The sequence below is a fragment of the Xanthomonas bonasiae genome (genome assembly GCF_017163705.1).
GTDB classification, from domain to species: Bacteria; Pseudomonadota; Gammaproteobacteria; order Xanthomonadales; family Xanthomonadaceae; genus Xanthomonas_A; species Xanthomonas_A bonasiae.
Genome location: NZ_JAFIWB010000001.1, coordinates 1 through 115,343 on the forward strand (window position 1 = coordinate 1; position 115,343 = coordinate 115,343).

At 64.6% G+C, this 115,343-nt stretch carries 95 protein-coding genes, 1 tRNA gene and 1 pseudogene (1 of these 97 running past the window's edge); 29 read left to right on the forward strand and 68 right to left on the reverse strand.

Going from position 1 to position 115,343, the window contains the following annotated elements:
* From JR064_RS00005 to JR064_RS00080, 16 genes are all read right to left on the reverse strand, one after another.
* Positions 1–933, reverse strand: a 933-nt coding sequence (locus JR064_RS00005; protein ID WP_206228403.1) for a condensation domain-containing protein, incomplete at its 3' end; no start/stop codon positions are given.
* Between the two features lie 34 nt (positions 934–967).
* Positions 968–3,487, reverse strand: a complete 2,520-nt coding sequence (locus JR064_RS00010) for a condensation domain-containing protein (RefSeq protein ID WP_206228404.1) — start codon at positions 3,485–3,487, stop codon at positions 968–970.
* On the reverse strand, positions 3,477–11,255 hold the full coding sequence (locus JR064_RS00015) for a non-ribosomal peptide synthetase (protein WP_206228405.1): 7,779 nt from the start codon (positions 11,253–11,255) through the stop codon (positions 3,477–3,479). Before JR064_RS00015 ends, JR064_RS00010 begins: the two co-directional genes overlap by 11 nt.
* Positions 11,255–16,378: a non-ribosomal peptide synthetase gene (locus JR064_RS00020; RefSeq protein WP_206228406.1), complete on the reverse strand. Its 5,124-nt coding sequence runs from the start codon at positions 16,376–16,378 to the stop codon at positions 11,255–11,257. Before JR064_RS00020 ends, JR064_RS00015 begins: the two co-directional genes overlap by 1 nt.
* A 19-nt stretch (positions 16,379–16,397) precedes the next feature.
* Positions 16,398–17,720, reverse strand: coding sequence for an FAD-binding protein (locus JR064_RS00025; protein ID WP_206228407.1), 1,323 nt, complete (start codon positions 17,718–17,720; stop codon positions 16,398–16,400).
* 45 nt (positions 17,721–17,765) lie between these two features.
* Complete coding sequence (locus JR064_RS00030) at positions 17,766–17,975, reverse strand: MbtH family protein (RefSeq protein ID WP_241092776.1); 210 nt, start codon at positions 17,973–17,975, stop codon at positions 17,766–17,768.
* A gap of 38 nt (positions 17,976–18,013) precedes the next feature.
* Positions 18,014–18,355 (reverse strand): hypothetical protein, encoded by a 342-nt coding sequence (locus JR064_RS00035; RefSeq protein ID WP_206228408.1) that lies wholly within the window; start codon positions 18,353–18,355, stop codon positions 18,014–18,016.
* Positions 18,352–18,666, reverse strand: coding sequence for a hypothetical protein (locus JR064_RS00040; RefSeq protein WP_206228409.1), 315 nt, complete (start codon positions 18,664–18,666; stop codon positions 18,352–18,354). Before JR064_RS00040 ends, JR064_RS00035 begins: the two co-directional genes overlap by 4 nt.
* 15 nt (positions 18,667–18,681) lie before the next feature.
* On the reverse strand, positions 18,682–19,461 hold the full coding sequence (locus JR064_RS00045; RefSeq protein WP_206228410.1) for an ABC transporter permease: 780 nt from the start codon (positions 19,459–19,461) through the stop codon (positions 18,682–18,684).
* Positions 19,454–20,506, reverse strand: coding sequence for an ABC transporter ATP-binding protein (locus JR064_RS00050; protein WP_206228411.1), 1,053 nt, complete (start codon positions 20,504–20,506; stop codon positions 19,454–19,456). Before JR064_RS00050 ends, JR064_RS00045 begins: the two co-directional genes overlap by 8 nt.
* Positions 20,503–21,939 carry a PfaD family polyunsaturated fatty acid/polyketide biosynthesis protein gene (locus tag JR064_RS00055; RefSeq protein ID WP_206228412.1) on the reverse strand — a complete coding sequence of 479 codons (1,437 nt, stop codon included), beginning with the start codon at positions 21,937–21,939 and terminating at the stop codon, positions 20,503–20,505. Before JR064_RS00055 ends, JR064_RS00050 begins: the two co-directional genes overlap by 4 nt.
* A gap of 76 nt (positions 21,940–22,015) precedes the next feature.
* On the reverse strand, positions 22,016–27,547 hold the full coding sequence (locus JR064_RS00060; RefSeq protein WP_206228413.1) for an SDR family NAD(P)-dependent oxidoreductase: 5,532 nt from the start codon (positions 27,545–27,547) through the stop codon (positions 22,016–22,018).
* A gap of 26 nt (positions 27,548–27,573) precedes the next feature.
* A complete protein-coding gene (locus JR064_RS00065; protein ID WP_206228414.1) occupies positions 27,574–27,948 on the reverse strand; it encodes a phosphopantetheine-binding protein in 375 nt (124 codons plus the stop codon).
* A 53-nt stretch (positions 27,949–28,001) separates the two neighbouring features.
* Entirely contained in the window at positions 28,002–29,564 is a 1,563-nt protein-coding gene (locus tag JR064_RS00070) for an HAL/PAL/TAL family ammonia-lyase (protein ID WP_206228415.1), read from the reverse strand.
* 49 nt (positions 29,565–29,613) lie between these two features.
* Positions 29,614–30,987, reverse strand: coding sequence for an AMP-binding protein (locus tag JR064_RS00075; protein ID WP_206228416.1), 1,374 nt, complete (start codon positions 30,985–30,987; stop codon positions 29,614–29,616).
* A gap of 29 nt (positions 30,988–31,016) precedes the next feature.
* Positions 31,017–31,802 carry an alpha/beta fold hydrolase gene (locus tag JR064_RS00080; RefSeq protein WP_206228417.1) on the reverse strand — a complete coding sequence of 262 codons (786 nt, stop codon included), beginning with the start codon at positions 31,800–31,802 and terminating at the stop codon, positions 31,017–31,019.
* 752 nt (positions 31,803–32,554) lie between these two features.
* On the opposite strand from JR064_RS00080, the gene JR064_RS00085 reads away from it, so the two are divergent.
* Positions 32,555–32,812: a hypothetical protein gene (locus tag JR064_RS00085; RefSeq protein ID WP_206228418.1), complete on the forward strand. Its 258-nt coding sequence runs from the start codon at positions 32,555–32,557 to the stop codon at positions 32,810–32,812.
* 1,307 nt (positions 32,813–34,119) lie between these two features.
* A complete protein-coding gene (locus tag JR064_RS00090; RefSeq protein ID WP_206228419.1) occupies positions 34,120–34,485 on the forward strand; it encodes a hypothetical protein in 366 nt (121 codons plus the stop codon).
* 49 nt (positions 34,486–34,534) lie between these two features.
* Here the strand turns inward: JR064_RS00090 and JR064_RS00095 are convergent, their stop codons facing one another.
* Positions 34,535–36,145, reverse strand: coding sequence for a MobA/MobL family protein (locus JR064_RS00095; RefSeq protein ID WP_206228420.1), 1,611 nt, complete (start codon positions 36,143–36,145; stop codon positions 34,535–34,537).
* 265 nt (positions 36,146–36,410) lie between these two features.
* Between JR064_RS00095 and JR064_RS00100 the strand changes: the two genes are divergently transcribed.
* Positions 36,411–36,740, forward strand: coding sequence for a hypothetical protein (locus JR064_RS00100; protein WP_206228421.1), 330 nt, complete (start codon positions 36,411–36,413; stop codon positions 36,738–36,740).
* Positions 36,741–36,868: 128 nt separating this feature from the next.
* On the opposite strand, the gene JR064_RS00105 is transcribed toward JR064_RS00100, so the two are convergent.
* On the reverse strand, positions 36,869–37,516 hold the full coding sequence (locus JR064_RS00105) for a reverse transcriptase domain-containing protein (protein WP_206228422.1): 648 nt from the start codon (positions 37,514–37,516) through the stop codon (positions 36,869–36,871).
* 427 nt (positions 37,517–37,943) lie between these two features.
* On the opposite strand from JR064_RS00105, the pseudogene JR064_RS00110 reads away from it, so the two are divergent.
* A pseudogene (locus JR064_RS00110) lies at positions 37,944–38,195 on the forward strand (transposase); the annotation flags it as partial.
* A gap of 73 nt (positions 38,196–38,268) precedes the next feature.
* Here JR064_RS00110 and JR064_RS00115 read toward each other — a convergent pair.
* Together JR064_RS00115 and JR064_RS00120 are read right to left on the reverse strand one after the other, a co-directional pair.
* Positions 38,269–39,912 carry a UvrD-helicase domain-containing protein gene (locus JR064_RS00115; RefSeq protein WP_206228423.1) on the reverse strand — a complete coding sequence of 548 codons (1,644 nt, stop codon included), beginning with the start codon at positions 39,910–39,912 and terminating at the stop codon, positions 38,269–38,271.
* The gene (locus tag JR064_RS00120; protein ID WP_241092778.1) at positions 39,909–41,759 is read right to left on the reverse strand and encodes an ATP-dependent nuclease; all 1,851 of its coding nucleotides are present in this window, start codon (positions 41,757–41,759) and stop codon (positions 39,909–39,911) included. Before JR064_RS00120 ends, JR064_RS00115 begins: the two co-directional genes overlap by 4 nt.
* Before the next feature lie 252 nt (positions 41,760–42,011).
* Here JR064_RS00120 and JR064_RS00130 point away from each other — a divergent pair, with 252 nt between their 5' ends.
* Positions 42,012–42,764, forward strand: coding sequence for a hypothetical protein (locus tag JR064_RS00130; RefSeq protein ID WP_338123847.1), 753 nt, complete (start codon positions 42,012–42,014; stop codon positions 42,762–42,764).
* A gap of 78 nt (positions 42,765–42,842) precedes the next feature.
* Here JR064_RS00130 and JR064_RS00135 read toward each other — a convergent pair whose 3' ends face one another.
* The 5 genes from JR064_RS00135 to JR064_RS00155 all read right to left on the reverse strand — a co-directional run bounded on the left by JR064_RS00135 (position 42,843) and on the right by JR064_RS00155 (position 47,791).
* On the reverse strand, positions 42,843–45,422 hold the full coding sequence (locus tag JR064_RS00135) for an XVIPCD domain-containing protein (RefSeq protein ID WP_206228425.1): 2,580 nt from the start codon (positions 45,420–45,422) through the stop codon (positions 42,843–42,845).
* Positions 45,423–45,457: 35 nt separating this feature from the next.
* On the reverse strand, positions 45,458–46,117 hold the full coding sequence (locus tag JR064_RS00140) for a DUF1629 domain-containing protein (protein WP_206228426.1): 660 nt from the start codon (positions 46,115–46,117) through the stop codon (positions 45,458–45,460).
* A gap of 118 nt (positions 46,118–46,235) precedes the next feature.
* Positions 46,236–46,919: a thermonuclease family protein gene (locus JR064_RS00145; RefSeq protein WP_206228709.1), complete on the reverse strand. Its 684-nt coding sequence runs from the start codon at positions 46,917–46,919 to the stop codon at positions 46,236–46,238.
* A 110-nt stretch (positions 46,920–47,029) separates the two neighbouring features.
* Positions 47,030–47,230 carry a hypothetical protein gene (locus JR064_RS00150; RefSeq protein WP_206228427.1) on the reverse strand — a complete coding sequence of 67 codons (201 nt, stop codon included), beginning with the start codon at positions 47,228–47,230 and terminating at the stop codon, positions 47,030–47,032.
* A gap of 81 nt (positions 47,231–47,311) precedes the next feature.
* Positions 47,312–47,791: a JAB domain-containing protein gene (locus tag JR064_RS00155; protein WP_058359058.1), complete on the reverse strand. Its 480-nt coding sequence runs from the start codon at positions 47,789–47,791 to the stop codon at positions 47,312–47,314.
* A 366-nt stretch (positions 47,792–48,157) separates the two neighbouring features.
* On the opposite strand from JR064_RS00155, the gene JR064_RS00160 reads away from it, so the two are divergent.
* The 4 genes from JR064_RS00160 to JR064_RS00175 all read left to right on the forward strand — a co-directional run bounded on the left by JR064_RS00160 (position 48,158) and on the right by JR064_RS00175 (position 52,978).
* Positions 48,158–48,685: a GNAT family N-acetyltransferase gene (locus tag JR064_RS00160; RefSeq protein ID WP_206228428.1), complete on the forward strand. Its 528-nt coding sequence runs from the start codon at positions 48,158–48,160 to the stop codon at positions 48,683–48,685.
* A gap of 384 nt (positions 48,686–49,069) precedes the next feature.
* Entirely contained in the window at positions 49,070–50,470 is a 1,401-nt protein-coding gene (locus JR064_RS00165) for a site-specific integrase (protein ID WP_206228429.1), read from the forward strand.
* Positions 50,471–50,684: 214 nt separating this feature from the next.
* Positions 50,685–51,641: a reverse transcriptase family protein gene (locus JR064_RS00170; protein ID WP_206228430.1), complete on the forward strand. Its 957-nt coding sequence runs from the start codon at positions 50,685–50,687 to the stop codon at positions 51,639–51,641.
* Positions 51,638–52,978: an AAA family ATPase gene (locus JR064_RS00175; protein ID WP_206228431.1), complete on the forward strand. Its 1,341-nt coding sequence runs from the start codon at positions 51,638–51,640 to the stop codon at positions 52,976–52,978. Before JR064_RS00170 ends, JR064_RS00175 begins: the two co-directional genes overlap by 4 nt.
* 51 nt (positions 52,979–53,029) lie before the next feature.
* Here the strand turns inward: JR064_RS00175 and JR064_RS00180 are convergent, their stop codons facing one another.
* Positions 53,030–53,446 carry a helix-turn-helix domain-containing protein gene (locus JR064_RS00180; protein WP_425510262.1) on the reverse strand — a complete coding sequence of 139 codons (417 nt, stop codon included), beginning with the start codon at positions 53,444–53,446 and terminating at the stop codon, positions 53,030–53,032.
* A gap of 44 nt (positions 53,447–53,490) precedes the next feature.
* Between JR064_RS00180 and JR064_RS00185 the strand changes: the two genes are divergently transcribed.
* From JR064_RS00185 to JR064_RS00200, 4 genes are all read left to right on the forward strand, one after another.
* Positions 53,491–54,264 carry a hypothetical protein gene (locus JR064_RS00185; RefSeq protein WP_206228433.1) on the forward strand — a complete coding sequence of 258 codons (774 nt, stop codon included), beginning with the start codon at positions 53,491–53,493 and terminating at the stop codon, positions 54,262–54,264.
* Positions 54,265–54,311: 47 nt separating this feature from the next.
* Positions 54,312–54,626, forward strand: a complete 315-nt coding sequence (locus JR064_RS00190) for a hypothetical protein (RefSeq protein ID WP_206228434.1) — start codon at positions 54,312–54,314, stop codon at positions 54,624–54,626.
* Entirely contained in the window at positions 54,623–55,003 is a 381-nt protein-coding gene (locus JR064_RS00195) for a hypothetical protein (protein ID WP_206228435.1), read from the forward strand. Before JR064_RS00190 ends, JR064_RS00195 begins: the two co-directional genes overlap by 4 nt.
* A gap of 358 nt (positions 55,004–55,361) precedes the next feature.
* On the forward strand, positions 55,362–56,102 hold the full coding sequence (locus tag JR064_RS00200; RefSeq protein ID WP_206228436.1) for a DNA/RNA non-specific endonuclease: 741 nt from the start codon (positions 55,362–55,364) through the stop codon (positions 56,100–56,102).
* 149 nt (positions 56,103–56,251) lie between these two features.
* On the opposite strand, the gene JR064_RS00205 is transcribed toward JR064_RS00200, so the two are convergent.
* On the reverse strand, positions 56,252–56,584 hold the full coding sequence (locus tag JR064_RS00205) for a hypothetical protein (RefSeq protein WP_206228437.1): 333 nt from the start codon (positions 56,582–56,584) through the stop codon (positions 56,252–56,254).
* Positions 56,585–56,937: 353 nt separating this feature from the next.
* Between JR064_RS00205 and JR064_RS00210 the strand changes: the two genes are divergently transcribed.
* A complete protein-coding gene (locus JR064_RS00210) occupies positions 56,938–57,591 on the forward strand; it encodes a hypothetical protein (RefSeq protein WP_206228438.1) in 654 nt (217 codons plus the stop codon).
* A gap of 252 nt (positions 57,592–57,843) precedes the next feature.
* Here the strand turns inward: JR064_RS00210 and JR064_RS00215 are convergent, their stop codons facing one another.
* Together JR064_RS00215 and JR064_RS00220 are read right to left on the reverse strand one after the other, a co-directional pair.
* On the reverse strand, positions 57,844–58,158 hold the full coding sequence (locus tag JR064_RS00215; RefSeq protein WP_179563651.1) for a hypothetical protein: 315 nt from the start codon (positions 58,156–58,158) through the stop codon (positions 57,844–57,846).
* A 100-nt stretch (positions 58,159–58,258) separates the two neighbouring features.
* Positions 58,259–58,582: a hypothetical protein gene (locus JR064_RS00220; RefSeq protein WP_179563650.1), complete on the reverse strand. Its 324-nt coding sequence runs from the start codon at positions 58,580–58,582 to the stop codon at positions 58,259–58,261.
* Between the two features lie 153 nt (positions 58,583–58,735).
* Between JR064_RS00220 and JR064_RS00225 the strand changes: the two genes are divergently transcribed.
* The gene (locus tag JR064_RS00225) at positions 58,736–59,488 is read left to right on the forward strand and encodes an AAA family ATPase (RefSeq protein ID WP_206228439.1); all 753 of its coding nucleotides are present in this window, start codon (positions 58,736–58,738) and stop codon (positions 59,486–59,488) included.
* On the opposite strand, the gene JR064_RS00230 is transcribed toward JR064_RS00225, so the two are convergent.
* The 3 genes from JR064_RS00230 to JR064_RS00240 all read right to left on the reverse strand — a co-directional run bounded on the left by JR064_RS00230 (position 59,473) and on the right by JR064_RS00240 (position 64,915).
* Complete coding sequence (locus JR064_RS00230; RefSeq protein ID WP_179563648.1) at positions 59,473–59,718, reverse strand: hypothetical protein; 246 nt, start codon at positions 59,716–59,718, stop codon at positions 59,473–59,475. The genes JR064_RS00225 and JR064_RS00230 overlap by 16 nt on opposite strands.
* A complete protein-coding gene (locus tag JR064_RS00235; RefSeq protein ID WP_241092780.1) occupies positions 59,718–64,229 on the reverse strand; it encodes an RHS repeat-associated core domain-containing protein in 4,512 nt (1,503 codons plus the stop codon). The genes JR064_RS00230 and JR064_RS00235 overlap by 1 nt, the downstream gene beginning before the upstream one ends.
* A 281-nt stretch (positions 64,230–64,510) precedes the next feature.
* Positions 64,511–64,915, reverse strand: coding sequence for an H-NS family nucleoid-associated regulatory protein (locus tag JR064_RS00240; RefSeq protein WP_206228440.1), 405 nt, complete (start codon positions 64,913–64,915; stop codon positions 64,511–64,513).
* 156 nt (positions 64,916–65,071) lie between these two features.
* On the opposite strand from JR064_RS00240, the gene JR064_RS00245 reads away from it, so the two are divergent.
* Positions 65,072–65,923, forward strand: a complete 852-nt coding sequence (locus JR064_RS00245; RefSeq protein WP_206228441.1) for a hypothetical protein — start codon at positions 65,072–65,074, stop codon at positions 65,921–65,923.
* A 154-nt stretch (positions 65,924–66,077) separates the two neighbouring features.
* Here JR064_RS00245 and JR064_RS00250 read toward each other — a convergent pair whose 3' ends face one another.
* The 17 genes from JR064_RS00250 to rlmE all read right to left on the reverse strand — a co-directional run bounded on the left by JR064_RS00250 (position 66,078) and on the right by rlmE (position 84,624).
* Complete coding sequence (locus JR064_RS00250; RefSeq protein WP_206228442.1) at positions 66,078–66,320, reverse strand: hypothetical protein; 243 nt, start codon at positions 66,318–66,320, stop codon at positions 66,078–66,080.
* Complete coding sequence (locus tag JR064_RS00255; RefSeq protein ID WP_206228443.1) at positions 66,301–67,965, reverse strand: patatin-like phospholipase family protein; 1,665 nt, start codon at positions 67,963–67,965, stop codon at positions 66,301–66,303. Before JR064_RS00255 ends, JR064_RS00250 begins: the two co-directional genes overlap by 20 nt.
* A 74-nt stretch (positions 67,966–68,039) precedes the next feature.
* Positions 68,040–69,509, reverse strand: a complete 1,470-nt coding sequence (locus tag JR064_RS00260; protein WP_241092781.1) for a site-specific integrase — start codon at positions 69,507–69,509, stop codon at positions 68,040–68,042.
* A 69-nt stretch (positions 69,510–69,578) separates the two neighbouring features.
* Positions 69,579–69,671 (reverse strand) — tRNA-Ser (locus tag JR064_RS00265).
* 81 nt (positions 69,672–69,752) lie between these two features.
* A complete protein-coding gene (gene csrA, locus JR064_RS00270) occupies positions 69,753–69,965 on the reverse strand; it encodes a carbon storage regulator CsrA (RefSeq protein ID WP_145700275.1) in 213 nt (70 codons plus the stop codon).
* Positions 69,966–70,100: 135 nt separating this feature from the next.
* On the reverse strand, positions 70,101–72,749 hold the full coding sequence (alaS, locus tag JR064_RS00275; protein WP_179564171.1) for an alanine--tRNA ligase: 2,649 nt from the start codon (positions 72,747–72,749) through the stop codon (positions 70,101–70,103).
* Positions 72,750–72,855: 106 nt separating this feature from the next.
* Entirely contained in the window at positions 72,856–73,350 is a 495-nt protein-coding gene (gene recX, locus JR064_RS00280; RefSeq protein WP_191826503.1) for a recombination regulator RecX, read from the reverse strand.
* Between the two features lie 118 nt (positions 73,351–73,468).
* Positions 73,469–74,518 carry a recombinase RecA gene (recA, locus tag JR064_RS00285; protein WP_145700280.1) on the reverse strand — a complete coding sequence of 350 codons (1,050 nt, stop codon included), beginning with the start codon at positions 74,516–74,518 and terminating at the stop codon, positions 73,469–73,471.
* A 185-nt stretch (positions 74,519–74,703) separates the two neighbouring features.
* Complete coding sequence (gene lexA / locus JR064_RS00290) at positions 74,704–75,339, reverse strand: transcriptional repressor LexA (protein ID WP_206228444.1); 636 nt, start codon at positions 75,337–75,339, stop codon at positions 74,704–74,706.
* 153 nt (positions 75,340–75,492) lie between these two features.
* On the reverse strand, positions 75,493–77,169 hold the full coding sequence (locus JR064_RS00295; RefSeq protein ID WP_206228711.1) for an ABC1 kinase family protein: 1,677 nt from the start codon (positions 77,167–77,169) through the stop codon (positions 75,493–75,495).
* A gap of 29 nt (positions 77,170–77,198) precedes the next feature.
* Positions 77,199–77,693 (reverse strand): CinA family protein, encoded by a 495-nt coding sequence (locus JR064_RS00300; RefSeq protein ID WP_191826501.1) that lies wholly within the window; start codon positions 77,691–77,693, stop codon positions 77,199–77,201.
* Between the two features lie 355 nt (positions 77,694–78,048).
* Positions 78,049–79,374 (reverse strand): ribosome rescue GTPase HflX, encoded by a 1,326-nt coding sequence (hflX, locus tag JR064_RS00305; protein WP_206228445.1) that lies wholly within the window; start codon positions 79,372–79,374, stop codon positions 78,049–78,051.
* Between the two features lie 26 nt (positions 79,375–79,400).
* Positions 79,401–79,676 carry an RNA chaperone Hfq gene (gene hfq / locus JR064_RS00310; protein WP_003471569.1) on the reverse strand — a complete coding sequence of 92 codons (276 nt, stop codon included), beginning with the start codon at positions 79,674–79,676 and terminating at the stop codon, positions 79,401–79,403.
* Between the two features lie 119 nt (positions 79,677–79,795).
* Positions 79,796–80,746: a tRNA (adenosine(37)-N6)-dimethylallyltransferase MiaA gene (miaA, locus tag JR064_RS00315; RefSeq protein ID WP_179564161.1), complete on the reverse strand. Its 951-nt coding sequence runs from the start codon at positions 80,744–80,746 to the stop codon at positions 79,796–79,798.
* Positions 80,746–81,645, reverse strand: coding sequence for a dihydropteroate synthase (gene folP, locus JR064_RS00320; RefSeq protein ID WP_206228446.1), 900 nt, complete (start codon positions 81,643–81,645; stop codon positions 80,746–80,748). Before folP ends, miaA begins: the two co-directional genes overlap by 1 nt.
* Before the next feature lie 343 nt (positions 81,646–81,988).
* Positions 81,989–83,932, reverse strand: coding sequence for an ATP-dependent zinc metalloprotease FtsH (ftsH, locus tag JR064_RS00325; protein WP_179564157.1), 1,944 nt, complete (start codon positions 83,930–83,932; stop codon positions 81,989–81,991).
* 59 nt (positions 83,933–83,991) lie between these two features.
* A complete protein-coding gene (gene rlmE / locus JR064_RS00330) occupies positions 83,992–84,624 on the reverse strand; it encodes a 23S rRNA (uridine(2552)-2'-O)-methyltransferase RlmE (RefSeq protein WP_179565565.1) in 633 nt (210 codons plus the stop codon).
* Positions 84,625–84,690: 66 nt separating this feature from the next.
* On the opposite strand from rlmE, the gene yhbY reads away from it, so the two are divergent.
* Positions 84,691–84,996: a ribosome assembly RNA-binding protein YhbY gene (gene yhbY / locus JR064_RS00335; protein ID WP_003471333.1), complete on the forward strand. Its 306-nt coding sequence runs from the start codon at positions 84,691–84,693 to the stop codon at positions 84,994–84,996.
* A gap of 19 nt (positions 84,997–85,015) precedes the next feature.
* Positions 85,016–85,390: an Mth938-like domain-containing protein gene (locus tag JR064_RS00340; protein ID WP_206228447.1), complete on the forward strand. Its 375-nt coding sequence runs from the start codon at positions 85,016–85,018 to the stop codon at positions 85,388–85,390.
* 541 nt (positions 85,391–85,931) lie between these two features.
* Here the strand turns inward: JR064_RS00340 and JR064_RS00345 are convergent.
* Genes JR064_RS00345 through surE form a run of 4 tightly spaced genes read right to left on the reverse strand, consistent with a single transcriptional unit; the run spans position 85,932 to position 88,819 of the window.
* Positions 85,932–86,738 carry a peptidoglycan DD-metalloendopeptidase family protein gene (locus JR064_RS00345; RefSeq protein WP_206228448.1) on the reverse strand — a complete coding sequence of 269 codons (807 nt, stop codon included), beginning with the start codon at positions 86,736–86,738 and terminating at the stop codon, positions 85,932–85,934.
* Entirely contained in the window at positions 86,717–87,331 is a 615-nt protein-coding gene (locus JR064_RS00350; protein ID WP_179564151.1) for a YqaA family protein, read from the reverse strand. Before JR064_RS00350 ends, JR064_RS00345 begins: the two co-directional genes overlap by 22 nt.
* Before the next feature lie 34 nt (positions 87,332–87,365).
* Positions 87,366–88,043 (reverse strand): protein-L-isoaspartate(D-aspartate) O-methyltransferase, encoded by a 678-nt coding sequence (locus tag JR064_RS00355; protein ID WP_191826498.1) that lies wholly within the window; start codon positions 88,041–88,043, stop codon positions 87,366–87,368.
* On the reverse strand, positions 88,040–88,819 hold the full coding sequence (gene surE / locus JR064_RS00360) for a 5'/3'-nucleotidase SurE (protein WP_206228449.1): 780 nt from the start codon (positions 88,817–88,819) through the stop codon (positions 88,040–88,042). The genes JR064_RS00355 and surE overlap by 4 nt, the downstream gene beginning before the upstream one ends.
* A gap of 109 nt (positions 88,820–88,928) precedes the next feature.
* On the opposite strand from surE, the gene JR064_RS00365 reads away from it, so the two are divergent.
* Positions 88,929–89,462 (forward strand): Smr/MutS family protein, encoded by a 534-nt coding sequence (locus tag JR064_RS00365; protein WP_179564145.1) that lies wholly within the window; start codon positions 88,929–88,931, stop codon positions 89,460–89,462.
* A gap of 11 nt (positions 89,463–89,473) precedes the next feature.
* Here JR064_RS00365 and truD read toward each other — a convergent pair whose 3' ends face one another.
* The 8 genes from truD to JR064_RS00405 all read right to left on the reverse strand — a co-directional run bounded on the left by truD (position 89,474) and on the right by JR064_RS00405 (position 96,673).
* The gene (gene truD / locus JR064_RS00370) at positions 89,474–90,538 is read right to left on the reverse strand and encodes a tRNA pseudouridine(13) synthase TruD (RefSeq protein WP_191826497.1); all 1,065 of its coding nucleotides are present in this window, start codon (positions 90,536–90,538) and stop codon (positions 89,474–89,476) included.
* Positions 90,535–91,032, reverse strand: coding sequence for a 2-C-methyl-D-erythritol 2,4-cyclodiphosphate synthase (ispF, locus tag JR064_RS00375; protein ID WP_369913988.1), 498 nt, complete (start codon positions 91,030–91,032; stop codon positions 90,535–90,537). The genes truD and ispF overlap by 4 nt, the downstream gene beginning before the upstream one ends.
* A 66-nt stretch (positions 91,033–91,098) precedes the next feature.
* Positions 91,099–91,800: a 2-C-methyl-D-erythritol 4-phosphate cytidylyltransferase gene (gene ispD / locus JR064_RS00380; protein WP_425510263.1), complete on the reverse strand. Its 702-nt coding sequence runs from the start codon at positions 91,798–91,800 to the stop codon at positions 91,099–91,101.
* On the reverse strand, positions 91,800–92,153 hold the full coding sequence (gene ftsB / locus JR064_RS00385; RefSeq protein WP_145700313.1) for a cell division protein FtsB: 354 nt from the start codon (positions 92,151–92,153) through the stop codon (positions 91,800–91,802). The genes ispD and ftsB overlap by 1 nt, the downstream gene beginning before the upstream one ends.
* Positions 92,154–92,156: 3 nt before the next feature.
* Positions 92,157–93,449 (reverse strand): phosphopyruvate hydratase, encoded by a 1,293-nt coding sequence (gene eno, locus JR064_RS00390; RefSeq protein ID WP_206228450.1) that lies wholly within the window; start codon positions 93,447–93,449, stop codon positions 92,157–92,159.
* 181 nt (positions 93,450–93,630) lie between these two features.
* On the reverse strand, positions 93,631–94,467 hold the full coding sequence (gene kdsA / locus JR064_RS00395) for a 3-deoxy-8-phosphooctulonate synthase (protein ID WP_191826495.1): 837 nt from the start codon (positions 94,465–94,467) through the stop codon (positions 93,631–93,633).
* Positions 94,468–94,616: 149 nt separating this feature from the next.
* Entirely contained in the window at positions 94,617–96,281 is a 1,665-nt protein-coding gene (gene pyrG / locus JR064_RS00400; RefSeq protein WP_003474007.1) for a CTP synthase, read from the reverse strand.
* Positions 96,282–96,418: 137 nt separating this feature from the next.
* A complete protein-coding gene (locus JR064_RS00405) occupies positions 96,419–96,673 on the reverse strand; it encodes a hypothetical protein (protein ID WP_206228451.1) in 255 nt (84 codons plus the stop codon).
* 166 nt (positions 96,674–96,839) lie between these two features.
* On the opposite strand from JR064_RS00405, the gene parE reads away from it, so the two are divergent.
* On the forward strand, positions 96,840–98,729 hold the full coding sequence (parE, locus tag JR064_RS00410; protein WP_179564139.1) for a DNA topoisomerase IV subunit B: 1,890 nt from the start codon (positions 96,840–96,842) through the stop codon (positions 98,727–98,729).
* Between the two features lie 274 nt (positions 98,730–99,003).
* Here parE and JR064_RS00415 read toward each other — a convergent pair whose 3' ends face one another.
* Entirely contained in the window at positions 99,004–99,786 is a 783-nt protein-coding gene (locus JR064_RS00415; protein ID WP_206228452.1) for a CDP-diacylglycerol diphosphatase, read from the reverse strand.
* A gap of 50 nt (positions 99,787–99,836) precedes the next feature.
* Here JR064_RS00415 and JR064_RS00420 point away from each other — a divergent pair, with 50 nt between their 5' ends.
* From JR064_RS00420 to JR064_RS00440, 5 genes are all read left to right on the forward strand, one after another.
* Positions 99,837–99,986: a hypothetical protein gene (locus JR064_RS00420; protein WP_206228453.1), complete on the forward strand. Its 150-nt coding sequence runs from the start codon at positions 99,837–99,839 to the stop codon at positions 99,984–99,986.
* A gap of 466 nt (positions 99,987–100,452) precedes the next feature.
* Complete coding sequence (locus JR064_RS00425) at positions 100,453–101,391, forward strand: hypothetical protein (protein ID WP_191826493.1); 939 nt, start codon at positions 100,453–100,455, stop codon at positions 101,389–101,391.
* A 50-nt stretch (positions 101,392–101,441) separates the two neighbouring features.
* On the forward strand, positions 101,442–103,019 hold the full coding sequence (locus tag JR064_RS00430; protein ID WP_191826492.1) for a hypothetical protein: 1,578 nt from the start codon (positions 101,442–101,444) through the stop codon (positions 103,017–103,019).
* An 89-nt stretch (positions 103,020–103,108) separates the two neighbouring features.
* Positions 103,109–104,662, forward strand: coding sequence for a hypothetical protein (locus tag JR064_RS00435; protein WP_206228454.1), 1,554 nt, complete (start codon positions 103,109–103,111; stop codon positions 104,660–104,662).
* A gap of 290 nt (positions 104,663–104,952) precedes the next feature.
* Positions 104,953–106,503, forward strand: coding sequence for a S10 family peptidase (locus JR064_RS00440; protein WP_206228455.1), 1,551 nt, complete (start codon positions 104,953–104,955; stop codon positions 106,501–106,503).
* Between the two features lie 117 nt (positions 106,504–106,620).
* Here JR064_RS00440 and JR064_RS00445 read toward each other — a convergent pair whose 3' ends face one another.
* Positions 106,621–107,742 carry an inorganic phosphate transporter gene (locus tag JR064_RS00445; RefSeq protein WP_206228456.1) on the reverse strand — a complete coding sequence of 374 codons (1,122 nt, stop codon included), beginning with the start codon at positions 107,740–107,742 and terminating at the stop codon, positions 106,621–106,623.
* 85 nt (positions 107,743–107,827) lie between these two features.
* Positions 107,828–108,454, reverse strand: a complete 627-nt coding sequence (locus JR064_RS00450; RefSeq protein ID WP_179564133.1) for a DUF47 domain-containing protein — start codon at positions 108,452–108,454, stop codon at positions 107,828–107,830.
* A 250-nt stretch (positions 108,455–108,704) separates the two neighbouring features.
* On the opposite strand from JR064_RS00450, the gene JR064_RS00455 reads away from it, so the two are divergent.
* Positions 108,705–110,048: a hemolysin family protein gene (locus JR064_RS00455; RefSeq protein ID WP_179564131.1), complete on the forward strand. Its 1,344-nt coding sequence runs from the start codon at positions 108,705–108,707 to the stop codon at positions 110,046–110,048.
* Positions 110,032–110,682 (forward strand): exopolysaccharide biosynthesis protein, encoded by a 651-nt coding sequence (locus JR064_RS00460; protein WP_191826489.1) that lies wholly within the window; start codon positions 110,032–110,034, stop codon positions 110,680–110,682. Before JR064_RS00455 ends, JR064_RS00460 begins: the two co-directional genes overlap by 17 nt.
* Positions 110,683–110,743: 61 nt before the next feature.
* Here JR064_RS00460 and JR064_RS00465 read toward each other — a convergent pair whose 3' ends face one another.
* Together JR064_RS00465 and JR064_RS00470 are read right to left on the reverse strand one after the other, a co-directional pair.
* Positions 110,744–110,908, reverse strand: coding sequence for a hypothetical protein (locus JR064_RS00465; protein ID WP_179564127.1), 165 nt, complete (start codon positions 110,906–110,908; stop codon positions 110,744–110,746).
* Between the two features lie 232 nt (positions 110,909–111,140).
* Positions 111,141–112,136, reverse strand: coding sequence for an LLM class flavin-dependent oxidoreductase (locus tag JR064_RS00470; RefSeq protein WP_179564125.1), 996 nt, complete (start codon positions 112,134–112,136; stop codon positions 111,141–111,143).
* A 344-nt stretch (positions 112,137–112,480) separates the two neighbouring features.
* On the opposite strand from JR064_RS00470, the gene JR064_RS00475 reads away from it, so the two are divergent.
* Entirely contained in the window at positions 112,481–113,287 is an 807-nt protein-coding gene (locus tag JR064_RS00475) for an SDR family oxidoreductase (RefSeq protein WP_206228457.1), read from the forward strand.
* Positions 113,288–113,537: 250 nt separating this feature from the next.
* On the opposite strand, the gene JR064_RS00480 is transcribed toward JR064_RS00475, so the two are convergent.
* Positions 113,538–114,335: a sulfurtransferase gene (locus tag JR064_RS00480; RefSeq protein ID WP_241092782.1), complete on the reverse strand. Its 798-nt coding sequence runs from the start codon at positions 114,333–114,335 to the stop codon at positions 113,538–113,540.
* Positions 114,336–114,528: 193 nt separating this feature from the next.
* Positions 114,529–114,894: a DUF6164 family protein gene (locus JR064_RS00485; protein WP_058360033.1), complete on the reverse strand. Its 366-nt coding sequence runs from the start codon at positions 114,892–114,894 to the stop codon at positions 114,529–114,531.
* Positions 114,895–114,960: 66 nt separating this feature from the next.
* Here JR064_RS00485 and JR064_RS00490 point away from each other — a divergent pair, with 66 nt between their 5' ends.
* On the forward strand, positions 114,961–115,343 hold the 5' portion of the coding sequence (locus JR064_RS00490; protein ID WP_179564123.1) for an FKBP-type peptidyl-prolyl cis-trans isomerase. 61 nt of this gene lie beyond the right edge of the window; the window shows 383 of its 444 coding nt (coding positions 1–383); it begins with the start codon at positions 114,961–114,963; its stop codon lies beyond the right edge, outside the window.

Below are 115,343 nucleotides of genomic sequence, written 5' to 3' on the forward strand. Positions count from 1 at the left end.
CTCTGCCAACGCCTGCGCCAGCGTTGTCGCGCGGCCAGGCAGGCGCGGCGCCGCGTCGGCAGCCGCGCGCAGCGGCAAATAGCGGGTCAGCGGACCGATCGCATCGGCCAGTTGCTCGTCGCTGCGGCCATCGAAGGCCACCGCGATCACCACGTCGTCCTGCCGCAGGCGACGCTGCAGCAGCAGCTGCCAGCAACCCAGCAGCCAGGCGCGCGCGCCGCCCGGCGCGGCGGACAGAACCTGCGCCTGCGCCGGCGGCAGCACCCAGGCGTCGTGCACTTCACCGGGGGCCTCGCCCTCTTCGGTCAGCGCCGCGGAAACCAACCCGTCTTCCCATTGCAATGCGCGCTGCCGCGACCAGTGCGCCAGCCCTTCGCGGCCGTGATCGCTCTCCAGGGCGGCGCACAATTCATCGGCCACGTCGATGTACTGCAAGGTCTGGTCCGGATCGGGTACCGCCCCTTCCAGCAGCGCCTGCGCCAGGCGCAGCACGCCCACGCCATCGGCGCACAGCGCCGAGGCGCTCACCAGCAACACCGCACGGTCGTCGCCCAGGCTCAGCCACCACACCTGCAGCAGCGGCGCATTCGCGTCCTGCGGCGAGGAAAGGGCCTGCGCATAGAACGCCGACAGGCTTGCGCGCCAATCCGCCTCGCCGCTCCAGTCCGCCTCCGTCAACGCCGCCTGTGCCGATCCGATCACCGTCTGCAAGGGCGCTTTCAGCCCCGACGGGCGCACGAACCGCGTGCGCAGGATCTCGTGCGCCGCCACCAGGCGCGGCAGCGCCAGCCGAACCCGCTCGCGCGCCGATGCCGCCGATGCCTCGATCAGGACCGCGCACTGGCTGCGACACCAGCACGCACCCTGCCAGCGCCAACTGCGCGACTGCTGCAGGGACAAGGGGTAACCGGTGGCGGCGGTGCAATCGGACATGTTCGAACCCAGATATTCCATGCGTATTCGCGTCTCAGGCTGCCGGGGGCAGTGGCGGTTGCGGGAGGTCGGATGACGACAGCATGTCGCCCATCGCCACGATCACCTTGCGCGGCCCCTTGAACGGCGAGCGGCCATGGGCGACCAGCATGTTGTCGACCATGAGCACGTCGCCGCTCTGCCATGGGAAGCTGATCGCCATCTCGTCGTAGAGCTCGCCGATCCTGGCGATCACCTCGTCCTCGATCGGCGTACCGTCTCCGTACAGCACATTGCGCGGCAGATCGCGCAGGTCGAACAACTCAAGCAAGGCTTCGCGCTCCACCGGCTCCATATAGCCGACGTGATGCAGCTGCAACTGGTTGAAGAACACCCAGTCGCCGGTACGCGGATGGCAAGCCACCGCGCTCGCGCGCTGGCGGGTGCGCAGGCTGTTCTCGCCGGTCCATTCGTATCCAATGCCCAACGCGTCGAGCCTGTGACCGAGCGCGACACGGTCATCGGTCTTGAAGAAATCCTGCCAGCTCACGTCCAGGCCTTCGATGAAGTTGCGCACGTACAACAATCCGCGCTCGGCGAACCGTTCGATCATCTGCCTCGGCACGCGCTTGAACATTTCGCGGCAGTCGATGATCGGCGTTTCGCCGCCCTGCGCCGCCACGACCTGACAGCTGAAGAACTGCTTCATCGGCCAACGATGGGTATGCGAGCTTTCGTTATGGAACAGGATCGCCTTGTCTTCCGGGTATGGGGTGGACTTGTAGACTTTCTCGCCGCGATCTTCCTTGGGCAGGTCACCGTAGTCGCCGACGAGCTGCGGGCACACCGAGCGCGCGAAACGCTCGAAGCGCTCGATGGACGTGATGTCGAAGCCGCGGAACAGGATCGAGCCGTGCGTGTGCAGGCGGCGCTCGATGCCCGCCAAATCTGCCGCCGCCCATTCGGCCAGATCCACGCCTTCGTGGCCCGGAGTGACCAGCAACGGGGCTCCTGGGCGCTCGTCCAGGGAACGTTCCTGGACCAGTTCGATCTCAGCCATGTTGACCGCGCGCCTGCGTCCGGCCACGAATCTGCCCGCCCGCGATTCCAGTCGTTCGTTCATTTCCTCTCTCCGCCTTCTGTGTTCGTCGTCGGTGTACATATCGATTTCGGCGACCGGGCGTGCCGATTCGGCAAGCAAGCGTCCGAGCATCGCCTCGTAGCGGGCAGCCATCAGCGCGATCGTCGAAGCGTCGAAGATGTCCGTGCGATAGGTCCATTCGGCGTCGATGCCGCTTTCGGACTCGGCCATCATCAAGGTGATATCGAACCTGGCGACCTCATTGGTGACCGCGACGGGCTCGACGTCCAGCCACCCTCCTCCGCTGAACTTCTGTCGGGAATGATTGTTGTGGAGGAACAGCACCTGGAATAGCGGCGACGTTCCCGACTCGCGCATGTGCGGGAATTCGGCAACCACCCGATCGAAAGGCACGTCACGATGCGCCAGTGCGTCGATCGTGGTTTCCGCGACGTGTCTGACCAGTTCGGAGAACCCTTGTTCCGGCGACACCCGATTGCGCAGCACCAATTGGTTCACGAACAGTCCGATGAGTGATTCAAGCTCGGGCAAGGGGCGATTGGCCGCGGATGTGCCGACGCAGATGTCCTCTCCGCCGTGGTAGCGCGACAGCAGCAGGTTGAAGGCCGCGAGCAGCACGGAGAAGGTGGTCATCCTCGTGTGTCGGCAGGTGTCCTGCAATGAAGCGACGATCGCCTGCGGCAATGGGCGGGTGACTCTCGCGCCGTGCAGGTCGCGCCGCTCCAGGCGCGGTCGGTCGAGCGGCAGCCGCAGTGTTTCGCAACCGGACAGGCGCCCTTTCCAGTAAGCGAGCGTCCTTGCGGCAGATGGGCCCTCCAAGGACGCCTGCTCCCAATACACGTAGTCGCTGTACTGAACGTCCAGAGGTGGCAAGGCGGGCGCCCTGCGCTCGATATTCGCACGCAACGATTCCATCAGCTCGCTCATCAGGATCGAACTCGACGCCCCGTCGGCGATGATGTGATGCATGTTCATCAGCAGGTGGCAGCGGTCGCCGGCCTGGCGAACCAGCGTCACGCGCAGCAGCGGGGGCTGCGCCAAATCGAAGACATGGTTAACCTCGTCTTCGATCAGGCGTTCGATTTGTTCGCGCTGTCCGGCTTCGTCCAGCGCGGAGAGATCGATCAGCGGGATCGTCAGCGTCAGCTGCGGGTGGAAGACTTGCCACGGCTCGCCGTCACATTCGACGAACGCTGCCGTCAGCGCGAGGTGTCGCCGGACCACTGCCTGGAAGCTACGCTGCAGAACATCGACGCCGAACTCGCCGCGCATCGCCATGATGCTGGGAAAGTTGAACAGCGTGCTGGGACCGCCGGCGCCATCGGCCAGCCATATCCGGTACTGCGCATCGGACAAAGGATGCCCCGGCAGCGGCGGCAGCGCCTGCGGATCCAGGCGACCCTGCTCGAGCAAGGACAGCAGCTCGGCACGGGCCCGGGCGGCTCCGGGTGTGGCCTGCATTTCAAACGACATGGGCGGGTTCCTGCGCTGCGTGAATGATCGTCGCGCCGGCATCGCTGTGCGCCAGGGCCAACGCCTGGGCAACCTGCTCGTCGCTCATCGCCGCCACGCGCAACATCCACTGACGCCGGCGGGCGATCTGCGCAACCACCGATTCGCCCTGGGCTTCGGCGTCGCGCTCGCGCTGCGCCGCCGCCTCCGGCAAGCGCGCGACCAGCAGTCGCGCGAGGTCCGCGAGCGTGGCATGGCGGTAAAGTTCGGCCAGCGTCGCCTCAACCTTCAACAGCGAGCGCAGGCGGATCTGCACTTGCACAATTTTCAGCGAGTCGCCGCCGATATCGAAGAATTGGTCGTGGCGGGCAACGTCGGCGACATCCAGCACGTCGCTCCAGATCCCGCTCAACGCGGCCTCGAGCTCCGCAGTGCGGGAATCCGGGCGCGCATGGTCCCCTGCGTCCTCAACGTCCTCGGCGTTGCCGGCGGCGGCCGGCGCGGGCAACGCCTTGCGGTCGACTTTTCCATTGCCGGTCAGCGGCAGCGCATCGATCTCGACGAAAACGCTTGGCACCATGTACGCTGGAAGCTCGTCCGCCAGCGCCGCGCGCAGACGGGCGCCGAGGCCAACACCGCGCGCTGCGATCTTGGCGACCTGCGCCCTGATCGGCACGTCCCCCAGGTGCCAGCGTTCGGTTTGCGCCTGCTCAATCGCGCCGCCGAACAAGGTGTGCACGATAGGATGGCGCTGCGCATCGAACGCCTCGGGAAGCCAAGCGCGATCCAAGCGTCCGAGCGGACACAGACCGATTCCGTGCGCCGGTGCGGCCACCATCAGACGTTGGCCCAGGGAGCCGGCTTGCAGGCGCCCTGCCGCGTCTTCCCCGCCCACGAACAGCAGGGCGAAACCGACGTTTGGATCGATCCGGCGTTCTCCCGCACGCGAGGACGGTCTGGGCCCGATCGCCGAACACCACTCCAGCATCCCGTCGCGATAGCGATACAGACCGGCGGCAGTGTCCTGCAATGCGCCGTCCTCGACGCGCACATAAATCGACAAATCACCCTCAGATGCGGTGTCGGCATGGCGTAGCATCGACAGGAACGACGCCGTGCAGGTCGCACGCGGTGCGTACGTACGGTAGCTTTGACGTTCGAGTGCGTGCAGATACTGCCGCCGGGCAATGGCCCCCGCAGGCGCCGCACGCGCTTGCAGGCTGAGCACGACCCGGTGCCGAGGCGACAACGCCAGTTCGGATTCCAATCCGGCCGGCACGCCTTGCTGCGCCTCCAGCGATAGATTGCAGGCGAGTCCGCGCAGGGCGAGCATTTCATGCATGTAGCCACATTCCACGTCGCACAGCTCGCCGCCGGCGACTGCGCCATAGGAAGAGGACAGCGCGTCGAGCGCTGCCACGAAATGCATGCGCAAGCCCGGCCGCGGCGGCGCCGACGCGGCTCCGGTCGCGGGCAATCGCACCAGGCGGTGGCGTTCGGGATGAAAGTAGTAGCGACCGGCGTCCAATCCGGACACCGCGTTGTTGCCGACTTCGAGATAGAGCTGGATCGGGTTGATGCTGCCCGACGACGGATAATAGAACTTCGGCAGCGGCTCGCCAGGGATCGACGTCGCGCCGAGCGCGCCGAGCCACGCGCCGAGATCGTCGAGGTTGAACCCGGGCGGCAGCGCATCGGTTTGCGGCCGCATCCCGGCGTGCGGCCAGGCCAGCATCAGACCCTGGTCGCCGCAGCGCACCAACGCGATCTCGACCGCGTCCGCGTTGCAGTCTCGTAGTCCAGGTCGCTGCAGAACGAATGACGCCTTTTCGAACTGCGGGTCGACCATCGGCGCGTAGTACGCAATCAGACGCCGATGCCGGCTCGCTTCGCCGAGGGCGATGACCGCGCATTCACGCACGTCCGGATGCCGCGCCAGCGCCGCTTCGATCTCGCCCAGCTCGATTCGGTAGCCTTGGACCTTGACCTGGCTGTCCTCGCGCCCGAGAAATTCGATGTTACCGTCCGGCCAGTAGCGACCGAGGTCGCCGGTGCGGTAGAGGCGTTCTCCGGTGCGCGGATGATCGATGAAACTGGCCGCGGTCTTGGCCGGGTCCTTCCAATAGCCCAGCGCTACGCCGATGCCGCCGATGTACAGATCGCCGGAGACCCAATCCGGGCAAGGCCGCAGATCGACGTGCAGGACATGATAGGTCTGGTTCGCGAGCGGTGTGCCGTAGGGAATGCTGCGCCATTGCGGATCGATTTCGCCGATCGGATATTCGATCGACCAGATCGACGCTTCGGTGGCGCCGCCCATGCTGGTCACGCGCACGTCAAGCGACAGCGCGCGGATGCGTTCGGGCAAGGTGACCGGTATCCAATCGCCACTGAGCATGACGTCGCGCAGGCTGTCGGCGAGCGCGCTGCCGCGCTGTTCGTGCTCGTCCACCAGCAGCTGCATCAAGGCCGGCACCGTGTTCCATAGGCTGACGCGATGCCGGCGCATCGCCTCGCTCCAGTGCGCTGGATCGCGTTCGCCTCCGCGTTCGGGCAAGACGATCGCGCCGCCTGCGGCGAGCAGGCCGAAAATGTCGTACACCGACAGATCGAAGCTCAGCGAGGACAGGGCCAGCACGCGGTCTTCTGCGGTGACACGATAACGGCGGTTGATGTCCTCCACAGTATTGGCGGCGCCGCGATGATCGATGACCACGCCCTTGGGCACGCCGGTCGATCCGGAGGTGAAGATCACGTAGGCGAGGTCCGACAACGTCTGCACCGGCACCAGCGCGGCTTCGGCCGGCAGCGACAACGCAGCGGCGTCGATCACCCACGACCGGGTCGATGCCGGCCAGTCAGATGCAGGCTGGAAGTCCTCGGTCACCAGCGTGATCGCGGCTTCGCCGACGATCAGCAACTGCGCGATGCGTCCGGACGGCAAGTCGGCGTCGATCGGCAGATAGGCGCCGCCGGCCTCCAGGATCGCCAGCACGGCGACCACCTGCTGCCAGCACTTGCGCATGACCACGCCGACCAGCTGGTTGGGCGCCACACCCGCAGCGCGCAACCTGCGACCGTAGTGACGCGCCAATTGCGCGAGTTGCGCATAGCTGAGCTGATATTCGCCCTGAATGACCGCGATGGCCTCGGGCGCAAGCGCGCAGCGTTCGCGAAAACCGGCATGCAACAGGGTCTGCGACCAAGGCGTCGTGGTGGCATTGACCCGCTCCCGCACTCGCTGCTGCGACTGCGGCATGGGGACAAGTTCAGCGCCGTTCCAGCCCGCGTCGTCGTCGGCCAGCCGCTCAACCAGCTGCCGATAGGCGGCGAACATGTCGCTGAGCAAATCGGCCGGGAACAGTTTTTCCACCGCGTCCCAAGCGGTGTGTAGGCCGTCTTCTCTTTCGCTGACCTGGTGGTCGATCCAGACCTGTGAGGTCTGCGAAACCGCGAAGGCGAGCTCGACATCGTCTCCCGACGCCGATGGTCCGCCGCTCTCGATTCCGAGCATGCTGCTGAACACCACCGGCATATTCGCTTCGCCGTCGCTACGCCGGCGCAGTTCGCGCATGACGTCCACGCCGCTGAAATAACGGTGTTCGAGATCGCTCCACAACCGGCCCTGGACGGCACGGGCTCGATCAAGGAAGGCTGGACCTGCAGCGCAGTCGATTTCCAGCAGGGTCAGCGACGTGAAGTCGCCGAGCATATGCGGTACGTCTGCGTGCAGGTCGAGACGGTTGAACGTCGTCAGATTGATGACGAAGCGCTGCGCGCGGCTCCAGTTTGCCAGGACCTGGGCGAAGGCGGTCAGCAACACGGCCGACGGCGTCAGGCCGGCCTCGCCAGCGCGGCGCTTGAGGCGGCGCCAGCGATCGCTGTCCATGAGCCACTCGCGCCGCTCGAAGTGCGGCTTGTCGATTTGCGCCGGATCCATCGCCAGCGGCAGTTCCGGCCCACGCGGCAACTCGTCCAGGCGCGCGATCCAGTACTCGCGCGCATCGCGGTAGCGCTGGCCGTCGCGCAACTCCTCAAGTCCCAGCACATAGTCGCGGAACGTTGTCTCCAACGCCGGCAGCGGCGCCTGCGGGTCTCGCATCAGCGTCGCAAGTTCGGCGACGAGAATTCGCTGGCTGTAGCCGTCCATCAGCAGGCCATCGAAACTCCAGTACAACCGGTGCGTATCCGTACTCAGGCGGGTCACGCGGACATCGAACAACGGCCAACGGTCAGGCACGAACACATGGTGCGACATCGATTCGCGCACCGACAACAGCTGCGCCGCACGTTGCTCCGGGCTCCATTCGGACAGGTCGTCGAAGCGCAACGTATAACGGCCAGGCTCGGCCAGAACGCGTTGGCGCCCGTCCGCCACCACCATGCGCAACATATCGTGGCGGCGGATCAGCGTATTGAACGCCGCCTCGAAGGCGCGCGGATCGAAATCGCCGCGCAGATCGAACTCGGCGTAAGCGTGCGCAGCGACATTGCCCATCTCGAACGCGTCGGAGCGGCCCACCCAATAGGCTTGCTGGATGTCGGTCAACGGGAACGGATCATGGCGCCCCGCCGCATCGTGGACGATTCGCGGCAGCGCGGTGGGCGCGCCGTCGGCGGTGTGATCAAAACGGTCGGCGAACGCCTTCAACGTCGGCGCCGACCACAACTCCTTAAGACCCGGCGCGACGCCGAACTGGGTGCGGGCGCGGTCGATCATCCGCGCCGCCAGCAGCGAATGGCCGCCCAGTGCAAAGAAGCTGTCGTCGCGGCTGATCGATGCGATGTCGAGCAATTCCGACCAGATCGCGGCGAGCGCGCGCTCGCGCTCGTTGGCAGGCGCAACGCCGCCGCCGGACGCGGACGGCTCGGGCACCGGCAGCGCGGCGCGGTCGATCTTGCCGTTGTGGGTCAGCGCGAAGCGCTCCAGCGCCAGCAGTTGCGACGGCACCATGTAATCGGGCAGTCGCGCTGCCAGGGTCTGGCGCAGCGCCGGAATCTGCACGCTCTGCGGCACGACGTAACCGACCAGGCGCGCGGCGGCGCCTTCGCCGGCCATCCGGACCGCGGCCTGCTCGACGCCGGGGTGATGCGCCAGCGCCTGTTCGATCTCGGCCAGTTCGATGCGATAGCCGCGAATCTTGACCTGGTAGTCGGTGCGGCCGATGAAATCCAGACTGCCGTCGCGACGCCAGCGCACCAGATCGCCGGTGCGGTACATGCGCGCACCTGGCTGCGCCGCGAAAGGATCGGGGACGAAGCGCTCGGCGCTCTGGTCGGGGCGCCCGAGATAGCCGCGCGCCACACCGCTGCCGCCGACGCACAATTCTCCAACCACGCCCGGCGGCACCGGACGCAGCCAGTCGTCGACGACGTAGGCGGTGGCGTTGTCGATCGGCCCTCCGATCGGTGGCGGCGACGGACCGGCTTCGACGTCGCCGGACGTGGCGACAACGGTGGTTTCGGTGGGGCCGTAGTTGTTGACCACGCGCAAGCCCGGCGGCAACGCGGCCAACGGCGCGAGCGCATCTCCGCCGACCAGTAACGTGGACAGCGAAGGCGCGTGCGCCATCGCCCGCAGTAGGCTCTCGGCGACGGGCGTGGGCGCGAAGGCGTGGCTGGCGCGCAGGTCGCGCAACACCGACGCCAGCTCCGCGCCATGCATCGCCGTCTCGCGCTCGATCAGGCTCACCGATGCGCCCGCGCAGAGATAGGGCCATACCTCCCAGGCCATGGCGTCGAATCCCACGCCTGCGACCTGGGTCGCGCGCGCGTCGGCATCGACATCGAATGCGCGCTGATGCCAATCGCACAGATTGGCCAGATTGGAGTGCGAGACCGCCACGCCCTTCGGCGTGCCGGTGGTGCCGGACGTATAGACCACGTAGGCGAGCCTGTGCCCATCCACCTCATCGAGTACGGGCAACGACGCGTCCAAGTGCACCGGCGGTGGCGGCTGTGTCGCGTCCAGCACCGGTACATTGTGATTCTCGGCATCATCGACCATGCCGCAGCCGATCAGCAGCTTCGCGCCGCTGTCGGCGAGGATGGCCGCACGTCGTTGCGCCGGTGTGCGCGGATCGATCGGGACGTAGGCGGCGCCCGCCGTGACCACGGCCAGCATCGCCACCGGCAACCATTCGCTTTGGTCCAGGCACAACGCAACACGGTCTTCGGCGCCGACGTCGCGGTCGATCAGTTCCGCCGCCAGCAGGTCGGCACGTGCGACCAGCGCGGCATAACTCAACTGACGGCCTCCGCAACGCACGGCCACTGCATCCGGCCGCCGTGCGGCCTGGAACCGTATGGCGCGGACCACGTGGCCCGTCCGCGAGATTCGCGACAACCCCTGCCAGTGCGTCGGCATCGGATCGCCGTTGCGCGCATGCGCATCGATCTGACCGATGCGGCGCTGCGGCTGCGCCACTAGCGCGGCCAACAGCGCCGCGTAGCTGGTGGCCATGGCCCGCACCGTGTCAGGGTCGAACAGATCGCTGCTGTACTCCCAATAGCCCGCCACGCCACCGGCTTCGGGGGCCAGGCTCACGCTCAGGTCGTACTTGGCCACTTCGCCCTGAGTCTGGATCAGTTCGATTTCCGGCTCCCCTTCCCCGCCCCTTGGCTTCTGCGAGGTGTCGTAGCCGAAGCTGACCTGAAACAGCGGGGCGTAGCTTAGACTGCGATCGGGCTTGAGCTCCTCCACCAGCCGCTCGAATGACGCGCCCGAATGCTCTTGCAGTGCGTGTACCGAGTCGCGGGTTCGGGCCAGGAGGTCGGCGAAGCTGGCACCGGTGTCCACCCAGGCACGCAGTGGTAGCGTGTTGGCGAAGAACCCAATCAGATTGGCCGTCTCGCGGTGTCGCCGGTTGGCGTGCGGCACGCCCACGACCAGGTCCTTCTGCCCACTGTATTGCTCTAGCAACACGTAGAACGCGGCGATCAGCACCACGAACGCGGTGGTGCCAGATTCCGCGGCCAGAGAATTGACGGCTGCCATCGTCGCCGCGTCGATGCGGCTCGGCACCAGCCCACCGCGATAACTGGCACGTGCCGGGCGCGGGCGGTCCGAATGCAGGGCCAGCACCGGCGGAGCGCCGTGCATGTGCGCTTTCCAATAGGCCAGCGCCTCATCATCACCATCCTGGCCTGTAGCCTGCCAGCGTGCATAGTCGCCATACTGGATTTCCAGCTCGGGCAAGCGCGGCGCGATGCCTTCGCGCTCGCTGCGGTACAGCTCGAATAGGTCGCGTATCAGCACACCCAGCGACCAACCATCCGACGCAATATGGTGCATGGTCAGCACCAGCGCGCTGCGTTGCTTGCCAACCCGAAGGACGAGCACGCGCAGCGGAGATTCGGTGGCGATGTCGAACAAGTGACCACGCTCGCGTGCCGCATGCTCCTCGATCTGGCCGTCGGTGCACACACCGGCCTGGAAGTACGGACTCAAGCCCGGCACCACTACTTGGCGCGGCTCGCCGGCGACGTCACTGTAGACGCTGCGCAAGAGCTCGTGGCGCCCGCCCAGAGCGCGAACCGCTGCGGCCATCACCGCATCATCGAGCTCGCCGGCTACACCCAGGCAAAACGACAGGTTGTAGACCGCGTTGGGTCCCTCCATGCGATCGATGAACCACAGCCTCCGCTGCGCCGGCGACAGCGGGTAGTCCGGCGCACGCAGCGCCGGTATCGCATGCGGCGCCTGCCGGCTTACCCGACGACGGCGCTCGATCTCTTGCATCAGCGCTTGCTTGGCGGACAGCGCCGGTTGGGGTTCGATTGTGTTCACTAGCCCGCTCCACGTTCCTGCAACAGGGCCAACAGGCGCCCGGCCTCTTCCTCGCTTATCGCATCAACGTCGATCGCGTCCAGATCGATTCCGTTGAGTTCGGCCGTCGCCTCCTCGAAACCGCCGGCGCCGAGCTCGGCGTCAGCTGCCTCGGCTAGCGCCCCAAGGTCCTGGCTGGCGTAGAACGTACGGATCCGCAGCTGCGTTCCCAGCCGTTCGTTGATTGCCGCGCAGGCTTGCGAGGCAAGCAGCGAATGCCCGCCCAGAGCGAAGAAGTTATCGCCACGAGCGACCGAGGGCAGTTTGAGCAGCTCCGACCAGATTGCGGCGATGGCCTGCTCGGTCTGGGTCCGCGGCGGCTCCCGCGAAGGCGGTGCGGCCACGCTGGCCTGGGCGGGCACGGCCACGATCGCCTGCGGCAACAGGCGCGCGAGCGGAATATCCGGCGCCTCCACGCAGTTCTGCAAAAGCTGCCGATACTCCTCGATCAAACCGTGCACGAACCCGTAGCTGTACAGATCCACGTCGTACTCGAAATACAGCCGCGCTCCGTCGCGCAGGCGCTCGAAGGCCACGTTGAGGTCGAATTTGGCGGTTCGGTTGCGGCTGCGCAGCGCAGTCGCCTCGACGCCCTCGCCGTTGCCACCGCCGAGGAAATTCTCTTGCGCGAACACGATCTGGATCAGCGGTGCGTAGCTGAGGTTGCGGGCCACGCCCAACGATTCGATCAGTTGCTCGAACGGCACACCTTGATGCTCATAGGCCTCCAGGGCGGTCTCGCGCACCCGGTCCTGCAGCTTGTCGAAGCACTCGCTCGTATCGATGCGCGTCCGCAGCGCCAGCATGTTGACGAACAGGCCCACCATGCCTTCCAGCGCGGCCAGCGGACGGTTCGCCGCCGGCGTACCGACGACGATGTCGTCGCCACCGCTATGCCGCGCGAGCAGGATCTTGAAAGCCGCCAGCATCGCCATGAATAAAGTGCAGCCTCTGGTGCCAGCGCGCGCCTCCAGGCTGAGGATCAGCTCTTCGCTGAACCTGGCTTCGATGGTGCGGCCTTCCTGGCGGCGCTCGGCTGGCCGCGGCTCGCCCGGCCGAAGCGAAAGCAGTGGCGGCGCATCGCGCAGGCGCGCTCGCCAATGCTCGATGTGCGGCGCGAGCGCACCACCGTCCAGCCACGCACGGTACCAGTGCGAATAGTCGCCGTAGTCGAACGCCAGCGGCGCCAGCGCGGCCTCGGGATCGTCCAACAGCACCGCCAACTCCCGCTGCAGGATACCCATCGACCAGCCATCGCAGATGGCATGGTGCAAGGTCAGCGCCAGCAGGTGACTGCCATCGGGCAGATGCAGCAGCAAGGCGCGATACAGGGGTGGTTGGGCCAGGTCGAACGGCTCCTGCATAGCGTCGCCGATCAATTTTTCGCAACGCTGCTCGACCATGCGCGCGCCGGCCGCACCAAGGTTCCCAAGGTCCACTGCCCGCAGCGGCACCGGCATCTCGCGCGCCTCCACCGCGCGCGGGATACCGTTGACCTCGGTAAAAGCCGTTCGCAACGATTCGTGCCGGCACTGCAACGCCGCCAGCGCCCGACGCACCGCGTCTTCGCCGAAGCGCCGATCCAGGCGCATCGTCATCGGCATATGGTAGAGCGCGCTGGGGCCTTCGATCTGCTCGACGAACCACAAGCGCTGCTGCGCGAACGATGGCACCGAACGCTGGCGGCGGCTGGCATGGATCAACGGCGGCAGCGCGGCGATCTGCTGGCGCGGCCGCTCGCGCAGGAATTCGGCCAGATCGGCCAGCACGGGAAGCTCGAAGATGTCGCGGGTGCCGACCTGCACTCCCAGCCGGTCCTTGAAGCGGACGCTGGCAGTGATCGCCATCAGCGAGTGCCCGCCGAGTTCGAAGAAGTTGTCGTCGATGCAGACCCGCTCGCGCCCAAGCAGTTCGCACCAGACCTCGGCCACCGCTTTCTCCACCGCGTCGCGGGGGGCGATACCCCTGTGCGTGCCATCCTGGCCAAACGCAGGCAGCCGCGCGCGGTCGATCTTGCCGTTCTGGTTCAGCGGCAGCCTCTCCATCACCAGGTAGGCCGATGGCTGCTTGTAGTCCGGAAGCTCGTCCTTCATGGACCGGCGTACGCGCTCCAGCGCATGTTCGCCGCCATCGAGCGACAGGTAGGCGACCAGTCGCTTGTCTCCGCCGGCCAGTGTCTCTACCAATACGGCCGCGTCGCGCACCTCCGGATGGGCGCTGAGCCGATTCTCGATCTCGCCGGTCTCGATGCGAAAACCGCGAATCTTGACCTGATTGTCGAGCCTGCCGAGGAACTCGAGCTGACCCTCCTCGTTCCAGCGCACCCGGTCGCCAGTGCGGTACATGCGCCCGCCTGCGATCTTGGCATGGGGATCGGGCAGGAACCGCGATGCGGTCTGATCGGGCCGACGCACGTAGCCGATGGCTACGCCGTCGCCTCCGACATAGAGATCGCCGGTCACGCCCCTCGGCACGGGATCCAGATGGTCATCGAGCACGTAGGCGGTGGAGTTGCCGATCGGCGTGCCGATGGTGCAGCGGTGCAGCAACGCGGGATCGCCGTATTCGAACGTCGTGCTGAAGGTGGTGTTCTCGGTCGGACCGTAGCCGTTGAGCAGGCGCTCGGGCCGGCCGTGCTCGTGGATGCGGCGCAGGGCGTCGATGCCGACCACATCGCCGCCGACCAGCACGTTGCGCACGCTGCGCAGCGCGGTCGGGCATACGTGCACGATGTGGCCGAACAGCGCCGCGGTGACGAACATCGCCGAGGCCTTGCTGCCGCGGAGGAACGCGCCGAATCGCTCGGGTTCGAGCAGGTCGTCGCGATCGGCATGGACCAGCCTTCCGCCATTGAGCAGCGCGCCCCAGACCTCGAAAGTGAAGGCATCGAAGGAGTGGTTGGAAATCTGCGGGAAGACGTCCTCCGCGCCCAGCGCGACATAATTGGTGCCGCACACCAGCCGCACCACGTTGCGGTGCTTGACCTCCACGCCCTTGGGCCGTCCGGTCGAGCCGGACGTGTAGTTGACGTAGGCCGGCAGATCGCCACCGCCGCGCGCAGCGTCGGTGAAGACGCCGGCAACGGCGATGCTGCGCGCCGCCTCTGAGCGGTCGAATCGCAGGCTCGCCGCGCTGCCGCTCCACGGCGTTTCCGCGCTGTCGTGAAGGATCAGCGCCAGTTCCGAGTCTTCGATCATCTGGTCCAGCGCCTGTGCCGGATAGGCGCGATCCAGCGGCACGTAGCACGCGCCGAGCTTGAGGATGGCAAGGATGCCAGCGGCGATCTCCGGCGTTCGCTTCACGCAAAGGCCAACACGGTGTCCCAGGCCGACGCCGGCGGCGAGCAGCCGCACCGCCAGCGCGTCCGACCAGCGGTCCAGGGCGAGGTAGCTCAGCTGGAAGCCATCGTGCTGCACGGCAATGGCATCGGGCGCGGACGCGCAATGGGCGGCGAACAGTTCGTGCAGGCCCGTTTCGGACGGATAGCCCGGCATCGGGTTCTGGCCCTGGGCGATCAGCCAGTCGCGCTCGGCCTGGTCGACGATGCGCAGCTCACGCACCGGCCGCTCTGGCGACGCCAGGATCGAATCGAGCAGGATGCGGTAATGGGAGAGCATTCGCAGCGCGGTGCCGCGGGAAAACAGCGCGGTGTCGTAGCTCAACTTGAGTTCCAGGTGCTGCGGCAGCACACGGACCTGCAGACTCAGGTCGTCCTTGACTGTGCTGGTCAGCACGCCGTCGTTATCGCAATACGTCTCCTGTCTGAGCGCGATCTCGGCATTGACCAATTCCTCGGCGGCGTTGTTCAGCGCGAACGAGACCTGATACAGCGGTGAATGACTGAGGCTGCGCTTGCCCACGGTCCTCTCCACCACCGCCCGGAACGGCACGTCCTGGTTGGCTTGAGCTTCGAGGGTGGTGAGGCGCACGCGATCGAGCAATTCGAGGAATCCGACAGCGCCGTCTACGCGATTGCGCAGCGTCACGGTGTTGGTGAACATGCCCACCGCGCCATGCATGTCGGGATGGGTGCGTGCGCTCAGCGCGGAGCCCACCACGATGTCCTCGCGGCCGCTGTAGCGCGAGATCAGAATGTCGTAGGCAGCCAGCAACCCCATGAACAGGGTCGCACCGCGCCCGCGGCACAACGCCCTCATCCGGACGCCAGTGTCTGCCGGCAACAGCAGCTTCTCCGTCAGCCCCTTGAATCGCTGCCGGTCCGGGCGTGGATAGTCGGTCGGCATATCCAGGAGCGGTGGCACGCCGCGCAGCTGGTTCTCCCAATAGTCCAGTTGGCCATCGAAGCCACCGGAGGCCAGGCGCTGTGTCTGCCAGTAGGCGAAGTCCGCATACTGGTAGTCGACCGGCGGCGCCGACACAGGCGGCGCGCGATCGCCTGCCGCGGCTATGCGCTGGTGAAGTTCTTTGCCGATGATGCCCATCGACCATGCGTCCACGGCGATATGGTGGCAGTTGAGCAGCACCACGCTGCCCTTGCCCGGCAGGCGGATCAACGAGGCAGCCAGCAGTGGCCCGCTGGCCAGGTCAAACCGCCGTGTTTCCTCTTCCACCACGATGCGGCGGATTTCGTCGCCGCGCACGCGCGCATCGGCGATTCCCGACAAATCGATGGTCGGAATCGTCAGTTCCACTGCGGGCTCCACCACTGCATAGGGAACCCCGTCGGCATCTTCTGCGAAGCGCGTGCGAAGGGCCTGGTGACGCCGCGTGATATCGGCCAGCATGCAGCGATAGGCGGCGGCATCCAGTGCCTGATCCAGTTCCACGCACGTCATCACGTTGTAGACCGAACTGGGGCCCTCCAGCTTGAACAGGAACCACAGCCGCTCCTGCCCGACCGACAATGGGATGCGCCCGCCCTCGGGCCGCCGCGGCAGCGCCTTGCGTTCGCCCTCGCCCAGCGTGCGCAGGAAGTCGACGATCTGCGCCTTGCGGGCGACGATCTCCGCGCGAACGTCCGGAGGCAGTCCACCGGCAGGCGCGTCGTAACGCAGTACGTCGCCGTCCAGCCACAGCCGGATGTCTTTATCGGCCAGATTGCGAATGATGCCGGCGATGCTCATGGTGAGGTTGGGTCCTGGTTCAATCACGTGCCAATGCGTCGAACAGCGTCTCGCCCAGCATGTGCTGACACAGCCAGACACTGTTTTCCTTGCCGCTGTAGGTCGATTCGCCGCCCAGCATTTCCACCGGCGAAAAGCCAGTCGCCAGGCCCACCGCGTACAGGCCAGGCAGCGGCGCTCCGGTCGCATCGAGCAGACGGCTCTGCTGATCGACATAGACGTCGGTGTAGTGGCCATGCAGCGACACCGGGGCGCCACGCGCGTTGACGATCGGCACTTCCGGCATGGTGTAGCCACTGGCGAACACGACCAACGCAAGCCGCTCCCAATCCACGTCCACCGCATCGTAGGCCGCGTCGCAGCTGGGCAGCTCCAGCAGGCGCACACGTGGCTCAGGCCCGCAGCCGCCGAGTCCGATCATCGCCCGGTACAGGTCCTTGGCATCGCCGCGCAGGCCTGCGATCGGATAGACCTGGCCGCGTTTTCCGACATCGGCGTCGGCGTAGGCGGCATAGCCGTCGGCAGTGGCGTCCGCGCAGGTGTCGTAGAACAGTTTAGGAGCGGCACGGGCCAGCAGCGCAATCGCACCGTGCTCGGTCAGCAGGTCGTCGCCAAATTGCTTGAGCAGCAGGCCGGCGGAGGCGAAGGCGCTGTGGGAGCCTCCGACGATCGCCACCACCGGCGCGTCGTAGCCGTCGAGCCAGGCCTGCGCAGCGCGTAGGCCATCGGCCTGCAGCAACCGGTCGGAACTCATCATCAGCGGCGATTCGGCGGCGCCGTTGCGCCGCGCCGCCGCGGCCAATGCCGCGCCTACCCGCCGCGGCACGTGGGCGTTGCCGCCGGTGGCCATCAGCACGCGCTGGCAGGAAACGCGTCGCAGCTCATGCGACCGCGTATCGCGCAAGGTGATCTCGAACTGCGAGGGCATCACTATCCGGATCTGCTCGGCATGGGTGCCCAGAAACACCTTCGACTCGGGAAACTGCGCGAATGCGTCCTGCAGATCGCGGCCGATTTCATCGAGCAGCTCGCCGGCCAGTGGCAGAGGCAGCACCCGATCGCGATACTCGGCCACGCGCGCACGCGCGGACGCCTCCAGGCTGCGCCGCAGGAAGGGCGATGCGGTGCCGTGCTCCAGGCACTCGACGAAGGTCGCACCGGTCGAGTTGGAGTTGATCTGATAGTGGCCGAGACGACCCGCGCAGAGACTGTCGGAGCCCTCCACCAGGGCCAGACCGCGACCGAGCAGCTCCGGCAATCTACCCGACCAGGCGCCGTACACCAGTGGCCCGGTGCCAGAAGGCCCTCCGCCGATGACCACGGTGCGGTAGTGGGCGCTCATGTACTCCGTCCCTCGTCCGCGTATGACAAAGTCGATCGCACCGGCTTAGCCGCCCGCCTGCATGCGCTGCCTCAGGCTCAACGGGCGCATGTCCGTCCACACCTCCTTGATGTACTCCAGGCACTCGTCCTTCTTGCCCTGCTTGCCGGCATCGCGCCAGCCCAGGGGAATTTCCTTGCCTTCCGGCCAGATCGAGTACTGCTCCTCGTGATTGACCACAACCACATAGATGCGGTCATCGGACATCTCTTCCATCGTGTCGGCTCCGTTCAACTATTGAAATTCTTGGGTGATCAGGAGGCGGGAACCGTCAGCGGCCGCAGACGTCCCACACCGGTCAAGGAGGACAGATCCAGCGTCGCCTCGCACTCCACATCGACGAAATCCAGACTCAGGCGCCCAACCAGCACCACTTCACCGCGTCCGGCGTCGAAATCCGCGCCGCTCAGGTCGCAGCGCGCGCGCTCCAGGGGTACGCCCAGTTCGGTCTCGCCGCGGGTTTCGGTGAAGCGCAGCAGCACGTAGTCGCGGGTGAGGCTGTCGCGCAACTCCTGCGCGTCGGCATAACGTGGCATCGCCACCCTGCGCGGCTGCGCGGCAAGGAATTCAACCAATTCGCTCGTATCCCCGCTCATGCGCCGTGCTCCTGCGCTGCTTCGAGCACCTCTGCCGGAACGGCGAAGCCCAATTGCTGTTCGCAGAACGCGATCCAGTCCGCGTCTACGGCGTCGAACAGCACGTACTCGTCCTTGTACACGTCGTCGGTGACCACGTAATTCTCCTGGACATACACGATGTCCGCGTCGGTCAGCGCCCGCGGCACGGCCGTGGCACTACCGCTTGCCGGGGCCGGCCGCACCGCTTCGGCTTTTTCTTCCCACTTTGAGTAGCCGCGCAGTTGCGCAAGCAGGTAAGCCTTGCAATAGATACCCATGGTTTTCGCCATCCTCCACCTCCGTCGTCAGTGCCCCCCGAGCAAGCCTTTGCGCTTGACCCGACGAATCATCAAGTTAAAGAAAATTATTCCCACCACCACGTAGCCGACCGCATTCGCCACTGCCTGCATCAGCGTCTGCGGGTCCATCGTTCCGTACACCAACAACTGGCGCAGGAACACCACGCTAGGCACCATCGGCAGCGCCATGCCGAGCGGCTTGAGGTACTGCGCCCAGCCGCTTGTCAGGCTTTCGAACGGGGTGAACATCAACGCCAGGGTCAGCAGCTGGACGGCGGGCAGGATCGCGCTGACGCGCTTTACCTGTAGCGCGAACGCACCGATCAACATGCCTATGCCGATCGCCGAAAGGACCAGCGTGGCCACCGGGAGCACCACCCACGGCGATAGATTGATGCGGCTGCCGGTGAACAACACGAGCAGCGACACGATCAGCACGACCGTGACGACATCGCTCACGCTCTCGGCCAGCGCCCGGATCAGAAACATCGCATCCTTGCGGTAGCCGGACAGGAACAGGCTCTCCAGCACGCCGGTGTCGGCATCCTGCTGGATCGCCATCGGGGTCTTGTTGACGCTTTTGGTGACAAGCACCCAGGCCGAATAGCCCACCACCATCGTATCCAGGCGTTCGCCGAACACCTGCTGTCCAGACAGGTACTGCGCGCCCATGAAGAGGCCATAGAACATCAGCGTGTTCAGCACCAGGCTACTGACGAAGTTGGCCGGGTAGCGCAGGTTAAGCACGAACGAGCGGATCAGTTCGATGTAGAAAAGCCTAAGCATCCACGTGCTCCCCTGTAAGACGCAGGAATATTTCGGTCAGGTCGGCTTTGCGTCGGCCAACATGCTCCACCGCGGCCGGGCGCAGCGCCTGCAGCACCTCGTAGAGCAACTCGCCTTCGTCGGGCAGGTACACCTTTTCGCCGACCACGCGCGCATCGAAGCGGCCCTCGAGGCGCGCCTTTGCGTCGGCGTCCAGCGCCTGCGCCATGCAAATCTCGTAACCGAACGGCGAATACTCGCGGGTCAGCTCCTGGGTGCGCGATGTCTTGACGACGCTGCCGTGGTGAATGATCGCGATCCGATCCGACAGGTTTTCGGCGATGTCGAGCTGGTGCGTGGTCAACACGATCGCCGAGCCCTCCGCTGCCAGTTCGCGGATGATGTCGAGCATCTGCGCCACCGAGCCCACATCCAGCCCAAGCGTGGGCTCATCCAGGAACAGGACCCGCGGGCGGTTGAGCAGGGCCACCGCGATGGCCAGCTTCTGCATCATGCCGCGCGAAAGCTGGTGCACCTGATGACGGCTCCTGCCGCTCAAGCCGAACCGCTCCAGCAGCGCGCGGGCCTGCGCCGATGCCTCGGCGATCGACATCCCCTTCAGCACACCGAAGTAGCGCAGGTTCTCGAACGGCGTCATCCGCCAGTAGATGTTGCGATTGCCTTCCAGCAATGCGCCGATCGCGGCGCCAGCGCCCCGGTCCTTTTGCGGATCGAGCCCATTGATGCGGATACGGCCGGCGTCGGGCGACAGCAAACCCACGCACATCTTGATGGTCGTGGTCTTGCCGGCGCCGTTCTGGCCGAGGAAGGCGAATACTTCACCGGCTCCGACCTCGAAGGAGACGTCCTTGACCACCGCATGGTTGCCAAAGGTCTTGCACAGACCAGACACCGCCAGCAATGGAGCGGTGGACGCACCGGCGATCGCCAGCGGCTGCGTTTGCCGCGCCGACGACGGCAACGCAGCCAATCCAGCCTCGGTGCGCTCGGGCATCAACGCTTCTGCCAGAGCGACGGGCGGGGAACCGGGGTTATTCGTGCTCATCGCGATGCTTCCGAAAGTGCGCGCAAGCGCGTCGCCAACGCCGCAGCGGCGTCCTCCATCAGGCGCTCGGCGATCTGCGCCACCCGCCGCGCGCGCCAGGACTCGAGCGGCGTTCCACGCACCCACAGATTGAAGGCACCCATTGCCGGGCCGCAGTGAATCTGGAAATTGGCCCGCTCCTGCGCATTCCCATCGAGGGCGAGGCGGGTGGTGCGAACGAAGTAAAAGCGGAAGATCAATGCCATCTTGTGCTTGGGCAACTGCTCAGCCTTGTCCAGTTCCCTCGGACAGGCGCGTCGACAATAGGCGCAGGTCTCCTCCCATACCTCATCCAGGCTCCTGCCAAAGTACTTGTCCTCCAGCAACGCGCGGGTACGCGCGTCCAGCGCGTCGATCCCCTCGAGCCGCTGGTACAACTCGTAGAGTTTGTTGGCGCGCGCGGGAAACTGAAGCTTGGCCTTGAGCACCTGTACTCGCGCGCCGAGTTCGAACATATCCCCGGCCGGCGCGAGACAGGTATCGTCCACGTCGGCCTCCTGCAGCAGGTCCTTGACCACGTCGCTAGTGCCGGCCTCGACCGTGCATTGATTAATCGAGCCGGTGGCGACGAAGTCCGCCCCCATCGCGAACGCAGCGGCGATGGCGCGCGGCGTACCCAGCCCGCCGGCCATCCCGACGCGGATCGATGGGCGTGGCGCATTCGGCAGCAGCGCATACTCGGCCAGGATACGGTCGCGCAGGTCCTGAATCGCCGGCACTAGGACCGATGCCACGCCCTGATCCGTATGCCCGGCCGAATCGGACTCCACACATATGTCTGCCGCGACCGGGGCGTGCAACGCGGCATCCGCCTCGCCCTCAGACAGGGCGCCACTCGCACGCAACGCCTGCACGATCTCCACCGGCGCCGGCCGCATGAACTGTGCCGCCACGGCTGGGCGCGATACCTTGGCGATCACGGCATTGGGCACGAACACGCTGCCGTCGGCGCGGCGACCGGCACCGCTGAAGCGATAGCGCACCACACTGGGCAGCACCCGCAAGTACGCAGAGGCTTCCACGGTGCGAATGCCGCGCCGCAGATACAAGTCCACCAGCCGCTCCTCGCGTACCGGGTCGACGTAGTCGCAGAGCAGGTTGATGCCGTATGTGGCCTCGCCGCCGAATTGCGATTGCACCGCATCGATCGCGCGCTCGACCTTGTCCGGCGACAACCCACCAGTGCCGATGAACCCCAGCACGCCGGCGTTTGCCAAGGCCAGCACCAGATCGGGCGAGCTGATCCCCTTGTACATCGAGCCCGCGTAGTAGGCATACCTGACCCCATGCGCACGTCGGAACTCCGCGCTGCCCAGATGGCGCGCAGCGATCCCGCCTGCATGTGACAGCGAGGTCTCCGGCGGTGGTGCGAGCAATGCCTCGATGATGTCCACGCCTAATCCTCGCCACGGCGCATCTGCACGGTCGCAGCCCGCTGCGCGAATGCGTCGGGGGCCGAGCCAGTCCGCGTCATATCGCACCCTCTTCACGGTTCTCGCGCTCTTCGCTGCCGACCGCCTGCGCCTGCTGGACCCATTGCCGCAATTGCAGGTGTTCGCTGATCTGGGCGATCGTGGGCGCCTTGAAGATCGTTCCCAATTCGATACTCATGCCAAGCCTGGCCCGCAGCTTCCCCGGGATCTGCGTCACCAGCAGCGAGTCGCCGCCAAGGAAGAAGAAATTGTCGTGGATGCCGATCTGGTTCATGCCGAGCAATCCCTTCCAGATCTCCACCAACACTTCTTCCAGCTCGTTCGTCGGCGCGACGTACTCGCTGTCGATCTCGGGACGGTCGTTCCACTGGTCAGACGCGTCATTGCCCGTCTCCGTCGCGTAATGTTCCATCGCCCGGCGGAAGTCACGCTTGCTCACCATCACCTGTGCCGGCGCGCTGGCCGAGAGGATCATCAGCAGCGCTTCGACGCCTTCCTGTGGCGCGATGCCCTCGGCGTCATCGGCTCCACGCGCACGCACGACGGCTTCGTCCGGCCTATCCGCGGCCTCGCCCGGCATCGCCGCAGCATCTGCGACCCGGCGGATCGAGAACCCTTCGACCTCTCCAAGACGGGCGCCGTTCGGCGCGTAGAGGGTGACGTCCAGCACCACGATCTCGTCGTCGACCGCGCGCTCGCCCTTGATCGCCACGTGGGCGAGCAACGTGCCTGGCAGCGTCGCCACCATGCTCAGCTGCTGGTAGCCCAGCGGCAAGAACCGCTGTTGCGCGGAATCCTCGGCTTCGGAATGCAGCCAGAGCGCATTAGCCACGCCGGTGGCCAGATCGGCCAGCGCAGGGTGGAATACGTAGTCGCGCAGGTCGTGAGCGTAGGCATCGGGCAGGCGCAATTCGATCAGCGCCTCTCGCTCAGCGGCCTCGACCCGCAACAGCGACTCCCAGCGCCCGCGCAACGACAGCCATTCCCCCCGCGGCAAGCCGTCGCCGGCGCGACCGGCGAAGTCCCAGACGCGTTGTGCGCAGCGCGCACGCAGCGCCGCCAGGTCGTCCGCGCAGCCTTGCCCCACCCGCCCACTCTGCACGGCCGGCACCAGCGCACCGATCACGCCGTCGTCCCAGCGTCCCTGTGTCGATTGGCGCTGCACACGCAGCCGAAACCCATCACCGTCGGCTGCCAACTTCAGCCGGAACGCCGTACCCGCCACCGGATCCACCGGCATCGGCGCCAAGAACAGCAGATCGCGCACCGTCGCCGCCCTGCCCGGCCGCACCTGCTCCCACGCGGCCAGGATCATCTCCAGCACCGCCGTTCCCGGCACCACCGGCAGGCCCTGAATTCGGTGCTCATCGACGATCCAGTGCCGCTGCGGATGCAGGTGTGTGGCGAACTCGTACCCGCCGTCCTGAAGCGTCCACATCCTGTCCAGCAAAGGATGCGTCAGCTCGCGGGCCTCGCCGACCTGTTCGGCGGCGCCGGCACCGAACAGACCGGCGCGCGCGGCCATGCCTACCTCGGTCCAGCCATCCCAGTCGATCGATATCACCGGCACGCCTGTACGCGACCAGTCGCTTGCCGCAAGATCCATCGAGGCGTTGGCGCCGCAGTAGTCGACCTGCCCGGAACCGCCAATGACGCCGAACAGCGACGCATGCAGCACGACCAGGTCCAGCGCATCGCCGCCAAACACCCGGCGCAGCACATGGGTACCGCGGACCTTGGGTTCGAGCACCGCGGCGGCCACCTCGCGCGTCTTCAACTGCATGATGCCGCCGCCGGACACGCCAGCGGCATGCATGATCCCATCGATTCCGCCAAAGCGCTGGTGGATCTTTTCGCGCAACGCGCGCATCTGAGACTCGTCGGTGACGTCGACCGCCTCCACCAGCACCTGCGCGCCCAGCGACTCCAGGCGCCGTACCAAGCGGATACGCTCGCTGGTGGCGTCGTCGTGAGCATGCTCGGCCATCCAGCTGCTCCATTCCGTCGGCGGCGGCAGGCCATTGCGACCGGTCAGCACCAGACGCGCGCGGAACTCGCGCGCGAGCCGTTCGGCGAAGACCAGGCCCAGACCGCCCAGGCCGCCGGTGATCAGGTAGACGCCCTCATTCCTGAATGCCGGACGGACCTCAGCCGCGCGCCCGAGCGTGGGATCCCAACGCTCGTTCTCCAGTTCGAACCGGTGGGTTCCGCGATACGCCACGCTGCGCCCCGGCTCGCCTGTCAACGCCAATTCCCTGAGCACCTGCCCGACCAACCGCGCATGGTCTCCGGCCGGCACGTCGAGGTGACGCGCGCGGATCGATGGCTGCTCGTAGCCGACCACCCGCACCGGCCCCAGTACTGCGCCCTTGGGCGGATCCATCGGCTCCTCGCCGCTGACGTCGGCCAGCCCGCTGGACAGCACGTCCAGTCCGATCTCGCCCGCGTCGGGCAGCTGCCCCAGCGCCTGCACCAGGTGCAGCAGACTGTAGAAACCCAGGTCGTAGGCGCGGTCCACGTCGCCGCCAACATCGTCGGCACACCATGCATGCAGGATTCGCGTGGGCCGCAACCCGCAGGCGTCGAGATCCATCAGCAACCGCGTGTAGTCCTCGGCGTGCCCGGCGCGGATGGTCGCGACGGCGTCATGACGGCCCCAGGCATAGGCTTCGCCTTCATGCACCAGCGTGATCGCCTGGTCGACGGCGGCCAGCGCCGCACCGATGCGCTCGGCCAGCCCGCGCCGGTCGGCGAACAGCAGCCACTGCGCGCCTGCCTCGAACGTCGCGGGCGCCGGTGGCGGCGTGCGTCTCCAGACCGCGATGCGGTACCACTCTTCGGGCGGCAGCACGCCCGTCGCCGGCGGCAAGCCTGGTTCAGCCGAAGCCCGGTAATCGATCCAGTAGCGCTTGCGCTCCAGCGGATAGGTGGGCAATTCGACGCGACGCCCGCCCCCGCCAGCGTCGTCCAGCGCGGCCCAATCCATCGACGCACCGTACGTCCATAGCGCGGCGACGGCCCCGCGCATCGCGTAAGTCGCATCCAACTGCTGGCGTGGATGGCCGAGCGAGGAAATCGTGTCGGGCTTGCGATCGCCGCCGAGCTGGCGCAGGAATTGCGACAGGGTCGCGCCTGGGCCAACCTCCAGATGCACTCGATCGTGATCGGCGGCGAGCAGACGCGCGCCTTCGGCGAAGCGCACGGTGCCCCGCAGGTGACGGGACCAGTAGCCCCCCGAAGTCGCCTGCTCCGGTTTGATCCAGTCGCCGGTGACATTGGAAACGTAGGGGATGGTCGGGGCCTGCAACGCCATCCCTTCGAACTCGCGCTCGAATTGCGCCAGGATCGGTTCCATCATCGCTGAGTGGAATGCATGCGAGGTACGCAAGCGACGCACCTCCACCGCCTGCTCCTGCAGGCGGGCCTCCAGCGCGGCGATCGCATCCGCTGGCCCCGACAGCACGGACGATTGCAACGTGTTGACAGCGGCCAGGTCGATGCCGTTGCCCAGGTAGGCACTCACATCGGACTCGCCCAGCGGGACCGAGATCATGTCGCCCGCAGGCAGCGATTGCATCAGCCGCCCACGCACAGCAATCAGGCGAAGCGCGTCGGCCAGTTCGAAGACGCCGGCCAGGCTCGCCGCCACATACTCGCCGACGCTGTGGCCGATCATCGCTGACGGGGTTACGCCCCAGGATTTCCACAGGGCGGCCAGAGCCCAGGACACGCTGAACAGCGCCGGCTGGGTGATCCAGGTCTCGTCCAGGCGCGCCGCGACCGCTTCGGCGTCCGTCTCTGAGGGATACAGAATTTCGAGCAAATCCAGGCCCAGGTGCGGGCGCAGCAAGTGCGCGCACTCGCGCAGCGCGGACGCGAACACCGGCTCGTCGCGGTAGAGCGACGCCGCCATCCCGACCTTCTGCGCGCCTTGGCCCGGGAACAGGAAGACCACCGGGCGCCCGCTGGACACTTCCACCCGGCGGCGCGCGGACTTGTCGAGCCCACGCAGCGCAGCGACCGCTTCTTCGCGACGGGAGGCCACGACCGCCGAACGCCACGCGTAAGCTTCGCGCCCGCGCTGCAGGGTGAAGGCCACATCGCGCAGGTCGGCCGCCGCCCCGCCTTCCAGATAGTCGGCCAGCCGTCTTTCGACCCGCGAGAGCGCGACTTCGCTCTTCGCCGACAATGGCAACACCAAGCAGGACGAGTGCGCTGGACGCTCCGCATCATCGACATATTCCTCCATCACCACATGCGCATTGGTGCCGCCCACACCGAAAGCGCTGACGCCGCCACGGCGCGGCACTTCGCCGCAATCCCACTCGCGCAACTCTGTATTGACGAAGAACGGGCTGGAGAGAAAATCGATGCGCGGATTGGGCGTGTGGAAATTGATCGAGGGCGGGATGCGCCGGTGCCGCATCGCCATCGCCATCTTGATGAGGCCACCGATCCCCGCAGCCGCATCCATGTGTCCGACATTCGGCTTGAGCGTACCCAGCGCACAGTAACCGCTGCGCTGGCTGTGCTGACGATAGGCGTCGGTCAACGCAGAGTGCTCGATCGGATCGCCGATCACGGTGCCGGTGCCATGGCTTTCCACATAGCTGATCGAATCAGCGCGGACATCGGCGAACGACATCGCCTCGAGGATCACATTGCGTTGGCCTTCGAAACTCGGCGCGGTGAAGCCGACCTTGTCGTCGCCGGAGTTATTAATAGCGCTTCCACGGATCACCGCGCAGATGGTATCGCCGTCGGCGACTGCATCCTCCAGGCGCTTCAGCACGATCGCACCAGCGCCATTGGAGAACACGGTACCCTTGGCTTCCGCATCGAATGCGCAGACCTTGCCCACTGGCGAGGTCATGTCACCATCCTGGTGCAGGTAGCCGCTCGGCGAGGCAAGTTCCAGACGCGCCGCGCCGGCAACCGCGGTGTCGCACTCATAGTCCAGCAAAGACTTGCAGGCCAGATGGACCGCGACCAGCGAGGTGGCGCAGGCCGATTCCACATACAGGCTGGGACCTCGCAGGTTCAGCCGATGGGAAATCCTCGTGCACACGTAGGACTTCATGTTGCCGAGCATCACCTGCATCTCGCGCGACAGGCTGCCGTCGACGGGCTCGAGTGGGTTGGCCGCCCACGGGCGCGCGTTGTGGATCAGATAGTTAAGCGAACCCGTTCCGCCGAAGACCCCGGTGCGTCCTCCATAGGACGAGAAGCCGAAGCCGGAGCGTTCCAGCGCCTCGTGCGCGCATTCGAGCAGTATCCGGTGCTGCGGATCGATGCACTCGGCTTCGCCAGGCGTGGTTCCGAAGAAGGCCGAATCGAAGGAGTCGATGCCTTCCGGGCCGCCGTACACCGGTACGTAACCTGGCAACTGGCGAACCTTGCGGCTTACGCCGGCCACGTCGAGTTCTTCTGGAGACACGGGTCGCAGCGATGCAACGCCGTCGCACAGGTTCTGCCAGAACGCCTCAGGAGAATTTGCCCCGGGAAATCGACACGCCATTCCAACGATGGCGATGGCGCCCTGAACGTGCGTAAGTTCGCTTGACTTCACATTACCCCCGAAAGCACTCGTAGCGTTCAGCCATTGCGGATTTTGTTTTTCTGTTCCAGCGCGATGCGGCGGCGCGCGCCGAAGTCCGCTTGCGCCTGGTCGCGATCGGAAGGCGCCAGCGCCTGCCCCAGATATTCGGCCAACAGACGCACTGTGGAATAGCGGAACAGATCAATCGCGCCCAGGCGCCGCACGTCGCCTTCGGCCACGCCGCTGCCTACGAAGCGCTTCTTTAGCGCGGCATCCAGTTCCAGAGCATTGACCGAACTGAGCCCCAGCCCGCCGCCGAACAGCGACATGTCCGAGTCGATCTCTTCCGGCGCGATATCTTCCAACCCAAGTTCACTGACGATCAGCTTCTTTATTTCCTGCTCCATCCACTTCATGTCGTGCGCTTGCATCAGTGCTCCACAAAATTAGAGGGAATCCGCACAGGCCGTTGCGCCAAGCAGGCTCACACGTACAAGCCCCAACGCTCTTGCCGCAGGTCCTGCAGCAACCCAAGCATCTCCACATCGAGCGCGCGGTCCTCATCAACAATCGCGATACGTTCGGACAAGTCCTTCAGCATCAAGGCTGCTTCGCCCTGCAGTTGGGTGCCAGGCGACACCCGCTGACGCAGCGCGATGCCCTGCCGTGCGGCAATCAGCATCGCCACTACCACCTGCTCGGTCAGCTCCAGTACCCGCAGGCAATCGCGCGCTGCGATCGTGCCCATGCTTACCTTGTCCTGGTTGTGGCATTCGGTGGAGCGTGAGAACACCGAGGCTGGCATGGTTTGCTTGAGCGCTTCCGCGGTCCACGCCGATACGCTGATCTGCAAGGCTTTCAGGCCGTGATTGATCGACACACGCGGACCAACGGAGCCCGAAAGGTTGGCTGGCAGGCCGTGGCTGTAGCGAGCATCCACCAACAGCGCAAGCTGCCGGTCGAGCAGGTCGGCGACGTTGGCGACCACGTTTTTCAAAGAGTCCATCGCAAACGCAATGTGGCCGCCGTAGAAGTGACCCCCATGGAGGATGCGGCCACGCGCAGGGTCGATCAGCGGGTTGTCGTTGGCACTGTTCAGCTCGGTTTCGATCAGTTGGCGCAGAAAAGGCAGCGCATCCTGCAATACGCCAATCACATGCGGCGCGCACCGCAGCGAGTAGCGGTCCTGCAAGCGTTGCTCGTTGCGCAACTCTCGTTCGCTCTTCAAGTCCTCGCGCAGGCGCTTGGCGATTGTCATCTGACCCGGGTGGGGTTTGGCAGCGAACAATACTTCGTCGAAGTGATGCGCATTGCCGGCGGTGGCGACCACGTTGTACGCAGTCAGACGCGTAGCGAGGCGGCAAACGTAATCGGCGCGTTTCCAGGCCAGACAGGCCAGGCCGGTCATCACCGCAGTGCCGTTCATGATCGCCAAGCCTTCCTTGGGGCGCAGGCGCAGCGGCGCCATGCCGATGTCGGCGAGCGCCTCGGCGGCAGGGCGGCGCGCGCCCTTGTAGAGGACCTCGCGCTCGCCACACAACACCGCGGCCACGTAGGACAGCGGTGTCAGATCGCCGCTTGCGCCTACCGAACCTTCGGCCGGAATCAGCGGCAACACGTCATGACGCAGCAGGCTGGCCAAGTTTTCCAGCAACTGCGGGCTCACCCCGGACACGCCGTAGGCCAGAGACGCCAAGCGCGCGGCGAGCACCGCACGGGTTTCGTCGGCGTCGAGGAACCGACCGAGACCGCAGCCATGGTAGGTGAACAAATGATGCGGCAGCTCGGCCACCAGGTCGGCAGGCACAGACACGGTACACGAATCACCGTAACCGGTGGTCACGCCATAGATCACCCCATTATCGGCGAGCATACGGTCCAGAAAGCCTGCGCCGTCCGCAATCTTCTTCTGGAATTCTGGGTCCTGACTGACCTGCGCGACGCGGCGCCGCGCTGCCAAGTCCCCCACGTCTTCGATCCGCAAACTTCCCGCGCCGAAGATAACGTTATTGGAATTCTCGATTTCTACAGGTGCAGATAGGTTCATCGCGGGCACTTTGAGAAGGAAGGGCAACCTGGCACGGCAGTAGCCGGGTTCAGGGGGAGGTCAGTTCGAACAAATCGCGTAACGCATGCTGAGTAACTTTGCCTTGGGCATTGACCGGTAGCGCCGAGACATAACGCCATCGCTGCGGTTGCAGCGTCGCATCGTGACTGGAGGCGAGCGAACTCTTGAGCATCTGGGTGAAGCGCCAGCGCCCCTCTGACTGCAACCGGGACCAGCCATCCGCGCTAGGGACGACCACTGCGGCAAGTTCGGTGCGCGCTCCGGTCAGAACAAGCACGCGTGCGTCCTCGACCGCGGTGTTCGCAGAGATCGCCGCATCCAGCGCGGTAAGCGATACCCGTCGATCCTCGAACTTGACGATGCGGTCGCCACGGCCAACCAGGCGGAAGCCTCCGGCGCCGTCGCTTTCGGCTAAATCCTCGCTGCGAAACCATTGCGCATCCGCAAGGAATGGCGAACGCACTTCCAGCCGGCCTTCGACGAGATTCCACTCCACGCCAGGCAGCGGCTTCCAGGTCGCCATGCCACTGCGGCGGCGCGAGGCGATACCTCCGGTCTCGCTGCTGCCATATATCTCGATCGCCTCCATGCCAAGCGTTGCGCACGCGTGGGCAGCGGCGTCCTCGTCAAGCGCACCGCCGGAGGAAAAAACCGCACGCAGCCGAGCGCGTGCCGACGACCAGTCCACCTCTACCGGCAATCGCTTGAGGTGCGCGGGGCTGGTCACAAGCACGCTGTGGCCTTGGCCAAGGGCATGTGACAGCTGCTCGTAAAAGAAAAGGCGCGAGCCAAATGGACGCCCCGCCGCAAGCGGCCACAGCACGCGAAACAGAAGTCCGTAGATGTGCTGATGGGAGACAGTGCCATACACCGCAGTCGCCTCAGGCGCAGCATCGACATCGCACACTTCGGCGAAGCGAGACTCGAGCGCCCGAACTTCCTCGCCGAGCTGGCGCAGGCGCTTGTCGAGCGCAACGGGGTCCCCGGTGGAACCAGAGGTGTAAACCGCCAATCCAGTCCGTTCGACGTCCAAGGGAGACCAATCGGGCGGATCGACCTGATACGGATCAGGCGGCGTGAGCGGCTCGAACTCCGCCGGCAGATCGCCGGCGTACCCATCGACACGCCCACGCATGCTCGACAGCGTCGCAGGCAGATTGTCGCTACACAGATAGACATACTTGTCCGCGTGCCACGCGCCAAACAATGCCGCCGCAAAGGCGAGACCGTCGTCGAAGTACAGCGCCCAATTCTTCCCGGCGCGGGCGGCAAACACATCCCGCCATGCAGCGACATGGCGACGGAACTCAGCATGCGTCACCAGCCTGCCGTCGACGAGCGCAGCCACGCGCGAATCGCAAGTACTGGCAGCAATGGCATGCACCGGCAGGAACTTCTGCATTTCGAACATCCTTGTTCTCATGAACCAACTTAGGTTGCTGTCGTGAACGCGTTGCGCCATTGGCGCTCATCGTCGGCAGCTATTGCTCCGGTTGCGCCGCAGCGATTGCCTACATCTCTCGCCAACGCGGCCATGATGTCCACCATTCGATCCCGCACCACGTTTTTCGACTCCCTCTGGAGGTAAAAGTGCCCACCAGGGTAAATCTCGGAGCGGAACTGCGCAGTGTGCGTCTTCCACGCCAGAACAGTCTGGATATCAACATGAGGATCGTCCCTGCCCCCGAAAGCCAGGATGGGCACGTGGCGCAGTGGCGCGCCGGAATATCGGTAATTGAATGCCATTTCCAAGTCGTTTCGCAGCACCGCCACCACCAAGTCCAACAACTCCTCGTTCTGGAGCAGTTCGTCCGGTGTTCCGTTCAATTCCCGCAGTGCGTCAATGAATTGTTCACGCGGAAGATCAAATAGCCGCCGCGTATACGGCAGGTGTGGCGCTTGCTTTGCCGACACAATCAGCTGACTCGGGCATGGCAACTTCGCCGCAGCCAATGCGCGCGCCAGTTCGTAGGCAACGATCGCGCCAAGGCTATGGCCGAAGAAAACGAAGGGCTTATCGGTGCAAGCCGCAAACACCGGCACCAAACGTTCCACCAGACGCGGCAACGACGCTTCGAGCGGCTCTGTCATACGCCTCGCGCGGCCCGGCGTTTCCAAAATGCATAGCTCGACCTCGGCCGGCATCGCATTTGCCCATTGCCTGAAGACAGGATCGGTGCTGCTGCCCCCCGCATAAGGAAAGCAGAACAGCCTCACTGACGCGCGTTCCCGTTTGTACGGGACAGGCAGCCAAGCGTCAGGCCAATTGCTAGTTCGATGCCGCATTGCGCTCTTTTCCCTAAGAACTGAATGGAGTACTGCAGCGTCATCCTCGATGACGACACACATCATTGCCGCATCGCCAAAAACTATCGCGTGCTGCGATTCAGTACTCGTCTTTCCACCCCGAGCCACAGTAGCGCAGAGAAATGCCGATGTAAACCATCCTGAGATGCAAAGCCCACAAGACGCGTCGCAGCCCTTGAAACAAGGATTTTTCCGCAACCGAGTCGATCACGCCGTCTCGCGTTTAGCGAAATTTATCCCATAAATTATTTTTGTCTACGCATTCGATTTGTTTTCAATGTAGGCCAATTTCGAGAAATTTATTTGCCACGCGACTGGGTGATCTTCGACTGAGAGAATTGACCCAAAAGAGCGACATTGCGCAGATACATGGAGGATTCCTCCATGCAACCCATGCGGCTGCTTTGGGCAAGCGCTCACAGGTCCGTCGCGAGATCTCTGCGTGAGTTGAGCAGATGGCGCGGTGAGGGCAACTGCTCGGCTCGGTCGAACCGCGTGATCCGGTGTTGGAGCGAGCAGGTCGGCAGTCTTGCGCTGACGAGGGCGGCGCGGAGTCATTTTTTGCAGCAGTGGTACGCACTGCGTGATCGACGATAGAGATCCCGACGTTGCGCCGCGTTGCCCAGCTCGCGACGTGTTGGACAACGCCCCAACGAGACACGATGCTCAACTTTCACCGCTTGCTGAAGCCCTACGCGCTGACTAAGCAGATGGGAAAGCCGCTCAACACGCATTTGACGCGCGCTGGCTATAGCCAGCGCGCCGGCATGCTTGTCGATATGACCTTATCGCTGCCCCGCTCGACGATGAATGTCGATCACGCACGATCCGCAGACGCATCAGACCAAAAAATAACAGGCGGCACTTCGGGGCGAGGACACACTCAGTGGCCGCAAGCATTTTCCGGCCTGGTTCACTAGATCAGCTGCGCCCTGACCGACGTTGTCAATGTGACGTTCGCGCTCGCATTGCCATGGAAAAAGAATACAGCGTGTTTTGGCGGCAGCGGGCTGCACCGGAGCCGGTAGAAGCGAGCGCTGCAGGCCTAGCGAAGTGTCTCATCGCGACCAAGCGCCCGACGAGCCAGGCCATTGGCAACCAGCGCGCGTGTCACCGCAACAGCTATCCGCCACCGAAGAGCCGAAAAGAGCATCGGCTCCGAAGGGGATGCATTTTCCTTCGGCTCGCCTCAAGTTGTTCAACACAGCGGGCGTGCTCGCGATGGCTCATCCCGAGGGCATACTGCTCCTTGGGGGCTCGGGTCTGCTGAACGATGGTCTTGACGGTGCTCGCATCCCGGAGGCTGACAGATATGAGCCGCGCCCCGTGCGCGCAGGCAGGCCAAACCGACGGGCACGCCTCACCACCACTGGCTCGACGGCGCTTCGCGGGAGAACGTCACTGCGACGGCACCGAGTGCTGCACCTCCAGTGCCGGAAGAGCGAGGGCCCTTGCCGTCGTTGAATCTCCAACTGACCGTCTATGCCCCACTCGGCAGCTTCACGCCGCCAGGGATCAGCCCCGGCGGCGACATGCCATCAAGGCTCTTCAAGAGCCCTTCCAGCGCCGCCCCTATGCTGCGATGGCTGCAAAGCGCCGCCGCCGCAACACCACGCCGTCAGACACGGCCCGCGCGATGCTGTATTTGGCGGCCTCGCCCGAAGCGCGCCTACGATCATCCGAATGCGCAAAGGGACCTTCAACTACTAGCGTCGCGGGTGAGGAAATGCGCGAAGCGCATGGACGCGAACACGAGTAAGTAAGGAAGGAAAAAGAAAAACGCCCGCAAATCGTTGATTTGCGGGCGTTTCCTTGACACTGGCGGAGTGAGAGGGACACAATTTAAAATCCTCTAACCCATTGATGCCGATCGTCTTTTCCCACCTGGGCACCCGCAATTTGTGTCCAAGGGATGGTCCTGCGTCCGGGATCGTAGCCGAGGCGGAATGCAATGTGGATCCCCCAGGCCCATGCCGCTCGCCGTCCAGGCGAGCAAGTCCCAGGGCCACCAACGGCACGTGATCGGGAGCACGGCACCTCACCAGAGCGGCCCACCGGCGATGCCGATCATTGACCGTCGCCTGACCCCTTCTAGGCATCCATGGACATGGGAAAGCCAACTTTGCGGCGCCTATTAATATTTGTGAAATAGCGCAGGAATTTGCGCTTGCGGTATGCCGGCTTGGTGCTTGGATGAGGGCTCCCCCACAGGCTCCAAGGAGCAACAATGCAATCCGAACTGACCCTTCATATCGCCAGTCGTCTCATCACCGGGCTCCTTTGCCAGGAGCGGCATTGCCGCCTGTCCGACCGCATCGACGACATCCGACATGCGCTGGACGTGGCCGCCGAAATGCTGCGCCAGCACGGCGGAGGCAACGCCGCGCCTTCCGCCCACGACTATGCCCCGCCCAAACCCGCGCCGACGCCGCCACCATCATCGCCACCGCAAGCACCGCGCCTGCAAGAGATTCGAACCCGGGAGGCGATCGTGGTGCGCGACATGCCGTCCGTCGAAGAGTGGCGCAAGAACCGCCGGCGCAAGGAAGCCCCGGATCCGGTGGCGAACAAGAAGAAGCCGACGCTTCACTGATACGCACCGCCCCAACAACAAAGTGCCCCGCAAGCGGGGCACCGTTGTTTCAGTGGAGGCGTGGGCGCGGTGGACGGGGGCCGCTCGGTGCACGGTCCAGGACTGGCGGGTCGTAGAGCGGTTCCGGTTGGGTGTCCTGCCCGCCAAAGACCAACGGTCGGTCGAGCTCAAGGGGATAGCGCTCAAGCATCTCCTGGCTCCAGGCTTCCAGATGGCGGCCACTCTCTGCGGCCTCCTGCTCACAGAGGGCTTGCTGCTCCGGTGATACCCGAGCCCGCGCCGCGGCCAGCTCGGCGGTCCGACTTTCCAGGGCGCTCAAGCGCCGGCCCCGCCTCTGTTTCCAGTCCTTCTCCGTCCAAGACGTGCCTGGCTGAGGATGGTTGACGATGAACTCCTCCCAGGACCGCTCCGCGAAATGGCGGAGCTTGGACGCGCGTTGCTCGGCCTGCAGGCGGCGTCCGAACCTCGTCAGGCTGGCCTTGAAGCGGCGCAACCGCCGGGCCAGCTCCAACACGTCGGTACGGAATCGCGTGTGCTCAGCGAACGCCGCGGCGCGCTCAGCCGCCCAAGCCAAGAGCTGGCGGGTGGCATGGAGCGCCCGTGCAACGCCCTCGTGGCGCAGCGCTCCCCATTCCTGGGCCAGCTCGGCAACGAGCGCCGGGATGGAAAGCGGCTCTGGGCGTGGCGCCCCAGGAGCGCCCTCCTCCAGCAACCCCAGCCGTTGGGCAATGGCTCCCATGCTGCGAGACATCTCGATGCGCCCTGCCCCGCGGCCCAGCGGTAGAGAAAGCACGGCCGGAGGCCGGTGGGCCTCCCGCTGGGCCTGTTCGTGGCTGTGGCCATCGGGCACTTCTACCGCACGCCCCTCGTTTTCGAAGACGGCGATGAGTTTTTGGAACGTCTCTTCGTTGGATTCTTCAATCCGCAGGTTGGCGGCCGCGCGATCGGAGACACCGCCCCGCCGTTGCACCGCGGTGCCGTTCTTCCCAACGTGCCGGGTAGGCTCGCGGGAGAAGATGGCAGCGGCCGTCACGTCACCCCGGGCCAGCGCATCGTCGGCCTGCTCCTTCAGGCTGCGGTGGTCCACCTGGATATCCAGGTCGGCGGCCTTGAGGTGAGCGTTGATGGTGGAAGCAATCAGCTCGCGGACCCACTCGATTTCTGCCCTGCCCGAAGGCCCACCGTCGAGCTCACGCGTTTTGTCTACAAAACCGTCCGGCCCGATGCGCCGCGTCGTGGTCAAAACGTGGACGTGCCAGTTCAGCCCGTCCTTGGAACCTGGGCTGTGGATGCTGGCCTGCGCCGCGAAGCCATAGCGGCCGACCAAGGCACGGGTGACCTCCATGGCCAGCGCCGATCGCTGCGCCTCATTGAGCTCGTGGGGCAACGCGAATTCGAACTCCCTGGCGACGGTCGCATCTTTGCGACGCTCAGCAGCCTCCACCGCCGGCCAGAGCTGGGCGGGGACAAAAGCCCAGTCGGGCGCGTCCTCGGGGGCGATGCAGCGCGTTTCGACGACGCCGTCTCGGCGGCGGTAGTCGTGGCGCTGCCCGGTCTTCTCGTCCTCGAGAAGCAGGCCAGCGCGATAGGCGGCCGCAGCGATGGACGAATGTCCTTTGGCGCGACTGAAGGTCTTGATGTTGGCGTGGTAGATGGCCATGAGGCGGCGGCTCCGAAGCAGTGGGGTTGCTTGGTTTATGCCTCGGCTTTGGATTTTCGCAAGCGCCGCCGGCGCTTGGGGTTCAAGGGGCGAAGCCCTTTGCGCACGCGTTCCGCAGGAACGCCTAGGTGCGCTCTTGCTTGTTTCTTTTAAGCCTTGTTTTTCATATCTTTTCGATTTGGAGGGAGCGCAAATTTTCAAGCCGGCGCGAACTTGACGTGAGCCATTTCTTTGGTTGACTCGTAAGCACGCAGAGGAGAAAAGCATGACCGAGCCAACCCACTACCACCAGAGAATCCAGAGAGCCACCGAACGATTGGCCCAGCTGCAAGCGCGTGAGCTTTTAGCCAGTCAGCGCCGCGAAGCGAAATCCAAAGAGATAGCGAAGCGAAATGAAGTGAAGCGACGGCAGCGCGTGGCGGATATGGTCTTCTTGGCTGGAGTTCATGAACTGGATGATGCAGAACTGGTGGGCGCTCTGCTGATCCATGCTAGACGCCGGCGTGTTCAGGAGGTCCAAACCGAAGCCAGCATGCTTGGGAACATCAAGATAGAGAGCTCAGGCAGGCCACCGACGGCAGGTGCGTCCCACTAGTTCACTCAAAGAACTTGCGTCACGAAGTTACGGCAACAACCTGGGCAGGATTGATCGTATTAATGTAGCCCAGTATTCCAATCGCGGCTTGCAAGGAGGTTGCCATGGCATACGACTCCCGAAAGCGTTCAAGTCTCTCCTGCGTCACAGCCAATGAGCCATGTGAGAGGTCCACGTTGAAGGCTGTCACCTCTGTGGCAGGACCAACTGCTTTTTCCAGGGCTCAACGGCAACCCTGCGTCAGTCGCAAGTTGACCAAGTTCAGCGACTGCGGCAGTGAGGCGCCCTTCGTCATTGGACGACAACACGATGTCATCCATGTAAACGCTGACAGTCAGGTGCTCAGAAGATTCGCATTGCCGTAGAAATCGTCCTACTCGACTGCGGTCAAGCGCCAAGGATGCCAGCATCGGGGACTGCACATATCCATAGGGCAGCATAGTCTTTCCAGTGTCAGGCCGGATGACCACACTCTCTTTCGCCATCTTCCGAGCGTCAACATATGAAAAACTACCTTTCAGGCTACGAGTGACTCTCGATTCATTGATGCGCCCAAAAAAGTCGTCGAGATCGCAGCGAAAGAAATATTGATTTTCTAAATGTCGGCGGAGAGCAGCCACATGACCGCCCCTGCGAAGGTGGAAGTAGAACTTGGGTCGGGACCACACCTTTGACACAGATGAACGGATCTTTTCACCTGCAGCCTTTCCCAAAGGAGTTGGGACATACACCCATCGCCCTGGCTTTACCTCAAAACGATGCTCCCATCTCTTCATCGGGCAGCCCACGAGTAGTTAGATGCCATGTTCATGAGCGCTGCCAGGAAACGGAAGAATCCGCCCCAGAACGACAGCAACGCATGAACTAGGCGGGTCTTACGAAATAAATTTTTCATAAGATCACTCCTCTATTCATAGCTCCGGCTAGCCTAGCGCAAAGCGCATGGACACTTAACCAACGGCGACCACCGAATAGAGACATACGGCGTCGAGTAAGTCACTTGGTGACGAATAGAGGGACAGGCGCAGAGCCTATCGCCAGAGCACGCCTAGTATAACCCAAAAAACAGCTTGTTCATGCATGGTTCTCGTAGCCGATGTGTAGCATGTTGCGAGTCGCGTTCAACTCATCAACTGCCTTTTCCACTAAGCGCGGCTAACAAAAGTCCCTTGAACTCGTCTGTTGAGCCACCACTGTGGGGTGATGGTTCACCACAAAGAAATCAGCACAGCGCTGTGGAAGCGCATCCAACCCTTGCTCCCGGAAGTGCCGCCTTCGCCCAAGGGCGGCAGGCCGCGCGTAGACGACCAAAGCGCATTCAGCGGCATCGTGTATATGCTGCGCACTGGCATCGCTTGGGAGGATCTGCCCCAGGAACTTGGCTACGGCAGCGGCATGACCTGTTGGCGCCGATTGCGTGACTGGCAGGCTGCGGGTGTATGGCACTGTCTGCACCTCAAGATAGGACAGATCGGCTTGTCGTCAAGAAGAGCGTCATCTGATTTGAAGCCGCCATTTTCAGTCAGTGTTATAGAGGAAGCGCCCCAGCTTGCACATATCCAATGAATTCTTCCTGTGGGTGCCGTGCGCTTTCCCAGCGAGACGGGAACTGAGCCGGCTTGCTCCTCCTGTCTACATAGGTCACGACTAGATTCTGCTTGGCTCGACTGACACCGACGAAGTAGGCATTTCGGTTCTCGTCTTGCTCTCCCCACCAAGTCTCCCGCTCCGTGCAAGGTAAAACAACGCACTCAAATTCCATGCCTTTGCATTTGTGGATCGTCATTACCCGGACTGATCCTTCATCCAGAAATCTTGCCAGCGCTTGATCTAGGTCATGGTGCTGACGGATAAAGGCCCCGAGAACCTCGTAGACCTTGCCTAAGATTTCGGCAACGCGCGCGGAATCATATTCCGAAGAAAGTGACAGCAGTGTCGTGACCGGAACCGACGCCATGACTTCCTGCAACTTCTCGAAGGCAAGCTCCGCGTGATCAGCAGCAAGCCCCTGAGCCACACAATCGCGAGCGACACTCAGCAGCCTGACCCAGTTGCCTTGCTCGTCATCGTCCTGCGCGGTCAAAGCATACAGAACCGATGCGTAGGCGTTTGGAGCAGGCTTTCGACCAAGAACGCGCAAGAGGTTGACCACAAAATCTGTGACTGGTTCAGACACCAAATCTTGTAGCTCCTGCTCGTTACGACGCGGGATACCACGACGATCCAACTCATCGTCGATAGCTTGATTGAACAGACCACTTTGCCGAATGTGAAGGATCGCAACTTCATGTGGTGGAATGCCTTCGGCGATCCACTCTTCAATCTTTTCCGCAATACGCTTAGCCTCAGCTTGCTCATCAGAAAAGCTAGCCAGGTAGACCTTGCCTTCTTCCCCAACAATGTCATTCTCGGCGACCGCTGAACCCGGCTCCATCTGGATGATCATTCGATTCTGCACGCGACGGATGGCCGGCGCAGAGCGCCAGTTCTGAACGAGCCTCAGAGCGATTGCCGGGAACTCATCAGCGAACTTGCCCATCACCCCATCAAGTGCCCCGGCCCAGCCCATGATCTTTTGCTTGGCGTCTCCCACAGCGGTGATAGAGGTGGAGGTATCCTTGAACAATGTATAGATGAGCTTGTATTGCGCGCTTGTGCAGTCTTGGAACTCATCCAAAAACACATGACTATAAGCCATGTTGATGGATCGCTTGATCATCGGATGCTGATCGATAAGTTGTTGCGCCAAAGGCACCAATTCCTTGAACGCCACTTGGATGGTATTGACGCGGTTCACACCGACTTTGAACCCATGGTCCAGTCGGTCTTTCGGCCTTAGAAGCGGCCGGTAGATCGCGATGATTCGACGCGCAAAGGCGTCGAAGGTCATGCTATTGAGGCGGTGGGCGTGGTCAAAGCCTGATCGATCCCTGACGCGCCTACGAAGAGTATGCGCGGCGTCAGTCTTGAACGAGATGGCCAGGATCTTCTTGGGATAGCGACTGGTTCCGGTCCTGAGCACAAAATCAGCGCGCTGAGCCAAAAGCTCTGTCTTCCCTGATCCGGGATTGGCAATGACCATGCTGTTCCCATGAAGTGCCGTAATCGCAGCCTTCGCCCCGGGCTCTAACAACTTGATGGCAACTGGACTCCATTGCGCTGGCGTAATCATTCTGCGTCTTCCGCCAACATCGCGATCACACGCTCACAAAGATCTTTCAATGCCTTTGGAGCGTTCGCCGCCAGTTGCTCGTCCGTCAAATTGGCCATGGCGTGAAGATGAGCAACGGGCTTGCTACCAAGCTTGAAGAGCCGGTGGTAATCGAAAAAGTATCCCTTCCCAACAGCATCGAAGAGTTCAGGAACGCCTGACTTCCCCAAGACCGCTCGGTCAAGCGCTTCCTCCTCTTCATCATCAGTCGGCTTGTGCACTTCCGCACCGTAGGCGTCGGAGCACTTCATCAGCATGGCGTAATCCAAATCAATAGGGCCTGAGAAAAAAACACCTGCAGCGGCTAGGAACTGACGCTCCACCGCGAATGCTGGCGATTGTCCAGATTCTTCCCATCCCGGCATTGCGTTGATTTGTGCAAGCGTCCTGACTTCATGACCATTAGGGTAAAGAATGAGCTGCTTGTGCGCGTTCTTTATACGCCCCCAGCCACCGCCGTGCCGGCCATAGTCAAGATCCAGAAGCGTGACATAGGGGACGCGCAAACTGGATAGCAAGCGCCAGAAGTGATTGACATGTCGCCCCCCAAGAGGCGCCACGCAGACACTGGATGCGTCCGCTTCGACGCCCATCGCGCTGAGCATGCGATGGAGCACGATGTCTTCGCTGTCGCCTTCACCCAAAACGACCAGCTTGGCGAAGTAGACCTCCGGATAAGCCATGACCGCTTGGCGAACAAACTTGCCTGCCTCTCCGGCCTCATCCGGAAGAACGATTTGGCTGACTTGTGTGGTTCGATCAGCGCCAAGCCGCAGATGGCGGATTAAATCAGGGGTCGCTCTGCGTAAGATGGCAGGCGAATGCGTGGCCACAATCGCTTGGCCTCCTGACTCTTCTTTGAGATCTCGGAGCGATTGGATGACCCGACCTAGATACTGAGGCGAAAGGCTGTTCTCAGGTTCCTCCACCGCCAGCAAAGTGAAAGCAGCCGGCCTTAGCCGAGCTAAGTCAAAAGGTGACTCTTCGTCGGTCAGCGCTGCGACATCAACCGCATGGGCTGCTAAGACGAGCGAGATGTAAAGCAATGACTGCTGACCGTCACTGAGGCGCTCGAAATCCACTGATGGCGTTTCGTGACCGGGCGAGAAGCGAACACTGACCTGCTTCAACACCTCAGCGAGCCCACCTGTGCCAAAAGCAATACTAGGGGAGGCGAAGAACTTCCCCTTGTGAAGCTTTCCCCACCCTGCCGTAAGTGCCTTACCAAACGCTGCAACGCCCTCATTTTCGGTGACTGCTGCACCGAGCTGCTCGGATAGGTCGTTTGCCTTGGTGCGCTCAGCGGTCCAGTCTGCCGCTCGAAGGGCTCGCCCAAGCAAGGAAGCTGCGCTGTATGCGATGTGGTCGGCGGGATTACGCCTAGCCGGCAAGTAATGAACCTGGATGGCTTGCCGATCCGGCTTTGGCATGCCCCTAAGCTGCGTGGGCACACCGTCCTCATCGGCTGCCAATACGTATTCCAAGCGTTGCTCAATCTCCCCACTCTCATCCATCTCTGCTGTGAGTCGGATGCGCACACCAGGGACACCATCGGCGCTTTGGAGTTGCATGTGCGAGAAGAAGATCGGAACAGCGGCGGTGCCCTCGCCCTCTTTGACCTCGGGAAACGTGAAGTCTGCCTCGATCCATAGACTCGCGGCCTTTCCCTCCGCTGGCACTTCGCCCATCGCCACATGGAAGTCAGAAGGCAGAACCGCACGCATGCTGCCTGCTGTGCCGAACATGCGCGCGAGCGCTGTCAAGGCCGCTGTTTTACCTGCTCCATTGGGACCAAGCAGGTAGGTCATCGAATCTAGTTTGACTTCTATTGGTTTGGGGCCAAAGGACCAGAAATTGCAGATTCTGACGACTGCTAACTGCATGAACTTCCCCTGTTCCGCGCCCTCCTTCGGGCACCCCTATCGTATCGCTCCCCGGCCGCTTCGTCCCGCCCTTATTTATAACCAATCGAGATGGCATGAAGCCGGCCAGATCCGCCAGTTATAACAGCTTGACTAGCCTCGCGACACTTGGAAGTATGCAAGTCAAGACAAGGGGGGATGATGGACAAAGCAAGGGATCGTCGAAGCAATCTGGAATACACAGCACAGGAAGCAGCTGATCTAGATGCACCTGCTCCCAGGGCGTCCTCCAAGCGGTCGTGGTCCATCACCACGTTGATCGGCAGCATCGCTGCGATGACGACCCTGGCTGGGATTGTGCTTCACGGATGTGGGCATGTCGCATACACAAGCTATCTCAATGCGTGGGGTGTCCAAGCAGACCTCTTTCCTCAATCCACCGACTGGAAAATCATCCGAGGCTACTATGCCATTGTGCTGGAAGGCATTGGGGTCATCCACTCCGTCCCATGGCTTGCCTTGTTGCTCGCTTTTTTCTTGCTGTGGTTCGCGGTTTGGATCTACCGCTTCCCTGCCCGACCCGCCAAAGGAGTTCGCATCAAAGAATTTGGTCGACGTCACCCTTCAATCATGCTTGTCCTGTCATCAGGAGGCATCGCCGCCTCTGGCATCTACCTTGCAACGACACTTTTTTTCGTCAGTATGTTCGTATCAGTCTTACCAGGATTTGTTGGCGAACATGCTGGAAAAAATGAAGCGAGCGCTGAGCAGCGTCACTTACTCGGCCCGGTATCGCGCGGCGATACGGAACTCTGGGAGAGGGGCGAGCGAAAGATCCGGGGCCACATCATCGCCAGCAGCTCTGAACTGATCGCCATTTATGACACTGACCTTCATCAGGTTCGAACGTTGTCGCGCGGCGATTGGGAGATTCGACGGGTGACGCCATGAAATCGGGGTCACGAGAGTCTAAGAAACCGAGCATTGCGCGCACAGGAGGCAGAAATAGAGGCGCGTCATCTCCCTGCTTCACATCCCCCGAGTCGGCCCTGCCTGCTCCTGCGCTTGCTTCTGGCTCATCTCTACCTGCTGCTGACGCACCTGATCCTGCTTGATGACCTCGGCCTGCTGCAGGTTCTGCTCTGCCGGCTGCTGGGCCGCCTCCCGCCCATCCACCCGAGCATGGAACATCGGCAGCTTGTCGCCAAACGGCGCATAGACCGCCAGCACGCTCTCGGCCCCGTCCTTGCCCAGCGCGCCGGTGACCCGGTCCACCCGCTTCACCAGCGGGTCCTCAACCTGCTGCCTGTAGAGCGCCGCAGTGACGTTGCGGCTCTCCTCCTCGTTCCAGTTCCCCGTGCCGCTGACCCAAGAATGGATCGTCTGGTAGGTGGGGTGGTCCGGGTGCGCGGGGTTGTCGGCCAGCATCGGACCCTGCGCCCCCTTCTCCTGCGCCGGTTCGGCGTCCTGCTCTTTGCTGCGGCCTAGTGCCGACACGGAGACCGTCGCCAGCGTTGGCACGTGCGCCATGGCGGGCTGTCCCAGTTCGGCCTTGGCTTGGCGCAGCTCCTCGGAGGTGGTCACCGCAACCTGGTGGGCCACCCCGTCTTGGCCGACCTGGTAGTGGGCAATCGGGCTGTCGTAGCCATATTGCCCCTGCTCGTTCGGCTTCAGCTGCTGCATCGTCGGACCGGTAAGGCCTTCGGCCTCCTTGGTCCGATGAGTGGCCAATTCCACCGCCTGCAGGTTGTGCTCCTGGGCGTTGAGGTCGATGCCGGCGGCTCGATACCGATGCAGAAGCTCGTTGTGCTCCATCTGCGCCGGCGAGGGCGCGGGGCGAGCCTCAATGGCCGCCAAGGTTTCTTGGGCGCGCTCCAGTGACGGCTGGCGCATCTGGTTGGTGAGCTCCAGCTCCACTGCCAAGTTGCCGGCGGCCACCCCGTCCTTGCCCGCCCACTGCCCCTCAGCAGTGCGCTGGTAGACCTGGCCGTCGTGTCCCTGCACGTGGTCGGGCCTGGCCCGAGCATTCTCCACCGCGGTCGGCACCCCTACCCCGTAGTCCTGCCCGCGCTGGGCGGCATGGCTTTCCAGGTAGGCCTGGGCGATGGCCTCGCGGCCGGTGGCGATGTTGTTCTCGATGCGCCCCAGGGCTTCCTGATTCAGGCGCTGAGCCTGCGCTGGGGTAGCGGTCTGCGGTGTGTAGACCCCCTGGTCGTTGGCGCCCGTCACACCGGTCTTAACCTGGCGCTCCCAGGACTCGGTGGTCGGATTGCGATGCCAGTTCTGGTTGTCGAGGCCCGTCCGGTCGCCGGCCTGGGCCGGGAGGTTGAACGGATCCTGCGGCGGGGGGGCTTTGCCCAGCGCGAACTCGGCAGCCTTGGCATTTGCCATGGCACCCAGTTCCTGGGACTTCACATAGCTGGCGCCGACGGATCCTTGGATAGGGGCGTCGCGGCCATCAGGCGTGCGATCGAACGCGCCTTGGCGCTCCCAATCCCGTCCATTGAACTGCCAGTCCACACCAGCTCGATCGGTCTGGTGGAAGATGTCGCGGTTCTCTTTGAGGTCGACGGCCTTGTCGAAGGCCTTGCTCATCAAGACGGCGTCGCCCACCACCAACGCCGCAGGCACAAACCCACTGCTGCTGCCCAGCGCGGCCGCGGTGGCCGCGCCGCCGGCCCAGCCGCCCGCGTTGCGCGCAATGGCGTGCTGAACCTCCGACTGCGCCGCCGTGGTGTTGCCCTGCTCCATCAGCGCCGAGGCCGTGCGGGCAGTCATGACCGCATCCGCGCCCGTGGCCAGAAGTCCGCCGGCACGGGTCAGGCCACGGGCAGAGGCTTCACCCATCAACAACTGCATGGCGACTTCGCCGCGCTGGCCGCGTGGGACACGAAGGTTCTGTGCGGCTTCCTCACCCAGGGTCTGCTCGACCTTGAGGATGCCCTGCTCGGACAAGACCACGCGCCCGTCGTGATGGGCGTTGGCAATGGCGAGCGACAACCCGCTGCGTTGAAGCTCGATGTCCCCGCCTCGAACGATCGCAGCGTTACTGACCTGGATTTGGCTGAGCGTGGTGACGATTCGAGACTCGGAATGCACGACGGCGCCCCAACCGTGGTCCACCCCAGTGAAACCCTTCAGCGCCTCGACCTGCTGCGCGTGGGTTTGGTAGTAGGCCGGGATATCGCGAAAGAACTGACGGACTCTCTGGCTCGTTTGCGCCGGAAGTTCGCCAACGGGAGTATTGGTGTTCAAGTCGCCATTGATCAGCCCGACCTTGACCGTGTCGCGCAACTGCTCTACGCGCTGAGCCACCCGGTCAATCGCATCAGGGTCCCCCATCAAAGCAGCTTGACCGTCTCGCGTCGATTGGATGCGATTCAACCGTTCAAGCATGCCCTTCTGGTATTCGGCTAGAGGGCCACCACTGTGTGGCGTCACCCCAAGCGCGTCAGCCAGCTGAGGACTAGCCGGCAGGAACAAACGGTTCTCAGAAGCATGGATATGAAACTTCCCGACCTCTTGCAGCTTTGCCAACAACTCGCTGTTCTTCAGCGTCTGCTGTTCGATGTTGTGATGATCTTGGAAAATCGTCCGATAGTTCGCCATGGATCAGGCTCCTTCCTTGCTGCCAGTGCCGCGAATCAGCAGTTCACAACGTCGTCAAACCAAAGCCCATTGGACTTGCTGGGCGTAACAATGCCCGCCGCTTCAACGGCCTCCTTGAACGCTCTATCGCAGAAGACACCACCATGGAAAGACAACCTGAAAACATGTGCCGAACCCAGCACATCCCGCCTGAAGGCCAGCCGGATGTCGCCGGTGAGGTCGTAGTATTTCCCCGCTTCGAATTCGTCACTGATCTCGATGTTGAGCTCAGAGGCCTCTTCGTCCAAGGCATCCAAGGTGCGGACAACATCGCAGAGGAAGACGGTCGGGCCCTTGGAGCCATCGGCCAAGCGATAGTCAGCGTCAGCGAAGGCGAAGGCGTCCGCGTCCACTGACTCCATCACACGGCGCAGCCGTTCGGAAACCAACCAATAGCCGCTGAAGCCACCCTCCAGGTCTTCAGGCAGCACGCCCTCACTGGGGCGGTAAACCAGGCGTGGGGTTTCGCGCAATGGCGGGAACCCGCCCTCCTTTGGCTTCACGATGAGGCGCGGCGGCGTTCGCAGAACACTCTCGTTTTCAAAGACCACCCCGTGACCTTTTCCTCCACGCCGAGCGTCCGGCAGCAGCTGGAAGAACTCTCCCTTTTTAGCCTCATTGGTCATCTTGGTATCCATGCGCTGCGTCCCGTCCATAGGCTCATGTCCTTCAAATTACTGGGACCGGAGTCTAGCGCTATCACTGACTGCTTGGGCAGACAAATGGACACGTGGCCTCGCCCTTGTGCCACTGCCTCTGCTGCGCCCAAAGGGCTCAACGCTTTGCCGGTTGCCACCCCGCACTCAGGGCATCCGCTGGGCTACAGAACATGCGCTCGCCGCGTGCCTGATCGATGCTGGTGCGTTGGTAATCCCGCTGGCCTGGCACGTGGTAGATCTTCTTGCCCTGACGGGAGATGTTGCCCTTGATGCGGCATCCGCCCGGCATGGGTGGCTCGGCCACTGGAGCATGGCGTGCCACCTGCTCGCGCCTGCTGCGGCGGTAGTCCGCGGGCATCTGGAAAGGCCCTTGCCAGAGGTTGCGCCGCTGCTGGCGTGCGTCGGCCTCGTCAGCGATGAACGCCGTTGCGTATTGGCGATACGCGACCGCCCAACCGGAGTTCACCATCCAGCGGTTGACAGATTTTCCCTGGACGAAGCACTCCGCGACCACCCGGCCGTAGCGGTCCGTGTCCTTGGGCTGGCAGTGAACGGTCTTGTCCAGCACATAGCCGTCCAGCGCGGCGGCGGACCGCCGGCCACATGGCCACGAGCGCCCGTCTTTGGTGGTGCATTGCTGGGTGCTTTCCGGGGCATCGATGCCCCACAGGCGGATGCGCTGCTTCGCCACCGTGAGGGTGTCCCCGTCTGTAACGGTCCCGCGGCCGACCAGCTCTACTGCCACGCCAGGAATCGAAGCAAAAACCAAAGACAGAACCAACAGACCCTTCAACGCCATCACAACAACGACTTCCTCTAAGCGCATGCTCGTGTGGCGAGCGCCAGTTCAAACAGGGCCCGACACTTTAGCGGAAGCGGGAAAGGTGCGCCGACCAAGTCGAAAACCCTTCAACCCAGACTTGCGTTCCTGGTGTGGTCGCCGCCGGTCTCGTCTACGACAACGAAGTCGCTCACCAGCCAGCCGTATGCATCGCTGAGCGCGTCGGCGATGTGTTCTTCGCTCTCGCATTCTACCGTGGCTTCACCCGGCAATGCGGGACGCTTGCCGTCGGTCTCCCACACAATCCCGCGCACGTGAAACGCCTTCATTCCTGCTCCATGGATGTGGATGTGGATGTGCATCTGCCTTGGCAGTCTAGCTTCGGCAGACTGCTTGGGTGAAGGGGCGGGCTATGCCCACCCCCTACTGGCCAGGCTGACGTGCTGCCGGCCACCGATGACCAGGTGGTCAAGGACTCGGATGTCGAGAAGCGCCAGCGCCTGCTTCAGTCGCTCGGTGACTTGGCGGTCGGCCTGGCTGGGCTCCGGGTTCCCGCTCGGATGGTTGTGGAAGAGGATGACGGCGACGGCGTTGAGGTCCAGGGCGCGCTTGGCGACGACCCGGTTGTGGACTTCGCAAGCGTCGGTGGTGCCGGTGAACAAGTGCTCGGTGGCCAGGATGTGGTGCTTGGTGTCGAGGAAGACGACGCCGAAGACTTCGTGCGGCAGGTGGGCGCAGCGGGCGACCAGGTAGCTGCCTGCCTGCTCGGGGCTGTGGATGTGGCCCAGTCGTTGAAGGCGCTGCTCCAGGATGGTGGCTGCTGCGAGCAAGATGCCCTCCTCGTCCATCTGGAGTTGGTATTGGGCCTTCCGGTCTTGGGTGCGCTTCATCGGTTCTTCTCCACCAGCGCGTTGTGCGCCTCGTGGGAACCGGCAGGCGAAGCGTCCGGCCCTACCGCACCCGGCAGTGAGCACCGCTTGCGGCGCGCAGCGGAGGGCCGGAACAGAGCGCCAGCGTCGAGGAGGAGGCTCGCCCTTGCGGTCGGGACAGCGAAGCTAGGATTCCCTTTAAGAGGCCCAGCGCTGGTGGAGATGAAATGCGTTGAAACCCAACCCAGTGGGGGGAAATACGGACCTGAGTGGGTAGGAGGACAGCAGGCGTTCTCGGCCAATGGACTTATCGGTCAGCGCCCTGAGGATTTGGCCTTTGCGCATTGCCTTTGCGGCGTGTTTGCGTGTCTGAGGCAAACTGGAGGCATGGATACGATTCGGACCTACCGTCCTGAGGACTTCGGCGCCTGCCTGGGGCTGTTTGATGGCAACCTGCCGGCGTTCTTCAGCGCTGAGGAACGCCCTGACTTCGTGCGATTTCTAACGCACCATGCCGCCGCTTGGCACTACCGAGTCATTGAACGTGCGGGTGAAGTGATTGCATGCGCGGGCTACTCAATCAGCACGGAGGGCACGACGGCAAGCCTATGCTGGGGCATGGTCCATCCGAAGCTGCATCGACAGGGCGTGGGGACAATGCTGCTCTTGGCTCGGCTGGAAGCCTTGCGCCGGAGGCCGGACATCGAGCAAGTCGTGTTGGGCACCAGCCAACACACACAGGGCTTCTATGCTCGCTTTGGCTTTGTGGTGAAGAAAGTGGTGCCAGATGGCTACGGTGCGGGCTTGGACAGGTGGGACATGACACTCGACCTGAAGGCACCGGCACAGCGCTGCTCAAGCATCCCGCCGGACGAGCGGCCATCGATCACGCTCCGCACCAAGGGCACGTCGTGAAGCACCAGGCGCCTCCACCCTAGGCATCAGGAATTTTTGAGCCCGCGGCATCGCTCTCACCCTTAGAATATAAATCAAACTAACAATAATTAGGCTAACATTTAAGATATATTCATCCTAAAGCCGCGCCCTCAACGCCATTTAGTTAGCTTATTTACTGCAAACAGTACACAATTGACTGCGATAAATCGACTCAGATTTTCTTGAAACCCTTGGTATACAAGGCTTCTCGTCAGATAACAGATTAGCGAACCCCAGAAGCACCCAATGGGCGACACCCCAACGCCTGAGGTCTTCAACCGCACCGCAAATTTTTGTATCGCCCCCGTTGACGAATTTTCGTCCTGTCATATCCCTACTTCCATCTACCGATGGAAGTGACCCATGACCGCTCTACCCTCCGCAGCACTCAACGACTACATCGCCTCGCCCTTCGGCCTCTTGCATTTGGAAGGCATCCACATCGGTCGATTCCGCATCGACCGCGCCATCATCCGAGGCCGGGAAGCCGCCATCAACCTGCAGGAATGCATCCTCGCCGCGCTCGACGAAACCGGACGGAAGAGCGGCCTCAAGAACAGCACACGCTACCCCGCGCAGCTGCCCATGGGCACGCCTTCGCGCCCCTTGGCCAAGGAGATCGAAGATCATCTGGAGGACATGCGTCGCCGCCAGCTCGACCCGAAGACTGTCCAGTCCACCGAGCGAACGTTGAAGCTGCTGCTCCTTACCTGCGGCAATATCTCCGCGGCTCGAGTGGACTATCACCACATCCAAGCGCTCTGGAAGCTGCTGCGCTGGGCCCCAAGGAACCTGGTGTCGGATCCGCTGCTGAAGGATCTTAGCTTCGACGAAGCCATCGCCATGGGAAAAGAGCAGGACGTGCCGCCGTTGGCCCCGGCCACCGAAGAGCGCCACCGCAGATTCCTGGTCGCCTTCTTCAACCACCTCTTCAACGGACAAGCCATCAACTCGTCACCGATGAAGGCATTTCGAAAGCCGAAGGAAGACGACACCATCGACCCAGAAAAGGCCATCCGCCTGTTCGAGGACGAAGATCTCCAAGCCATCTTTGACCCAACCACCTTCGTGTCCTGGGCCAAGAAGCCCCAGTATTGGTGGGCCCCGATGATCGGCTTGTATACCGGTGCCAGGGTCAATGAAGTCTGCCAGCTGAAGCTGACCGACATCATTGAGGAACGCGGCATCTGGTGCATCGCCTTCCAGAAGACGGTGGACAAGGACTTGGCTGCGGACCCAAAGAAAAGGCGCCGGTGTCGGCAAAGCATGAAGGGCGCTGGGTGCATGCGCATCGTCCCCATCGCCAAGCCGCTCTTGGAGGCGGGCCTTCTGGAATTCGTGGAGGACATGAAGGCGACGGGTCATCCGCGGCTGTTCCCCCTCCTCTCTGCAGGCGTGAACCGGAAGACCGGGGAAACGAATGCACGTTACAGCCAGCAGTTCGTGGTCGACTTTGGCCGCTACCTCAAGTCTTTGGGCTTCGCTAAAGGCATCGGATTCCATGCCTTCCGCCACACGCTGGCGACGGAGCTCGATGTCAACGATGTTCCCGAGAAAGAGATTGCGCTGGTCACAGGCCACAGCACCGATCCCCGCGACCGGGTTCAAGTCCTACGCAGGCACTACCTCCACAAGAAGCCGCAAGTGACTCGGAGCAAGCAGATCAGCGCTTTGGAGCTGTATCAGCCCAAAGTGCAGTTGCCGCGCTACCAGCGAGGGCAGTTCGCTTCGTGCCTGGCCGACGCCAACAAGTTCCACCCCTAAGAACTACTTGCAAGAGGCCCTTCTGCTGTGCTAGGATTTTTCCATACCAGCGACTAGGAGTAGCTCCAGTCTAATGTCTGGTCCCTAGGGCGTTTCATCTACTTACGCATGCCCGGTCGCAGGCTTACGCCCGACCGGGCATTTCGTATGTGCGCTTTAGAAAGGGCAATCGGCTACGCTTCACTAATCGACGATTGCACAAGGCAAGTGATCCATGACCCCACGGCCGCTTCAACAGCTGTTCGACGCCATGTATCACGGGAAGTATAGATTCGAAGAGTTCCTGGCACTCAAGCCACAGGAGCACTACAGCCCGGTCCGCTGGAAAACGCGGACGATTTACAAGCCCTCTAAGACCTTGAAGGATTTTCACTTCTTTCTTAACGGGTTTCTCCTTGAACATCTTCCGGTTAACACGGCTGTTTCCTTCGCCTACCGCAAAGGGTCGACCCTTCTGCAGGCAGTGGAGCCGCATTCCGGGAGTCGCGCCTTCTTCCAAACGGATTTAGAAAGGTTCTTCGACAGCATCACTGCGCCGCTGGTTCGGACAGTGCTCCAGGGAACTCAAACACCCGTGGCGGACCTCTCCGACCACCTGGAGCACATCCTTGGGCTGCTCACTATCGACGGCAAACTCCCCATAGGCTATTCAACCTCTCCACTTCTGAGTAACGCTTGCTTACTGGACTTCGACCAGCGCTTGGCTGAAATCAGCCAAACACGCGGCTGGATCTACACTCGATACGCAGATGACATCATCATCTCTGCGAGTGATCGCTCAGCTATTGCGGATGCAAGCCAAGTCATTGAGGAGTGCCTCACTTCCAAACTTGGAGATGGCTTCAATCTCAACCAAAGCAAGAGCAAGCTAACGACTATCGGTAGAAAGATTAAGCTACTGGGACTAGTCATTTTGCCCACAGGGGCCATTGTCATCGATCGAGATGTCAGGAACCGGATCGAATCTTGGATACATTTTTACATCCGCGACCGCTCGCGCCTTGCGAAGATCTTTGAAGAGGAGCGCGGCGAGGGAATGGAAGAAGGCCTGGAACGGCTCAGCGGCCTGATCAGCTACGCATATGCAGCGAATCCCGCCTATTTCGAGAAGCTGAGATCCAAGTTTGGCACCACCATCATCGATAGCCTTCTCCATAGGTCGGCCCAATGAGCCGCCTTCAGGTAACCCTTGAAGCCATCCAGCATGTGGCGAACCTAAACCTCGATGTGGATCTGGCGACGAATAGCCTAATGTGCATTGTCGGCCGAAATGGGGCAGGAAAGACAACGCTGGTAAGAGCCCTCAAGAACCTATCGAACGCAGACACGTTTGTGAGAACTGCCACGCCCTACGCTTTCTCGGCAAACAGTCGTATCGTCTATGACCTCGATGGGGCGAAGATCACCTTTGCTTATGACAGTGAAATTCGCTCCCTTAACTGCCGTGACCAAATCCCTGCGGCACTGCGAGACCTCATAGCAGCCGAGCTCCCCATGCCTTATGGGGCCCGATTCAACTTCTTTAGAAGCGCCAGTGAGGCCGATCTAGACATTCGGAAATCCATTGCTCTGGAAACCTATCGGAGCCCTGATGAGCTAATCAGCTTTCTCAACTCGGTCTACGAGACAGACCACTACTCAAAAATGGTTGAAGTCCGGGTTAAGGGGAAAAGCTTCTACGCTCTTGTTAGGGAAAACGGCACTTACATCCGCGAGGACTACTTAAGCTCTGGAGAGCACTTCCTCATCAATCTCTACCGAACAATCAAGGGTCCATCGAAGCTCTTGGTGATCGACGAGATCGACTTATCACTAGACGCGGCAGCCCAAGCGAACCTTCCTGCTTGGCTGCGCGGGTTTTGTGCTCAATATGACCGCAAAATTCTTTTCACCACTCATTCCCTCGCCCTCATGCAACAGCTCGAAGTCGACGAGCTCTTCTACATGGATGGTGAGGCTGGCCACGCCTCTATCAGGCCTACCTCTTACAGCTATGCAATGGCGAGACTGTTCGGGTTCGTCGGATTTGACAGGTATATCGTGGCGGAAGACAAGAAGCTTATTTCGCTAATCCACCACCTTGTCAAAAGGTACTGTCCAACAACGCTACTGAGCTACAAGGTGATTTACATCGGAGGAGCGTCTCAAGTTGCGGGCCTTATCGAAAGCAATGAATCGGATCGATTCCTGGCGGCTCCGGAGAAAGTGATTGCGATCCTTGACGGCGATCAATACAAGGAAAAATACGCTCAACACGCGAGTATCCACACGCTCCCATTGGAAAGCGTGGAAAAAGCGCTATGGGCAGCCAGGCAAGATGATCCCGCGTTCCCTTTCATCACCCCACGAAACAACTTTACTAGCGACAAGGACTTCGAAAATCACCTTAAAGAGAAGAAAATCGCAACACAGGAGGAGATTTTTGATTACCTGATAAAGAGATACGAAGTCGACTTCCAGAAAATCGCCAAAATCTTAGATGGCCTCTTGCCACCTCCCCATGGTTGAGAGCGACTCAGTGGTTCCGCGCAGGCCCATTGGCGAAACCTTTCCCAGATATTACTCCTCGGTGGCGCGCAAACTGTCTCGGACGAAGTCGCGCATCCTACGCAGCAGCTCCTCCTGCTCCTCCTCAGCCAGTTGTGACATCACCAGGATGGCCTCTGCCATTGGCTCGCTGACTGCGTGGAAATAGGCAACGGGCAGCCCCAAGGCTTCTGCCAGTTTTGCCATGCTCTCGTTGTCGGGCATCCGATCGCCTCGCTCGTAACGCGAAATCCTAGGGGCGGCCGTGTTCTCTTCCTCCAGCCCGAGAACAGCCCCCAATGTGGCTTGGTTCATGCCCCGCGCAAGCCTGGCCTCGCGGAGACGGCGGCCGAAGATTGAAGCTGGGGGCAGCGGAGCAGGCATGAAGGCCAACGAATGATGAATTGACCCCCAAGTCTGCCGCTTCCAATCCTGCGCTGCATTTGCCATATTTGCAAATGCCGCCAGGCCGGCGGTCTACAGGGGCTTTTCCTATGAAGCACGCAGGACAAGGAGCGCGCTCTGCGCTCCTGGCATTGATGCTGGTCGCTCCTATCTCTGCCCAGGCCCAGGACGCCCAAGACCAGAAGCTCGGCTTCTTCCGCCAGCTCGGCGGCAGCCTCAAGGACGCCGGCAAGCAGATGGTGGGCATCAAGCCGAACGCAGGCGGCAAGTCCACCGCCCAGGCCGGCAGTAGCGGCAGCGGTCCCATCTACACGCCCCTCAGCGGCGCCGGGAAGCTGCCCGGCCTCTTCAAGGGCGACAACCACCAGGCCGCGCAGGCAGGCCGCTTGGAGTGGCCCAGGGTGGCGTTGACCTTCACCGAGTGGGGCGAGAAGCTGCCGTGCTGGAAGGTGGAAGCCCGTATCTGGACCGGCCCCACTACCTCAAGCGTCGAGACCTTCCAGGCCTGCGCCGACGCCCCGCTGACGGAAACCGACGACCTCGGCGAGACGGCCGAACTCAACAGCGCGGCGCTGTGGAAAGGCCGGGACACCCTCAACGGCATTCGCGTGCCGCCCAGCAAGCCCAACACGGGCACTCAGCGCTCCACGGGTCCCAACCCGCCGGCCCAACCCTTCGTGGTCAACGTGAGCCGTCCTGGCGTCGCTGACCGCGCTGTGGACGTGTCGCTGCGGGTTGCTTGGGTCGCCGGGTTCATCCAGACGGCCGACCTGCATCCGGGAGCCAGCGGCCTGCTGACGCCCTTCAAGGACACCCGGCTCTGGATTGCTGGCTTCAAGCCGGACGGGAACCGCGACAAGTAAGGCCCTCCGCTTCGCCAAACCTACCCATCCCTCAGCAAAGGACACACATGAAAAAAGCATGGATCGGCCTGGTCGCGTTGACCATGGCCTTGGGCCTCACCGCCTGCAGCGGCAAGCCGTCGGCCGACGATGCCAAGGAAGCATTCGTCAGGCTGCTTCAACAGAGTGGCGCCGGCCAGGTCACCGACATCCAGAACTTCGAACTCACCGGCTGCGTGGAAGCGGAGGGCGCGGACGGCTACCGCTGCGATACCCGCGGCCAAGCCGTGCTCAACATTGAGGGCCGGCAGGTGCCTGTCCCGCTGAGCAAGAACCTGCGCTACGTGCGGGAATCCGGAATTTGGAGGGCCTACGCGAAATGACGACCAACCCTGACCCGATGGCCCGCACGCCGGTGGGGGCTGCGGCCGGGTTCCGTGGGGACGGCGCGCCGCGCGCCGCCTCCAGGAAGGTCCTGACGCCCCACAACCGGTTTTTCTGGTGGTTCTCGTGGACCCTGCTCCTGCTCGGGCCGTTTGGCTTCATCGTCGGGCCGCTGATGGCCCGGCGGGGCCTGCGAAAAGCGGAGCGGCTCCATCCGCTGGAGGCCTACGCGGCTCGGCAACGGGACCCGGGGTTCACCGCTGGGCAGTGGTGGGTGATGACCCCACTCGCCTTGATGGGAGCCTTCTGGATTTTCTCTCTGCTCAGCGGGCTGCCGATGGTGTTGCTGGTGCTGTGGGTGCAGTTGACCAGCTGATTCCAATAGCGCCTCCGCATCAAGAAAGCCCGGCAATCCGGGCTTTCTTTTTGCTCCATACCCTACCCTTGTTGCATCGCTATGGACCCATCCTTACAGCAATGATGTCTTGGGACCAGGTCACACCTTGGCCAATCCGCGGTTGACCCCGGCGGCGCTCTGTTAGATACCTGTGATCACCGCGTGCCACTCCGTGGCATAGGGGCGCGGTGGTTGTATCCCCCACCACACTGGCCAACGAGCCAGCTCTCGCTGTCTGCTTCACCTCCGTCAACTCGCACGTCCTTCAAGAGGCAACGGCATCGTCCGTGCCCGTGGGATTCGTGCGTCCTCAAAAAACACATGGAGATGTGCCGCTATGCGATTCCGGATCTTCCTCACCGTATTCCTGCTCACCACGTTCAGCGCTGCTGCCCAGGCCCAGGTCGTCACCCTCAACAAGGGCGGCTATACCCTGACCTACGACTGCACCGCCCACACGGCCACACGCTACGAATACTCGCTCAACGCGGACACCGGTTCCGCGGCTCGCCCGTCCGACTTCAACCTCGACACCACGTTGCCGAGCGGCTGCGGTGGCCAGACCTCGACGAAGTCCTACGCCAGCGTGCGCTCGGGCTACGACCGCGGCCACTTGGTCACGTCCAACCACATGGATTACAACTCGACGTATATCGTTCGCGCCAACCTGATGTCCAACATCGCGCCGCAGGTGTCGGGCTTCAATCAGGGGATCTGGGTGCAGGCCGAGAACGTGGCCGAGTGCTACCGCGACATCAAGCCGGTGAAGGTCTACGGCGGCGTGGTCTTCGGCGACACGTCGAACGACTATTTCCTATCCAGCCACGGCATCCGGACACCGGAATACTTTTGGAAAACGATCATCACCACTGACCCGAGCACCGGTGCTGAGAAGGCCATCAGCTGGATCATCCCGAACGAAACCGGCTTGGGCAGCCTGGACGACTACATCGTCTCGATCGCCGATCTGGAAGAGCTCATCGGCGCCAGCAATGTCGGCATCACGGCATCGGCTACGGTGAAGAACATGCTGCCGAGCTCGACGTGGGCGCTGCCGAGCAACTGCGACCTGAGCTGATCACGCGCCGGCGCAACACACTCCCTCCAAAGCCCCAGGTCACCTGGGGCTTTCTTTTGGCAGGCTTGCCGCGGCCAGGCAGCAACCTAGAGGCAAGCCTGGGCCTCTAGGTAGGCGACCCCACTGGATAGCGCCCTCAGGACGCCAACTCAGCTGGCCGGATCATCCTTGAGCACGAGTAGCGGCTGGGCCGCAGCCGAGCCAATTGGCAGGCGGGATTCGGCGCCCGGGGTCACGACGATGACCGTGATGACGTCGTCCTGCAGCGAGTTGATTTGAACGAACTTGAGGCCGGCCTTCTCGAAGGTGTAAGCCTTGAAGAGTGGCGACAGGCTGACGTTTTTCTTGCCAGGCGGCACGCGCTCCCCCATGCCCTCGATAACGTCGGCTGGGTTCATCACCTGGTCTGCTGCCTTGGCGACCGGAGAGAGGCCAGCTGCCAGCCCGGCCAATCCAAGCAATGCGCCGGAGAGGGTTTTCATCGTTCATTCCTTGACGAGAAAGCGTCGCCAAAACGCTACTGCTGGCCAGATGGGTGCGCAAGCGCAAGCCCCATGGCCGCTCAAAACGTCTACGAAGATAGACAAATGTGTGCCGGACGGCGGCCCTTGTTACGGCATTTCCAGCTTCCCCTAGACGCAAAAAGCAAAAGGCCTCGCATTCGAGGCCCCTGGTTGTCGACGTCTGAGTGAAGGATTCCTGCCCCTTCCTGTAGTGCTTTCACGCGAGGGACGCGATGGCGTTTTCAGAAAGGCTGGCCCGCGCCAGGACTGATGCCGCTCCAATCGCTTCGGGAGCTGGCTTTAAACAAACAACAACTTCGAGGAATGCAGCGATGTGGCAATACGACGACGATGAGGGCTTGTGGACCGACCAGGACACGGGCTACTCCTACAATCCGATCGATGACAACTTCATGGAGGGCGAGGACATCATCGCATTGGATGACGTGCCATTGGCAGTTAGACAGGCACTGGAAACCACCGCGGACAACGCCATCAAGCGGATCATCAGCGGCGCCAATCCAATCCTTCAGCGCGGTGAGGTGGCGTTCACTGACGAGTTCGAGCAAGACCAAGAGGTGGTAGGCATTGAGCTGGAGGCGGCGACGGTGTTCGGGAGCGTTGGCGCCGGGCCGTGCCTTATCGTATTCGCCACGGGCCAGAACGCCGATGGGAATGGCGTCTACGCGAATGGAGCACATCGCGACAATGCCTTCCTGCTGGGCGAGGAATTCTTGGACGAAATGAGCGCTGACATTTCGGGTGCACCAACTTTCTACGTGCTCGGCGGGGAAGTCGGCAGCCACACGGGCGTCGACGGTGCCACCATGGACTATTCTCGTTACTACCCCTTCTTCCTCGCCTGCGAGCAATCCAACGTCGTGTTTGGCGGCGTGACGTTTCCTTCCAACCCTACCGCCGATGATGCTACTTCCGCAGCGCTCACCCTAGTGAACGGCGCCCCGCAGGTCGGCTACTGGCTTTGACGCCGGTCCCCGCCTGGTCAAGCACACCATAGGCGCAAAAAGCAAAGGCCTCGCATGCGAGGCCTTTGGTCGTCGGCGCTTAGGTGGAGGTTCTGGCCCCCGTCCCCCAGCCATGGTGGGTGAAGTGGCCTGACGACGGGAAGAGTTTGGCTCTGGCAGGCACTGAAGGGCAATCAGACACTACCCCGCCGCGATGTCAGAAAAACCCGCATCGCGCCAAACACCTCATGGATTTAAGAAAGTCCGACCGCTTTATTTTTTAGGGACAAATGTCATCTTAAGGCCCTCGTAGGTTTCCCTGTCTTGGCTGTTGCCCTTCTCAGCAGCCAGCTTTCCCCAGTGCAGGGCCTCCGGACCGTTGTTGTGCAAGACGCAATCAAAATAATAGTCTCGCATCCCTCTGATTGCCGAAAGCTCTCCACTCTCGGCCTTTACCCTACTGGAGGCGACATCAAAGGTTCGACAACTTTCTTCTCCTGACACAGGGACTGCATCCGCCTTCTGATCTTCCTTGCCACAGGAAGCCAAGAACACTAAGCATACAAAAACTTCAAGCTTGCGTATCATGGCCTAACACTCCTTTAATCGCTCGGATCGCTTAAATCCATGCAGTGCCAGAAAAACCCAGCACGCCAGCACCACGTCCACCAGTGAATTCGCGAACTGCTCAGCCCTCGAAATATGGCTCACCAGATGGCCAGAAAAATTGATATCCATTTTTTCTTGAAACACCTTCTAACACCACATCCACATCTGCCGCCTGCTTCAGCGCATGAACCCCATCTACGCCGTGAATCTCTATATCCGGCTCAGCGAGCCCCAAAAGCTCGATGACGCAGATGGCACCCTCGTCAACTCGAAATTTCGTATTTTCCGGACTAATGAGCACTGGAGCAAAAATCCTGACTTTAAACTCTCTCAAAGCCGCACCATCGGTGCCAGAAAAAAGAAGGGCTCTTTCTGCTGCCAATTCACCACGATTATTTGCCATCACTTTTACCACTACCCTCACAGTAGATAGCTATCCAGGCGGAACTTGCAAACGCATCAACATGCTGTCGCGCAGCTCCATACTGGCTTTTGCGTATATTATAAATAACTGCTACGTTATGCACATTCCGCTTCCATCACACAAATTCTAGCCATGAAGTCTTTAGAAGCCAATCACTATTTGCTAGGAATCGAGCTAAAACGCTCCCAAGTCAAGAGCTTCGATGAATACCCTTTTTCGCTACCATTCCTTAAGGATTTAAAAAAACTTGAACTCCATCCGAAAGTTACTTTCCTTGTTGGTGAAAATGGAAGTGGGAAGTCAACGATTTTGGAAGCAATAGCCGTTGCTTGGGGATTTAACCCAGAGGGCGGGACAAAGAACTTTAAGTTTCAAACCAAAGAGTCCCATTCAGCGCTACACGAATATCTACGCCTTCATAGGGGCATCCGAAAAGCCAAAGATGGTTATTTTTTTCGTGCAGAAAGCTTTTTTAACGTAGCCACCGAGATAGAACGATTAGACGATGGCCCAGGCGGCCCGCCCATTATCAGCTCCTATGGTGGAATGTCTCTCCATGGCCAGTCCCATGGAGAATCATTTCTTGCATTGCTTATGAATCGCTTCAACGGCAATGGCCTGTATTTACTGGATGAGCCAGAAGCAGCCCTGTCCCCGCAGAGACAGCTGGCTGCAATCAGCCGCTTACATCAACTCTTAAAAATCAAATCGCAATTCATTATTGCAACACACTCACCCATCTTACTGGCATATCCTGATTCATGGATCTATCAAATAGATGCCAGCGGCATTAAATTGACTGAATATAAAGATACCGAACATTACTTGACTACAAAAAAATTCATAACCAACCCAGAAAATTATTTAAATCAACTCCTTGAATAGTCTTCTGGCAGGAAAAACCCGTCGGGCTTAATCGAAGGATGCTCCCTGTAAAGGGGGTTCAACAAATTTAATAGTAGCTCTCCAGAAATTCGCCCTATAACCTGACGAATTCTTTTTGCCTCTTCCTCGGAAGCAGCATCCATTGCCAAAGCAATTGCCTCATCCAAAGAAGCATTTGCGTTCAAAATTTTATTGCAAATCTTCTCTGCGGTATCTTGATCAGAAATCATCACCACCCCTCGCAGCCGTGGTCAGCCATACATTTATTTACACATCTAAAAAACTTAAAACCATCATCTCGCGATGGCAAAGCCGTATCAGAGCAAGTATCCAAACATTGCTCTTTAACAGCCCTACAATAATCCTCTCCTTTATCGCACTCTCCGTTTAGTCTTTTGCTAACCGCCCCCTCCACCTGACTAACCATGCCAAGTGGCGACATATTATACAGAGCTGAAAGCAGTCTTTCATCAAATGGTATCTCTACACCAGAAGGCTTGTTCTCAGTAATATTTCCAAACATACGCTCAAGAGGAATGTCCCCATCTATCCGAGCAGATGAATTCGGATTATAGGCACCCCTGACAGCATTAGCTGCTCCAGAATTAACAACGACAGAAGACTGTAAGCCGAGTGGGTCAATCAACATCACTGCTTGGCTATTTGCATAGGCGTATGTATTGATCCCTCCCGTCAATCCGTTCGGATCACTCTGCCCATACCGACCGCTGCTCGTGTCGTAGTCCCGGAAATAGTTCTGGTTGAGCCCTGTCGCGCTGTCGTAGCGCTGACCCGGGAAGCGCATCCCGAACACGAACGCCGTGCCATCGCGATCCGCATCTTGGTCCGGCGGCGTGTTGCCGAAGGACTCACCCTTGAGGTCCCACTTCCAGATCGCCACGTCGCGCACCGGGTCAATCACCGTGCGCGGCGTGCCGAGGTGGTCCGGCTGCACGTAGTTCAAGGCGGTGCCGGCCAACACGCCCACCGGCAGGTCGTCCAGCCAGATCGCCTGCTGTATCGACTTGCCGTTGCCGTCGTAGTCGCCGAGCCAGTGACCGGCTTCGTCGTAGACCGTGTAAGTGTTGGTCGTGCCGAGGAAGCGGCGCACCTGCTCACCGCGGTCGTTGTAGCGATACTCCATCGCCAGCGTGCCGCTGCGCGTGGCCTGGCTCAGGCGCCCGGTCGCGTCGTAGGCGAACGTGCGTGTCGTGCCGTCTATGGCGGTCGTGTTGCCCGCCGCGTCGTAGCTGCGCGCGGCGCCGGCCACGCTCGCCAGGCGGTGGCTGTCGGTCGGATAGCTGTAGTTCTGGGTGCTGCCGTTGACCTGGGCGCTGAGCCGATTGCCGGTGGCATCGTAGCTGTAGCCGTCGATCACCGTGCCGGTCGGGCCATCCTTGAAGGCAGTCAGCCGGTCAAGGTTGTCGTAGCCGAGGCTGACCACGGGTGCGGTATTGCCAGGCGCGGTCAGCGCGGTGAGGTTGCCGACCGGGTCAAAGCCGAAGCCGACGTTGAGGCCGTCGCTGCGGCTGTCCTGGATCGCCAGCGGGCGGTAGTCCTGGTCCAGCACTCGCTGCAGCGGCCGGCCGTTGCCGTAGGACCAGCCGGCGCTGGGGCCGAACGGGTAATAGGTGGCGCCGCCGAGTAGCTTCTGCCTGGTGCCGCCTGCGACCGTGACGCCCACTTCCGTCGCCTGCCCCAGCGCGTTGCGCACGTAGTCCACTACCGCGCCGTCCGGATACGTCACCCGGCTCAGGCGGCCGCCCTTGGTGTAGGCGTAGCGCAGCGCGAACGCCTTGCCGTTGGTGGTCTGCACCTTGCGCACGACGCGTCCGAACCGGTCATAGCAATACTGGGTCGTGCCACTGCCGTCCTGCAGCTTGCTCAAGCGCCCCAGCGCAAATGTTTCCCCGGCCGCGCACACGTTCTGGCTGGCATCGTAGGTGTAGGTCGCGATCAGCGCCTTGTCGGCGTAGGTCGCCTTGGCCAGGCGGCCGAGCACGTCGAAGACGTAGTTGGTCTTGGTGCCGCGCGCGTCGGTCTGGGTCGCGAGGTTACCGGCGCTGTTGTAGGTGTAGCTGGTCACGCCGGTGTCGGGGCTGGTCAGTTTCAGCACGTCGCCAAACCCGTTGTATTGGTAGCTCGTTGCCAGGCCCTTGGGGTCCGTAACCTTGGTGGTGCGGTCCAGCGCGTCGTAGTCGAACTGGGTCTTCGCAGCGATGCCGCCGACATCCTGCTGGGTCTGCTTGACCCGGTCCAGCGGGTCGTAGTCGGTCTGCGTCTTCCGCTTGAGTGCGTCGGTGACCAACTGCACGTTGCCGTTGAGGTCGTAGCTGAAGTCGGTGGGATCGGCCTCGGCGGTGGCCTGGGTCGCCAGCTGGCCGAGCTTGTTGTAGATCCGCGACAGCGTGTGCTTGAGCGTGCCGGACGCGTCCTTGGTGTCTTCCTTGAACCGGTTGCCGGACGGGTCCAGCGAGTAGTGGATCGTGTTGCCGGCACCATCGGTCACGTCGGTCAGGCGATGCGCGGCGTCGTAGCCGTAGACGACGAACGTGCCGTCCGGATCGGTGACCTTGCTAACGTTGCCAACCTCATCGTAGGCGACGAGCGTGGTCTGATCCTGGTCCGACGGCGTGCCGTCGGCATTCGCGCGCAGCGTGCTGGATGCAGCCCAACCGCGCGGAGTGTAGGTGAGATCGCGGATCAGACCATTGGCGTCCTGGGTGCGCGTCGGACGGCCGTTGCGGTCGTAGGCCACATAGGTGGTGGCTCGGCCCAGCGCATCGACCACCTGATACAGGTCCCCGGCGCGATGACAGGCGCCGCCGACGTTGCTGCAGCCGGATTCGTCGGCAGTGAGGTAGTAACGGTAGGTGGTGGTGTCAGCCACGTCGGTGCGCGGGCCGTCCTGGCTCAGCACCACGCCGATCTGCGGGCACTGGGTGCCGTCGACCGTATCGCAGTAAATCGTCCGCCATTGGCGCACGCCGGCAGGCGCGTTGGCCGCGCTGCCGCAGCTGTAGCTCATGGCGGCGGAGACAGACGGATCGACCTCGCAACGCGCCGTCTGCTGACCACGTGCGTTGTAGGTCCACGCTGTCTTGGCGGCCGTGGCGCCGGCGGCGTCGAGCACGATGCGGGTCAGCGGCACGCGCAGGCTGGCGTTCCAGGTGGTGTTGGTCGTGCGCTGCTGTGCCGTGCCCGAAGCATCGATCTGCTGGGTGAGCAGGCCACCGGCTGCATAGGTGGTCTTGGTGATGTTGCCCTTGAAGTCGGTTGTCGAGGCCGGATAGCCATTGGCATCGTAGGTCAGCGACTTCCACGGCTGGTTGCACTGGTTACCACACGCCAAATTGGCGCCGGATGGCTTCAACGCCCCATAGCCGGTGTCTGCATAACTCAGGAAAACCTTGGTCCCCAGCGGGGAAGTGACCGTTGCAGGAAGCCCGCCGTTTGACATGGCGATTTCATAGTCAACCTTCGTTGTATCAACGCCGCCAGCGAAGCTGGAAGAGATTGCCTTGCCATTGGTGGCGTAGCCCGTGCTCTCGAAACGCACGCCCTTCTCGTCGATCACTCCAGTCAGGGCAGTGGGCAGGTTTGCCTTGGAGGTGAGCGTTTGCTCGTTGTAGACGTATTGGCGCGTCTTGCCATCCGGGTATTGCACGGAGGTCAGGTTGCCGATGGTGTCGTAGCCGTAGGTCAGCGTGCCGCCATCCGGCAAAGTTACAGTGCTCAGGCGGCTATTGCTGTCATAAGCGAAGCTCAGCGAGCGGCCACCCGCGTCGGTCACCCGCTGTAGTCGGTTGGGTGGGGTCTTGGTGCCGGGCACTGTCGGCGGATCGCTGTAGTCCAGGGTCAGCACGGTTTGGCCCATGCGGTCGAAGACCGAGCGCAGCAGGCCAGCGGTGTCGTAGATCTCCGTCTGCTGCGTGGCCCGCACATCCAACGCAAAGCCCAGCAACAGGCCGGCGCCATCCCGGCGCTCGGTCAGGATGTCGGGCATGTCCGGATCCGTCGTCCATACCCCGTTGCTCAAGCGGAACCGTTCCACACCGCCATCGGGGCGTCGGGCCTCGACTTGGTTGCCGCCATTGGCGACGCTGGACAGCATCACATCCAGCGTGCGCTCGAAAGAGTGGCGCCACTGCTTGCCCAGCGTGACCGACGTGACGGAGGTCTTGCTGTTGTAGAAACGGCGCAGGGTCAGCCAGGTCGGCGAATCGTAGTCGGTATCCTGGCGGAACATGTTGCCGGTGGCGGTGTTGATCGGGTCGCCCTCAAACGCGCTGCCGCGATGCACACCACCCTGTTTCAGCGCCGCGTCGCCGCTGCTGCCATGTGGGCCGGTGTTGTCGCCCATTTGGCCCAAGCCGCCTGTGCACATGGTGTTGCAGCTGCCCGCGTTCTTTGTCGGATAGCCCACGTAACCGTCGCTCGCATAGACGTAACCCCAAAGATTTCCGTCCCGGTAGACGGCTGCAGGTGCAGCTTCATCGTTGGTATAGGACGTCGTCATTACCGGAGTTTTTTGACAACCCTGCGTCGTCGCGCACAAGTCGTAGGCGGCATCAATGAGGTATTGGACCGCCTCAGACACGGACTGAAACGACTTCGAACCCGCCGAATAGGGGGGGCCGTAGTAGGTCTTTGCTGTTGCCAGGTTTAGTGCCGATCCGGCAAGGAACAACAGGCAAGCAACACCGATACGGCAGGAGAGACGAACGAAGGGGTTCGACATAGCGTCATCCTTGAGCTTGGATAGAGTTGTAGGCGGGCAACCGTGGTGCGCGGGCATTGCCCGGCACCAACAAATCGTATCGCTCCTTTGTTGCAAATTCTGAGACGCCCAAAACTTTTTTGCTAGGCGGACCGGCTCAGCCCAGCTAGCCGCCCGGCAACTCCGTAGCGCCCCGCCTCAATCCCTGGCCTCTAGCAACGCCCGCCGCTCTGGCAAGCCCACAGATGCCCTGTGAGCTTGCGCTCTACGGAGAGCTGGCTTTCTGCAAACGGAACCAGCGCTCAGCCCGGATACTTCGGGAACTTCTCGTCCGGGTGGCTGGCCTTCCACTGCTTGTAGGCAGCGGTGCCCTCCCAAGCCGTAAAGGCGCGCGGGGGACGGCCCCGGCCGCTCCAGGTCTCATGGGTATGTGGCAGCCAATACTTGGGGGCGACTTCCTTCTTGGCCTGGGCCGGAGCGGCCTTGCGGCCACGGCCCGGGCTGCTGGCGCCAATGGCCACCGCCAGCTCGGCCTTCTGCTTGGGGGTGAAGTCGTCGCTGTATTGGGACAGCAGGCCTGTGATTTCCGCGATGGCGGCGGCGGCCTGTTCTTGGCGGAGAGCCGCTTCCTGCTCTTCAAGCTTGCGGAGCTCTTCTTCGAGCTTGGCCTTGGCGGAGGTGATCGATTCCAACGTCTTCTTACTCATTCAGCAGATCGCCTGTTAGGAACATGGATTTTATCCCGGAAGCGAAGAGTCTAAGTGAATTGACCGTCCTTCAGCCACGGGCATGCACAATTTGGCTAGAATAAAACGGCTTTGGAGCCACACTACCTATCATCTTCTCACATCTAAAGGAGCGCTATGGAAACGGCAGAAGGGCTGGGTGTTGCGCCAGCTAAGGCCTCGATCACTGAGAAGATGAAAATTTGGTGGCTAAATCACCCCTGGGTAGTTCGTCTCTACCTAGGTGGCGCCATGTGCATGCTTTCTCACCTTATTCTTTTCCTTCGATCACCAAATTCTTTTCCTTCAAACGTAGCCTTATACGCCGGCAGCGCACTACTGGTGATCGCTTTTCTAGGGGATGCTTATGAATGGCTAACACCAAAAATAGGAACTATTTTTATAAAAGTTTCAGCTTCGGCGGTTGGAGCTATCGTTCTCGCCGTGGCGTCGGGAGTAGGCAGAACCATGGTCAATGGAGCAACCCACCAACAGCCTTCTCTTTTCCCGGTCTCAACCGCATTACTTACCCTAATCTCTGTTGTTCCTGTGACAGCGACGCTACTGGCCACCATCGGTGCAATCCCTGCTATATTTTTCTTTTTCTGGGCAATATTTAAATACGCCAAACGCAAAGTTCAACTAGACACCATAATCTCCACGGCCAGAGGACTTGGCGGCATTATAGCTGTATTTGGCGCATTAACTTTTTCGAGCAATTCATCAGCTATCTATCCAGCAATGCAGAAAGTTGCGGCCTATAGCGCTTTCTTCTTCGACCTACAGAAGTATGACTCATGTGCCCCACTCGAAGATGACAGGGTTTCCCGCATCAATGACAGCTTAGTGGTTATCGGCCGAATTACCGAAACTGGACCACAGTTCGTTCGTAGAACATGTCTCCTCCAAGCAGAGACAACAGTATTGGCACCTCCGCGCGCATCCATAGAAACCCAAAAGCCCGCTAGCAAAAGGGCGAGTCTAGAGTGATTTTTACTCACGACGACAGACAGATGTCTGGCCGAGACTCAAGGACTGAGAGTCCTTCCATTGCTAGGCATGCGGCTTTCCATGCTTAGCACTACCGCCCCCCACTCTTCAGACAAGCTTAGCGGCGGCAAAAGCCACCACGTTGCACTATCCATCAAATGGAAGGCTTTGCGCGCTTGAGCCTCAATATACCAGCCGAAAGCTCTTGGGACGCCCCTCCGAGAACCGCCTTGCGAATCGCGCGCGTAGCAACCGCCAATCTCTTTTCGGATGCGCTGGCAGGCTTGATCTTCACGGTGAAACGAGCAGGCCTCTGTGAAATGGTTCGAGTTGTCTGATTGCCATCTTCATCAATGATGGTCACATCAAAAATATCGCTAGCCATCTTCGTTTCCATTTGAAGCCTCCGGAAAAACAATTGAGCCTACTGCAACTTCAAAATCGATTGAATTAACTGCATCAGCCAATGTCTTCATCAAGGAATCGAAGGCCGCAACTGACCCGCATTCATATATAGCACAAACATCATCCGACGTCAAGTCAGGTGACTCAATAAGAATCAGAGGCGGCTTTGTAATTTCCGTCTTCGACTTCAATGAGAGGGCCACGAGCCAAAGACTATTACTTAGTCTCAAAGCATTCGGCGCACGCACCCGGCTATAGTCAACAAGGCTGCCCACGTCATCTCCTACCGTTCGGATAAGAGGATCATAAAACTGGTAACCACTACGAAACCAAGTAACTCTTTTTTCTTCACTTCCGAGGCACGCAATAGCTAGCTTAAAACTAAAATCTTTATTTCTACCACACCCCTCCATCTCACGTTTAAAACTCTCCACAAGAGACTCACCGAGCCGATCTAACACACCTTCCACATGCCATTGGTCAAGGCGAGAAATAATAGTCTCACTAGCCATAACAGCTGTAGAATCAATCTCGTCCTTAAACTTTGTCCGGGGAGCGCCAAAATCAAGCATTCCAATCGAAGTTTTTAAGGGGACCACCATAAGGTTGGATATCCCTCGAGCATGAATCTCGGGAGGACCCGCTACCACAGCATCCAAAATCGAACCAAGCCAATGATTTTTTCCAGCCTTCGCGGCAACAATCGAAAAGCCAATCGTCCAACTTCCCGGATCGTGCAAACGCTCTTCATCAAATACCCAAAGGGGAAGATTAGAAAGAAGGCCTCCATCAACAAATTCACACTCCTCGCTTTCACTAACCTTAACCGCATAGGGCTTAAAGATATATGGCAAGCAAATTGATGCGCAAACAGCATCCGCAATTGAAACATCAGGCGTTGACCGGGCCGAGAACACCTGAATTCCTTTGGTCGTAAGATTGGTTGATACGATTTTGAGTGGCAATCCGCCTGCCGCCTCAAGATCCTTAAATTTCACCCTTTTTATATTGGACCCCCTAAAAACCTTACTTGACAACAGAGCTCTATCCATTGCTTTGCGAACCTCTGTTAGGGGCGCCAAGCCTGGGCGAAGGAAATAAGCACCAGCAGCCGCAACAATCGCACTAATCCCAACCACATAGGATGCGATTAATTGTGCCATCTCACGCATATCGCCGCCAAAGTCTGGAAAAATAAATGACCCAGCCAATAGCAATAAAATCAATGACCAAATAAATAGAAAAAATCTGACATATTTCAACAAGACCCCTGACAGAATTCTCGCTACACTTAGCTTAATCCAACCGCATCGGGTAAATAGGCTCTTTAAAGATTTTTTATCACCGCCCATCATTGTTGAAAGAAAGTCATTTGCACGGTCCGACCCAAATAGATCGTCAGCCTCATAGCCACATGCCACAAGTGCAGCCATAATAGAACCAGCAGAGGTCCCTGCCACCCCAACAATTTCCGCCCTAAGCCTTTCACCTGACGAAATCGCAGCGAATATATTGGACTCCAAGGCTCTCAGCGCACCAACGTGGATCGCTCCCTTGGCCCCTCCCCCCTGAAATGCAACATATACTCTCTGCTGACGAACATCATCAACTTCCGGCTCAGACATCTCCTTCTCCATTTAAAATCATCGGATCCAATAAAAATCCTGCCCACTAAAAAATGCGCAGAGAAAAATAGAGCCAAGTCGCTTCATTACCAAGACTTTTGCCGAAGGAATTCCACGCCTACCGTCCAAGTCATTGCAGGGTGACACGCCTCGGCCAACGCCTTGGGAGTGAACTCCGTCTCATACGCATGGGCATGCTCCTGCCGGTCCGACAACTCATGCCCCGTGTATTCCTCCCTCAGCTCCCGGTGAACCCCTGCCGCCTTCAACGCGCCGATGACGGTGTCCCGGAAGCTGTGGTGCCCCACCCTGCCGCCCCCCCTAGCCTTGATGCCCAGCTTGACCAAGTAGCGTGAGAACGCATGCTGGGTCCGGCCTGCCGGGCCGTTCTTGGCATCGAAGCTGAGCTCGGGGAAGAGCTTGGTCTCGCCGGCGGCCTTCAGCCGCACCACACGCTCCCACAGGCCCAGCTTGATGAGGTCCGGATGCACCGGAGTCTTCCGCTCGCTGGCATCGGTTTTGAGGCTTTTGTCCTCGCCCATCCAGGTGAAGTGGAAGATGGGGATGCCGTCCTCCTCCCGGCAATCCTCCAGCTCCAATCGGGCCACCTCATTGGAGCGGGCGCCGGTGTAGAGCAGGATGAGCGGGAGCCACCGGGCAGCGTCGCCTTTCAGCTGCTTGAAGTTCTCCGGGTCGAAGATGCGCTTGACCTGGTCTGGGGTGAATGCCTGCGATCCATGGCTCTTCGCCCGCTGCTTCTTCAGCTGCTTGGGCACGGAGGCGTGCCCGGAGGCCGGGTTGTCGCCCTGCGGGTAGTGCCCGGCTGTCTGCGCCCACTTGATGAAGTCTGCGCAGGCCGAGAACCGGTTCGTGATGTAGGTGATGACCCGCTTCTGCGCGGTCTCATGCAGGAACCACTCCGAGAAGTTGGTCCGCGTCAGTTCCTTCAGCATCACCGGCTGCTTGCCCTTGCCCTTACGCTGGCTCGCCACGAAGACCTCCAGGTCCTTCAGGGCCCGGGTTTTCTGAACGATGGTCTTGGCGGTGTTCTTGCCCTGGATGCTGACCAGATACTTGTCGCGCGCGGCGGCGAGGGTCAGGCCGGCGGGCCGGGCCTCACTGATGGGCTTGACGACCCTGCGCGGCGGGAACGGTGCGGGCGACGGCACGGGCACCGCGTGCTGCGCCGCCAGCTTCTGGAACAACGACAAGTCGTTCTGGTCGTTGATCTCCACCTGCCCGAACGAGGCCCCGCCCGGCAGCTTCACATCCTTGAGGATCAGCTCGAGGGACGACGTGCCCTCCAGGCTCCTCAAGAGCTCATCCAGCTCCGATCCCATGCTGCCGTTCCTGATGGCTGCGAAGGCTCGAGCATAGCGCTGCTGCATCAGCAACGCGTAGCCAAGCGCCGCGCGATCGCACGTCGTGCCAGTGCTGCGCTTGACGACTTTGCGGCCGAAGCGCGCCTGCAGATCCGCAGGAATGCGCAAACGAACGTAGTAGCGGCCGGTCTCGCCGCGGGTGAGGTAGTGCGCTACTCGCATGGAAGTGTCCAAGCGAGTGTCCAAGGTCGGGAAAAAGAAAAACGCCCGCAAATCGTTGATTTGCGGGCGTTTCCTTGACACTGGCGGAGTGAGAGGGATTCGAACCCTCGATAGAGCTTTTGACCCTATACTCCCTTAGCAGGGGAGCCCCTTCAGCCGCTCGGGCATCACTCCGGATTTAGACGCTGCGGATATTCCGCGACCGGGCGCGAAGGATAACGGTTTGTAGGGTCTCAGGTAAACCCTTTCGACGCATCAATCGGAAGATTGATCGCCATGGCCGCCGCCATGCGAAGTCGGCTCGTCGCCGCGCTGGATGCGCTGATAGATTTCTTCGCGGTGCACGGCGACATCCTTCGGTGCGGTGATACCGATGCGCACTTGATTGCCCTTGACCCCAAGCACCGTCACGGTGACCGAATCGCCGATCATCAAGGTTTCGCCTACCCGGCGAGTCAGGATCAACATTTTTAAAATTCTCCAGGGAACCGGTGATTCCCACCGGTACGGCGTCCCGAGCCGGGACGCCCCATCACGAAAGGGAAAAGAAGATCGATGTTAAGGGAAGCCGCGCCCTGCCAGCAAGGCGGCGCGAGTTCGTGTTCAGGGGAGATGTTGCTTGACCCAGGCGGGTACGCCCTCGAGCGCAAGGGCAAGGGCGGGCCCGTCCTCACCACCACCCTGGGCGAGGTCCGGGCGGCCGCCGCCCTTGCCCGAGATCTGACCGGCGATATGGCTCAGCAGTTCCCCAGCCTTGACCCGGCCCATTGGGCTGCCGTTCACCCCGGCGACCAGGGCCGCCTTGCCCTCGCTGGCGCCGGCCAGCACGATCACGCTGTCGCCCAGTTGCTGCTTCAGGCGGTCCATCGCCTCGCGCAAGGCCTTGGCATCGAAGCCTTCCAGGCGCACCGCGAGCACCTTCACACCGGCCACCTCGACCGCCGTGGCGGCCAGGTCGGCGGTGGCGCCGGACGCCAGCTTGGCCTTCAGCGCCTCCAGCTCGCGCTCCAGGCGCTTGTGCCTGTCGCCCAGCTGGCGAATCTTCTCGACCACGTCGCCGGCGCTGCCGCCGACCAGCTCGGCCGCTTCGTGCAGCTTGGCCTCTTCGGCCGCCACATGGTCCAGGGCGCCCTGCCCGGTCACCGCCTCGATCCGGCGCACGCCGGCCGACACGCCGCCCTCGCTGGTGATCTTGAACAGGCCGATGTCGCCGGTGCGCGCCACGTGCGTGCCGCCGCACAGCTCGGTGGAGTAGTCGCCCATCTTCAGCACACGCACGCGTTCGCCGTATTTCTCGCCGAACAGCGCCATCGCGCCGAAGTCCAGCGCCTCCTGCATGCCCATGTGGTGCACCTCGACCGCGTGGTTGGCACGCACCTGCGCGTTGACCTTGCGCTCGATCACCGCCAGTTCCTCGGCGCTCATCGGCTGGAAGTGCGAGAAATCGAAGCGCAGCCGGTCCGGCGCGACCAGCGACCCCTTCTGCTGCACGTGGGTGCCGAGCACCTCGCGCAACGCGGCGTGCAGCAGGTGCGTGGCCGAATGGTTGAGGATGGTGGCGCCGCGGCGGTCGCTGTCGACCTGCGCCGACAGCGTGGCGCCGACCTGCAGGCGGCCGCTGCGCAGCTGGCCGACATGGCCATGGAACTGGCCGGCGAACTTCTGCGTCTCCTCGACCTGGAACAGCACGCCGTCCGCGCTCAACTGGCCCAGGTCGCCGACCTGGCCGCCGGATTCGGCATAGAACGGGGTGCGATCGAGCAGCACGATCGCCGCATCGCCGGCCTCGACCGACTCGACCGGGCGCCCGTCCTTCAACAGCGCGACCACCTTCAGCGCATCGGCCTGCAGCGCGTCGTAGCCCAGGAACACCGTGGGAACCAGTTGCGCCACCAGGTCCGCCGGCAGCGTGGTACCGCCGCCGAACTTGCCGGCCGCGCGCGCGGTCTCGCGCTGGCGCTCCATCGCGCTTTCGAAGCCGGCCATGTCCACCTCCATGCCGCGCTCGCGGGCGATGTCGGCGGTGAGATCGACCGGGAAGCCATAGGTGTCGTACAGACGGAACGCGTCCGCGCCGGGGATGCTGCCGCTGGCGCGGGCGGCGATCTCGTCGAAGATCTTCATGCCCGAGTCCAGGGTCTCGGCAAAACGCTCCTCTTCGGCCTGCAGCGCCCGCTGCACGGTGGACAGCGCCGCCGGCAGTTCCGGATAGGCCTCGCCCATCAGGTCGGACAGGGTGGCCGCCATTTTGTGGAAGAACGGCTGGCGCACGCCGAGCATCCAGCCATGGCGCAGGGCGCGGCGGATGATCCGGCGCAGCACGTAGCCGCGGCCCTCGTTGGACGGCAGCACGCCATCGACGATCAGGAACGAGCAGGCGCGGATGTGGTCGGCGATCACGCGCAGCGACTTGTTCTCCAGGTCGGCCATGCCGGTCAGCTCGGAGGCGTGGCGGATCAGCGTCTGGAACAGGTCGATCTCGTAGTTGCTGTGCACGTGCTGCAGGATCGCGGCCAGGCGCTCCAGGCCCATGCCGGTATCCACGCACGGCGCCGGCAGCGGCACCAGGGTGCCGTCGGGCTGGCGGTCGAACTGCATGAACACCAGGTTCCAGATCTCGATGAAGCGGTCGCCATCCTCGTCCGGCGAGCCCGGGGGGCCGCCGGCGATATGCGCGCCGTGGTCGTAGAAGATCTCGGTGCACGGGCCGCAGGGGCCGGTGTCGGCCATCTGCCAGAAGTTGTCCGAGGCGTACGGGGCGCCCTTGTTGTCGCCGATGCGCACGATCCGCTCCGGCGGCACCCCGATCATGTCGCGCCACAGCTCGTAGGCCTGCTCGTCGGTGTGGTAGACGGTGACCAGCAGGCGCTCCGCAGGCAGCTTCCAGACCTGGGTCAGCAGTTCCCAGGCCCAGGCGATCGCCTCTTTCTTGAAATAGTCGCCGAACGACCAGTTGCCCAGCATTTCGAAGAAGGTGTGATGGCGCGCGGTATAGCCGACCGAATCCAGGTCGTTGTGCTTGCCGCCAGCGCGCAGGCAGCGCTGCACGTCGGCCGCCCGCACATAGCTGCGCTTCTCGGCGCCGAGGAACACGTCCTTGAACTGCACCATGCCGGAATTGGTGAACAACAGCGTCGGATCGTTGCCCGGCACCAGCGGCGCGGACGGTACGATGGTATGGCCCTTCCCGTTGAAGAACTCGAGGAAGTCGCTGCGGATCTGGGAGGTGGAGAATTTGGCGGGTGCGTTCATGGGCTGGCTATAGACGAGCGGACGGGTTTCCGGGCGTACCCCCTCAAGATAAGGGCGTGCGGAAACCGGACAAGACAATCCGCCAAGGTTAGCAGGCCCGGCCCGCTCAGTCCTCCGGCTCGTAGCGCGTGGCCGCGCGGATGCTGTCGCCATCGAAACCGCGCCGCGCCAGCAGATCGGCGGCCTTGCGCCGCTGTGCCAGGTCCACTGGTCCGGCGGCGCCGAAGCGTCGCTGCACCAGATCGCGGGCGTTTTCGCTCCAGTCGCCGTCGAATGCGGCCATCGCCGTGGCGATAGCCTCGCTATCCAGGCCGTGGGTGCCCAGTTCGGCACGAATATGCAAGGGTCCATAGCCGGTATTGGCCCGGCTGCGCACCAGCAGTTCGGCGAAGCGGCCATCGTCCTGCCAGCCCTCGCCCGCCAGGCGCTCCACCGCGGCGGCGGCGGCATCCGGCTCCACGCCGCGCGCCCGCAATTTGCGGGTCAGTTCCTTGCGCGAATGTTCGCGGCGCACCAGCAGGCCCAAGGCCCGCTGCAATGGCGTCTGTTCCGGCTGCCGGCGGCGCCGGCGCGGTTCCTGTGCTTGTTCGTCGTCACCCATGCAGGCTCACCGCCACGATCGTCAATGTGCCGTCCCTGGCACCTGCCCTCCTGGCTTGCTCAAGACTGCCGAGGGAGACGAGCGGCACTGACTCCACCGCTCCCCCGGCAGAAGACCATCACGCCTCGGCGTCTGCGTCGGCGTCCTCGGCTTCGGCCGCGCTCGGCGCGATTTCCGTAGGCTGGAACTTCTCGCGCAGCTCGCTTTCCAGCTTCGCCGCCACCTGCGGGTTATCGCGCAGGTACTGGCGCGAATTGTCCTTGCCCTGGCCGATGCGCTCGCTGCCGTAGCTGTACCAGGCACCGGCCTTCTCGACCAGCTTGGCTTCCACGCCCATGTCGATCAGCTCGCCTTCGCGGCTGATGCCCTCGCCGTACAGGATCTCGGTGATGACCTGCTTGAACGGCGGCGCCAGCTTGTTCTTGACCACCTTGATCTTGGTCTGGTTGCCGATGATCTCGTCGCCCTTCTTGATCGCGCCGATGCGGCGGATGTCCAGGCGCACCGAGGCGTAGAACTTCAACGCGTTGCCGCCGGTGGTCACTTCCGGGCTCTGGCCGGGCATCATCACGCCGATCTTCATGCGCAGTTGGTTGATGAACACCACCAGCGTGTTGGAGCGCTTGATGTTGCCGGTCAGCTTGCGCAGCGCCTGGCTCATCAGGCGGGCCTGCAGGCCCGGCAGCTGGTCGCCCATCTCGCCTTCGATTTCGGCCTTCGGGGTCAGCGCGGCGACCGAGTCGACCACCACGATGTCGACCGAGCCCGAACGCACCAGCATGTCGGCGATTTCCAGCGCCTGCTCACCGGTATCCGGCTGCGACAGCAGCAGTTCGTCGACGTTGACGCCGAGCTTGCCGGCATAGATCGGGTCCAGCGCATGCTCGGCATCGATGAAGGCCGCGGTGCCGCCCTTCTTCTGGCACTCGGCGATGGCCTGCAGGGTCAGCGTGGTCTTGCCCGAGGATTCCGGACCATAGATCTCGACGACGCGGCCCTTCGGCAAGCCGCCGATGCCCAGCGCGATGTCCAGCATCAGCGAGCCGGTCGGAATCACCTCGACGGCTTCGATGATGCGATCGCCCATCCGCATCACCGAACCCTTGCCGAACTGCTTCTCGATCTGGCTCAGTGCGGCAGCGAGCGCGCGCTTCTTGTTCTCGTCCATTTTGGTGTCCTTCGGAGGTGAGGATGATTTGCGGGGTAGGTTCAATTTAGCGGCCAGGTATCGCACGGGCTGAGACAGTGCGGGGCAAAGAAAAAATAATTCGTCCGGGCAGGTCTACAGCAGCGGCGAACAGCGATGGTGCGGGTCGGGAAAATCCGGCCTGCGGTGTAGTGCAATCTCCAACATCAACGATTGGGGCGCAGCAGGCCGCAATACAGGCCTTCGATGGCGAAATCCTGGTCGGGCAGCACGTCGATCGGCGCGTAGTCCGGGTTGCGCGGCAGCAGGCGGATGCGGTCCTTGCCGATCTTCAGCAGCTTGACCGTGATCTCCTCGTCGATCCGCGCCACCACGATCTGCCCGGAACGGGCGTCGCGGGTCCGGTGCACGCCGATCAGGTCGCCGTCGAAGATGCCTTCGTCGCGCATCGAGTCGCCCTGCACCTTCAACAGGTAGTCCGGCGCCGGCGAGAAGAACACCCGGTCCAGCACCACGAAATCGTCCGAACCGATGTCCGCGCCGATCGGCAGGCCGGCGGCGACCCGCCCCAGCACCGGCAGGCGCAGGATGTCGGCACTGTCCACCTGCGGGGCAGGCGCCGGTGCGGCCGCGCCGCTCAGCAGCCGGATGCCGCGCGCCTGTCCCGGCACGCGGCGGATCGCGCCGGCCTGCTCCAGGGCTTCCAGGTGGTATTGCGCGGCGCGCACACCCTTGAAGCCGAAGGCACGGGCGATCTCGGTCTGCGACGGCGGTGCGCCGTCGTGCTCGATACGCTGGGCGATCAGGTCGAGGATCGCTTGCTGGGTTTCGGTCAGTTCCATGGTTAGTAGTAATACTACTAAAAACGGAAATGGGCAACCACTGCGTGATCGCATCAAGGGGGTAGCTGCGGTTCCGCAGACAACCCGCCCGGGCTGGGCCTGGTCGCCACACACCCGCACACCGGACGTCGCTCGCAGCGACCACCGCTCCGCTCAGCGGCCGCTGCGCCAGATCGAGATCAGGATCCACACGCCCGACAGCGCCGCGCCGATGAAGCCGCCCACGCCGATCGCCAGCAGCCAGCGGCTGGAGACGCCGCCGACGCTGTTCATCACGATCGAGGAGCCGATGATCAGCGCCGCGGTGACGATGCCCATGGTCAGCCGATTCGCGGCGCGGTTGACCTGGTCGCCGAAGCCCTTCAGCGACGTCGTCTCGACATTGAGCTGCAGCCGTCCGCGCCGCGCCGCCTGCAGCAGCCGGCGGGTGTCGCGCGGCAGGTCGCCGAGCAGTTCCAGCGCGCCGAGCACGGTGCGGCGGCCGCGCTTGGCCATCGCGCGCGGGGCGAAGCGCTGCAGCATCACCCGCTCCAGATACGGCGCCGCGGCGCCGGCCATGTCGAAGTCCGGATCGAGCTGGCGCCCTACCCCTTCCAGGGTCAGGAAGGTCTTGATCATCAGCGCCAGGTCGGCCGGCAGCGCCAGCGCGTGCTGGCGCAGGATCGCGGTGACGTCGCCGAGCATCGCGCCGACCCGCAGCTCCTTCAACGGCACGCCGCGGTACTGGTCGACGAAGCCGGCGATCTCCAGTTGCAGCCGCGCCTCGTCGATCTCGGCATCGCCGTCGGTCCATTCCAGCAGCACGTCGGTGACCGCCTCGGCCTCCTGGGTGACCAGGCCGTGCAGCAACTGCACGACCTGGTAGCGGCGCTGCTCGGAGATGCGCCCGACCATGCCGAAATCGATCACCGCGATGCGTTCGCCGGGCAGGTAGAAGATGTTGCCCGGGTGCGGATCGGCGTGGAAGCAGCCGTCCTCGAGCACCATCTTCAGCACGATCTCGGCGCCGACGCGGGCCAGTCGGCGGCGGTCCAGGCCGGCGGCATCCACACCCGCCAGGTCGCGCCCGCCGATGCCGGCGACGAAGTCCTGCACGTTGAGCGTCTCGCAGGTCCACTGCCAGTGCACGCGCGGGATCAGGATCTCGTCGTGGCCCTGGAAATTGGCGGCGATGCGCTCGGCGTTGCGGCATTCGCCGGCGAAATCCAGTTCGCGCCGCAGCGACACGGTGAACTGATGCACCACCTCCGCCGGGTGGTAGCGCTTGAGATCGGCCGCACGCGCCTCGACGATCTCCGCCAGCCGCGCCAGCAGCCGCAGGTCGGCCTCGATCACGTCGCGGATGCCGGGGCGGCGCACCTTCATCACCACCGCAGTGCCGTCGTGCAGCCAGGCGCGGTGGGTCTGCGCCAGCGACGCGGCGGCCAGCGGAGTCTCCTCGACCTGGGCGAAGATCGCCGACGGCGCCTCGCTCAACGCCTCGAGCAGTTGCGGCAGGATCTGTTCGTAGGGCAGCGCCGGCGCCGCGTTCTGCAGCTCGCCGAGTTCGTCGATCCACTCCGGCGGCAGCAGGTCCACGCGCGTGGCCAGCACCTGGCCGAGCTTGACGAAGGTCGGCCCGAGATCCTGCAACGCACGCCGCACCCGCTGCGGCGCCGACATGCGCAGCATCTCTTCGGCGTTGTGCCAGTGCAGCAGGCGTCCGGCGCGTTCCAGCACGTCGGCCATGCCGATGCGGCGGACCACGTCGCCGAAGCCGTAACGGATCAGCACCGAGGCGATTTCCTGCAAACGCCCCAGGTCGCGGACCGTGCTCAGCGCCTCCCACATCGCGGTCGCCACCTAGCGCCCGTCGGCGTTCACAGCAGCGCGCCGAGGCCGTGCAGCGCCGCGGCGACGGTCTGCCGGCGCACCGCGTCGCGGTCGCCGTCGAAATGGAACAACTGCGCGCTGGCGTAGCCGCCGCGCCGCTTCCAGCCCACCCACACGGTGCCGACCGGCTTGTCGGCGGAACCGCCGCCGGGGCCGGCGATGCCGGTCACCGCCACCGCGATGCTGGCGCCGGAATTGACCAGCGCGCCGGACACCATCTCGATCACCGTCTCGCGGCTGACCGCGCCGTGGTGCTCCAGGGTCTGCGGACGCACGCCGAGCAGCGCCTGCTTGGCCTCGTAGCTGTAGGCGACCATGCCGCAATCGAACCAGTCCGAGGAGCCGGAAATATCCGTCATCGCCTTGGCGATCCAGCCGCCGCTGCAGCTCTCGGCGGTGACCAGGCGCTCGCGCGCGGTGCGCAGCTGATCGCTGAGCGCAGTGGCGAGTTGCAGGAGTTGCGGGTCGGTGGGGACGTTCATGGCGCTGCTCGGGAAACCAATGCGCTTTGTAGCCGAATTCGCCACGGCTGTCGCGTTTGCGCGGCGCGCGGCCCTGCGTGGCTTCAGCGATGGTGGCGCAGCGGGCTGGCGCTGGCGCTTCAGGCGCAGGCTCGCTTGCATGCCGCCGCCATCAGTAGCGTCTTCGCGCAGCGGGGAAGAACAGCGACTTGCCGATTCAGATGACACCACCGCAGGAGCAGCTTCAGCCGCGACGGACCGTCTCGGTAGAACCCGTCGCGGCTGAAGCCGCGCCTACAGACCTTGCGCAAGCCGCAAACGGCCGAGTCCAAATGCACCTAGCCGAGGCGTGCAGCGGCGCGATCCGGCATTGCGACTAACGCTGCTGCCACTCCTCTTCCTCGCGCGGCGGCAACAGCGCGCGGATCGGCGCGCCGTCGGCGCTGGCGGCCAGGCGCTCGGCCTCGGTGATCGGGATGTCCACCTGCAGCAACCAGCCGTCTTCGTCGGCCTGCTCGCTGCGGATCACCTGCAGTTGGTGCAGCTGCGAGCGCAGGCGCCCGGCGCTGGACGGCAGGCGCAGTCTGCCCTGCACGTGCTGCAGCCCCAGCCGCTGGCCGAGCACGCCCTGCAGCAGGTCCAGGCCACGTTCGTCGCGCGCCGAGATCCAGACCCGCTCGCGGCGCGCCTCGTCCGGCACCCCGTCCTGCGCATCGTGGCGCACGTCGGCGCCTTCGATGCGGTCGATCTTGTTGAACACCAGCAACTGCGGCAGATCGCCGGCGCCGACCGCGTGCAGCACCTCGTCGACCTGGGCGATGCGCTCTTCGCGCAACGGATCGGCGGCATCGACCACGTGCAGCAGGAAATCGGCCTCGCGCGCCTCGGACAGGGTCGAGCGGAACGCGGCGACCAGTTCGTGCGGCAGGTTGCGCACGAAGCCGACGGTGTCGGCCAGCATCGCGTTGCCGCCCGGCAGCGCGATGCGGCGCACGGTCGGGTCCAGGGTCGCGAACAGCTGGTCGGCGGCGTAGGCCTCGGCCCCGGTCAAGGCGTTGAACAGGGTCGACTTGCCGGCATTGGTATAGCCGACCACCGCGATCCGCGGCAGTTCGCTGCGTACCCGCGCACGGCGCATCTGGGTGTGTTGCACCTCGACCTTTTCCAGCCGCTTCTGCAACTGCTCGACCCGCTTCTGCAGCAGCCGGCGGTCGGTTTCCAGCTGGGTTTCGCCAGGACCGCGCAGGCCGATCGAACCGCCGCGCTGGCGCTCCAGATGGGTCCAACCGCGCACCAGCCGCGTGGCCATGTGGCGCAGCTGCGCCAGTTCGACCTGCAGCTTGCCCTCGTGGCTGCGCGCGCGTTGCGCGAAGATGTCCAGGATCAGCCCGGTGCGGTCGATCACGCGCCGCTCCAGGTACTTTTCCAGGTTGCGCTCCTGGCCGGGACTCAGGGCATGGTTGACCAGGATCAGATCGGCGCCGCTGGCCTCGGCCGCGGCCTTGACCTCTTCCAGCTTGCCGCTGCCGATCAGCGTCGACGGGCTGGGCTTGTCGATGCGCGCGGTCAGCGTGGCAGCGATGCTGGCACCGGCGGAGCGCGCCAGGTCGGCGAACTCCTCCAGCACATCGTCCTCCAACGGTCCACCGGCATAGGGCTGGATCAGCAGTGCGTGTTCGCCGCGGCGGGAACGATCAAACACCCGCGGCTCCGGTCTTCACCAGCGTCTTACTCGGCTTCGTCATCGTCCGCACTACCACCCTCGTTCTGCTGCACATAGCCACCGCCCGGTCCGACGCGCACGTTGCGCGCCGGCACCACGGTGGAAATGGCGTGTTTGTAGACCATCTGGCTCACGGTGTTGCGCAACAGCACCACGAACTGGTCGAAGGACTCGATGGTACCCTGCAGCTTGATGCCGTTGACCAGATACACCGAGACCGGCACCCGTTCGCGACGCAGCGCGTTCAGGAAAGGATCCTGTAAGGATTGCCCCTTGGACATGCTTCACTCCCGTTTATTGTTTTTATGTGCCCGGGACGGCACTGCAGCTCCCCTGCCGTGGCCCGGACCGCCGATGTTACACAACCGCGGGCTCCAGCACAGCGCGGCGTGTAGCCAAATCAGCCAAGAAAGTCCGCCACTGCGACATCCAGGCGCGCGCCGTCGCATTCGGGGTCGAACCAGCGCGCGTCCAGCTCCCCGCGCAGCCAGGTCAGTTGGCGCTTGGCCAGCTGGCGGGTAGCGGAGATCGCGCGATCGCGGAACGTGGCCGCATCGCTGGCCCCGTCCAGGTGTTCCCAGGCCTGGCGGTAGCCGACCGCGCGCACCGCCGGCAGCTCCAGCGGCCGCGCCACCTGGCGCAACGCCGGCAAGGCGCGCAGCGCGCGCACCTCGTCGAGGAAGCCCTGCTCCAGCATCGCGTCGAAGCGCAGCGCGATGCGCCGGTGCAGCAGCGCGCGGTCGGGCGGCGCCAGCACCAGTTTCAGGACCCGCAACGGCAGCCGCGGCGGCCCCGGCTGCGCCTGCCATGCGCTGATCGGGCGGCCGCTGAGCTGGAACACTTCCAGCGCGCGCTGGATGCGCTGCGCGTCGCCGGGCCGGATCCGCCGCGCGGCCAGCGGATCGACCTGCTGCAGCTGCGCGTGCAGCGCCGCCCAGCCGTCGGCCTGCGCGCGCGCGGCCAGCGCTGCGCGCAGCTGCGGATCGGCAGGCGGCATCGGCGCCAGGCCTTCCAGCAACGCCTGGAAATACAGGCCGGTGCCGCCGGCCAGGATCGGCAGGCGGCCGCGGGCGACGATCGCCTCCAGCGCGGCACGCGCGTCCACCGCGAATTCGGCGGCCGAATAGGGTTGCCACGGATCGCGCAGGTCCAGCAGATGGTGCGGCACGCGCGCCAGCTGCCGGGCGTCGGGCTTGGCCGCGCCGATGCTCAAGCCGCGGTACACCAGCGCCGAATCGACGCTGACGATCTCGCCGCCGTAGCGCTCGGCCAGGGCGATCGCCGCGGCGGTCTTGCCCGACGCGGTCGGCCCCATCAGCGCGATGGCGCGCGGGCGCCGGTCGGCGGGCATCAGTCCTCGTCCGGCCAGCGGAGCGCGGCGGGCGCGGCGCCGCTGCGCGGCAGCGGCACCGCCGCCAGCGCAGTCCAGACCTTCATCGCGTCGACCGTGGCGGCGACGTCGTGCACGCGCAGCAGCATCGCACCGCGCTGCGCCGCCAGCAGGTGCGCCGCCACCGAGCCGGCCACGCGCTGCTCCGGCGCGGTGCGCCCGGTCAGTTCGCCGATGCTGCGCTTGCGCGACAGCCCGGCCAGCACCGGCACGCCGAGTTCGACCAGGCGCGACAGCTGTGCCAGCAACTGCAGATTGTCGGCGGTGCCCTTGCCGAAACCGAAGCCCGGATCGACCAGCAGGCGGCGCTTGTCGATGCCGGCCATTTCCGCGGCGAACAGGCGCTCGGCCAGGAACCGGTGCACCTCGCCGACCACGTCGTCGTAGTGCGGCGCGCTGCCGGCGGCATAGGCGTCGTCGGGCATGTGCATCAGCACCACCGGCACCCGCAGTTCCGCCGCCGCATCCAGTGCGCCGGGCCGGCGCAGGGCCTGGATGTCGTTGATCATGCCGGCGCCGGCGGCGACCGCCGCGCGCATCACGTCCGGCTTGAAGGTGTCCACGCTCAGCGGCAACGTGGTCTGCGCCGCCAGCCGCTCGATCACCGGGATGACCCGGCGCAATTCCTCTTCCACCGGGACCGGGGTGGCGCCGGGACGGGTCGATTCGCCGCCGATGTCGAGCAGGTCGGCGCCCTCCTCCACCAGGCGCAGGCCGTGCGCGACGGCCGCTTCCACCGTCGCATGCGCGCCGCCGTCGGAAAACGAGTCGGGGGTGACGTTGACGATGCCCATCACCCGCGGACGATCCAGCAACAGGCGGCGTCCGCCGCAATCCAGGCTCGGCGAGGTTTCGAACATCAGCGGTACTCCTGAGGGTTGCCGCACCGGACGGGAATGCCGCGCACGGGCTTCGTTGCGCTTCGTGCAGCGGCGCGGCGCGTCGTGACGACGGCGTTCGCAGGCAGCGACAGCGATGGACAAGCGGGCGTTGGCATGGGCGGCGGACAGTGATGACGGGGCGCCATTGTCGCCCAGTCGCAGTGCCTACGACGACGCGGCGGCAGGATGCGTCCACAAGCTCGGCCGGAGCGATGCGATCGCCGCTGCGGCGGCCTGTCCTGCACCGCCGGATCTACAAAAGCGCAGGCAACAAAAAAGCCAGGGATCGCTCCCTGGCTTTCCGATCGACCCGAGCGGGCGCTTACAGCTGCTCGGCCGGGCCGGTGATCGGCGGCAGCGGCCGCGAACTGCCCTTGTCGTTGCCGCCGTCCTTGCCATCCTTGCCCGACTTGTTCCAGCCCATCGGCGGCGGCGGATCGCGGCCTTCCATGATCGCGTCGATCTGCGGCACGTCGATGGTTTCGTACTCCAGCAGCAACTTGGCCATCACGTGCAGCTTGTCCAGGTTCTCGGTCAGGATATGCGTGGTCTTGGCATAGGCCTTGTCGAGGATCGAACGCACCACTTCGTCGATGCGGCGCGCGGTATCGTCGGACACGCTCTTGTGCTGGGTCACCGAACGGCCCAGGAACACCTCGTCGTCTTCCTCGCCGTAGGCGATCGGCCCCAGCTCGTCGGACAGGCCCCACTTGGTGACCATGTTGCGCGCCATCTTGGTCGCGCGCTCGATGTCGTTGGAGGCGCCGGTGGTGACCTTGTCGGTGCCGAAGATCAGCTCCTCGGCGACGCGGCCGCCGTACAGCGAGCACAGCTGCGATTGGATCGCGACCCGGTTGATCGAGTACTTGTCGCCTTCCGGCAGGTACATGGTCACGCCCAGCGCACGCCCGCGCGGGATGATGGTGACCTTGTAGACCGGATCGTGCTCCGGCACCAGGCGACCGACGATGGCATGGCCGGCCTCGTGGTAGGCGGTGAGCGTCTTCTCTTCCTCGCTCATCGCCATCGAACGGCGCTCGGACCCCATCAGGATCTTGTCGCGGGCGCGGTCGAAGTGGTCCATGCGGACCTCCTTGACCGTTTCGCGCGCGGCGAACAGCGCCGCCTCGTTGCACAGGTTGGCCAGGTCGGCGCCGGAGAAGCCCGGGGTGCCGCGCGCGATCACCATCGGCTCGACGTCGTCGGCCAGCGGCAGCTTGCGCATGTGCACCTTCAGGATCTGCTCGCGGCCACGCACGTCCGGCAGCCCCACCACCACCTGGCGGTCGAAGCGGCCCGGGCGCAGCAGCGCCGGGTCGAGCACGTCCGGACGGTTGGTCGCGGCGATCACGATCACGCCTTCGCCGCCCTCGAACCCGTCCATCTCCACCAGCAACTGGTTCAGGGTCTGCTCGCGCTCGTCGTGGCCGCCGCCCAGGCCGGCGCCGCGATGACGGCCGACCGCATCGATTTCGTCGATGAAGATGATGCACGGCGCGTGCTTCTTGGCCTGCTCGAACATGTCGCGCACGCGGCTGGCGCCGACGCCGACGAACATCTCGACGAAGTCGGAGCCGGAAATGCTGAAGAACGGCACCTTGGCCTCGCCGGCGATGGCCTTGGCCAGCAGCGTCTTGCCGGTGCCGGGCGGGCCGACCATCAGCACGCCGCGCGGGATCTTGCCGCCGAGCTTGGTGAACTTGGTCGGATCGCGCAGGAAGTCGACCAGCTCGCTGACTTCCTCCTTGGCCTCGTCGCAGCCGGCGACGTCGGCGAAGGTGATCTTGATCTGGTCCTCGCCCTGCAGCTTGGCGCGCGATTTGCCGAACGACATCGCGCCCTTGGCGCCGCCGCCGCCACCCTGCATCTGGCGCATGATGAACAGCCAGAAGCCGATGATCAGGATGACCGGCAGGAAGTTCAGCACCAGCGACCAGAAGCTCGGGCCGTTGGCCGGCTTCTGCCGGGTCATCTCCACGTTCTTGCTGTACAGCACGTCGACCAGCTTGTCGTCGCGCGGGCCGTAGACCGTGCTCTCGCTACCGTCGCTGCGCTTGAAGCGGATCGCGGTCACCGACAGCCCGGTGTCGTCGGTGAAGTCGACCGACTTCACCCGCCCGCCGTCCACTTCCTTCAGGAACTGGGTATAGGTCACGGTGTCGTTGCCGGGACCGCCGGCCAGCCGTGGCGAGAAGCTCTGGAACACCACCATCAGCACGACGGCGACGACTACCCACAGCAACAGATTCTTGGTCAAGTCGTTCATCCTCATTGGCTCCGGTGTCCCTTCAACTCTTTCTCGATGCGTGATGCGACGGGTTCAGCTTACTTGATCTGGGCACGCTTGCCCTGTCCGAGGACATAGACCTCCGGCGAGCGCTTGCGCGATGCCGCCGGTTTGCGGATGGACACCTTCTCGTAACGGCGGCGCATCTCGCGGATGTAGTCGTCGGACCCGACGCCCTGGAACAGCTTGATCAGGAACGCCCCGCCCGGTTTGAGGTGGGTATCGGCGAACGCCATCGCCAATTCGGCCAGATGCATCATCCGCGGCTGGTCGACCGCATCCATGCCGCTTTTATTGGGGGCCATATCCGACAGCACAAGGTCTACCGGGTTGCCGCCCAGCATTTCCTCGAACTGCGATAGCACCGCGTCTTCCCTGAAGTCGCCGTGAAGGAACTCCACGCCGGCCAGCGGCGGCATCTCCAGGATGTCCAGCGCCAGCACCCGGCCGCGCTCGCCCAGCGACTTGCGCACCTGCTGCGACCAGCCGCCCGGCGCGGCGCCGAGATCGACCACCAGCATGTCCGGCTTGAGCAGCTTGTCGCGCTGCAGCAGCTCTTCCAGCTTGTAGGCGGCACGCGAACGCATGCCTTCGGCCTGGGCCTTCTTCACGAAGGGGTCGGCGAAATGTTCGCGGAGCCAGCGTTGGCTGCTTTTGCTGCGGGTTGCCATGGGATCGCGGTCGTGGTGGGCGGCCATGATACCCTGATCGCCCTTGGCAACCCCGTTCCCGCCTGCATGTCGATCAGCCTGACTCCGTCCCAGAACCGCTTCCTGCGCGGCCTGGCGCACGACCTCAAACCCCTGTTGCAGATCGGCGGCAAGGGCGTCACGCCGGCCTTCCTGGCCGAACTGGACGAGGTGCTGGAGCGCCACGAACTGGTCAAGGTGAAGGTCGGCGGCGACGACCGCGAGGCCCGCGACGCGAGCATCGCCAGCCTGGTCGAGCAATCGCACAGCGTGCTGGTGCAGCGCATCGGCCACACCGCGATCCTGTATCGCCCGGCCAAGGAAGACCGCCAGATCGTGCTGCCGCGCGGCTGACCCGCTTCCCGGTGCCCTCATGCAGCTGACCCAGGACCTGCCCGATTACGCCTACACCCTGCGCATGGCCGATGGCCGCCAGGCCAAGGTGAACGACCGCCTGCTCACCCGCAGTTTCATTCTCGCCCCGGATGCCTTGGTCGAGGCATGGGACGCGCCGATCGCAACCGAGTTGCAGCCCCAGCACCTGCAGCCCTTGCTGGAAATGAACCCGGCCCTGGTGATCCTGGGCACCGGCGAACGCCAGGTCTTCCCCTCTGCCGCCGCGCTGGCGCTGTTCCTGACCCGCGGCATCGGCATCGAAGTGATGAACAACGCCGCGGCGGCGCGCACCTACAACGTACTGGCCGCCGAAGGCCGGCGCGTGGCGGTCGGGTTCCTGCTCGAAGGCTGAGCGGCAGCACCGTCGCTGTCTGTGCGGACCGCGTTTCGCCGTCCGATCCACTGGCGCGCTGCGCCGGAATACGCCCCATCGCCGATCCGCCGCTTGCTTGCTCAGCAAATACAGCAACGTGATCGACCGGCTTGGCCGTTGTCGCGGACGAGGAGGCGCCGCCTGAGGTCCACCGGACCGCGCGCCGCTGAGCGCCCGGCGCGCTGCGCCGGGCCGGGGATCCGCCCGAAGGCCGACGTACCGTTACTTGCTGGGCAAGTACAGCAGCGGGTCGACCGGCTTGCTGTTGTAGTGGGCGAAGCGGCGCCGCCTGCGGTCCACCGGACCGCGCGTCGCCGAGCGCCCGGCGCGCTGCGCCGGGCCGGGGATCCGCCCGAGGGCCGACGTACCGACTACTTGCTGGGCAAGTACAGCAGCGGGTCGACCGGCTTGCCGTTGTAGCGGGCGAAGCGGCGTCGCCTGCGGTCCACCGGACCGCGCGTCGCTGAGCGCCCGGCGCGCTGCGCCGGGCCGGGGATCCGCCCGAGGGCCGACGTACCGATTACTTGCTGGGCAGGTACAGCAGCGGGTCAACCGGTTTGCCGTTGTAGCGGATCTCGAAGTGCAGCATGTCGCGCGCGGCGCCGCTGCGCCCCATCTCGGCGATCTGCTCGCCGGCCTTCACGTTCTGGCCTTCGTTGACCAGGCGCTTGCGGTTGTGACCGTAGGCCGACAGCCATTGCTCGTTGTGCTTGATGATGATCAGTTCGCCGTAGCCGACCAGGCCGGCGCCCGAATAGACCACCACGCCATCGGCGGCGGCACGCACCGCCTGGCCGCTGCTGCCGGCGATGTCCACGCCCTGCTTGGTGGTCTCGCCGACCACGAAGCGGCTGACCACCGCGCCGTCGGCCGGCCAGCGCCAGCTGAAGCCGCTGCTCACCGGCGTCGGCGCAGCGACCGGCGGCCGCGCGGCGGTTCCCGCAGAACCGGGCGCCGCGACCGGAGCGCTGCCGGGCCGCGCGACGACCGTGCCGCCGCCACCCGGTGGGTACAGCTTCAGCGACTGCCCGGGATAGATCGTGTACGGCGGCGGCAGCCGGTTCCAGGCGGCCAGGTCCTGCGGATTGATGTTGTTGACGCGGGCGATCGCGTACAGCGTGTCGCCACGGCGCACGGTCGCACTGACCCCGGGCTTGGGCACGGACGGACGCGGCGCCGACGTGCCGGGCTTGCCGGGCGCTCCGGACGTCCGCACGACGGTGGCGCTGCTGCACGCGCCCATCCCTGCCGCCACCAGCAACCACACGCTGCAACGCAGGCCGTTGCGCACCACCCGATCGACGCTCATCCGTACTTCGCTCTCCATATGACCCACACCACCAGCAGCGCCAGGATCGCCATCGCGACCCAACCGAGCGGTTCGATCCAGCGCCGCAACGCGGCTTCCGCACGCGGCCCGCCCAGGCGGATCGCGCCGGCCACCAGGTACACGCGCTTGCCGCGGCCGACCAGCATGCTCGCCAGGAACGGTAGCAGCGGGATTCCCACGATGCCTGAGGCCCAGGTAAATATCTTCAGCGGGATTGGGGTGAAACCGGCCAGCACCAGCAGCCAGAACGCACGCCATGGCGACTCGGCGACCACCTCGCGCAGATGAGTCACCTGCGCATCGATCTTCTGCGTCCAGCCCAGCCATTCGATCAGCGGCTGCACCGCGGCGAAGGCGAAATGGCCGAGCATGTAGCCGACCAGCGCACCGGCCAGCGAGCCCATCAGGCTCAGCGTGGCGAACCACAGCGCGCGCCGCGGTTGCGCCAGCGACATCGGCGCCAGCATCACCTCCGGCGGCACCGGGAACACGATCGCCTCGGCGAAGCTGAGCCCGGTCAGGAACGTCGGCGCGCGGCGATGGCGCGACCAGGCGATGGCACGTTCGTACAACGGCCCGAATATCTTCATGCAACCCAGCTCCGGTGATTCAATCCAGGGTGACTCAATCCAGCATGCCCGACAGCAGCGGGACGAAGGTCACCGGCGCCAGAATGTCTTGTTCGATGCGGCCTTCGGCATCGCGGCGCAGGCGCACCAGCGATTGCGACGAGGGACCGCCGACCGGCGCCACCAGGCAGCCGCCCGGCGCCAGTTGCTCGACCAGCGCATCGACCAGCGCCGGCGCCGCGGCGGTGACCACGATCGCATCGTAGGGGCCGTGCTCGGCCCAGCCGATGCGGCCGTCGTCGTGCTTGCTGCGCACGTTCATGCCGAGCTGGCGCAAGCGCTTGCGCGCCTGCCGCAGCAGGTCGCCGATGCGCTCCACGGTATAGACCTCCAGCCCCAGCGCGGCCAGGATCGCGGCCTGGTAGCCGGAGCCGGTGCCCACTTCCAGCACCTTCTTCGGTGCAACCTCGAGCACGGTCTCGGTCATCCGCGCCACCACCCACGGCTGCGAGATGGTCTGGCCATGGCCGATCGGCAGCGCGGTGTCCTCGTAGGCGCGCGAGGCCAGCGCTTCATCGATGAACAGGTGCCGCGGCACCGTGCGCACCGCGTTGAGCACGGCCTCGTCGCGAATGCCGGACTCGCGCAGGCGTTCGACCAGGCGGTCGCGCACGCGCTGCGAGGTCATGCCGATGCCGATCGCTTCCGGTTGCAGGCGCAGCCGCGGGGTCATGCCGGGTTGTCCAGCGCGGCGGTGAGGCCGCCGACCCAGCTGGCCACCGTCTCCAGCGCCTGGTAGCGGGTCAGGTCGACCTGGATCGGGGTGATCGAGATGAAGCCGGTGCGCACCGCGTGGAAATCGGTGCCCGGGCCGGCGTCCTGCTCGCGGCCGGCCGGGCCGATCCAGTACACGGTGCCGCCGCGCGGGTCGGGCTGCGGCAGGCACGGTTCGGAGCGGTGGCGGTTGCCGAGCCGGGTGACCTCGAAGCCCTTGATCTCGCCCCACGGCAGGTCCGGCACGTTGACGTTGAGGATGGTGTCCGCCGGCAGCGGATCCGCCTTCAGCCGCGCCACGATCTCGACCGCGGCGCGCGCGGCGGTCTGGAAGTGCTTGGGTTCGTGGTTGTGGGTGACCAGCGACATCGCCAGCGCGGGCAGGCCCAGGAAGCGGCCTTCCATCGCCGCCGAGACGGTGCCCGAATAGATCACGTCGTCGCCCAGGTTGGCCGAGTTGTTGATCCCCGAGACCACCATGTCCGGTTCGTCGTGGAGCATGCCGGTGAGCGCCAGGTGCACGCAATCGGTCGGCGTACCGGCGACGCTGCAGGTGTGCGGGTCGATGCGCTTGATCCGGATCGGCAGATCCAGGGTCAGCGAGTTGCTGGCGCCGGAACGATCGCGATCGGGTGCGACCACGGTCACTTCGTGGCCCGCGCCGCGCAGTTGCTCGGCCAGCATCTTGATGCCGGGGGCGTCGACGCCGTCGTCGTTGCTCACTAATACGCGCATGGGACTCCTCGGATAACCCGGCCATGATACCGGATGCGTCCCTCGCCTTCCGCCCTCATGCACGCTCGCACTGCTTGCGCCGCGTGACCGGCGGGTTACGCTGTGCGCCATGTCGCATCCCGAAGACGAAGATCCCGCCGCCCTGTTCCGCGCGGCGATCGGCGCGGTCACGCCGCTCAACGCGACGCCGCCGGCCAATGCCAAGCCGCGGCCGAAGCCGCGCGCGCGCATGGCCGAGCGCGACGACGCAGAGGCGCAGAGCGAATTCCAGCGCCTGTTGCGCGACAGCGCGCCGCTGGAAGCCGGCGACGTGGCCAGCTACCGCCGCGAGAACGTGCCGGCGCGGGTGTTCCAGCGGCTGCGCCGGGGCCAGTTCTCCGCCCAGGACGAACTGGACCTGCATGGCGCCAACGCGGCGCAGGCCGAGGCGCTACTGCGGCAGTTCATCGCCGAGGCGCATGCGCACGAGTTCGGCTGCGTGCGCATCGTGCACGGCAAGGGCCTGCAGTCCGGCGGCATCCCGATGCTGAAGAATCTGGTCGATCGCCTGCTGCGGCAGCGCAACGACGTGCTGGCGTTCCATTCGGCGCCGCCCACGCAAGGCGGTACCGGGGCGATGCTGGTGTTGCTGGCGCGGCGCTGACGCCGCGCCGCTCACTCCTGCGCCGCCGGCTCGGCCTGCGCGCCCTGTCCGGCATCGACGACCTCGCCCAGCTCGTGCAGCAGCGCGGTGGCATAGCTGCCCGGCGGCAGCGCGAAACGCAGTTCCAGCGCGTCGTCGTGCGCGTCCAGCCAGCGCCACTGCAGCGCGGCCGCGCGCAAGCGGGTGGCGCGCCGTTCCTGTTTCAGACCTTCGCGCTCCAGGCCTTCGCGCAAGCGCACGGACGTCGCATCCTCGAGCGCGGCCAGTTCCAGCGCGCGCGCCGCGTCGGCGCTGCGCAACTCGCCCGCGCCCCACAACGGCGCCGAAGGATGGATGTCGAAACGCTGCAGCCGCTCGGCCAGCACGTCGGACCAGGGTTCCGGGCCGAACACGCTGCGGCTGCCGTCGAGCAGCCACACCTCGCCATCCAGCGCGCCGTCCCAGTTGCCCGCCGCCACGCGCGCGGCCAGGACCCGGTTGAACAGTTCCGAGCGCGCCGCCGACAACAGCAGCGAGCGCTGCTCGCGCCGCACCCGGCGCCCGCCGAACATCGCCAGTGCGTTGCCGACGTTGCCGCCGTCGCGACCGAAGCGCTGTTCGCCGAACCAGTTGGGAATGCCGCGCGCGGCGATCTGCGCCAGCCGCGCCTCGATCGCGGCGCGCTCGCCGCGCACCTCGCGCAACACCAGCACGAACCCGTTGCCGGCCAGCGCACCGCGCGGCAGCTTGCGGTTGTGCCACTGCGACTGCACGACCTGCAGGTCCTCGCTGTGCAGCGCCTCCAGCGCCGGCGCCACCCGCTTGGGCAGGTGCACCGAGAAGCGCTGGGTGGTGACCGCGTGGCGGTCCTTCATGCCCGCATAGCCGATCGCCATCTCCGTCACACCTGCCCATTGCGCCAGGCGGCGTGCGGCGAATGCGGTGTTCATGCCGCGCTTGCGCACGGTCAGCAACAGATGTTCGCCCTCGCCGCTCGGCTCGAACGCGGGCATTTCGTCGACCTGGAAATCCTCGGCCACGCTGCGCATGCGCGCCTGCAACGGCGCGGCGCCGAACGCGCGCGGCAAGTCGCTCACAGCGCCACCAGCAACACCGCCGCCTGCGCCGCGATGCCTTCGCCGCGGCCGGTGAACCCCAACTGCTCGCTGGTGGTGGCCTTGACGCTGACCCGCTCGACGCCGACCTGCAGCAGCGCGGCCAGGCGTTCGCGCATCGCCAGCGCATGCGGGCCGACCTTGGGCCGCTCGCAGATCACGGTGACGTCGGCGTTGCCGAGCTGCCAGCCGCGCTCGCGCAACAGTTGCTCGCAATGGCTCAGGAACTGCGCGCTGTCGGCGCCCTTCCAGCGCGCATCCGAGGGCGGGAAATGCTGGCCGATGTCGCCCAGCGCCAGTGCGCCGAGCAGCGCGTCGCACAGCGCGTGGATCACCACGTCGCCGTCGCTGTGCGCCAGCACGCCGCGCGTGTGCGGCACGCGCACGCCGCCGAGCATCACGTGGTCGCCGTCGCCGAAGGCGTGCACGTCGTAGCCCTGGCCGATACGGAAGGGAGGAAAGTCAGGCATGGGCATCGCAGGATCGCAAAAGGAAAAAAGGAAGGCATCGGCGGCGCGACGCCGCAGCGCGGCGCGGCCGCGTCACGGCTGCCGCGCGCGCAGGAACAGTTCGAACTCGAAGCGCACCAGGTCGGCCGGGGTGGTGACCTTGAAGTTGTCCTCGGCGCCCTCGACCAGCAGCGGCCGCAGGCCCAGCAACTCCATCGCCATCGCATCGTCGGTGACCTCGACGCCGGCCGCCGCGGCCTGTTCCAGCGCCCTGGTCAGCTGCAGGCGCCGGAACAACTGCGGGGTCAGCGCGCGCCACAGGCGCTCGCGCGGCTCGGTGGCGTCGATGCCGCCGTCGTCGCCGGCGCGCTTGAGCGTGTCGCGCACCGGTGCGGCCAGGATCGCGCCGACCGGATCGCCGCGCCCGGTTTCCAGCAGCCGGTCCAGGTCCGCCAGCGCCAGGTTCGGGCGCGCCGCATCGTGCACCAGCACGAAATCGTCCGCCTTGACCGAGTCCGGCAAGGCCTGCAACGCGGCCAGCACCGAGCCGGCACGGCTGGCGCCGCCGACGCAGGTCAGCACCGGCTTGCCGTCCAGTTCGTTCCAGCCCGGCCAATCGGTATCGTCGGTGCCGAGCGCGACCATCGCCCCGGCCACCGCTGGATGCGCCAGCAGGGCCTGCAGCGCATGCGCGATCAACGGCTGCCCGCCGGCCTGCAGATACTGCTTGGGCACGGGACTGCCGAAACGGGTGCCGCGGCCGGCGGCCGGCACCACGGCCCAGACCGTGGCCATCAGGGTTGCTCGCTCGGCGCGGCCGGCGCCTGCGCCGGGGTGCCGTCGGCGGCCGGCGCGACCGGCACCGGCGCGTCCTCGACGACGCGATAGAACTTCTCGCCCGGCTTGATCATGCCCAGTTCGCTGCGCGCGCGCTCCTCGATCGCCGCCTCGCCGTCCTTGAGGTCCTTGACCTCGGCGGCGAGCGCGGCATTGCGTTGCTGCAGGCCTTCGTTATCGCGCTTCTGGTGCTCGACCTGGCTCTCGAGCACCAGCACCTCGCCGGAATTGCCCGGACCGAGCCAGAAACGGTACTGCAGCCACGCCAGCAGTCCCGCCAGCACCAGCAGCAGCCAGCGCCAGTTGCGCACGGCTTACCGCTTGAGCGAGACGAATGCGTCGCGCCCCGCGTAGCGCGCGCCGCTGCCCAGCGCTTCCTCGATCCGCAGCAGCTGGTTGTACTTGGCCACGCGGTCGCTGCGGCACAGCGAGCCGGTCTTGATCTGGGTGGCGGTGGTGGCCACGGCGATGTCGGCGATGGTGGTGTCCTCGGTCTCGCCGGAACGGTGCGAGACGATCGCCGCGTAGCCGGCGGTGTCGGCCATGGCGATCGCTTCCAGGGTCTCGGTCAGGGTGCCGATCTGGTTGACCTTGATCAGGATCGCGTTGGCGGTGCCGGACTCGATGCCCTGCCTGAAGATCTTCGGGTTGGTCACGAACAGGTCGTCGCCGACCAGTTGCACCTTGCTGCCGAGGCGATCGGTCAACAGCTTCCAGCCGGCCCAGTCGTCCTCGGCCAGGCCGTCCTCGATGCTGATGATCGGGTACTGCGCGGCCCAGTCGGCGAGGAAGTCGACGAACTGCTCGCTGGTCAGGCGCTTGCCCTCGCCCACCAGGTGGTACTTGCCGTTGTCGTAGAACTCGCTGGAGGCCACGTCCAGGCCCAGCAGCACGTCTTCGCCGGCGGTGTAGCCGGCCTTGCCGATCGCCTCGAGGATGGTGTCCAGCGCTTCCACGTTGCTGCGGAAGTCCGGCGCGAAACCGCCCTCGTCGCCCACCGCGGTGGACAGGCCATGGCCCTTCAGCACCGCCTTGAGCGCGTGGAAGATCTCGGTGCCGGCGCGCAGCGCTTCGGAGAACGAGGCGGCGCCGACCGGCAGCACCATGAATTCCTGGAAGTCGACGTTGTTGTCGGCATGCGCGCCGCCGTTGATGATGTTCATCATCGGCACCGGCAGCGCCACGTTGGCGGTGTTGGCGCCGGCCAGGTACTGCCACAGCGCCTGCTTGCGCGAGGCGGCGACCGCATGCGCGTTGGCCAGCGACACGCCGAGCAGCGCGTTGGCGCCGAGGCGGCCCTTGTTCTCGGTGCCGTCCAGGTCGATCAGGCGCCGGTCCAGGCCCTGCTGGTCGGCACCGTCGAAGCCCTGCAGCGCACTGGCGATCGTGGTGTTGACGTTCTCCACCGCCTTGCGCACGCCCTTGCCCAGGTAGCGGGTCTTGTCGCCATCGCGCAGCTCGACCGCTTCCTTGGTGCCGGTGGAAGCGCCCGACGGCACCGCGGCGCGGCCCAGCGAGCCGTCGGCCAGCGTGACTTCCGCTTCGAGCGTGGGGTTGCCGCGGGAATCGAGAATCTCGCGGGCGTGGATCTTGGCGATAGTGGTCATAAGTCCAGTCGGTTACCAGGAAAGGAGGGGGACACCGGAAACCGTCGGATTATGGCCGCAGCGCCGCTGCTTGCCAAATGAACCGCGCGCCGCGCCGGCGCCGCGCACGGGTCCGAACAGCGCGAGCGCTGTGCGAGAGACGGGTGCATCCAGGGGCCGGCGCACCCGCACCGTCGCCGCATCAGCCCAGCCCGTGCTCCAGGAAGCCGCTGCGCTTGGTGATCGCGTCCAGCGCCATCAGCGTCTCCAGCAGCGCCTCCATCTTGTCCAGCGGCCAGGCATTGGGGCCATCGGACAGCGCCTTGGACGGATCGGGGTGGGTCTCGGCGAACACGCCGGACACGCCCACCGCCACCGCTGCGCGCGCCAGCACCGGCACGAACTCGCGCTGGCCGCCGGAGGTGCTGCCCTGCCCGCCCGGCAACTGCACCGAATGGGTGGCATCGAACACCACCGGGCAGCCGGTCTCGCGCATCACGCTCAGCGAGCGCATGTCGCTGACCAGGTTGTTGTAGCCGAAGCTGGCGCCGCGCTCGCAGACCATGATCTGCTCGTTGCCGGTGGACTTGGCCTTGTCCACCACCGGTTTCATGTCCCACGGCGACAGGAACTGGCCCTTCTTGATGTTGACCGGCTTGCCGGCGGCGCAGACGTTCCTGATGAAGTCGGTCTGCCGCACCAGGAACGCCGGCGTCTGCAGCACGTCGACCACCGCCGCCACCTCATGCATCGGCGTGTACTCGTGCACGTCGGTCAGCACCGGCACGCCGATCTGCTTCTTCACCGCCTCCAGCACCTTGAGCCCCTCTTCCAGGCCGGGGCCGCGGAAGCTGGTGCCGGAAGTACGGTTGGCCTTGTCGAAGCTCGACTTGAAGATGAAGTTGATCCCCAGCCTGCCGGTGATCTCCTTGAGCTTGCCGGCCACGTCCAGCTGCAGCTGCATCGACTCGATCACGCACGGGCCTGCGATCAGGAACAGCGGCTGGTCCAGGCCGACTTCGAAGCCACACAGTTTCATCGGATCACCTATCGATTGGAGCCCCTCTCCCATTGGGAGAAGGGTTGGGGTGAGGGTACGGGCGAAGTTTCGAGGAATTCAGGCGTGCGAGGCTGCGCCCGTCCCCTCATCCGGCGCTTCGCGCCACCTTCTCCCGATGGGAGAAGGAACTAGGCGCGCGCTTCCTTCAACAGCTTGCCGCCGGCCTTCTTCTCGCGCGCGGCGCGCACGAAGCCGATGAACAGCGGATGGCCGTCGCGCGGCGTGGACAGGAACTCCGGGTGCGCCTGGCAGGCCAGGAACCAGGGATGCACCTCGCGCGGCAGCTCGACCATCTCCACCAGGGTGTCGTCCATCGACTTGGCGGAAATCACCAGGCCGGCGTCCTCCAGCTGGGTGCGGTAGCGGTTGTTGAACTCGTAGCGGTGGCGATGGCGCTCGGACACCACGTCCTTGCCGTACATCTCGCGCGACAGCGTGCCGGGCTTGAGCCGTTGTTCCTGCAGGCCCAGGCGCATGGTGCCGCCCAGATCGGACTTCTCATCGCGCTTCTCCACGTCGCCGCTGGCGGTGCGCCACTCGGTGATCAGGCCGATCACCGGATACGGCGACTGGCGGTCGTTCTCGGTGCTGTTGGCGCCGTCCAGGCCGGCGACATGGCGCGCATAGTCCACCACCGCCGCCTGCATGCCGTAGCAGATGCCGAAGTACGGCACGCGGTGCTCGCGCGCATAGCGCGAGGTCAGCACCTTGCCTTCGAAGCCGCGGTCGCCGAAGCCGCCGGGCACCAGGATGCCGTCCACGTCGGCCAGCGCCGACAGGTCGCTGCCTTCCAGTTCCTGCGCCTCCAGCCACTTCAAGGTGACCTTGGTGCGCTGGCGCAGGCCGCCGTGCTTGAGCGCCTCGCCGACCGACTTGTAGGCGTCCTGGTGGTCCACGTACTTGCCGACCACGGCGATGGTGACCTCGTCGAGCGGGTGCTTGGTGGCGTCCACCACCGCTTCCCATTCGGACAGATCGGCCGGGCCGACCTTGTCGCGCAGCTTGAACTGGTCGATGACGATCTCGTCCAGGCCCTGCCGGTGCAGTTCCAGCGGCATGCCGTAGAGCACGTCGATGTCGGCGGCGCTGATCACCGCGCGCTCGGAGACGTTGGTGAACAGCGCGATCTTGCGCCGCTCCGAATCCGGAATCGCCTGCTCGGAGCGGCACAGCAGCACGTCCGGCTGGATGCCGATCGAGCGCAGCTCCTTGACCGAATGCTGGGTCGGCTTGGTCTTCAGCTCGCCGGCGGCGGCGATGTACGGCACCAGGGTGAGATGCATGAACAGCGCGCGCTCGGCGCCGCGCTCGGTGCGCACCTGGCGGATCGCTTCCAGGAACGGCAGCGACTCGATATCGCCGACGGTGCCGCCGATTTCCACCAGCGCCACGTCGAACCCGGCGGTGGCCTCGTCCACGCAACGGCGGATTTCGTCGGTGATGTGCGGGATCACCTGCACGGTGGCGCCCAGATAGTCGCCGCGGCGCTCCTTGCGGATCACGTTCTCGTAGATGCGGCCGGTGGTGACCGAATTCTTGCGCGACAGGCGGGTGCGCACGAAGCGCTCGTAGTGGCCCAGGTCCAGGTCGGTCTCGGCGCCGTCGTCGGTGACGTACACCTCGCCGTGCTGGAACGGGCTCATCGTGCCCGGGTCGACGTTGATGTAGGGGTCCAGCTTCATCATCGTGACCGACAGGCCACGTGCTTCGAGAATGGACGCAAGCGAAGCGGCCGCGATGCCCTTGCCAAGCGAGGACACTACGCCGCCGGTAACGAAGATCAGGGGGGTCATGGCTCGAAGGCCTCCCGGAAAGCCATAGTTTAACGGGTGAAGCCGATTTGCCCAAGCGCTTTCGGACCGATCGACCGCACAAAAAGAAGACGCCCCGGCACCAGCCGGGGCGTCGCAGGTCGCAACAGGGCGCGCGCTCAGGGCTTGCGCGCTTCCTCTTCTTCCTCTTTCTTCGGCGCAGCCGCATCCTTGCCGGCCTTGTGCTCGGCCGCCGCGGCGGCACGGCGCTTGGCCTTGGCATCGGCCTCGGCCTTCTCCTTCGCGACCTGCGCCTCGTAGGCGGCGGCGCCGGAGGTGGCCGGATCGGCGCTCTGCGCCTGGGCCATCGCGACCGGGACGGCCACCGCGGCGGCGACCAGCGCGGCCAGGGTCAACAGCTTGCGAACGTTCATGGCGTGCTCCTGTGTAAGGCTGCAACGACAATGGGGATGCCGTTACGGATTTTCCAGTGCAAGGCTAGCGCACGGCCACGGCACTGGCCCTGAACACCGGCGACGTGCAAAAAGCCGCCGCACACCGCACACTTCCGGATCTGCTTCGCGCCACCTGTTGAGACGCATGAATACCCGCTACAACGCCGCCGACATCGAAGTTCTCTCTGGCCTGGACCCGGTCAAGCGCCGGCCGGGCATGTACACCGACACCGCCCGCCCCAACCATCTGGCGCAGGAAGTCATCGACAACGCCGTGGACGAGGCGCTGGCCGGCCATGCCCGGCACATCGAGGTGACCCTGTTCAAGGACGGCAGCTGCGAGGTCGCCGACGACGGCCGCGGCATGCCGGTGGACATCCATCCGGAAGAGAAGATTTCCGGCGTCGAACTGATCCTGACCCGGCTGCACGCCGGCGGCAAGTTCAACGACCGCAACTACACCTTCAGCGGCGGCCTGCACGGCGTCGGCGTGAGCGTGGTCAACGCGCTGTCCAAGAAGGTGGAGCTGTTCATCAAGCGCGACGGCAACGAATACCGGATGGAATTCGGCGACGGCTTCCCCGCCTCGAAGCTGGAGATCGTCGGCAGCGTCGGCAAGAAGAACACCGGCACCCGGCTGCGCTTCTGGGCCGATCCGAAATACTTCGACACGCCCAAGTTCGCGGTGCGCGCGCTGCGCCACCTGCTGCGCGCCAAGGCGGTGTTGTGCCCCGGCCTGACCGTGAAGCTGCACGACGAGGCCACCGGCGAACAGGACACCTGGTACTTCGAGGACGGCCTGCGCGACTACCTCAAGGGCGAACTGGCCGAGCGCGAACTGCTGCCGGCCGACCTGTTCGTCGGCAATCTGAAGAAGGATCGCGAGATCGTCGACTGGGCGGTGGCCTGGGTCGCCGACGGCGAGCTGGTGCAGGAAAGCTACGTCAACCTGATCCCGACCGCGCAGCACGGCACCCACGTCAATGGCCTGCGCAGCGGCTTCACCGACGCGTTGCGCGAGTTCTGCGACTTCCGCAACCTGCTGCCGCGCGGGGTCAAGCTGGCGCCGGAAGACGTGTGGGACCGGGTCACCTTCGTGCTGTCGCTGAAGATGACCGACCCGCAGTTCAGCGGCCAGACCAAGGAACGCCTGTCCTCGCGCCAGGCCGCCGGCTTCATCGAAGGCGCCGCGCATGACGCCTTCAGCCTGTGGCTGAACCAGAACGTGGAAACCGGCACGCGCATCGCGCAGATCGCGATCGATCGCGCCAGCGCGCGGCTGAAGACCGAAAAGCAGATCACCCGCAAGAAGGTCACCTCCGGCCCGGCCCTGCCCGGCAAGCTGGCCGACTGCATCAGCCAGGACCTGTCGCGCACCGAGCTGTTCCTGGTGGAAGGCGACTCGGCCGGCGGCAGCGCCAAGCAGGCGCGCGACAAGGATTTCCAGGCGATCCTGCCGCTGCGCGGCAAGATCCTCAACACCTGGGAAGTGGCCTCCGGCAGCGTGCTGGCCTCCGAGGAAGTGCACAACCTGGCGATCGCGATCGGCTGCGACCCGGGCAAGGACGACATCAGCGGGCTGCGCTACGGCAAGGTGGTGATCCTGGCCGACGCCGACTCCGACGGCCTGCACATCGCCACCCTGCTCACCGCGCTGTTCCTGCGCCACTTCCCGGCGCTGGTGAAGGCCGGTCACGTGTTCGTGGCGATGCCGCCGCTGTTCCGCGTGGACGTGGGCAAGCAGGTGTTCTACGCGCTGGACGAAGAAGAGAAGCGCTCGCTGCTGGAGAAGATCGCGCGCGAGAAGCTCAAGGGCCAGCTCAGCGTGACCCGCTTCAAGGGCCTGGGCGAAATGAACCCGCAGCAGCTGCGCGAATCCACCATCCACCCGGACACGCGGCGGCTGGTGCAGCTGACCGTCGACGAAGGCGACGAAACCCGTGCGCTGATGGACATGCTGCTGGCCAAGAAGCGTGCCGGCGATCGCAAGCAGTGGCTGGAGACCAAGGGCGACCTGGCGTCGCTGGAGGTCTGAGGGGCTGGGATTGGGGAGTCGGGATTGGGGATTGGGTTAGCCCGATAGACTCCATGCGTTGCCCGCGCTGCGCCTGGTGACAGGAATGCGATTCGGTTGGAGCGGAGCCACACGGCCCCGGCCATCTGGCTCCGCGCTGCGTGCCGGCCATGGTTGCAGATCCAGCGGCGCCGTCACGCGCGGCCGGCCACTGAGAGGAGCGGCGTTCGATTCCGGGCGCTCGCCGGCATCGCGGTAGACCGGTCCTCGCGCCGCCCCTCCCCGCGGGAGGCGCTCAGCGCACGCCCGGCAGCACCTGCTCCGCGCCGGTCACCAGGCCGCAGGCATGGTCCTGCAGCTCCTCGCCGCTGGCGCGATTGCCGCTGGCGGCATCGACTCGGGTTGCCAGCAATACGAACCCAGGCGCCGGACTGGCGTCCCCGACGACGACCAGCGAGTAGTCGCGCAGCGCATCGCCGGCTGACAATCCCTCGGCGAGCAGCCGCAGCGGATTGGCCGACAGCGCCTCCCCCGGCAGGCGCCGGGCCAGGTAGCGGTGGCCCAGCAGCGGCTGCGGCAACGGCCGCCACGCCGTACCGACCTGCGCCTGCATCGCATCCAGCTCGCGCCGGACCTGCGGATGCAGGCAATCGACATGGATGTGCAGTTGCTCCTGCGACCGGCCATGCGGGGAATTGAGCGCCAGCGACAGATACTGCCGCGGCAGCGGGCGGCCGAGTGCCCGTTCCACGAAGATGCGCGCGTCCCACGCCGCGGCGAAGTAGTTGGGCGAACCGGCCTGCAGCAGGCGGGGGTCCTCGATGCCGGTGATGCGGTCGATCGGCAGCAGCAGGAACTGGAAGTCGCCGTGATTGTCCTTGAGCACCACCGAGCGCCGCTCCGGCTGCGACCACACCGCGGCGCAGTCGACCGCGCGCGGCGCGTCGGCGGCCAGGCAGTGTGTGTTGATGATGCGCCACAGCGCGTCGGGATCGGCCGCATGACGCACGCGCGGTACGCTCAGGCACGCGGCCAGCGCTAGCAGCAACACCAATGGCAGCAGGCTTCTGAACTTCAAAACGACGTCTCCGGGCAGGCAGGGCGGGACATGATAGGGCCCGTCGCGCCATGCGTGCCGACCATGCCGTTGCGCACATCCGCGCGCGCCGCTCTGACCAGACCCGCACGCTGATGGACATGCTACTGGCCAAGAAGCGCGCTGGCGATCGCAAACAGCGGCTGGAGACCAAAGGCGGGCTGGCTTGGTTGGAGGTCTGAACTGCCGAGGTTGCGGATTCGGATTGGTCTGACAGCGGCTAGACCATCCCATGGAAGCGCGCAGCATCCTGTAGCAGCGACTTCAGTCGCGACGAACGAAGCGGGCCACCTCGTCATGCCGCGAAAGCGTCGGGATTGAAGTCTCTCCCATAAATTCACCAGACCGCTGCGCGCAAGCATCCGTAGCAGCGGCTCCGAGTGTCATCGGGCCATCAGCCGCGACGGACGAAGCCGCCTCATCGCGGTGCCGCACCGCGTTGGGACAGGAGTTCCTGCCGACAAGTTCGCCCGCGCGCATTACGTCATCGCCCTGACATAGCGGCCACATCGGCCGCCGCCTGCATGCGCGATCGCGCGCGCGAAAGTGCCGCGTGCGCTGTCCGGTTTTTTCCGCAAGCGGCGTTGTTGATGGAGTAGCCCGCATTGCGCCGGCTGCCTCAGGAATCAACCACGAAAAGGAAGCCATATGAGCGACAGCTCCGATACCCCTGCGTTCGACGATCTCGATCAGCTCGACGCCCTGCTCACCGACACCCGCGCCAACGACACTCGCACCGTCTCCGACATCGACGAGGCGCGCGACGCCATCGCCACGTTCCGCGACGGCGACGGAACCGGTTCATGGAATGGACTGGACCGCATCGAAGTGGCCGACCGCCTGCTCGACCTCGTCAACAACCCGCGTCTGATCCGCCAAGGCGCCTTGAACCTGTGCGGGCCGGCGGCGCTGCTGCTGATGTGGGCCAGCCGCGACCCGCTGGGGTTCGCCAGCTTCGCCACCACGCTGTACGACAACGGCAGCGCCGAGCTGGGCGATCTCTCCATCGTCCCCAAGGACACGCTGCTGGCGCAGGACTACAGCAGCCTGAGCACCGGCACCTTCGGCGCCGACTGGATGCTGCTCAGCGCGATCCGCAACACCGACCAGCCGTTCTGGCAAAGCAGTTGGGTCGGCGATCCGGCGCAGACCCTGGCCGGGCTGACCAGGCCGGAAGAACTGGCCAGTTGGCTGCGCGCCACCGGCATCTACGCGCAGGTCAGCGACGAAGGCAACTGGGCCTCGCCCGCCGGCATTCCGCACGCCACCGGCATCGAGTTCCACGAAGGTCGCGACGTGGCCCTGCTGATCCACAGCAACCTGTTGCACGCCGCGCGCAGCAGCGGCAGTCCGATCGACAGCGAGTTCCTGCTGGACCTGTTTCCCAACCACTACGTGGTCGGGCTCAACAACATCAGCGTGGCGGTGATGGACGGCCCGCAGAACGACGACGGCACGCACAAGTTCCAGAAGGACGACGTGTTGCTGTCGATCTGGTCGTGGGGCGAGAACAGCTTCGACCTGGCGGTCCCGCAGCAGGACTTCATCGACAACTACTACGGCGCGGTCATCGCCGATCTTCCGTAACCACCAGGGCGGCGGGAACGCCGCCCCACCTAAACGCAAGGAGCACTTTCATGCCACTCGTCACTCCGGACGTCATGCTCAACTCGGTCATGGGCAAGGTCTACAACGTCCTCACCAACGGCGACGACACCGTCCCCAAGTCGGAAGACAATTTCTTCAGCTGGGCCACGCCCGGCATCCCGCTGCAGCCCGAAGACGTGCGCTTCATGAAGCAAGGCCTCACCGGCGTGGTGCGCAAGGCCGCGCTGGACGAGCAGCGCACCACCCAACCCGACGGCACCGTCACCACTCCGGAATTCACCCCGGCGCAACTGGAGGCGATGAAGGGCAGCGACGCGGTGCAACTGCAGAAACAGGCCGAGGACTTCGCGCGCCTGGTGGACTTCGTGCCGGACCTGGCAGCCACGGTCAACAACCAGTTCTCCGCGCTCAGCGTGATGAACAACGAAGGCACGCTGTCCGAGCGCTACGAGTACATCCTGCGCATGAGCCAGGTCATGCACAACGAGCTGCCGGACGACATCAAGAAGAAGATCGAGAAGTTCCGCGGCCTGCTGCAGACCACCGTCACTAAGAAGAATCTGATCGACGACAGCGAGACCCAGGTCACCGAGCCAAGCCCTCTGGTCAAGGCCTACAACGAGAAGATGGTCGATTACATGAGTGCGGCGCTGGAGTACAACAATCAGCGTATCGACGCGCTGGCCGCCGCCGACCAGCGCGCGGTGCAGAACTGGGCGATCAACGCCAACATCCTGCGCAACAAGGTCAAGGCGGCGATGTCCGACTGGGTCTCCAACGGCTACAAGAACGACTACGAGCAGATCGCCGCGTTCATCGATCAGGTCATGCAGCGCGACATGGCGCTGCTCAAGCAGCAGTACCGCGACGACCTGGAAAAGGCGCGACTGACCGGACTGAACTCCGGCAGCGACTTCTTCTACAGCTCGGTGGTACCCGGCAACTTCATGGACAACGCCGGCTGGACCGACTTCGGCTTCAGCTCTTCCGACTACAACAGCTCCAGCAACTCTAGCTACGCGATGCGCCGCTCCACCACCAGCGCCGGCGGCGGCTTCCTGGGCATCTTCGGCGGCGGCGGCAAGGTCAGCAACGCCAGCGGCGAAAGCCAGTCGCATGTGCAGTTCGATTCGGAGCACTTCAGCATGAAGTTCAGCATCGCGCAGATGCCGATCGTGCGGCCCTGGTTCAAGACCGCGTTCCTGATGAGCAAGAGCTGGCGCATGGACCAGAACAACCCCGAGGCCAAGGGCCAGTTCGCCTCCGACGGCGCAACCCCGGCCAAGGGCCTGCTGCCGGCCTATCCGACCTCGCTGATCCTGGTCCGCAACCTGAGCCTGTGCTTCGCCAAGGCCTCCGGCTTCAGCGACATGGCCGAGTCCTGGCAGCGCTCCTCGGCCAGCGGCGGCGGCGTGTTCTCGTTCGGCCCGTTCCATCTGGGCGGTTCGCACGGGCGCAGTTCGGCCAGCGGCGAGCGCTCCAGCCAGGCGCACTACGATCGCGAAAGCCAGACGATGACGGTCGACGGCACCCAGATCATCGGCTTCAAGTGCCATGTGTTCCCGAAGTCGCCGGACCCGCTGCCCAGCATCACCGACTGGATCTGAGCGGCGCCGCAGCACCACGGCAGGCGGCCGCGCGCCGCCTGCCGTCCCGCGCGCCCGATGTTTCCCCATTTTTTAAGGAATCGCCTGCAATGGACGCAGCCGCCCAATTGGCCTTGATGGCCAAAGCCGAACACGTGTTCGGCAGCGACGACACCGAACTCAGCTTCCCGGTCACGCCGCTGGCGTTCGCACCCGCCGCCCTGGATCTGCTCGGCGACGGCACGATGGAGCATTTGATCGAATTTTCGCTGCTGGCCAACCGCATTCCCGACGGTCCCGCCTGGAGCGGCGATGGCCAGACCCTGTTGTGGGAGGTCTACGCGCAGGTGCTGCGCGAGGCTCAATTCGCCCAGTCCACCCGCACCGCACAAGAGGAGGCCGACTACCAGGCCGCGTCCGCGGTGCTGTACCGGCAGGACGAGGAAGGCCGGCGCCTGCCGACCGATGCCGCGCTCGCCTACCGCAGCTATCGCGACCGCTACCTGCTGCTGCAACAGGACTATCTGGCGCAGCAGGCCACCGCCAGCGCCGGCAGCGCCGAGCAGGTGCAGGCCTGGCACGACCTGCAGCAGCCGGCGCTGCAGCGCGGGCTCGACGACGCACTGGCCGACTGGGCCGCGCTGGGCTACCGCGACGCGGTCGAGCAGGCGCAAGCGCAGGTCAGTGGGCTCGGCGCGAAATCGCCGTGGCAGACGCTGAGCGAATGGAAGGGACGCTGCAATCCCGACATGGACACGCTGACCCGCGCCAGCGACCAACTGCAGGTCTATCCGACCAGCTACGCGCCCAGCAATGCGCTGGACGAGGGTTCCTGGCGGCGTTTCGAACTCAGCGGCGCGGAGATCGACGCCGCGCTGGCCGAGGCGCCGGCCGAGTTGCGCGAACGGCTGGGAACCGGCGGCGATGCCGGCATCGCCTCGCTGAGCTTCGAATTCAGCTCGGCCGCGCTGATCCGGCCCTGGTTCAGCGCCGATGCCTTCGCGGCGCGATTCTGGCGCTTCGCCGATGCCTCGCTGCAGCTCAGCGACGGGCAGTCGCCCGCGCACGGTCCCTGCACTGCGTATCCGGTGGCGGTGGTGTTCGCCCGCGACATCCAGGTGCAGCGCAAGCCGACGGCAGCGCTACCGAGCGTCGTCGGCCCGGCGCTGGGCTTCGACCCGGGCTTGCTGCGACAACTGCGATTGACCCCAAGGCTGATCGCGCGGCGAGAACTGCGGCCGCCGCCGCCCGTCCCGGCGGGGCCGATCGGCATGCGCCGACGGCCTGTGCTCGCCGTGCCGGACCGCAGCAGCACTGCAGTCGCCACTGCGCCGATCGCCAACGCAGCGTTGCGCATGCCGGTGCGCAATATCGCCGCACCGACATCGACACCTATGCTGCGTCCGCGCATCGTGATCGGCCGACCGGCGGCGCCGTCATCGCCAGCGGCGAACGCGCCGGTGGCAGCGCAGGCGATTTTGCGGCGCCTGCGCCTGGACGCCTATGCGCGCGATCTGAGCGTGGCCGAGGTCGTTCCTGCCCCGGAACCAGCGGCCGCAACGGTACGCGACGCCGCAACTCACGACGACAGCGTCTACATCCTGGCCTTCATCTGCCGCCCGCTGCCGCGCTGTCCGGATCCGGACCCGACACTGGCCTGGTAAAGCGCCTGTCGGCAGCGGCGATCGATGACCATTGCGGCACAGCCTTGGCCGCAGTGTCCTGGCGCCGCCGGCGTCGCGGCCGGTCGTCGCGGCGCTAGCAAGCAGTAGTACACCGGCAGCACACGCATGGCGATCGCCCCAGGCCAGGGGCCACGGCCCAGGTCGTGCGCCAACGCCAGGGTGGGCGTCACCGATGACGATTCAGTCGCGTGCTCAGGCCATCCGGCAATGCGCGCTGCGCGCCGACCATGCCTTTGGGCACATCCGCGCGCGCCGCGCCGCGGCCTAGCATGCCGGCTTCCCTTCTGCCGAGCGCCCTCCCCGTGCCGAACCTGTCCAAGCCGCTGCTGGCGGCGTTGTTGCTGGCCGTCCTGCCGATCTCCGCCGCACTGGCTGCCGATGCCGACGGCGCCGACAAGGCGGACAAACCCGACAAGGCCGACAGCGCCGAGCAAGCAAAGCCGGCCGCGCTGCCGGCCGACGCGAAGGTGCGCCAGGTCACGCACGTGGACGGCAAGTCGCTCAGCTACACCGCCACGGTCGGCACGCTGCCGGTGAAGGACGCACAGGGCAAGACCGTCGCCGACGTGGTGTTCACCGCCTACACCGTGGACGGCAAGGACCGCCCGGTCACCTTCGCCTTGAACGGCGGCCCCGGCGCCGCGTCGGTCTACCTCAACCTGGGCGCGATCGGGCCGAAGGTGGTCACCTTCGGCAGCGAGGGCGACAGCGCCTCGGCGCCGGCGACGCTGCACGACAACCCCGGCACCTGGCTGGATTTCACCGACCTGGTGTTCATCGATCCGGTCGGCACCGGCTTCAGCCGTTCGCGGGTCGCCGACGAGCAGGCCAAGAAGCTGTTCTACAACCCGCAGGCCGACATCGAATACCTGTCGCGCACGATCTACGACTGGCTGCTGAAGAACCAGCGCCTGCAGTCGCGCAAGTATCTGGTCGGCGAGAGCTACGGCGGCTTCCGCGGGCCGCGCATCACCCATTACCTGCAGACCCAGCTGGGCGTGGCGATGAACGGCGTGGTGCTGGTCTCGCCGTACCTCAACCCGACCCTGGACGACAACGGCGACGTGTCGCCGCTGGCGTGGATGCTGACCCTGCCCTCGATCGCCGCCGCGCACCTGGAGCGCGAGCAGCGGCTGACCCCGGAGGCGATGCGCCAGGTGATCGACTACACCCGCGGCGACTACGTCACCGCGCTGCTGCGCGGGCGTTCCGACGCGGCCGGCAGCGAACGCATGATCCAGCAGGTGGCGGCGATGACCGGACTGGACCCGGTCTACGTGCGCCGCGCCGGCGGCCGCCTGGAAACCCAGGCCTACCTGCGCGAGGTGTTCCGCGACAAGGGCCAGCTCGGCAGCCGCTACGACTCCAACGTCACCGCGTTCGACCCGTTCCCGAACGCGCCCGAGCAGCGCGCCAACGACCCGCTGCTGGACAGCATCATCGCCCCGACCACCACCGCGATGGTCGATTTCGTGACCCGCGTGGTGGGCTGGAAGGTGGATGCGCGCTACCAGGCGCTGAACTACGACGTGAACAAGCTGTGGGACTGGAACGATGAACTGCGCAAGGGTTCGGTGACCGAACTGCGCCAGGCGGTGGCGATCGATCCCAAGCTTCGGGTGCTGATCGTGCACGGCTGGAACGACCTGTCGTGCCCGTTCATGGGTTCGGTGCTGACCGTGGACCAGATGCCGGTGATGGGCAACGACCCGACCCGGGTACAGGTCAGGAACTATCCGGGCGGGCACATGTTCTACAACCGCCCCGACAGCCAGCGCGCGTTGCGCGGGGATGTGCTGGCGATGTATCGGGCCAACTAGCGGGGAGTGGGGAATCGGGAATGGGGAATCGCAAAAGCGGCTCCCCGCGTATCCGAAGGACAGATGCCTTCGGCTTTTACGATTCCCGTTTCCCCATTCCCGTATCCCGGCTTTACCTCACGTCCAACCGAACAGCGCAAACAGCCGGAAAATCAGATACGCCACGCCGGCGGCGGCCGGGATGGTCAGGATCCAGGCCCAGACGATGCGCTCGATCACGCCGAAGCGCAGCGAACGCGGGTTCTTGGCGAAGCCCACGCCCATGATCGCGGTGGAGATGCTGTGGGTGGTGGACACCGGCATGCCGAAGTGCGCGGCCAGGGTCAGGATCGTCGCCGAGCTGGTTTCCGCGGCGAAGCCGTGGATCGGGTGCAGCTTGACCATCTTGTGGCCCAGGGTCTTGATGATCTTCCAGCCGCCGGAGGCGGTGCCGGCGGCCATCACCACCGCGCAGGTCAGCACGATCCAGGTGGCGATGCCCTGGCCCTGGCTGGCGGCCGGGTGCAGGAATGCCAGCCACGACGGCAGGTCGTCCAGCGCGCCGGTGCTCTGCGCGCCGACCAGGGTCATGGCGATGATGCCCATGGTCTTCTGCGCGTCGTTGTGGCCGTGCGCATAGCCCATGTACGCGGCCGAGGCGATCTGCGCCTTGCCGAAGAAGGCGTTGACCCAGCGCGGCCGCGCCAGCCGCCCGATGCGGCCGCCGAGCCCGGCCATGCCGGCGATGATCGCCCACAGCAGCAGCATCACCACGATGCCGAGCAGGAAGCCGGCGATCGGCGAGGTGATCATCGGCACGAACACCTTCCACAGCAGGCCCTTGTTCTTGGCCCAGTCGCCGACGTTCTGCGACCAGATCAGCGCGCCCCAGTTGTTGTGCGCCGCGGCCAGGCCGGCGCCGCACAGGCCGCCGATCAGGGCGTGCGAGGACGAGGACGGCAGGCCCTTCCACCAGGTGATCAGGTTCCAGACGATGCCGCCGAGCAGCGCGCACAGGATCACCTGCGGGGTCACCGTCACCACGTCGGTGTTGAGCAGGCCCGAGGCGATGGTCATCGCCACCGCGGTGCCGGTCAGCGCGCCGATCAGGTTCATGCCGGCGGCCAGGATCACCGCCCAGCCGGGGCTGAGCACCTTGGTCGCGACCACCGTGGCGATGGAGTTGGCGGTGTCGTGGAAGCCGTTGATGAACTCGAACACCAGCGCGGCCAGGATCACGATCAGGACCAGCGTCAGCATCGTGCGCTCCTCGCCTCACGCATGGCGGCCGCGGCGGCGGGCATGGCGGCGCAGCCGCGCATGCAGCGGATCCGGAGCGTGCCCATTACGAATTCTTCAGCACGATCTGGTAGACCACCACGCCGGCCTCGCGGCAGCGGTCGATGGCCTTCTCCAGGATCTCGAAGAATTCCTTGAGCAGGAACATCTGCAGGTTGTCCAGGCGCCCGGAATAGATGTCGCGGTACAGCTCCAGCATCAGCCGGTCGGCCTCGTTCTCCAGCGAGCGCAGCTTGTCGTTGAGCGCGCTCATCCGGTCCAGGTGCATGTTGCGCAGGTCGTGGACCATCTCCACCACCACCGCCGCGGCCTGTTCCAGCATCGCCGCGCGCGGCGCGAAATCGATGTGCTCCAGGTGCTGCACCGCCAGCGAATAGCGGTCGGCGAACTTCTCCACCTGCTTGGGGATCTTGTACAGCGCCGAGCCCAGCGCCTCGATGTCCTCGCGCTCGATCGGGGTCATGAAGCTGTCGACCAGCGCCTGGCCGATCTTGTCGGCGGCGGCGCGCTCGCGCAGCCGCGCCAGCTTGAAGGCGTCCAGCGCCGGCTGCCGATCCGACTCGCGCATCATCGAATGCAGCGCCTTGGTGCTGTCGTAGGCGGCCTGGGCCGCTTCGTCGAGCAGGGTGTAGAACTGCTTGCCGGAACCGAAGATGGTCTGCAACGAGAACATGAAACGCAATCCCGCCGTCGCGGGAGGGACGGCACCGGGGCGGAATTATGACCGTTTGCTGACAAAACGGGGGAATCGGGCGACCGGCGGCAGCGCACCGGCACCGCGTGGACGCGCCCGCCACCCGGGTTTGCTACCATGCAGCCGCGCCGTCGCTAGGCGCACCCTATGGACGACCACCCTAGCCCCCCTCCCCCGCGCCGCCTTGGCGCCCATGTCCCCGCTTCCCTCGCCGCCAGGGAGCGCGCGCATGCTTGAACTATTGGTCGTGGCAGCCCTGGTGCTGCTGAACGGCTTCTTCGCGATGTCCGAGATGTCGCTGATGACCTCGCGCAAGAGCCGCCTGAAGCAGATGGCGCAATCCAGCACGCGCGCGGCCAAGGCGCTGGCGCTGGCCGAGAATCCGGAAAACTTCCTGTCCACCGTGCAGATCGGCATCACCGCGATCGGCATCCTGACCGGCGTGTTCGGCGGCGAGGCCATCGGCGAGGCGATCGCGGCCAAGCTGCAGTCGCTGTTCCCGGCGCTGTCGGCCACCTTCAGCCTGATCGGGCAGCCGCAGCCGTATTCGGCGGTGATCGGCAAGACCCTGGCGATCGTGCTGATCACCTTCCTGACGCTGATCTTCGGCGAACTGGTGCCCAAGCGCCTGGCGCTGACCCGCTCGGAAGTCATCGCCGGCTTCGTCGCGGTGCCGATGGGCTGGCTGGCGCTGATCGCCGCGCCGGCGGTGTGGGTGCTGTCGCGCTCGACCCGGCTGGTGCTGCGCGTGCTCGGCCTGGGCAACGAGCAGTCGGCGTCGGTGACCGAAGAGGAGATCCGCATGCTGGTGGCCGAGAGCCACGAGGCCGGCGTGATCGACAGCCACGAGCGCGACATGATGAACCGGGTCATGCGCCTGGGCGACCGCACCGCCGACAGCCTGATGACGCCGCGCAACCGCATCGCCTGGCTCGACGCCAATGCCGAGGCCGAACGCAATTTCCAGGTGATGCGCGAGCACGAGTTCTCGCGCTATCCGGTCTACCGCGGCAGCGACCAGGACATCGCCGGCGTGCTGGAAGTGAAATCGCTGGTCACGCGCATGGACGGCAACGCCACCCAGCTGTTCCAGAGCCTGCGCGAGACCCTGTTCGTTTCCGAATCCACCCACGCGATGAAGCTGCTGGAGATCTTCCGCGAGGAACAGCAGTCGATGGCGCTGGTGGTGGACGAATACGGGGAGATCCAGGGCCTGGTCACGATCAGCGACCTGATGGGCGCGGTGGTCGGGCGCCTGCAGTCGGTGGACAACGCCGACGAGGACGCGCTGGTGGTGACCCGCGCCGACGGCTCGCTGCTGATCGACGGCTCGCTGGCGATCGAGGACCTGCGCGAGCTGCTCGGCGGCGCCGAACTGCCCAACGCCGAGGAAGGCGACTACAACACCCTGGCCGGCCTGTGCATCTACTACTTCGGCCGCATCCCGCACGCCGGCGAGTTCTTCGATTGGGCCGGCTGGCGCATCGAGATCGTCGATCTGGACGGCGCGCGCGTGGACAAGCTGCTGTTGAGCAAGCTGCAGGACGAGAACAGCGATGACATCACCGGGTGAGACACCCGGCACGGACGACGCTCACGGCTACAGCGCCGAAGGCATCCGCACCCTGCTCGACACCTTCCTGCTCGGCGATCCGGACGAACAGCTGCGGCTGCGGCTGATCCTGGCCGACCTGCAGCAGAGCGCGTTCGGCATGTTCCTGTTCGTGGCGATCCTGCCGGCGTTCCTGCCGGTGCCGGGCCTGGCCGGCGGCATCAGCGGACCGCTGGTGACGCTGATCGGCGCGCAGATGCTGATCGGCCTGCGCAAACCCTGGCTGCCGCGCTTCATCGGCGAACGCGGCCCGCGCCGGCGCACCATGCAGCGCTTCGTCGGGCGCATCGCGCCGTGGCTGCGGCGGCTGGACAAGCTGCTCAAGCCGCGCCTGCCGGCGCTGGTCGAGACGCTGCCGGCGCGCGCCTTCAGCGGCCTGTTGCTGGTGGTGCTGGGGATCCTGCTGTCGCTGCCGATTCCCTTCACCAACTATGCGTTCGGCGCGATGCTGCTGCTGTTCTCGCTGGCCCTGCTGGAACGCGACGGCGGCCTGATGCTGGTGTCTTGGCTGGGCGGCATCGCGGTGGCGGTCGGCCTGGGCCTGGCCTCGGACCAGGTGGTGGACCTGGGCCGCGAGTGGATGCACAAGCTGTAGCCCGAGTTGGCGCGAAACCGTGCCGCGCGCGCCACGGGCACGCATCTCTCGCGACGCAGCGCTACTCCGAAACCGGCGCCTCGGCGAACACCTGCCTGCGCAACGGCTGCGCCGCCCGGGCGTCCTCCGGCGCGCGCTGCAGACGTTGCAGTTGCAGCGCGAGCTGATGCAAGACGGCCTCCAGGCCGCAGCCGCGCGCGGCCGGCGGCAGGTATTCGGATTCCATGTGACGCCCCCTGTTCGATCCGTGGATGCGTGGCGCCGACCGGTGCGATGCCGGGTCCTGCCGCCACGTGCGCGCCAACCCATGGCGTGCCCACCGAATCTGCTCCAAGGCACCGACAAGGCGCAGTGAAAACCGCCGCTGTCGCCGCGACTTGTCTACGCTGCGCGCCAAGACGGCCCGGGCCGCCGGCCTGGCGAACGCGGCCGCGCAGTGCGACCGCGCCTGCCGCCGCCTATGCGGCCGCCGCCTGGGTCCAGGCCTCGGCGGCGATCGCGAACGAGCGCAGCCGCGCCGCGTGGTCGTGGATGTTGGCGGTCAGCAGCAGTTCGTCGGGGCGATGGCGGGCGACGAACTCGGCCATGCCGCGCGCGACCTCGGCCGCATCGCCAAGCACGGTGCAGGCCAGCGCGCGCTCCACGCCGGCCTTCTCGTGCGGCTGCCAGAACGCCTCGATGTCGTCGATCGGCGGCGGGATCAGCCCCGGGCGGCCGCGACGCAGATTGACGAAGCTCTGCTGCTGGGTGGTGAACAGCCGCCGCGCCGCGTCCGTGGACTCGGCGCCGACCACGTTCAGCGCCAGCACCGCGTACGGATCGCGCAGCCGCGCCGAAGGACGGAACTCGCGCCGGTAGACCGCCAGCGCCTCGTCCATCGCATCCGGAGCGAAGTGCGAGGCGAACGCGAACGGCAGTCCCAGCGCCGCCGCCAGGCGCGCGCTGAACAGGCTGGAGCCGAGCAGCCACACCGGCACCTCGATGCCGGCGCCCGGCACCGCGCGCACCAGCTGGCCGGGTTCGGCCGGCTCGAAATAGCGCAGCAGCTCGGCCACGTCCTGCGGGAACTGGTCGGCGCTGTCGAAATAGCGGCGCAAGGCGCGCGCGGTGGGCTGGTCGGTGCCGGGCGCGCGGCCCAGGCCCAGGTCGATGCGCCCCGGATACAGCGAGGCCAGCGTGCCGAACTGCTCGGCCACCTGCAGTGGCGCGTGGTTGGGCAACATGATGCCGCCGGCGCCGACCCGGATCCGGCGCGTGCCGCCGGCCACATGCCCGATCAGCACCGCGGTGGCGGCGCTGGCGATGCCGGGCATGTTGTGGTGCTCGGCCAGCCAGTAGCGGTGATAGCCCCAGCGCTCGGCGTGCTGCGCCAGGTCCAGCATGTTGGCGAAGGCCTGGGTGGTGTCGCTGCCTTCGCAGACCGGGGCGAGATCGAGGATGGAGATCGGCATCATGGAGAGCGGGTTCCTGCAAAGCGATGCAGTGGAAATGGGGACGGACGGGCCGATTGCAGCGGCCGGCGCCGGAACGCTGATTTGCGGTGGCGGCATGGCTGGTTCGCGTGCGGCCGTACCCTCACCCCAACCCCTCTCCCGGGGGGAGAGGGGCTCGAGCAAGCGAGCGCTCCCTTCTCCCTCCGGGACCATGGCCCCCTTTTCGGGGGAAGGTGCCACGAAGGGGCGGATGAAGGTACGTGCGCCCCGCTGTCTTTCGACACCCACGCGCAAGCGCGCCACGGCAACGCCGACTGCACGACCGCTTGGCTACGCTTGCACTCCCGCCCTGCCCGGTGTGCGCCATGTCCCTGATCCCGCCAGTCTCCACCACTCCCGCCCTGCCGCTGCGCGACCGCGTGGTGCTGGTCACCGGCGGCGCGCAAGGAATCGGCCGCGGCGTGGTGCAGGCGGTGCTGGGCGCCGGCGGCCGGGTCGCGTTCGGCGATCTGGACGCCGAGGCCGGGCGCGCCTGCGTCGCCGAACTCGATGCCGGCGACCAGGTGCTGTTCCGGCGCCTGGACGTGGCCGCCGAGGCCAGCGTGGGCCGTTTCGTCGATGCCGCGCTTGCGCGGTTCGGCCGCATCGACGGCCTGGTCAACAATGCCGGCGTCGCCGATCCGCACAGCGGCCCGCTGGAGCGCCTGGCGTTGCGCGAATGGAACCGGCGCCTGGGCGCGAGCCTGGGCGGCGCCTTCCTGTGCAGCAAGCACGCGCTGCCGTCACTGCGCGCCAGCGCCGGCGGCGGCGCGATCGTCAATATCGCCTCGACCCGCGCCCACCAGTCCGAACCCGACAGCGAAGCCTATGCGGCGGCGAAAGGCGGCCTGCTGGCCTTCACCCATGCGCTGGCGATCAGCGCCGGGCCGGCGGTGCGGGTCAACTGCATCAGCCCGGGCTGGATCGCCACCGATGCCTGGCGCAAGCCCAGTGCGCGGCGCAAGCCGGCGCTGTCGCGGCAGGACCATGCGCAGCATCCGGCCGGCCGGGTCGGCACGCCGCAGGATATCGGCGCGCTGGCGGTGTACCTGCTGTCGAACGATGCCGGGTTCGTCACCGGCCAGGACTTCGTGGTCGATGGCGGGATGACGCGCAAGATGCAGTACGCCTGACGGCGGTGGGATTGGGGAGTCGGGATTGGGGATTCGTTAAAGCGGCTGTTGCCTGACCTGAGGGGCCGAGTGCGCCATCGCGCCACTGGCTAGCACCTCTGGCGAACAGCGTACGGCTCGGACGCTTTCCAAGCCATTTTTTTTCGGGATTCGTGTTTGGGGATTTAGGATTCGCTGGAGCATTTTTTGAGGCTCTGAGGGGACGCGGCATGCAGCGAGCCGAAACCCACTTGCAGACCGCAAGTTTCGGTCAGTTGCGGGTCAGCCCGCTTTGGCCAATCCCCAATCCCGACTCCCCAATCCCCACCTCAGCAACATCCACCAGCGGCCGCAGCTGCGGGTCCAGCGCCACGCGTTCGTCGAACACGAAGCAGCGGCCTGCGTAGCCCTCGCCGCCCACTTCCTCGAAATAGCCGAGAATGCCGCCGTCCAGCTGCAGCACGTTGTGCATGCCGTCGGCGCGCATCCACAGCGCCGCCTTCTCGCAGCGGATGCCGCCGGTGCAGAAGCTGACCACGGTGGCGTCGGCCAGCTCGGCGCGATGCGGCGCCAGTGCCTCGGGCAGTTCGGTGAACTTGACGATCGGCAGGGTCAGCGCGCCGGCGAAGGTGCCGTACTCCACTTCCTGGGCGTTGCGCGTGTCCAGCAGCACCACGCGGCGGCCGCTGTCGTCGTGGCCCTGGCGCAGCCAGCGCTGCAGCGTGGCCGGCGCCACCGCCGGGGCGCGTTCGGCGGCCAGCGGCGAGGCGGCATCGCGGCGGAAACTGATGATCTCCGGCTTGACCTTGGTCTTCAGCCGCGCGAACGGCTGCTGCGCGCTGAGGCTGGTCTTGACCCGCAGGGCGGCGAAGCGCGGGTCGGCACGCAGTTGCGCGTAGAAGTCTTCGATCGCCTCCGGCGCGCCGGCCAGGAACAGGTTGATGCCCTCGCCCGCGACCAGGATGGTGCCGCGCAACGCGCCGGCCTGCGCCCAGTCCTGCAACCGCGCGGCGAGCGCGTCGGGATCGGCGATGGCGACGAAATGGTAGGCGGCGGTATTGGCGATCATCCGCGCATTTTAGCGCGCGGCGTGCAGCCGGGGCTGGCAGCGCGAGGGCGACGGCGTCGCCGCGCTCATGCGCGAGGGCAAGGGAGCAATGAGGCCCCATGCGTCGCCTGCGTCGCCGAGCGACGATCCTTCCGGGACACGCCCAGCCACGTCACGCCGGTCGCCGCGCCCCTGCCAATCGTGCCGGCTGGCTTCAGCCGCGCAACAGGAAGAACGGCAGCAGCACCAGCGAGGCGATCAGCAGCATGCCCAGCAGCGTCGCCAGCACGAACAGCGGGCGCCGCCGCAGCAGCGTGGCGAAGGTCTCGGCGCTGCCGTCGCGCAGCGCCGCGGCACGCTCGGCGCGGGCGCGTTCGCCGCGCTGCGCCTGGTAGTCGGCCAGCAGCGCCTTGGCCCGCGCCTGCTCGGCGTCCTCGCGCAGCCACACGCCGCCGGCGGAAATGCCGAAGGTGCCGGGGCGGGTCTCGTAGTAGTCGATGCGCGCGGCATCGAGCAGTGCCCGCACCTCGGCGAGTTCGTCGTCGGGCACGTGGCGCAGGTTGAGCAGCAGTTTGGCCATGCGCCGATGATAGCCGCTGCGGCGATGCGCTACCCTTGCACGCCCTGTTCGCCCATGGATGACCGCATGCGCCGTGCCCTGTTGCTGTTGAGTCTGTCGTTGCCGGCCTGGCTGTTGAGCGGCTGCACGCCGCCGGGTCCGCCACCGGGCGGCAGCATCGCAACGTTCCAGATGATCGACGAGCAGGTCGGCAGCGGCGCCGAGGCGCGGCCCGGCAACCAGGTGACCGTGCACTACACCGGCTGGCTGTACGACGAGGCCGCCAAGGACCAGCATGGCGAGAAGTTCGACGCCTCGGCCGACCACGGCCAGCCTTTCAGCTTCACCCTTGGCGGCGGCCAGGTGATTCGCGGCTGGGACGAAGGCGTGGCCGGCATGCGCGTGGGCGGCAAGCGCAAGCTGATGATCCCGTCGGAATACGGCTACGGCGCCAGCGGCGCCGGCGGGGT

Bases quoted from the DNA above. Each gene is read 5' to 3' on its own strand.
- JR064_RS00010 (WP_206228404.1), bottom strand. From the start codon at position 3,487: ATGTCGTTTGAAATGCAGGCCACACCCGGAGCCGCCCGGGCCCGTGCC.
- JR064_RS00020 (WP_206228406.1), bottom strand. From the start codon at position 16,378: ATGAGCATCGCCGGCATCATTCGCAATCTGGCCGATAAAGACATCCGG.
- JR064_RS00025 (WP_206228407.1), bottom strand. From the start codon at position 17,720: ATGAGCGCCCACTACCGCACCGTGGTCATCGGCGGAGGGCCTTCTGGC.
- JR064_RS00030 (WP_241092776.1), bottom strand. From the start codon at position 17,975: ATGGAAGAGATGTCCGATGACCGCATCTATGTGGTTGTGGTCAATCAC.
- JR064_RS00035 (WP_206228408.1), bottom strand. From the start codon at position 18,355: ATGAGCGGGGATACGAGCGAATTGGTTGAATTCCTTGCCGCGCAGCCG.
- JR064_RS00040 (WP_206228409.1), bottom strand. From the start codon at position 18,666: ATGGCGAAAACCATGGGTATCTATTGCAAGGCTTACCTGCTTGCGCAA.
- JR064_RS00045 (WP_206228410.1), bottom strand. From the start codon at position 19,461: ATGCTTAGGCTTTTCTACATCGAACTGATCCGCTCGTTCGTGCTTAAC.
- JR064_RS00050 (WP_206228411.1), bottom strand. From the start codon at position 20,506: ATGAGCACGAATAACCCCGGTTCCCCGCCCGTCGCTCTGGCAGAAGCG.
- JR064_RS00065 (WP_206228414.1), bottom strand. From the start codon at position 27,948: ATGCAAGCGCACGACATGAAGTGGATGGAGCAGGAAATAAAGAAGCTG.
- JR064_RS00070 (WP_206228415.1), bottom strand. From the start codon at position 29,564: ATGAACCTATCTGCACCTGTAGAAATCGAGAATTCCAATAACGTTATC.
- JR064_RS00075 (WP_206228416.1), bottom strand. From the start codon at position 30,987: ATGCAGAAGTTCCTGCCGGTGCATGCCATTGCTGCCAGTACTTGCGAT.
- JR064_RS00085 (WP_206228418.1), top strand. From the start codon at position 32,555: ATGCTCAACTTTCACCGCTTGCTGAAGCCCTACGCGCTGACTAAGCAG.
- JR064_RS00090 (WP_206228419.1), top strand. From the start codon at position 34,120: ATGCAATCCGAACTGACCCTTCATATCGCCAGTCGTCTCATCACCGGG.
- JR064_RS00095 (WP_206228420.1), bottom strand. From the start codon at position 36,145: ATGGCCATCTACCACGCCAACATCAAGACCTTCAGTCGCGCCAAAGGA.
- JR064_RS00100 (WP_206228421.1), top strand. From the start codon at position 36,411: ATGACCGAGCCAACCCACTACCACCAGAGAATCCAGAGAGCCACCGAA.
- JR064_RS00105 (WP_206228422.1), bottom strand. From the start codon at position 37,516: ATGAAGAGATGGGAGCATCGTTTTGAGGTAAAGCCAGGGCGATGGGTG.
- JR064_RS00115 (WP_206228423.1), bottom strand. From the start codon at position 39,912: ATGATTACGCCAGCGCAATGGAGTCCAGTTGCCATCAAGTTGTTAGAG.
- JR064_RS00120 (WP_241092778.1), bottom strand. From the start codon at position 41,759: ATGACCTACCTGCTTGGTCCCAATGGAGCAGGTAAAACAGCGGCCTTG.
- JR064_RS00130 (WP_338123847.1), top strand. From the start codon at position 42,012: ATGATGGACAAAGCAAGGGATCGTCGAAGCAATCTGGAATACACAGCA.
- JR064_RS00135 (WP_206228425.1), bottom strand. From the start codon at position 45,422: ATGGCGAACTATCGGACGATTTTCCAAGATCATCACAACATCGAACAG.
- JR064_RS00140 (WP_206228426.1), bottom strand. From the start codon at position 46,117: ATGGACGGGACGCAGCGCATGGATACCAAGATGACCAATGAGGCTAAA.
- JR064_RS00145 (WP_206228709.1), bottom strand. From the start codon at position 46,919: ATGGCGTTGAAGGGTCTGTTGGTTCTGTCTTTGGTTTTTGCTTCGATT.
- JR064_RS00150 (WP_206228427.1), bottom strand. From the start codon at position 47,230: ATGAAGGCGTTTCACGTGCGCGGGATTGTGTGGGAGACCGACGGCAAG.
- JR064_RS00155 (WP_058359058.1), bottom strand. From the start codon at position 47,791: ATGAAGCGCACCCAAGACCGGAAGGCCCAATACCAACTCCAGATGGAC.
- JR064_RS00160 (WP_206228428.1), top strand. From the start codon at position 48,158: ATGGATACGATTCGGACCTACCGTCCTGAGGACTTCGGCGCCTGCCTG.
- JR064_RS00165 (WP_206228429.1), top strand. From the start codon at position 49,070: ATGACCGCTCTACCCTCCGCAGCACTCAACGACTACATCGCCTCGCCC.
- JR064_RS00170 (WP_206228430.1), top strand. From the start codon at position 50,685: ATGACCCCACGGCCGCTTCAACAGCTGTTCGACGCCATGTATCACGGG.
- JR064_RS00175 (WP_206228431.1), top strand. From the start codon at position 51,638: ATGAGCCGCCTTCAGGTAACCCTTGAAGCCATCCAGCATGTGGCGAAC.
- JR064_RS00180 (WP_425510262.1), bottom strand. From the start codon at position 53,446: ATGGCAAATGCAGCGCAGGATTGGAAGCGGCAGACTTGGGGGTCAATT.
- JR064_RS00185 (WP_206228433.1), top strand. From the start codon at position 53,491: ATGAAGCACGCAGGACAAGGAGCGCGCTCTGCGCTCCTGGCATTGATG.
- JR064_RS00190 (WP_206228434.1), top strand. From the start codon at position 54,312: ATGAAAAAAGCATGGATCGGCCTGGTCGCGTTGACCATGGCCTTGGGC.
- JR064_RS00195 (WP_206228435.1), top strand. From the start codon at position 54,623: ATGACGACCAACCCTGACCCGATGGCCCGCACGCCGGTGGGGGCTGCG.
- JR064_RS00200 (WP_206228436.1), top strand. From the start codon at position 55,362: ATGCGATTCCGGATCTTCCTCACCGTATTCCTGCTCACCACGTTCAGC.
- JR064_RS00205 (WP_206228437.1), bottom strand. From the start codon at position 56,584: ATGAAAACCCTCTCCGGCGCATTGCTTGGATTGGCCGGGCTGGCAGCT.
- JR064_RS00210 (WP_206228438.1), top strand. From the start codon at position 56,938: ATGTGGCAATACGACGACGATGAGGGCTTGTGGACCGACCAGGACACG.
- JR064_RS00215 (WP_179563651.1), bottom strand. From the start codon at position 58,158: ATGATACGCAAGCTTGAAGTTTTTGTATGCTTAGTGTTCTTGGCTTCC.
- JR064_RS00220 (WP_179563650.1), bottom strand. From the start codon at position 58,582: ATGGCAAATAATCGTGGTGAATTGGCAGCAGAAAGAGCCCTTCTTTTT.
- JR064_RS00225 (WP_206228439.1), top strand. From the start codon at position 58,736: ATGAAGTCTTTAGAAGCCAATCACTATTTGCTAGGAATCGAGCTAAAA.
- JR064_RS00230 (WP_179563648.1), bottom strand. From the start codon at position 59,718: ATGATTTCTGATCAAGATACCGCAGAGAAGATTTGCAATAAAATTTTG.
- JR064_RS00235 (WP_241092780.1), bottom strand. From the start codon at position 64,229: ATGTCGAACCCCTTCGTTCGTCTCTCCTGCCGTATCGGTGTTGCTTGC.
- JR064_RS00240 (WP_206228440.1), bottom strand. From the start codon at position 64,915: ATGAGTAAGAAGACGTTGGAATCGATCACCTCCGCCAAGGCCAAGCTC.
- JR064_RS00245 (WP_206228441.1), top strand. From the start codon at position 65,072: ATGGAAACGGCAGAAGGGCTGGGTGTTGCGCCAGCTAAGGCCTCGATC.
- JR064_RS00250 (WP_206228442.1), bottom strand. From the start codon at position 66,320: ATGGAAACGAAGATGGCTAGCGATATTTTTGATGTGACCATCATTGAT.
- JR064_RS00255 (WP_206228443.1), bottom strand. From the start codon at position 67,965: ATGGAGAAGGAGATGTCTGAGCCGGAAGTTGATGATGTTCGTCAGCAG.
- csrA (WP_145700275.1), bottom strand. From the start codon at position 69,965: ATGTTGATCCTGACTCGCCGGGTAGGCGAAACCTTGATGATCGGCGAT.
- alaS (WP_179564171.1), bottom strand. From the start codon at position 72,749: ATGAACGCACCCGCCAAATTCTCCACCTCCCAGATCCGCAGCGACTTC.
- recX (WP_191826503.1), bottom strand. From the start codon at position 73,350: ATGGGTGACGACGAACAAGCACAGGAACCGCGCCGGCGCCGCCGGCAG.
- recA (WP_145700280.1), bottom strand. From the start codon at position 74,518: ATGGACGAGAACAAGAAGCGCGCGCTCGCTGCCGCACTGAGCCAGATC.
- lexA (WP_206228444.1), bottom strand. From the start codon at position 75,339: ATGGAACTGACCGAAACCCAGCAAGCGATCCTCGACCTGATCGCCCAG.
- JR064_RS00295 (WP_206228711.1), bottom strand. From the start codon at position 77,169: ATGTGGGAGGCGCTGAGCACGGTCCGCGACCTGGGGCGTTTGCAGGAA.
- JR064_RS00300 (WP_191826501.1), bottom strand. From the start codon at position 77,693: ATGAACGTCCCCACCGACCCGCAACTCCTGCAACTCGCCACTGCGCTC.
- hfq (WP_003471569.1), bottom strand. From the start codon at position 79,676: ATGTCCAAGGGGCAATCCTTACAGGATCCTTTCCTGAACGCGCTGCGT.
- miaA (WP_179564161.1), bottom strand. From the start codon at position 80,746: ATGCCCGCCGACCGGCGCCCGCGCGCCATCGCGCTGATGGGGCCGACC.
- folP (WP_206228446.1), bottom strand. From the start codon at position 81,645: ATGTTCGAAACCTCGCCGAGCCTGGATTGCGGCGGACGCCGCCTGTTG.
- ftsH (WP_179564157.1), bottom strand. From the start codon at position 83,932: ATGAACGACTTGACCAAGAATCTGTTGCTGTGGGTAGTCGTCGCCGTC.
- rlmE (WP_179565565.1), bottom strand. From the start codon at position 84,624: ATGGCAACCCGCAGCAAAAGCAGCCAACGCTGGCTCCGCGAACATTTC.
- yhbY (WP_003471333.1), top strand. From the start codon at position 84,691: ATGTCGATCAGCCTGACTCCGTCCCAGAACCGCTTCCTGCGCGGCCTG.
- JR064_RS00340 (WP_206228447.1), top strand. From the start codon at position 85,016: ATGCAGCTGACCCAGGACCTGCCCGATTACGCCTACACCCTGCGCATG.
- JR064_RS00345 (WP_206228448.1), bottom strand. From the start codon at position 86,738: ATGGAGAGCGAAGTACGGATGAGCGTCGATCGGGTGGTGCGCAACGGC.
- JR064_RS00350 (WP_179564151.1), bottom strand. From the start codon at position 87,331: ATGAAGATATTCGGGCCGTTGTACGAACGTGCCATCGCCTGGTCGCGC.
- JR064_RS00355 (WP_191826498.1), bottom strand. From the start codon at position 88,043: ATGACCCCGCGGCTGCGCCTGCAACCGGAAGCGATCGGCATCGGCATG.
- surE (WP_206228449.1), bottom strand. From the start codon at position 88,819: ATGCGCGTATTAGTGAGCAACGACGACGGCGTCGACGCCCCCGGCATC.
- JR064_RS00365 (WP_179564145.1), top strand. From the start codon at position 88,929: ATGTCGCATCCCGAAGACGAAGATCCCGCCGCCCTGTTCCGCGCGGCG.
- ispF (WP_369913988.1), bottom strand. From the start codon at position 91,032: ATGCCCATGCCTGACTTTCCTCCCTTCCGTATCGGCCAGGGCTACGAC.
- ispD (WP_425510263.1), bottom strand. From the start codon at position 91,800: ATGGCCACGGTCTGGGCCGTGGTGCCGGCCGCCGGCCGCGGCACCCGT.
- eno (WP_206228450.1), bottom strand. From the start codon at position 93,449: ATGACCACTATCGCCAAGATCCACGCCCGCGAGATTCTCGATTCCCGC.
- kdsA (WP_191826495.1), bottom strand. From the start codon at position 94,467: ATGAAACTGTGTGGCTTCGAAGTCGGCCTGGACCAGCCGCTGTTCCTG.
- pyrG (WP_003474007.1), bottom strand. From the start codon at position 96,281: ATGACCCCCCTGATCTTCGTTACCGGCGGCGTAGTGTCCTCGCTTGGC.
- JR064_RS00405 (WP_206228451.1), bottom strand. From the start codon at position 96,673: ATGAACGTTCGCAAGCTGTTGACCCTGGCCGCGCTGGTCGCCGCCGCG.
- parE (WP_179564139.1), top strand. From the start codon at position 96,840: ATGAATACCCGCTACAACGCCGCCGACATCGAAGTTCTCTCTGGCCTG.
- JR064_RS00420 (WP_206228453.1), top strand. From the start codon at position 99,837: ATGCGTGCCGACCATGCCGTTGCGCACATCCGCGCGCGCCGCTCTGAC.
- JR064_RS00425 (WP_191826493.1), top strand. From the start codon at position 100,453: ATGAGCGACAGCTCCGATACCCCTGCGTTCGACGATCTCGATCAGCTC.
- JR064_RS00430 (WP_191826492.1), top strand. From the start codon at position 101,442: ATGCCACTCGTCACTCCGGACGTCATGCTCAACTCGGTCATGGGCAAG.
- JR064_RS00435 (WP_206228454.1), top strand. From the start codon at position 103,109: ATGGACGCAGCCGCCCAATTGGCCTTGATGGCCAAAGCCGAACACGTG.
- JR064_RS00440 (WP_206228455.1), top strand. From the start codon at position 104,953: ATGCCGGCTTCCCTTCTGCCGAGCGCCCTCCCCGTGCCGAACCTGTCC.
- JR064_RS00445 (WP_206228456.1), bottom strand. From the start codon at position 107,742: ATGCTGACGCTGGTCCTGATCGTGATCCTGGCCGCGCTGGTGTTCGAG.
- JR064_RS00450 (WP_179564133.1), bottom strand. From the start codon at position 108,454: ATGTTCTCGTTGCAGACCATCTTCGGTTCCGGCAAGCAGTTCTACACC.
- JR064_RS00455 (WP_179564131.1), top strand. From the start codon at position 108,705: ATGCTTGAACTATTGGTCGTGGCAGCCCTGGTGCTGCTGAACGGCTTC.
- JR064_RS00460 (WP_191826489.1), top strand. From the start codon at position 110,032: ATGACATCACCGGGTGAGACACCCGGCACGGACGACGCTCACGGCTAC.
- JR064_RS00465 (WP_179564127.1), bottom strand. From the start codon at position 110,908: ATGGAATCCGAATACCTGCCGCCGGCCGCGCGCGGCTGCGGCCTGGAG.
- JR064_RS00470 (WP_179564125.1), bottom strand. From the start codon at position 112,136: ATGATGCCGATCTCCATCCTCGATCTCGCCCCGGTCTGCGAAGGCAGC.
- JR064_RS00475 (WP_206228457.1), top strand. From the start codon at position 112,481: ATGTCCCTGATCCCGCCAGTCTCCACCACTCCCGCCCTGCCGCTGCGC.
- JR064_RS00480 (WP_241092782.1), bottom strand. From the start codon at position 114,335: ATGATCGCCAATACCGCCGCCTACCATTTCGTCGCCATCGCCGATCCC.
- JR064_RS00485 (WP_058360033.1), bottom strand. From the start codon at position 114,894: ATGGCCAAACTGCTGCTCAACCTGCGCCACGTGCCCGACGACGAACTC.